The sequence below is a fragment of the Streptomyces sp. NPDC002787 genome (genome assembly GCF_053592095.1).
This window is the reverse complement of sequence record NZ_JBSFVC010000012.1, coordinates 167383-278321: the sequence shown is the minus strand read 5'-3', so window position 1 is coordinate 278321 and position 110939 is coordinate 167383. Positions and strand designations below refer to the sequence as shown.

The following is a 110939-nucleotide window of genomic DNA, read 5'->3' as shown; positions in this document are numbered from 1 at the left end:
GGTACTGCAGGGGGGACCCTGTGGGAGAGTAGGACACCGCCGAACAATTATTGAGAAAACCCCTGCCGGGAAACCGGCGGGGGTTTTCTGCGTTTCCGGATCGTTTTTCAGGACGGCTCGACCAGTTTCGTGTCGTACGCCAGGATCACCGCCTGGATGCGGTCCCGTGAGCCCGTCTTCGCGAGAACACGGCCCACGTGGGTCTTCACCGTCGATTCCGCGAGGTGGAGGCGAGTGGCTATCTCGCTGTTCGTCCAGCCTTTGCCGATGACCATGAGGATTTCCCGTTCGCGGTCCGTGAGCGATGCCAGACGTGGGTCCGGGAGGGCGGGTTCGGTGGGCTCTCCGGGTTTCGGCAGGTGGTGGGCGTAGGTGTCCAGGAGGCGTCGGGTGAGACTGGGGGCCACGACCGCGTCTCCGGAGGCTACGGCTCGTATGCCGGAGAGGAGTTCCTCGGGGAGGGCGTCCTTGACCAGGAAGCCCGAGGCGCCGACGCGGAGGCCGGCGTAGGCGTACTCGTCGAGGTCGAACGTGGTGAGGATGAGGACGCGGGTGCGGTCGCCCGCGGAGACGATACGGCGGGTCGCCTCAATGCCGTCGAGGCCGGGCATGCGGACGTCCATCAGGACCACGTCGGGGTGGAGCTCGGCCGTCATACGGACCGCCTCGCTGCCGCCGGGTGCCTCGCCCAGGACCGTCAGGTCGTCCTGGCTCTCCAGGAGCATGCGGAAGCCGAGGCGCTGGAGGGGCTGGTCGTCGGCGATGAGGACGGTGGTCACTGCGGGGTTTCCTCCGGGAGGTGAAGGTGTACTCGCCAGCCGCGTCGCGGGTGGGGAAGAGGGCCGGCCTCAAGTGTGCCGCCGTACAGGGCCGTTCGTTCGCGCATGCCGGGGAGGCCGCGGCCGCTGTTCGTTGGGGAGGCCGGGGCGGGGGTGCTGTCGCTGGTGTCGGTGATCGTGCAGGAGACCGCGCCGGAGTCCTCGTAGGAGATGAGGACGTGCGACGTGGCGCCTGGGCCGGCGTGTTTGAGGGTGTTGGTGAGGGCTTCCTGGATGACGCGGTAGACGGTGAGCTGGCGGCCGGGGGGAAGGACGGGGCTGCCATGGATGGTGGTGTCGACGGGGAGGCCCGCGGCGCGTACGCCGGTGATGAGCCGGTCGAGGTCGGTGAGGGTGGGCTGAGGGGTGAGGTCGGCCGGTGGGGTGGGTGCCGTCGGGTCGACGGGGTCGTCGCGGAGGACGTCCAGGAGGCGGCGTAGTTCGGAGAGGGCCTGGCGGCTGGTGGTGGCTATGGCGGTGAGGGCCTCGGTGGCGCGGTCGGGGTTCTTCGGTGCCGCGTAGCGGCCGCCGTCGGCCAGGCCGGTGATGACGGAGAGGTTGTGGCCGATGATGTCGTGCATCTCGCGGGCTATGCGCGCGCGTTCGGCGGCGGCGGCGAGGCGGAGCTGCTGGTCGCGTTCGACTTCGAGCTGGTGGGCGCGTTCGACCAGGGAGGCCAGGTACTCCTTGCGGGTGCGGACGGCGATGCCGGCGACCGCGGCGAGGGCGAGGGCCGTCGCCGCCGGGACGATGTTCTGGTCGAGGCCCTGTTCGGCGGGGTGACGGAGGCCGCCGAGCACGAAGGGGAGCAGCGTCAGGGCGTATGACCAGAGCAGGGTGCGGTGGCGGGTGCGCAGGGCTACGTGGAAGAGGGCGAGCAGGCAGAGCTGCCCGGTTTGGAGGAAGGCGCCTGTCCAGGTGTTGACGAGGGAGAACGGGAGCATCGTCAGGAGCGCTGCGAAGGGGTGGGTGCGGCGCTGGAGGAGGGGGAGGGTGATGCCCAGGGAGAGGGAGGCGATCAGCCAGCCGGGGAGTGTGGGGTTCTCGGCGACGTTCCGCCAGCCGCCGCTCGTGTAGTCGATGAGGGCGGCCGTCACGAAGAAGCCGGTGACGAGGAGGTCCCAGAGGCGAGGGCGGCGGCGGTCCAGGTCGCGCGCTCGGTGGGTGATGTGCTGGAAGTGGCGGGTGAGGGGCTGGGGGCCGGTTGGCTGCCAGTCGTGCTGGGTGCCGTCGCTTGTCACGGAGGCATCCTCGTACGTGGACGGGGGCGGGGTGTCCGACCGGGGCCGGAAATCGGATGAAGGTGTAGTACCCCGGTACTACGGTGGCCGGCATGGAGCTGCCAGCGAATGTCTCGAACCCCGCCGTCCCTGAGAAGTATCGGATCCGGTCCGTCCGTGCCGAGGAGTGGCGGGAGGCACGGGAGTTGAGGCTGGCCGCGCTGCGGGATCCGGTGGCGCATCTCGCGTTCCTCGAGACGTACGAGGCTGCCGTGGCGCGGTCGGACGCGTACTGGAGGGAGCGGACGGAGGGGGCCGCGGAGGGGGTTCTGGACCGGCGGCAGTTCGTCGCGGAGAGCGGGGCCGAGGGGTGGGTCGGGACGGTGACCGTGCTCGTGGAGGAGGCCGGGGTGCGGGACTTCTTCGGGGCGGTCGTCGAGCGGCGGCAGGCGCATCTGGTGGGAGTGTTCCTGCGCGACGGGCATCGGGGGAAGGGCGTGGGCGAGGCGCTGTTCGCGGCCGCGTTGGAGTGGGCTCGGGAGGTCGGGGTCGAGCGGGTGCGGCTGTTCGTGAACGAGGGGAACGGGAGGGCCGCGGCCTTCTACCGGCGGGTCGGCTTCGTGGGCAGCGGGGTCGTGGTCGAGGGCGCTGAGGGGCGGGAGTTGGAGTACGTGCTGGCATCGGCGTAGGCGTGGTGGCCGGGTGGGCCGGTGTTAGCGTTCGGCGGCATGGACGACAGTGTGTATGTGGGCAACGCGGGCAAGGACGCGGCGCTGGACCGTGGCTGGCTGCTCGGGCACTTCAAGCCGGACGGCGATCCTCGCCACAGCGACGAGGTGGAGATCAAGTGGGGCGTCCATCCGCGCGGTGACACGCGGGCGCAGTGGGTGCGGGGTGAGGAGCGTACGGCTCTGCAGGTGCTCATCAGCGGGCGCTTCCGTGTCGACTTTCCCGGCCGCAGTGTCGTGCTGGAACGGCAGGGTGACTACGTCGTCTGGGGGCGCGGCGTGGACCACTCCTGGGTCGCGGAGGAGGAGTCGGTGGTGCTGACCGTGCGGTGGCCGTCCGTTGCCGGGTACGCGGTGCCCCAGGGGGGCAGTGCCGGTGAGGGTGGCGGTCCCTGATCCGTGAGGGTGGACGGGCGTTAGGGCAGCGGGAGTTCGTGGTTCGGCCAGCGGGATCTGGCCTGTTCGCGGGAGCGGAGCAGGGCCAGGGTGGGGAGGCCGCGGTCGGGGCCGTCGGCGAGGAGCCCGGGGAGTTGGGGGAGCGGGGCCACGGCTGCCACGTCGTCCAGGACCAGGGTGAGTGGTGGGTCGAGGCGGCCGGAGGATGACCGTTCGGCCATGCGCCGGCCGCGCTCGACCACGCTTGAGGCGAGGGCCGTCAGAAGGGGCATGGCGGAGGGGTTCGCCTTGGGGTCCTCGATGGGGTCGCCGACCACATAGAGCGTTCCCCCCTCGTGCACGAAGGAATCCAGGGCCAGGGAGTCCGCCCTGTTCGGGGTGCAGGCTTCCCGGACGTTGACCGTGGACAGGGCGGACAGGGCGCGGGCCGTCAACTGCTGGGCGATGTCCCGGCGTTCGGGGTGCGAGGTGAGGGCCGACTCCAGTTCGCCCGCCGCGCCGGGGGCCGCCTTCGGGTGGGTACGGAGGATGCGTACCGCTTCCTGGACGTTGCCGCCCTGGGCCCAGCGGTGCAGATGGCGGATGGTGCGGGTGTCCAGGGCGGCAGCGTGGAGGTAGCTGCGCAGGAGGGTTTCCGCCGTGTCCGCCATGGCCTGGTCGATTTTGGCGGTGGGGCGGATGGGGGCGAGGAGTGCGGTCGCCCTGGCCAGCGCCGTCGGCTTGTCCTCGCAGCCGGCGAGGGGGGACCAGTGCAGGCGGGCCGGGGTGTCGCAGCGGTGCGCGGGGTCGTAGAGGAGGACCGGGCCCAGTTTCGCGCGGGCGTCCTTCGTGTCGGACCAGAGGGTGGGGTCGGAGGTGACCACCAGGGCGGGGCCTTCGGCGTCCCGGACGGCCTGGGTGGCGACGGGGCGGCGGGATTCGGCGGGGCCGAGGACGACGGTTTCCGTACCGGTCGTGGTGGTCCAGGCGGTGGTGGGGTGTGCGCCGGGCGGGGTCGCGAGCTCCGCGCCGCTCTTGGCCGCCGTGGTGAGCGGCGGGGAGACGGCGCCGTGGCGTGGCTCGGGGACCGGTGTGGAGGGCGCCGAGGCCGTGGCGGGGAAGCCGGCGGGCGGAGCGAGGCCGCCGGACGTCGAGGTGGTGGCCGTATGGCTTCCGTCGGCCGGTGGGGCAGGAGTGGTCGCGGGCCCTCCGGTGGTGCCGGCCGTCGGAGCCGCGGGGTGGACGTGGCCTTCGGTGTGCGGCTGGGCCGGGGCGGTCGGCGCCGTGGGAGCGCCGGTGGCCGGGCCCTCGTTGTGGGCGTGTCCCCCGGTGTAGCCCCCGGTGTAACCCCCGGCGTACGGAGTGGTGGGGCCGGGGTGCTCGGTCGGTGGCCCTGTCGCGGCGCTGTTCTGCCCCTGGGCCCGTGCCGCCTTCTCCCTCGCTCGTACGGCTCTCCAGCGGGCCAGCGTGCCCATGACGAAGACGGTGAGGACCAGGAGGACCATGAGCTGGCCGATGAGGAGGCCCCAGAAGAGGCCGTAACCGGAGAGCTGGCCGGCGGGGGTGTCCGGCCAGGCGGCGGGGAGGTCCTGGGGGTCGGAGATCAGGCCGCGTACGGCCAGGGGGGTGCGGGTGAAGGTGACGCCGTCGGGCCAGGCGCCGTGGGCGAAGAGGCCGGCCAGGCCGGTGGCCGACCAGACCAGCAGGGTCAGGCCCACCAGGAAGCCGAGGAGGGCGATCAGCAGCCCGTCGGGGATGCCGCCTCCGCCCCGCTCGGGGCGCCGGTCGTCCGGTCTCATCGCACGCCGCCGTTCACGCCGTATCCTCTGCCGCCGTTCACGCCGTTCCCTCGCCCTGCCCCTGCTCGTTCGTTCCGGCTCGTCCCTGGTCCCGGGTCCCGCTCAGGCCACCGTGGACTCGGAGGAGCCGTATCCGTCGACGTCGCTCAGTTGCTGTTCGACGAACGCGGCCGCCCTTTCCTCCGCCTCCAGTTCGGCGGCGCGCATGGCGTCGTCCTCGTCCAGCAGGTGGTCGGTGGACGATTCGGTCATCGCGCGGTCGGTGAAGACCAGGGGGCGTTCGGTCTCGGTGATCAGGTGTTTGACCACCTGGACGTTGCCGTTGACGTCCCAGACGGCGATACCGGGGGTGAGCGTGGGGATGATCTCCACCGCCCAGCGGGGGAGGCCGAGGACGCGGCCGGTCGCCCTCGCCTCGTCCGCCTTCTGGGCGTAGATCGTCCGTGTCGATGCCATCTTGAGGATCGCGGACGCCTCCTTCGCCGCCGCGCCGTCGACGACGTCGGACAGGTGGTGGACGACGGCGACGAAGGACAGACCGAGCCGTCGGCCGAACTTCAGCAGGCGCTGGAAGAGCTGGGCGACGAAGGGGCTGTTGATGATGTGCCAGGCCTCCTCGACCAGGAAGATGCGCTTCTTCCGGTCGGGGCGGATCCAGGTGTGCTCCAGCCACACGCCGACGATCGCCATGAGAATGGGCATGGCGATGGAGTTGCGGTCGATGTGGGACAGGTCGAAGACGATGAGGGGGGCGTCCAGGTCGATGCCGACCGTCGTCGGGCCGTCGAACATGCCCCTGAGGTCACCGTCGACCAGGCGGTCCAGGACCAGCGCCACGTCCAGGCCCCACGCCCGTACGTCGTCTATGGCGACGTTCATCGCCTCCGCCGACTCCGGCTCGGGATGGCGGAGTCGCTCGACGATGTCGGTGAGGACCGGCTGACGCTCGACGATCGTCTCGTTGACGTAGGCGTGGGCGACCTTGAGGGCGAAGCCGGAGCGTTCGTCCAGGCCGTGGCCCATCGCGACCTCGATGATCGTGCGGAGCAGCGCGAGCTGGCCCGTCGTGGTGATCGAGGGGTCGAGGGGGTTGAGGCGGATGCCCATGTCCAGGGCGGCCGTCGGGTCCAGGCGGATGGGGGTTATTCCCAGCTCCTCGGCGATGAGGTTCCATTCGCCGACGCCGTCCTCGCCCTGGGCGTCGAGGACGACGACCTGGCGGTCGCGGAAGCGCAACTGCCGCAGGACGTACGTCTTCTCCAGGGCCGACTTGCCGTTGCCGGACTCGCCGAGGACGAGCCAGTGCGGGGCGGGGAGCTGCTGGCCGTAGAGCTGGAAGGGGTCGTAGATGTAGCCCTTGCCGGAGTAGACCTCGCGGCCGATGATCACGCCCGAGTCGCCGAGGCCGGGGGCGGCGGTCGGGAGGTAGACCGCCTGGGCCTGGCCCGTGGAGGTGCGCACGGGGAGGCGGGTCGTCTCGACCTTGCCGAAGAGGAAGGACGTGAAGGCGTCCGTGAGGGCGGACATCGGGTCCCGCATCAGTGCTTCACCTCCAGGTGCGGTTGGATCGGGTGATCCCGCATCGCGGTGGCCCTACCTTCGGATTCCGGTGGCGAACGGGAGCGTGTTGACGAAGGCGCGGTGGTGCTCGCGGTCGCACCACTCCAGTTTCAGGTACGACTTGCCGGCCGATGCCCTTATCGTCCGCTTGTCGCGTGCCAGTGCCTCCGGGGAGCGGGAGGAGACGGTGATGTAGCCGACGAGGTTGACGCCGGCCGCGCCGCTGGCGAGGTCCTCGCCGCGCTGGTCGAGGCGGGAGTGGGAGGCCACGTCCCGGGGGTCGACGGTGCGGTTCATCTTGGCGGCGCGGGACGCCTCCGCCTCGTCGTTCGTCTTCTCGGTGAGCATGCGTTCGATGGCGACCTCGGTGGGTTCGAGGTCCATCGTGACGGCGACGGTGCGGATGACGTCCGGGGTGTGGACCAGGAGCGGGGCCAGGAAGTTGACGCCGACCGGGGTCATCGGCCACTCCTTCACCCAGGCCGTGGCGTGGCACCAGGGGGCGCGGGTGGAGGACTCGCGGGTCTTGGCCTGGAGGTAGTCCGGTTCCATCGCGTCCAGCTCGGCCGGCCAGGCGTTGCGCTTGGTCATGGCCTGGATGTGGTCGATGGGGTGGTCCGGGTCGTACATCGAGTGGATGAGGGAGGCGAGGCGGCCCTGGCCGAGCGGCTGCCGTACGCGGATGTCGGCCTCCTGGAGGCGCGAGCAGATGTCCGTCAGCTCGCGGGCCATGACGACGGCGAGGCCCGCGTCCTTGTCCATCTTGCGGCCCTGCGGGCGGGCCGCACGGGCCATGGCCTGCGCTTCGGCGGCCAGTTCGCGGTTGTAGTGCATACAGGCGACGAGGTACGCGCGGTGCTGCTCGCTGCTCGTGGAGACCATGGACTGCAGCTGGTCGTACGACTGCTGCAGCCAGCCCGGGGCGCGCTCGTCGCCGCGCTGGGCGACATCCTTGGCGTGGGCGTCCGGGTCGGCCGGGAGCGTGCGGGCGAGCATCTGCAGGCGGGTGACGAAGCCGTCGCCGTTGGCCACGTGCTTGAGGAGGGTGCCGAAGCGGTCGACGAGGGCTTCCTGGTCCTCGGAGTCGCGCAGGCCGACGCCCGGGCCCTCGATCTCGATGGCGGCGGTGACGGTACGGCGGTCGGCGTGCAGCAGGACGGCGATCTCGTCGGGGCCGAAGGGTGCGGCCAGCCAGGTGATGCGGCCGATGCCCGGCGGGGGTCCGACCTCGACCTCACGGCCGTCGAGGCGCGTGCCGGCCTCCATGGCGGCGGAACGGTACGCCGTGCCCTTGCGCAGGTTGCGCTTGTAACTGCGGTTGATCTCGAACCACTTGTAGAACGTCCGCCGCTTGTACGGCACGTACACCGCGGCCAGCGCCAGCAGCGGGAAGCCCGTCAGCAGGGCGATGCGCGGGACGAGCACCGGGACGAGGAGGCCGCACATCATGCCGAGGAACGCGCCCGCGATGATCAACGCGATCTCGCCGGACTCGCGGTTCCGGCCGATGATCGCGTTCGGCCGGGCGCGGCCGATCAGATATGTACGGCGGGGCGTGACCGGATGGGACAGGTGGGACTCGGTCGTCAACGCCCTTCACCTCCCGTGCGATTGCTGTTGCGGGTGTTACTGGCGTGGGGGGTGTTGGCCGGGCTCGTACGGGGCGGAGGTGCGGCGGAGGGGACAGTTCCGCCGCCTCCGTTCGGGGTGCGCGAGCTGTGGGCGGCCACGCCGCCGGATGCGGGGTTGGCCTGGCGGGGGGTGCTGCTTCCGCCGCCTCCGCCGCCGTTGTTGTCGGCCCTGCTGCTGTGGGTCTTGATGCCCTGGGCGACGAGGGTGGCGGGGGAACTGATCACGGCGGCGGCCTTGCCTTCGGCGCCGCGCATGATGCGGTTGTTGCGGGAGTTGGCGATCTCGTCGCCGAAGCCCGGGACGAAGCGGTAGATCATCGCCGAGGCGAAGATGGCGAGGAGGATGATGGCGAGGCCGGAGACGACGGCGGCGAGGGAGTCGGGGCCCTCCTCCGTGGTCAGGGCGCCGGCGAGGCCGAGCACGATGACGATGACGGGCTTGACCAGGATGATCGCGATCATGATGCCCGCCCAGCGGCGGACGTGGCCCCAGAGGTCCTTGTCGACGAGGCCGGCGTAGACGACGACGCCGAGGAGGGCGCCGACGTAGAGGAGGACGGCCCTCAGGTACAGCTCCAGGTAGAGCACTCCGGCGGCGACGATGGAGATCAGCGAGACCAGGATCAGCATGATCGGGCCGCCGCCGATGTCGTTGCCCTGCTTCAGGGCCTCGGAGAACGTGCCGAAGAAGGTGTCCGTCTGGTTGCCGGTCGTCTGGGCGATGATGTCGCTGACGCCGTCGGTGGCCGAGACGACGGTGTAGAGGATCAGCGGGGTGAAGGCTGACGCCACCACGGTGAGCCAGAGGAAGCCGACGGCCTCCGAGATCGCCGTCGTGAACGGCACGCCTCGTACTGCTCGCTTCGTCACCGCGAGCAGCCAGAGCACGAGGGTGAGGATCGCGGAGGCGCCGAACACCACGGCGTAGTGCTTCAGGAACGTCATGTTCGTGAAGTCGACGTTCGCGGTCTCGTTGACGGCCTTGGAGAGCTGGTCGACGGTCCAGGAGGCGGCGTCGGCGCAGCCTTGGGCCAGGGAGGAGAGGGGGTCGAGGGTGGTGGTGACGTCGTTGGGGAGGGTGCTGGTGTCGGGTTTTTCGTTGGCGCCGCGTTCGCAGTAGTCCTTGGCGGGGCCGACGATGAGGTCGCACCGGTCGTCGGAGGGCGAAGGCGAGGGCGACGGGGTGGGCGCCGCCGCTGCTTTGGTGGCCAGCAGAACGGCTGCGGTCTGTAGGGCGGTGAGGGCTGCGGCGACGTTGAGTACGCGGTGTGGCCTACCGGGCATAGGTGAACCCTCCGTACTCCTCGACGGCCTTGGAGATCTCGTCGGCCGTCGAGATCTTGTTGTCGCCGTTGACCGGCGCGGGGCCTTCCTTCTGCGCGAAGCTCTCGACCTTCCAGTCGCCGTCCTCCCAGCGGAGCTGGAGGGTCATGGTGAACCAGTCACTGGTGACCGGGCTGGTGGTGTCCTCTGCCGCCATGCCGAACACACCGGTGCACCACACTTCGACGGTGGCGGTGCTGTCGGAGTAACTCGTGGACTTGGTACCGACCGGCATCGTGCGGGAGACGTACGTGCTGCCGGTCGGTGCGTTGCCGTTCTCGTCCAGGCCGACGTTTGCCAGGAAGTCCTGGTCGTAGGCCTTGTTCATGCTGTCCTCCAGGTCCGCCGCCTTGTCGGCCACGAAGACCTGCTGGACGATTTCGCTCCGCCGGACCGGTTTGAGGATGTCGGCAGAGACCAGCACCACGGAGTAGTTGGCCGCCGCCGATTCGGCCCCCTGTTGGTCGTGCGCGAAGCCTGAGGGGATGCCGGCCGTCTTCGTTTCCACCGGCCGCTCCCCCGACGCCGCCGTAGGTGCCGTCTCCGCCTTGTCGCCGCTGGAGCCGCCGTCTCCGGCGGAATCGCCGCCTCCTCGGTTCGCGAAGGCGATCGCGGCGATGAGGAGGACGACCACGCCGACGACGGTGACGAGGCTTCTGGAGGAGGAGCGGGGGCGGCGGGGGGCGCCGCCGTAGGGGGAGGCGCCGCCTTCGGGGAGGCGGGTTCGGGTCTGGCCGGTGCCGGCGTAGCCCCCGTACGCTCCGTCGTCACCGGCGCGCGAGGACTCGCCGTACCCGTGCTCGTCGCCGAGACTCATGCCGCAGTCGCCCCTTCAACTTCGACGTCGTACCGAAAGGCGTAGCAGTACGACGGTAGCCGCGCTGGTTCCCGCGCGGGCGCGGTGTGGTGACTCGACATCAGGGAAACGCAACCTCAGCCGGTGGGCACGACGGACGGGTGGGGTGGAAGGGGAACCGGGCGAGGCCGGCGGCCCGGCCGGGGCGAGGGCCTGCCGCCGCGCTACACGGCCATGCCGTACACGATGGTGAAGAGCGTGCCCAGTGAGCCGATGATGAAGACGCCGGTGAGGCCGGCGATGATGAGGCCTTTGCCCTGTTCGGCGCTGAAGGTGTCGCGCAGGGCGGTCGCGCCGATGCGCTGTTTGGCCGCACCCCAGATCGCGATGCCGAGACAGAGGAGGATGGCGATCGCCATCACGACCTCGATCATCACGCGCGCCTCGTTGCCCAGGCTACCGAAAGGCCCCCAGTCCGGGGCGATTCCGCCGATGATGGTGGTGATGTCGCCCTTGTCGGCCGCAACGAACATGCAAGTCACCGCCCCTAGTGGGTAGTTCCGCTGGTTGTGCGGCGCGTGCGCCTCGGCGTTCGCTCCGCACCCTCCGCGCGGGTGCGCAGAGGTCGGGCCCATTCTCGCCGACAATGACGCTGTCGTATGTCGACTTGGCGTCATTGATTGGCGGGTTTCGTACGGATCCCTTGCCGCCGACCCGCTTGGGACCCTAACGGGGGACGCGGGACGGTGCATGAAGGGTCATATCGTCACTCTGTGTATCACGGAACGTTACACCGGGCAACGAGGGAGACCCGGAACCTGGGGTGTGGGTCCGTCGTTATTCCCCTCTTCACCGACATGTCCCGTGACACGTCCCGCTTCTGACGGGGTGTTCTTCGGGTTCGAGTGTGCCTGATGGGGACGTAAGGGTCGCGTGTGGGGGCCGGTTGCCCGGGTGGGGCGAGCTTTGGCCAGAAGTGCCTGGGATCGCGATCGCAATTTTGGTACAAATGATCGACTGGGTGTTCGTATGTGTCCATGCGTCAGGTGCGTGGGACGGGCGCCGAGTTGAGGAAACGAATCCGCGAGGGCGTCCACGGGGGTAGGCGTGAGCGAGGAGAGGCCCGTTGTCTCGGCCGAGATACCGGAGTTCACGGGGAATCTGGAGCAGCTGGAGACGGACGCCGGGGACATCGCGTTCGACGGGATGGCGGTGGGTGCCGCCGGTCTGCTGATCGACGCCAACTTCAACCTGCTGGAGCCCTTCTACAAGGCTCCCGAGGCCGACCAGCTCTTCGCGACGACCGCACCGGTCGCGGCGGCCGGCCACGACCTGCAGACCGAGTTGGGCACGGTCTCCAAGGCGCTGCTGGACTACGCGGCCGAGGTCCGGCCCCTGGTCGACAAGCTCAACTCCTTGCGTGAGGAGGCGGCGGCGTTCGAGCGGCGCGTCGCGGACGACGACGAGTGGGTCGCGGACGGCGACCTCATCGACGAGAACACGGCCCGCCGTAACGCGGTGAACGCCGCCTGGGCCGCCTTCCAGGCCGCCGAGCTGGCCTGCCACAACAAGATCGTGGCGCTGGTCGGTGGCGAGCCGCTCGTCGTCAACGACGGCTCGAACAAAGAGAACATGTACGGCTACCGCGCCGAGGACCTCAACGCCGCCGCCGGTCTGCCGTGGGGGGACGTCGTCGAGGAGGACAACCCCTGGTACTACTTCCACGAGCACGCCTGGGACTTCACCGTCGGGTTCTTCGTCGACGGCGTGTGGGGGACCGTCCGGGGGCTCGGCACGCTGGTGGGCGTCGACGGCTGGGACGCGGCCGGCCAGGCGTGGACGGGGCTGGGGAAGCTCCTGACGGGCATCGTGATCACGGCGACACCGCTCGGCGCCGCGTACTGGCTGACGCCGGCCGACAAGCTGCCCTCCTGGCTGCGTGACTCCCGGACGGCGGTGGTGGAGACCGGGAAGGCACTGATCGCCTACGACCAGTGGGGCAAGAACCCGTCGCGGGCGGCCGGGGCGGTGACCTTCAACGTCCTGACCACCGTGTTCACGGGTGGGGCGGGCGGGGCGGTGGCCGGCGCCGGCAAGGCGGGTGCCGTCGCGAAGGCGATCTCGTTCGCGGGCAGGGCGGGGCGGATCGTCGATCCGATGACGTACATCACGAAGGGCGTCGGCGCGACCGCCGTCAAGATCGGCGACGTCATGGCGAGTCTGCGGGGGATCACGAACGGTACGCATATCCGGCTGGGCGAGGGGACGTACCGGATCGCCGACGTCCCCAACATCGCGGACGAGCTTCCCGCCGGGCTCACCCCCGAGAACTCCGTCCGCTTCGAGACGCCCAAGGGCGAGGTCGTCTACCTCGACACCAAGACGTTGGTGGTGCACAACGCCGACGGCACGGTGCGGGAGTCCCTGGACGACATCAAGCACGAGAAGACGGCGGAGCAGCGGGCCGGCGAGGGCGTGGCTCGGCAGGAGGGGACGCCGGGGGCGCTGGGCGATCGCGAGCTGGTGGGGGCCGGGGCGCGGGTCGGGGATACCGCGGCGGTGGGCGGTCGCGGGGGCGACAGCCTGACCGGGAGCGGGGGACGTACGGGCGAGAACCTGCCGACGGGGCGGTCCGGCGGGGGCGGAGGGCTGGACGATCTCGGGCGTACCGGGGACGACGCGGGGCGGGCAGGCGACGACGCGAGCCGTATCGGTGACGAGGCCGTCGGGGCCGGGGACGCTGTGGACGGCGGCGCCAGGGCCGCCGACGAGGGGCAGCAGCCGCGCGAGCGTACCCCCGAAGAGGCCAAGAAGATCATCGACGAGCAGATCAGGAAGGCGAACGCTCCTGATCAGACCTGGTTCGAGAAGTTCTACCGCTCCGACGGTCACCGGAAGAGCATCAAGACGCTGGACGAGAACGGGGACGAGCTGCCGGTCCTGGCCAAGGATTCGGACGGCAGCTGGATCCCCAAGGATTCCCTGCCGTCCAAGCCGGGCGCGACGAGCAGGCTCGACCCCGGGACGTTCGACCGTAGGTCCGTCCGGCCGGACCAGGTCGGCCACCTCGACGACGCGGCCATGGACCGCAAGGTGTCCAACGACCTCACCCGTGCCGAGCGGGCGTACAGGGCTGATCCTTCTCCCGAGAATCTGGCGAAGCTCAACAGCGCGCAGGACGCGTTCGACACGCAGCTCCCGGGGCGGTCCAACAACAGCTCGATCGCCGAGGCCCTTGGTGAACAGGCGGCCATGCGGCATGTCATTCCGCAGCGGTTCCCGGACGCCCAGTGGATCGATCTGCCGAAGACGCCGAACGGTGCCAACATGTTCGATCAGCTCTATCGGCTCGATGACGGCACGCTCGTGATCGCGGAGGCGAAGGCGCCGCACGCGAAGCCGATATGGCGCAAGGGGGTGGGGCCGGGGCAGGACGGGTGGATGGTCCAGCAGGGGACGAGGCCATACATCCGCACGATCATCAACGAGATGCGGAGGAACCGGGGTCTCGTCGCGAAAGACAGCGCAGGCAACCCGGTGCTGGACAGCACGGGGAAGCCAGTGACGAACGAAGCCATCGCACTGCAGATACTCGATGCTCTGGAGAACGGCAAGCTGAAGTACGTCATGGTGAAGGCTGCGGAAAACCCTGGCACCTACGCTGGTGCGAAGCTGGAGCACTTCCAGATCGACTAAGAGGAGAGAGCCAGTGGTCACGCGCATTCCCCGCCATGGCTACCCGCCGAGCATCAATCCCGACACGGACATCGATACGGCAGCGGGAGTGGCGGCGCTTGCTGAGACCGTGGAGTGGATCCTGGAACGCATCGAGCGGTCGGAGCTCGCCCGGGGCGAGGCTCTGAGTACGGCGCTGACCCTGGCCGAGGCTCGCTGCGAGGTGGACCCGGATGCCGAGAACTTCGAAACCTGGGAGGCCTGGGTCACCGCCATGCAGATGGGCTCGGCGTGGTTCACGATGGCTACCGCGCCCGAGGGCGGCACGGTGACCTGCCGGATAAAGGAGAAGGAGCGGAACCTTCCGCCCACTGGGCCTCAGCCCCACGTGAACGCCAGCAGCTGGGTCACAGCCTTCTACCTCGCGCTGATCTGCCGTGAGAACGACCGGCTGAGTGAGCTGGCGCGGGTTCCGATCTCATTGCTGCGTGAGTCGGGGGCGACGTTCGACGAGTACGTCTACTCCTGGGTGGAGACCCTGCAGCGCTTCTGGCTCGGCCAGGACGGCGTGGGGGACCATCTGGTCGCCGCCGTCGACGGCACCGGTCCGGACTCGGCGCGGTGGGCGGACCAGGACTACATGTCCTCGATTCTGTCTCCGCCGATCATCCTCTTCTACCGCTACCTGCGTGAGGACCACGAGAAGTTCAACGAGGCGCTGGTCGACGCGCTCCGCTGGCACAAGGAGTACTGGACCGCGGACGACGACCGGGCCATCAACAGTGACGGCCTCGTCGCCTTCGGCCCGTTGGCGATCGCCTGCCTCGCTCACGACAAAGGCTTCCCCATCGAGGTCGAGTCGGAGTACCTGCCGAAGGCTCTGCTGACGTTCGCGTGGCGGGGTGAGATCGACACCTGAGCCGGTTGGCAGGGGCTGACGGCCACTTTCCCGTGACGTGACGTCCCGTCGGCCCCGCCCCCGTCGCTTCTCAGCCGCGCTTCTTCCGGTCGAAGAGAATCGTGGCGGCGGTGGGCAGCAGGCCGGCCCAGAAGATGATCTGGGGGACCGTCCGGTCCGACCAGGGGACCTGGGCGATCAGCAGGGCGCAGAACATCGCCCAGGTGGCCTGGGCCAGGACGATGCGGGGCCAGCGGCGGCGGTGGATCAGGGAGCGGAGGTTGATCCGGATCCCGGCCCGCAGGCGGCGGTAGCGCAGCAGGGCGCCCAGGGCCCAGATCACGGCCATGGGGACGAGGGTCCACAGGCGTTGGCCGAGGGACACCGGCAGCTCCCGCTGGGTCTCGCCCTCCACCGCGAAGAGGTCGAGCATGGTGCCGGCGAGGGCCAGGCAGAGCAGGGCGAGCCAGCGCACGCCGCGCAGGAGGCGGTAGGAGGCGTCGTCGAGCTTGTTGCGCAGCGACGCCGACTCCGGGGCGGCGCTCAGTGCGTCCGCGTACACGGTCGCCGCCTGCGTCGCCTTGACGCCCGGGGCGGTCGCCGCCTTCTCGGCCCGACGGGCCAGGGCGTACTGGTGCTGGGGATCGAGGCGGAGGATCGCCTCGTCCATCTGGTCCGCGACGGTCCTGTTGCCCGACAGGTAGGCGATCTTCCAGGCCACCTCGTGGGCGTAGACCTCTTCGGGGCCCAGGCGTAGCGCCGTCATGGCCAGTTCCTCGGCGGCCCGGCCTGCGGCGTCCACATCATGCGCGCGGAGCGTACCGCCCTTGGCCCGGCCCACGCGGAGTACTTCGCCGGTGAAGACGGTGTCGGCGAGCTTGGCGTAGCCGTACCAGTGGTGCGGGTCGAGGCGGACGACCTCGCGCAGCACCTCCTCCGCCTCCGACAGCCGTCCGCCCGCGGCCCACAGGGCGTGTGCGCGCATGATGAGCGCGCCCGTGTCCTCGGGGCCGAGGGCGAGCGCCCGCTCGGTCGCGTCGAACGCCCCCTCCACGTCCTTGGGCTCCACCAGATGGCACTGGGCGAGCTTGACCCAGGCGCGGATGTCCTCGGGGTCCTCGGCGAGCCGTCGTCGTACCAGGGCCTCGGCCTCGTCGCGCCGGTCGATGGCGAGGAGGGCGTTGGCCCGCTCCACGGCGGGGTGCAGGGTGGTCACAGCTTCCGCTTCTTCTTCAGGTAGGCGATCAGGTCGTCGTAGGTGCCGCCCTCGTTGGCGAACATCGCCACGTTCCGGGCCGAGGCGAACCAGGGGTCGGTGGAGGGCGCGATGTCCTTCGCCGCGGCGAGCAGGTCCTTCATGCCGATCAGCCGTACGGTGCCGGTGCGGGCCGAGTCGAGGAGCGCGCGCTCGGCCGCCGCTTCGCACAGGTGGGCGAGGTCGGCACCGGACAGGCCGTCGGTGGCCTTGGCCAGCTTGCCCAGGTCGACGTTGACGATGGGCCGGTCGCGGAGGTGGTAGCGGATGATCGCCTCGCGTGCCGGGGCGTCGGGCGGCAGCACCAGGAGGGTGCGGTCCAGGCGGCCGGGGCGGCGCAGGGCGATGTCCACGTCCCAGGGCACGTTGGTGGCGGCCAGCACGAACACGCCTTCGTTCGCTCCGGCGTCGATGCCGTCCAGCTCGGTGAGCAGCTGGTTGACGGTGTTGCGCATGCCGTTGTGGAGACTGCGGCTGCGCTTGGCGCCCAGGGCGTCCAGTTCGTCGAGGAAGACCACGCAGGGGGCCTGGCGGCGGGCGGTCTCGAAGACCTGGTGCATGTTGCGTTCGGAGTTCCCGATCCACATGTCGAGGACGTCGTTGACGGACACGGACAGGAAACTGGCGCCCAGTTCGCCCGCGACGGCCCGTGCGATGAACGTCTTGCCACAGCCGGGCGGGCCGTACAGCAGCAGACCGCCGCGCAGGCTCTTGCCGTACAGGCGACGCAGTTCGGGGTTGCGCAGGGGTGCGAGGAAGGCGGCCTCCAGCCGGTCCTTGACCTCCCGCATGCCCCCGACGTCGGCCAGCCGTACGGCTCCGGCCGCGTCGCCGTTCCTGTTCCCGTCTCCGGGCCGCTCCACGTCCCAGGCCGGCGCGTCACCCGGGTCGTCCCGGCCGTCAGCCGTGAGCGGTGCCTCCACGAATCTGGGCGGCACGACGTCCCCGACCTGCTCCTCGGCGGCCTGCCAGTCGAAACCGGTCCGCGGTTCCTCGGGTGCCTGGGCGGCGTCGGCATCCTGGCCGGAGGTCCGTGCCTCGGCCGCCGGTCCCGGATCGGCCGCAGCGGTGGGATGCCGTGTGACCCCCATGGCGCGAATCATGAGCTCCCGCGCCTGCGCGTCGCCGGGCGCGTGCTGCAGCGCGACGGCCACCTCGGCGACGGCCGGGTCGGGCCGGCCGGCCTCCAGGAGGAGTTCGGCCAGGTGCAGCCGCAGCGGTACGTCGGCCGGCGCCGCGTCAACCGCCCTGCGCAGGCTCCGTATCAGGGGTGAGTCGTCCGACATGGGCTACACCCTACGGATCTGCGTCACGGCGAGCGCGGGGGATGGCCCTGGACGTTGGGGCCCGGCGCGACCGGCTCGCGCCCTTCGGCCCGGACGGGCCCGTGCAGGATGTGCGCATGGCCGACGTCTACGAACTCCAACTCGCGCTCGGGCTCCCGGAGTCCCTTCCGCCCGCCGATTTCGCCCTGCTGCGTTGGCACTTGGGTCAGGTGAAGGGAGAGGAGCCGGGGCAGGGAGAGTATCCGCTGATGGCCGAGCGGGGGCCGGCCTGGCGCATCGGAGGTGTACTCGTCGGCGAGTTGGACCGGGACGAGCGGGGTTGGGCGCTGACGGTTCGGCAGGAGGTGCATCCGGACGATTTCTCCGCCCTGCGGTGGCTGGTGCGGTGGCTCGGCGAACGGACCAGCACCGTCGGTGTCATCGGTTACCTTCGCTTCTACGAGGCTCTGGTCCCCGATGTGCTCGTCGCACGGGACGCCACTGTGCGCCGAGTGACCCCGTGCGCCGAGCGGGAGCTTCCCGAGGACGAGGTGATCCCGCAGCCGTGGGGCGAGTAGCCCCATTGTTTCAGCAGTCGCTTATATAAGTACGTGGTGATAGGTTGGGTGCCATGCACGCGTTCGATGTGCTCGGGGATCCCGTGCGGCGGCGGATTCTCGAGTTGCTCGTCGACGGGGAGATGACCGCCGGGGAGGTCTCGGAGGTCATCCGGGGTGAGTTCGGGATATCGCAGCCGGGGGTCTCGCAGCATCTGAAGGTGCTGCGGGAGAACGGCTTCGCGACGGTACGGCCCGAGGGGGCCCGGCGGCTGTACGCGGTGAACTCGGAGCCGTTGCGGGACATCGACGCCTGGCTGGACCGCTTCCGCCGTTTCTGGGCCCCGCGCCTGGACGCCCTGGGTACGGAGTTGGCCCGGGGCAAGCGGGAGCGGAGGCTTCGCGAGGCCGGGGAGGAACGGCCTCGTGGGGCCGGGGACGAGCGGCAACCCTGACGACATCCGTGGTGACACCCCTAGCGACAGGAGCAGCACCGTGATCGACGTGGACCATCAGATCAATGCCGTACGGCGGCGGGTCGGGACCCGGGAGTTCAAGGCGGGGGAGGCGCGGGTGGTGACCGTGAGTCAGGCGTACGACTCCACGGTCGAGGACGTCTGGGACGCCTGTACGAACCCGGAGCGGATTCCGCGCTGGTTCCTGCCGGTCTCCGGGGAGCTTCGGCTCGGTGGGCGGTATCAGCTGGAGGGCAACGCCGGCGGGACGGTCGAGCGGTGTGATCCGCCCAAGGGCTTCACCGCGACCTGGGAGTACGGGGGCGAGGTGAGCTGGATCGAGGTGCGGATCACCGCCGAGGGCGAGGGGCGCACGCGGTTCGAGCTCGACCACATCGCGCATGTCGACGACGAACGATGGGCCGAGTTCGGGCCCGGCGCGGTCGGGATCGGGTGGGACTCGGGGCTCATCGGGCTCACCCTCCACCTCACCACCGGCGCCGCCGTCGATACCCAGGAGGGCATGGCCTGGATGGGGACGGCGGAGGGGAAGCGGTTCGTGACGCTCAGCGGGGAAGCGTGGTACGAGGCCGCCGTCGCGGACGGGGACGAGCCGGGGGCCGCGCGGGCGGCCGCCGATCGGACGATCGCGGCGTACACCGGGGCGGAAACCGGGGCCGACGCGGCGGCGGAACCGGGAACCGAAAAGGGTGAGTGAGCAGGACGCCGCCGCGCTGGCTTTCCTGGCGGGGATACGTGTCGGTGACGTCTGCGGCGGGGTCGTCGCGGAGGTGACGCGCTCGCGCGGGGCGACGGTGGTGCTGGACGGGTTTCCCGCACGTCCGCTGGGGGCGATCACGTCGTTGGACATGCCGTGGGGGCGCCGGGCGGCCGAGGCCGTGGAGGCCGGGCGGCGGGTCACCGCCGAGGTGACGGCCGTCGAGCCGCACGAGGGGCGGGTCTGCCTGTCACTGGCCGCCACCGAGCAACCGGAACTCTGGGCGTTCCTGAAGGGGCTCCGGCTCGGTGAGGTGCTTTCGGGGACGGTCGCGTCGATCGAGAGCTTCGGGGTGTTCGTGGCGCTGGACGACGGGCCGGGGCATCCGGTCTTTCCGGGCGTCGGGTTCATCACCGTTCCCGAGCTGTCCTGGCGGCACATCGAGGCGGTCTCGGACGTCGTGCGCGTCGGGCAGCGGGTCGCCTGCGAGTTCCTGCAGTTCGACACGTGGAACGGGGAGGCCCGGCTGTCGTTGCGGGCGATGGAGCCGGACCCCTTTCAGGAGTTCGCCGACCGGGTCGACGTGGGGCTGCGTCTGCGCGGGCGGGTCACGAAGGTGATTCCCTTCGGGGTCTTCGTCGAAGTGGCCGACGGGATCGAGGGGCTCGTCCACCTGAGCGAGCTCACGGCCGAGCCCGTGGAGACGCCGGACGGGGTCGTCCGAGTGGGGGAGGAGATCACGGTCGTGGTGACCGAGGTCGACCGGGTGCGGCGGAGGCTGGCACTGTCCCGCGTACGGGCCTTGCGTGCGCCCTAGGTGTTCTGTCCACGGAGGTTGGTGACCACCTCCGCCTTCTGGAGCACCGCCCTCGGCCACACGCCCCGCCCCGGCCGCGGTGGAGCGCCTGTTGGGGACAGGGGCCCCGGGTGGAATGGGAGTATCCCGAGGGCGCGGCTTCGTCGTCCCTGCGGGCCCGGAACACCGCCGGGCACCACCCGTCCGGGACGGTTCCCTAGGCCTCCGGCTGCCTCGCCGTGGGCTCGAAGTCCTCCACGTCCTCCACGAAGTGGTCGAACTCCCCGGCCTGTACGCCCAGTACGAAGGCGTCCCACTTCCGGCGGTTCGTCGTCACGACGTTGTCCGGGGCGCTTGTCTCGCGGATGTAGACGGGGGCCTCGGGGTCGTCCTCGCCGTCGCCCGCTCCGAAGGCGAGTTCGATCCAGGGGCCGGGGCCCGTCGCGTCCTCCGGGGCGGCTCGGATCCAGTCGAGGTCCGGGGGGATGTCGGACACGGGGTGCCTCCTCCTCTGGTTCTGTCTGATGCCGAGCGGTCGGGCGGTCCGTGTCGAGGTCGGGACCGGCGCCTCGCGCGTCCTCGGCCACCGTAATCCCCAGGGGGGTTGACCGTGGGGGTGTCGGTGATCATTCCTATGGGAGAGGGGCGGCTCTACACTTGCCGTCGGCGGACTGGCGTGCGGTGAGGGGCGGTTGACGGTGCGTAAGGCGTGGATCGTGGTGATCGCTGCCGGCAGCGCCGGGCTCGCCTTTGTGATGGTGCTGGTCGTGGGCGTGTACCTGGTCGCCGGGAATCTCGCGGGCGGGATCGGCGGGAAGTCGGTCGGGCTGGCCAAGGGAGCCGTACCCGCCGCTTATCAGGCGCTCGTGCAGAAATGGGGCAATCTCTGCGACGCCATCAACCCGGCGTTGCTGGCCGCGCAGCTGTATCAGGAGAGCGGGTTCAATCCGAAGGCGCAGAGCCATGCCGCCGCGCAGGGGATAGCGCAATTCATTCCGGGGACGTGGGCCACGCACGGGCTCGACGGGGACGGCGACGGCGACCGTGACGTCTGGGACCCGAATGACGCGATTCCATCGGCCGCCTCGTACGACTGCTCGCTCGCGAAGTACGTGAAGGACGTACCCGGCGATCCGACGGCGAACATGCTCGCTTCCTACAACGCGGGGGCGTACGCCGTCATCAAGTACGGCGGTGTCCCGCCGTACAAGGAGACCCAGAACTATGTGAAGACGATCAAGACGCTGTCGGAGAGTTTCGCCGCGCCGACGGCCCGGGTCGATCCGAGCGAGCAGGCCGCCGGGGCCATCGCGTACGCGCAGAAGAAGCTCGGGACGCTGTATCTGTGGGGCGGTACCGGTACCGCTGAGCAGGGCGGACGCTTCGACTGCTCAGGGCTGACGCAGGCGGCGTACGAGAGCGTGGGGATCACGTTGCCGCGTGTCGCGAACGATCAGTACAACGCCGGGCCGCACCCCTCGCGGGACGAGCTGCTGCCGGGGGACCTGGTGTTCTTCTCCGACGACCTCACCAACTCCCGCGCCATACGGCACGTCGGGATTTATGTGGGAGGCGGATACATGATCGACGCTCCGCGCACGGGTGCCGTCATCCGTTTCGACCCGATTGACACCCCCGACTACTTCGGGGCGACCCGGGTCACCGAAGATGGCGCGAAAGCGTTGCCCACGACCGTCTGAGGGCTCGCTAATTCTCCGTGAACCCCTGCCCTGAGCTGCGGAGATGTGTCTCTCTTCGATAACGTCTGGGTGATCATTCAGTGGAGGGTGGAACGCATTGAAGAAGAGTGTGCGTTCCTATTTGACGTAGCGCGTTGACGCTTACGCGGAAGCACTACGTACACCACGGGGGTGGCAGAGCGCGGCGCACGTACGGGTGCGGTCGCGGGAACGATGACGAAAGGGCCGCAGCACGATGGCTGGACTCGCCGCGCATGCCGCAATCGCCGCTGAATCCGGATCCAACCCCGACGTCGAGCTGCTCTACGACATCAATGGTCTGGCCAAGGACGCGCCGTCCTGGCTCGACCGGGTGATGGAGTTCGTCGGTGAGTACGGGCTGCTCTTCGTGATGGTGCTGCTGATCCTGTGGTGCTGGCTGGGGGTGCGCAAGCGGGGCGGGGAGGATGCCGCGTCGTCCGTGGCCGCGCTGGTGTGGGCGCCGTTGGCCGCCGGGATCGCGGTGCTGATCAATGTGCCGATACGTGGGTTCGTCGAGCGGCCCCGGCCCTTTCTCGATCATGAGGGGCTGGAGGTGCTGGTCTCCGGCAAGACCGACTACTCGTTCGTGAGTGACCACGCGACTCTGATCATGGCGATGGGGGTCGGGCTGTTCGTCGCCAGTCGGAAGTTCGGGGTGGTGGGGCTGGTCGTCGCGCTGCTCGGGGGGTTCATCCGGGTGTACATGGGCGTGCACTACCCGACGGATGTGATCGGTGGGTTCGCGTTGGGGACCGCTGTGGCGTTGCTGCTGTCGCCGCTGGCGATGGCTCTGCTCACGCCGCTGATGAAGGCGGTTGAGCGGTCGCCTCGGGTGGGGTGGGTTGTGCGGGCTCGGGGGCGGGATGGGGGGCGTGCGGTGATTCCGGGGGCGCGGGTCGAGTCGGCGTCCGCGGAGGAGCGGGATCTGGCGGCCTGAGGGTTCGCCCGGGGAGTTCGCCCCCGCCGCCCCTACCCGTCCCGTCCTCCAGGGGCTGTGCCCCTTCGACCCCCTTGGGCGCCTAGTAGCACGGGGGGTTCGGTTGTTCGGCGGGTGCGGGTTCGTGGGGGTTGTTCGCGCAGTTCCCCGCGCCCCTGAAGGGGCCTGCGGCCCTCTTCAGAGAGCCCGCTACAGCTTCAGCCACCGCCTACAGCGCCTGTGGGAACGTGAAGAACCTCTTCGGGTCGTACTTCTTCTTCAGGGTCGTCAGGCGTGGGGCCGCGTCGCCGTAGTACGCCTTCTTCCAGTTGGTGAGGGTGGGGTCGGCGTAGTTCTGGTAGGCGGCGCCTGAGGCGTGGCGGGTCATGGACTTGTGGGCCGTGTTCAGCCAGGACTGGGCCGCCGTGCCGGAGGTGCCGGACTTCCAGGAGGCCAGGTACTGGGCGAGCATGCGGGAGCGGCGGTGGACGAAGGCCGTCGCGGTGGGGGAGACGCGGTTCACCCGGCCGCCCAGGGCCGTGAGCTGGATGGAGCCGGCTCCGCCCTTGACGCCCGTGATCTGGGTCAGCAGGGTCTGGATGCCCGCCGAGGAGATCGACCGGTCGAAGAAGTCCGAGCGCGCGGCGTACGTCTCGCGGCCCAGCGCGCCCTCCGGGGAGCGCCCCGGGGTCGAGCCGGGCAGGTGGCACTTGGCGTCGGTCGAGAAGGAGGAGCAGCCGGCGTAGCCCTCCATGGCGTCCACGTACAAGCGGCGCTTGAGGGAGACGCTGCGGGCCGGGGTGCCGACGCGGTCGGCCAGGCGGTCGAGGGCGTTCTCGAGGTCGCCGTACGTGCCGAGGGAGAAGGCGGCGACGGAGACGGAGGGGGTGCCTCCGTTCTGTATGTGGCAGGACGACCAGATCTCGTCGGGCTGGTTCGGGCCCCACTCCTGCCAGGCCTTCAGTACGGCGGCGGCCCTGGACCACGGCCAGGTGAGGTACGCGGTGACGCCCGGGGCGGCCGGGTGGGTCGCGAAGCGGAGTTCGGTGACCACGCCGAAGTTGCCGTTGCCGGCGCCTCGTAGGGCCCAGAAAAGGTCCTTGTTGGTGGTGGCGTTCGCGATCAGCTGTTTGCCGTCCGCCGTGATCAGGGTGGCCTGGGTGAGACTGTCGCAGGTCAGGCCGTAGGCGCGGGACGTGACGCCGTGGCCGCCGCCCAGGGTCAGGCCGGAGACGCCCACGGTCGGGCAGGAGCCGGCGGGGATGGTCACGCCCTTCGCGGCCAGGGACCGGTAGACGTCGATGAGCTTCGCGCCGGCGCCGATCACCGCCTCGCCGCCGGAGGCTCGGACCTTGTTCAGCTTCGAGACGTCGATGACGAGGCGGCCGTTGCCGGAGGACCAGCCCGCGTAGGAGTGGCCGCCGTTGCGGATCGAGACCTTGATGTCGTGGGCCCTGGCATAGGCGAGCGTCGTGCGGATGTCGTCGGGGTGGGCCACGTAGGCGACCGCGGTGGGCTTGAGGGTGTCGAAGCGGGTGTTGTAGAGCCGGCGGGCCGTGGACCAGGCCTTGTCGCCGGGCCGGATGAGGGGTCCGTCGAGGTCTCGGGCGAGGGCGGACCAGTTGCCGGCGGTGGCTTTGGAGGCGCCACCGGCACCGGCACCGCCACCGCCACCGGCACCGCCACCGCCACCGCCACCCGTGCCCGTACCGGTCGCCGTGGTGCGGAGGGAGGTGTCGGTGGCGCTGGTGGGATCGGGGCCGGTGCCCTTGCAGGCGGTGGCCGTCAGGGTGGCCAGGGCGGCCGCGCCGCCGCCGATGAAGGTACGCCGTTCCATAGGTGCCTCCTGGGGGCGCGGCTACTGGGGTCGTGGAACGAGACGGGGCTGGGGAGGGGCGGGTTCCGTTTGGGCGCGCTTTTCGGGGGTGGCCGCCCCCAGGTCCTCGGTGGGGTGGAAGCGGGCGGATGTGCCGGTGCGTGCGGCTTGTTGCGGCTTGCCGCGCGGTTCCCCGCGCCCCCCTTTCGGGGGTTGAGCAGGGGATCGACGCTCTGTGTAGCCGAATGGATGCTTAGAGTTACGCGGTCGTTCGTCGTCGAGGCCGAGGAGGGGGCGTCGGGATGCACACGTGTCCTCCCCGTAAGCGTTCCGTTACCTCACCGCACTTTCGGCAGGGGTTCACCCGCCGTTCACTTCCGTCCATCGGCGGCTTCACCTGATCTGCCTAATTTCGGCCTTACCCGGTGCGGGGTGCGGACCGAAATGCGGCCATGCAGCCCGTGACGACAGCAGTCTGAGGGACCGAAGGCATCAGCGGAACGGGTCCCGAGGCTGATACGACGACTTCGCACGCCGCCATGTGGACGGCGGCTCCTGGAAGGAACTCCCGAAAGTGAAGCTTCAGCGCAAGAACCGGCTGCGCGCCCTTTCTCTCGGTGCTGTCGCCGTCACCGGCGCCCTGACCCTCACGGCGTGCGGGTCCGACGACACCACTGGCGGCACGGGTGGCTCGGGCGACAGCACGGCGTCCGCCAGCAAGATCGACTGCGGCGACGCCAAGGGCCAGCTGCTGGCCGACGGCTCCTCCGCGCAGAAGAACGCGATCGACGCCTGGGTGAAGCAGTACTCGGCCGCCTGCAAGGACGTCGTGATCAACTACAAGGGCAGCGGTTCGGGCGCCGGTATCACCGCGTTCACCCAGGGCCAGGTCGCCTTCGCGGGCTCCGACTCGGCGCTGAAGCCCGAAGAGGTCACAGCCTCCAAGGAGGTCTGCTCCGGCGGTCAGGGCATCGACCTGCCGATGGTCGGCGGTCCGATCGCCGTCGGTTACAACGTCCCGGGTGTCGACAACCTGATCCTGGACGCCAAGACCCTCGCCCTGATCTTCGACAGCAAGATCACCAACTGGAACGACAAGGCCATCGCGGCGCTCAACCCCGACGCCCAGCTGCCCGACCTCAAGATCCAGGCCTTCCACCGCTCGGACGAGTCCGGCACCACGGACAACTTCACCAAGTACCTGATCGCCGCGGCCGGCGACAACTGGAAGTACGAGGGCGGCAAGGCCTGGCAGGCCGAGGGCGGCCAGTCCGCGCAGGGCTCCTCCGGTGTCGCCCAGGGCGTGAAGGAGACCAAGGGCGCGATCTCCTACATGGAGCTCTCCTACGCCAAGGACGGCATCAGCACGGTCGACATCAAGACCGGTGCCGCCGAGCCGGTCGAGGCGACCGTCGACAACGCCACCAAGGCCATCGCCGAGGCCCAGGTCGTGGGCACCGGCAAGGACCTCGCGCTGAAGCTCAACTACGAGCCCACCGCCGAGGGCGCCTACCCGATCACCCTCGTCACCTACGAGATCGTCTGTGACAAGGGCAACAAGGCGGAGACCCTCCCCGCCACCAAGTCCTTCCTCACCTACATCGCGTCCGAGGACGGCCAGGCGCTGCTCTCCGAGGCCGGCTACGCGCCGATGCCCGAGGAGATCATCACCAAGGTCCGTACGACCATCTCGGAACTGAGCTGACCTGAGTGCGGTCCGGTCCCCACCGGGACCGGGCCGCACCGTCCGGTGCACCGCCGCCAGGAGCCTCCCCCCACCGGGTGCGGCTCCGCCCCGAGCCGACGCCCGCACGACGACGGCTCCGCAGACCGGAGAACCTGATGGATATATCCACGACAAAAGACACGCCCGCTCCCCCCACCCCACAGCCTTCCGACGCCGAGCAGAAGCGCGTCGCCCGCGCGGCCACCCGCCCCGGCGACCGGATCTTCCTCGGCCTTTCGCGCGGGTCCGGCATCTTCCTGCTCGCGCTCATGGCGGCCATCGCCGTCTTCCTGAGCTACCGGGCCGTGCTCGCGATCAGCAAGGACGAGGGCAACTTCTTCACCACCTTCGAGTGGAACCCCACCGGGAACCCGCCGGTCTTCGGCATCGCGGTCCTGGCCTTCGGCACCATCGTCTCGTCGATCATCGCGATGGCCATCGCGGTCCCGGTCGCGGTCGGTATCGCCCTCTTCATCACGCACTACGCCCCGCGCAGGCTGGGCGGCCCCATCGCGTACGTGATCGACCTGCTCGCCGCCGTGCCGTCCATCGTGTACGGCCTCTGGGGCGCCCTGGTCCTCGTACCGCAGCTCGACGGCCTCTACGGCTGGCTGAACGACTACCTCGGCTGGACCGGCATCCTCTCGTGGGAGGGCGGCGCCCCCCGCTCGATGCTCACCGTCGGCATCCTGCTCGCGATCATGATCCTGCCGATCATCACCAACGTGAGCCGCGAGGTCTTCCGGCAGGTCCCGCAGATGCACGAGGAGGCCGCCCTGGCCCTCGGCGCCACCCGCTGGGAAGTCATCCGCATGGCCGTCCTGCCCTTCGGGCGCTCCGGTGTCATCTCCGCCTCGATGCTCGGCCTCGGCCGCGCGCTCGGCGAGACGATGGCCGTGGCGATGGTCCTGTCCTCCAGCTTCGAGATCAACCTCAGCCTGCTCGACCCGGGCGGCGGTACCTTCGCCCAGAACATCGCCAGCAAGTTCAGTGAGGCGACCGTGATGGGCCAGGACGCCCTCATCGCCTCCGGTCTGGTCCTGTTCGTCATCACCCTGCTGGTCAATGGCGCGGCCCGGATGATCATCGCCCGCCGCAAGGAGTTCTCGGGGGCCAACGGATGAGCAACGCAACTCTCTCCCCGAAGGGCCCGAGCACGCTGCGCGCCGCGTCCCTGCCCAAGTGGTTCGCCTGGGCGGTCGCCGCCGGCTCCGTCGCCCTCGGCCTCGGCATCAGCGCCGCGGCCGGCCTCGAGAGCTCCATCCAGTGGGCCCTGATCGCCGGAGTCCTCTTCGTCCTCGGCTCGTACGCCATCGCCGCGCGCGTCGAGGGCAAGCGGCAGGCCAGGGACCGGGTCGCCACCAGCCTCGTCTGGGTCGCGTTCCTGCTCGCCGTGATCCCGCTGGCCTCCCTCGTCTACGAGACCGTCAAGCGCGGTGTGAAGGTCCTCGACGGCTACTTCCTCAGCCACTCGATGGGCGTGGTCTCCACCTCCGAGCCCGGCGGCGGCATCTACCACGCCATCCTCGGCACCCTGGAGCAGGTCGGCCTCGCCGCCCTGATCTCCGTGCCGATCGGTGTGCTGACCGCGATCTACCTGGTCGAGTACGGCCGCGGCAAGCTCGCCAAGGCCGTCACCTTCTTCGTCGACGTCATGACGGGCATCCCGTCGATCGTCGCGGGTCTGTTCATCCTCAGTACCTGGATCCTGATCCTGAAGATGGGCCCCTCCGGCTTCGCCGGCGCGATGGCGCTGACCATCCTGATGCTGCCGGTCGTCGTCCGCTCCACCGAGGAGATGCTCAAGCTCGTCCCGAACGAGCTGCGCGAGGCCTCGCTGGCCCTCGGCGTGCCGAAGTGGCGCACCATCCTCAAGGTGGTGCTGCCGACCGCGATCGGTGGTATCACGACAGGTGTGATGCTCGCTGTCGCCCGTATCGCCGGTGAGACCGCTCCCGTCCTGCTGCTGGTGTGGGGTTCGAACTTCATCAACGCGAACCCCTTCTCGGACCCGCAGGCCTCGCTGCCGATGTACATCTATCTGCAGTTCCAGCAGAGCGGCGGCTCCGGTGCGGCGTACGACCGTGCCTGGGCGGCGTCACTGACGCTGATCGCCTTCATCATGATCCTGAACCTGGCGGCCCGCGGCATCGCCCGCTGGAAGGCGCCGAAGTCCGGTCGCTGACGCGGCCATAACAGCGACCAGATCCCCCGAATTCCCCGCGAATTCCTCGCGAAAGAAGCAGTGATTTCCATGGCCAAGCGAATCGACGTCAGCGGCCTCAACGCCTATTACGGCTCCTTCCGGGCCATCGAGGACATCTCGATGACCGTCGAGCCCCGGACCGTGACGGCCTTCATCGGCCCCTCCGGCTGCGGCAAGTCCACGTTCCTGCGCACCCTGAACCGGATGCACGAGGTGACGCCGGGCGGCCGGGTCGAGGGCAAGGTCATGCTCGACGACGAGGACCTGTACGGCACCGGGGTCGACCCGGTGTCGGTGCGGCGTGAGGTCGGCATGGTCTTCCAGCGCCCGAACCCGTTCCCCACGATGTCGATCTACGACAACGTGGCGGCCGGCCTGAAGCTGGTCGGCACCAAGAAGAAGTCCGAGCTGGACGACATCGTCGAGAAGTCCCTCAAGGGCGCGAACCTCTGGAACGAGGTCAAGGACCGCCTCAGCAAGCCCGGTTCCGGCCTCTCCGGCGGTCAGCAGCAGCGTCTGTGCATCGCCCGCGCCATCGCGGTCGAGCCGAAGGTGCTGCTGATGGACGAGCCGTGCTCCGCGCTCGACCCGATCTCGACGCTCGCCATCGAGGACCTCATCGGTGAGCTGAAGGAGCGCTTCACGATCGTCATCGTGACGCACAACATGCAGCAGGCGGCGCGTGTCTCCGACCGTACGGCGTTCTTCAACCTCGCCGCCGTCGGGCAGCCCGGCAAGCTCATCGAGATAGACGACACGGAGCGGATCTTCTCCAACCCGTCCGTCCAGGCCACGGAGGACTACATCTCCGGCCGCTTCGGCTAGGCCGACCTCCCGAAACCCCTCGCGGTGCTGCATGGCGGTGCCGCCGCGAGGTAGATAAAGGGCCCGCCCCCGGCTCCCGGGGGCGGGCCCGTCGCCGTTCGGCGCACGTGACCCGGGGGCCCGCGCCGCGTTGTGCCCGGCATGGTGCGTGTGGTCGTGGTCGGGTCCGGGTTCGGCGGGAGCGTGGCGGCGCTCCGGCTGGCGGAGAAGGGCTACCGGGTGACCGTCGTCGAGGCGGGCAAGCGGTACGCCGAGGAGGACTTCGCCGCCTCGCCGTGGGACCTGCGGCGCATGCTGTGGGCGCCGCGGCTCGGGATGTACGGCATCGTGCGCTGTCATCCCCGGCGGCATGTGCTGACGCTGGCGGGAGCCGGTGTCGGCGGCGGCTCCCTGGCCTACGGCAACGTCCACCACCGGCCCGACGACTCGGTGTTCGCCGCCGAGGGCTGGGACCCGGCGGTCGACTGGGCCCGTGAACTCGCCCCCTTCTACGACACCGCCGCACGCATGCTGGGCACCGCCCATGTCCCGCTGCCGGACCGGCCGCACGCGGGGGAGACCGTACTGCGGCGGGTGGCGCGGGACCTCGGGGCGGGCGACACCTTCCGCACGACCCGGGTCGGCGTGCACTTCGGGGAGCCCGGCGCACGCGTCCCCGACCCCTACTTCGGCGGACTGGGCCCGGACCGCGCCGGCTGTACGGGCTGCGCGCGCTGTGTCCTCGGCTGCCGGGTGGGCGCCAAGAACACCCTCACCACCAACTACCTCCACCTCGCCGAGCGGCTCGGCGTCGAGATCCGCCCGCTGACCACGGTCACCGATCTCCGCTCGCTGCCGGGCGACCGCTGGGAGGTGCACACCGTACGGTCCGGGCCGGTGCCGTACCGGGAGCGCGCGGTGCTGACCGCCGACCGGGTCGTCCTGGCCGCCGGTGCCTGGGGCACCGTCCGGCTGCTGCACCGCTGCCGGGCCGGCGGAAGCCTGCCGTATCTGTCCCCGGCGCTCGGCAGCCGTACCTGCACCAACCGCGAGGTCATCCTCGCCGCGTCCGCCCCCGGCTTCGACGTAGGCCCGGGCGTCTCGGTCGGCGCCGAACTGCGGCCCGACGACACGACCCTCGTCCAGCTCTGCCGGGTCGGACCCGGTGCGGATCCCATGGCGGCGATGCTCCTGCCGCTGCCCCGGCACCGCGCGGAGGACGACGACCGGCCCGGGAAGCCGGCCAAGGCGCTGGTGCGGCAGGGGGACGGGGCGGTGTCGGCGGGGCGGTTCGGGCGGCGGACCGCGCTCATGGTCGCCATGGAGCGGCGCGAGTCGACGCTGGTCAGCCGGTACCGGTGGGGCCGGATGAGCTTCACCCGGGGCACCGGCGCGGCCGAGCCGGTGCGGCTGCCCGTCGCCGAGGAGGTGGCCCGGCGGTACGCCGAGCGGATCGGCGGGGCGGCGTACGGCTGGTGGCTGAACCGGCTGCTGGGGGTGCCCTTCACCGCGCACCTCATGGGCGGCTGCCCCCTGGGCACCGACGAACGGGCCTCGGTCGCCGGCCCTGACCACCGCGTCCACGGCTACCCCACGCTGTACGTCGCCGACGCCTCGGTGATTCCGGCCAACCTGGGCCTGAACCCGTCGCTGACCATCACCGCGCTCGCCGAACGGGCCTTCGCCCACTGGCCCGAAACGTGAGGGAGGCCATGCGCGACCATGAGCCCCGGCCGATCCACCCGCTCGTCGTCCGTGCGGGCCGTACCCGGCTGTTCCTGCGGCTGGCCCCTCGTCTGCTGCCCGCGTGCGACCGGGCGGTGCACCGGCTCACCGGCGGCCGGTGGCTGCCCAGTCGGCTGTTCCTGCCGACCGTGCTGCTCACCACCACCGGGCACCGCAGCGGCTGCCCGCGCACCACACCGCTGTGCGCCTACCGGTACGGCAACGGCGACTGGCTGGTCGTCGCCTCCAACTTCGGGCGGCCCGAGCACCCGGCCTGGAGCACCAACCTGCTGCACCGGCCGGACGCCGTGGTGACCTGGCGGGGGCACCGGCAGGCGGTCACCGCCCGGCTGCTGTCCGCCGCCGACGCCGCTGCGGAACGGCAGCGGATCCTCACCGTCCTGCCGGTGTACGACGACTACGCGGCCCGCGCCGGGCGGCCGTCGCGCGTCTTCCGGCTGCACCCGGCCGCCCGCGCCGACACGCCCCCGGCAGGCGCGTGACCTGCGCGGGGTCCGCTCGTTGGCGGGGCGGAAGCCCGCCGAGGGAGGGCAGCCGCCGAGGAGGGGAAGCACGTGGAGCGGACGGTGAGTCTGCGGGCCAGCGGTGTCCACAAGGCGTACGGACGGGCCAAGGTGCTGCGCGGCGCCTCGCTGGAGGTGCCGACCGGGTCCGTGGTCGGGGTCGTGGGGGAGAACGGCACCGGGAAGACCACGCTGTTACGGGTCCTGGTCGGCGAGCTGACGGCCGACGCGGGGACCGTGGAGCGGGCCGGGCCGCTCGGGTACTGCCCGCAGCACGCGGTGGTCAACGACCAGCTCACCGTCGACCAGCATCTGCGGTTCTTCCAGATCGCCTACCGCCTCGACGACCTGCGGACGGCCCACCGGCTGCTGGAGGTCCTCTCCTTCGAGCGGTGCCGGGAGCAGCGCGTGGGCACGCTGAGCGGCGGCACCAAACAGAAGCTCAACCTCACCCTGGCCCTCATGCACGACCCGCCGATCCTGGTCCTCGACGAGCCCTACCAGGGCTTCGACTGGGAGACGTACCAGCGGTTCTGGCAGCTCACGGCGGAGCTGCGGGCGGCCGGCCGGTCCGTCCTCGTTGTCTCGCACATCGCCCACGACCGGGACCGCTTCGACACGATCGGCCACCTCGTCGAGGGCGTGGTCCGGCAGTCGGCCGGCGGGGGGACGGCGGCGTGAGGCGGTGCTGGGAGACGTTCCGTACGGCGCTGTGGTTCGAGCTCGTCGGGCATGCCCGCAACCGGCTGGCGATCATCCTGGCGGTGGGGTTCCTGCCGTTCCAGAACCGGATGTTCCACGCCGTCGCCCACCCCGGGGAGATCGGGTTCCGGCTCAACTCGCTGTCCCGTGAGGTGAGGGTCACCGCCGACCATGTGAACCAGCTCTCGGGCGCCCTGCACGCCGTCACCATGATCGTCGGGCTCACCCTGTTCATGGCGTCGTTCAAGACCGGCGCGTTCGACCGGCGCCTGGTGCTGGCCGGCTTCCCGCGCACCTCCCTCATCGTGGCCCGGGTCGTCGGCCTGTGCATCGTGTCCGGTCTGCTCGCGCTGTACGCGGCGCTCGTGCAGTGGCTGGCCTGGCCGGTCGAGCGGTTCTGGGGCGTGGCGGTGGCGATGTTCACCGCAGGGCTCGTCTACGGCGGGCTCGGCATCCTCCTGGGCGCGCTGGTCCGCAACGAGTTGGAGGGCATGTTCACCGTCGTCATGGCCAGCCTCGTCGACATGGGGCTGCAGAACCCGATCACCAACCCGGTCGCCGACCAGCCCGGCCTGTGGGCCCTGCCCACCTACGGCCCGGTCCAGGTCGCCACCGCGACCGGCTTCACCGCCGACCTCCCCCTCACCCATCTGCTGCTCGGCCTCGCCTGGTGCGTCACCGCCTCGACGGCCGGCCTGCTGGCCTTCGCGGCCCGCACCTGGTCGTACGCCCCGTCCGGTACGCGCACCGGAGGGGCGCCCCGGCTGGGGACGACGGGTCACGCCGAGGCGTCGGCCGACACGTCCCGGCTGCCGGACTGACCGTCGTCAGGCCCGTGCCGGGGGCGGCCCGCCCTCGGGGCGAGTGAGGGGGTGGGCCGAGGGCGCCGGTGGCTACAGGAACGCCAGGTTCACGATCCAGAAGCTCGTCGCGGCGACGAGGGCCGCGGCCGGCATCGTGATGAACCAGCCGAGGACGATGTTCTTGGCCACGCCCCAGCGGACGGCGTTGACGCGCTTGGTCGCGCCGACGCCCATGATCGCCGAGGTGATGATGTGGGTCGTGGAGATGGGGGCCTTGAAGATGAAGGCCGTGATGAACATGATCGACGCGCCGGTCGTCTCGGCGGCGAAACCCTGCGGCGGATCGAGCTCGATGATCTTCCGGCCCAGGGTGCGCATGATGCGCCAGCCGCCCGCGTACGTACCGAGGGACAGCATCACCGCGCAGACGATCTTCACCCAGATCGGAATCGGGTCGCCGTAGTCCTCGACGTCCGCGATGACCAGGGCCATCACCACGATGCCCATCGTCTTCTGGGCGTCCTGGAGACCGTGGCCGAGGGCCATGCCCGCCGCCGACACCGTCTGCGCTATACGGAAACCGCGCTTGGCCTTGTGCGGGTTGGCTCGGCGGAAGATCCACATGATCCCGGCCATCACCAGATAGCCGACGACCAGGCCGACCAGCGGTGACACGAACATCGGGATGACGATCTTCTCCAGCACACCGGACCAGTAGACCGTCGTACCGCCCGCGAGCGCCGCGCCCACCATGCCGCCGAACAGCGCGTGGGAGGAGGACGAGGGGAGACCGAAGTACCAGGTGACCAGGTTCCAGGTGATCGCGCCGACCAGGGCCGCGAAGAGGATGCCCATCCCCTTGGAGCCCTCGGGCGTGGAGATCAGGCCCTCGCTGACCGTCTTGGCGACGCCGCTGCCGAGGAAGGCGCCGACAAGGTTCATGACAGCGGCCATGGCGAGGGCGGCGCGTGGCGTCAGGGCGCGCGTCGAGACCGACGTCGCGATCGCGTTCGCCGAGTCGTGGAAGCCGTTGGTGTACGTGAAGAAGAGCGCGACCCCGATGGTCACGACCAGAGCGAAGGTGTCCATGAAGAGTTCAGGACTCCTTGACGGCGATGGTCTCCACCGTGTTCGCCACGTGCTCGAAGGCGTCCGCCGCCTCCTCCAGCACATCCACGATCTGCTTGAGCTTGAGGACCTCTATGGCGTCGTACTTGCCGTTGAAGAGGTGGGCCAGGAGCTTGCGGTGGATCTGGTCCGCCTGGTTCTCCAGTCGGTTGACCTCGATCCAGTACTCGGTGAGGTTGTCCATCGTGCGGAGGTTGGGCATCGCCTCGGCGGTCAGCTCGGCGGCGCGTGCCAGCACCTCGATCTGCTGCTCGACGCCCTTGGGCAGTTCCTCCACGTTGTAGAGGACGACCAGGTCGACGGCCTCCTCCATGAAGTCCATGATGTCGTCGAGGGAGGACGCGAGGTTGTAGATGTCCTCGCGGTCGAAGGGCGTGATGAACGAGGAGTTCAGCTGGTGGAAGATCGCGTGTGTGGCGTCGTCACCGGCGTGTTCAGCGGCCCGCATACGCTCTGCGATCTCGGCCCGGCCGGCGGTGTCCGCCCCGAGCAGTTCCATGAGGAGTTTCGAGCCCGTGACGATGTTGTCCGCGGATGCGGCGAACATGTCATAGAAGCTCGTCTCCCTGGGGGTCAGACGGAAGCGCACGTGGGGTCCTCGGTATGCATTGGTTTCGGTCAGGCTGATGCTAGGCGCATCATCCGGCCACGGCTAATGGGCCGTCCCCCAGTGTCGCCCATCGGGCAGTTTTACCGGCAGGGGGGCCGCCCGCAGGGCGTATACCCGCCAGAGTCCGTTACGATATACCCGGTAGGGGTATATGTCTGGAGGCTGCGATGACGACCACAGGGGCCGGCGCTGAAACGCCCTCCGCCGTAGACGGCGTGGAGCCGGCAGTCGTGACCGACCACGACCGTGGAATCCACGGGTACCACAAGCAGAAGGACGAACACCTGAAGCGCCTGCGGCGCATCGAGGGTCAGATCCGTGGGCTACAGCGGATGGTCGACGAGGACGTCTACTGCATCGACATACTCACCCAGGTCTCCGCCTCCACCAAGGCCCTGCAGTCCTTCGCGCTGCAGCTCCTGGAGGAACATCTGCGGCACTGCGTCGCCGACGCGGCCCTCAAGGGCGGCGCCGAGATCGACGCGAAGGTGGAGGAGGCCACGAAGGCGATCGGCCGGCTGCTGCGGACCTGAGGGTGCGGGGGCTTGGAGGGCCGTACTGCCGGGGGTCGTTTTTCGGCCACCGGACGTTCCACCGGTACGGCCGCCGAGTACGGCTCCCGGCGCGGTCGCCCGCTGCCGACGCGCTCGCCCCCTACCGGGGCGTTCCGCCCTCGTCGTGGGCGCGTTCTTCCCAGACGCGCAGGACCTCGTCGATGCGGTCGCGGCTGAGACGGTCGCCGTCGGTGGTGGAGGCCGCGATGATGAGGTCGCCGCAGAGCTCGATCTCGGCGAGGGCCACGTGGTCCTGAACCGCCGTACCGCCTGCCGGAGCCACGCGCATCACCTCGTCTCTGCCGTCACCGACTCCTAGGGTAGGCAGCGGCCCACAGCCGGCGCATGGCACCAACGGACCATTTCCGGCCCCGTCCTCCGCCCTCCTCCTCGGGTCCTCGGGGTTACTCCTCCGCGATCTTCCCGGCGTAGATGTCCTCCGGCCTCGGCAGCCGTACGGAGACGGGGACGCCGAAGTCGTACAGCAGGGTCGTCGAGGCGACGGCGACCGTGCCCTGTTGTGCGCCGTTGACGAAGCTGAAGCGGTGGCGGACCTTGCGGATGCGGCCCTCGTCGTCGAGGTAGGCGTCGAAGGGGACCCGGGCCGTGGCGAAGCCCTTGGCGGCGGCGCGCAGCGGGGCCCGGTTGCCCTCGGAGGCCGCGCGGGAGGCCGTGGTCAGGTCGGCGGTGCCGCGGAAGTGCCGGACCCGGGTGCCGTCGACCTCCGCCTCCCCGACGTACGTCGCCGTACGGGTCCCGCGCAGGACCTCGGCGGCGGCGAAGGGGTCGGTGGCGCCGCCGGTGACCAGATTGCCGTCGGAGAGGGTGCCGGTGTCGACGCGGACCCACTTGTCGGCGGGGACGCCCGCGCCGCGGTTCTTCATGAACAGGGCGCCGGGGGCGAGGAGTTCGGTGATCGGGCGGTGCTCCTCGGTGCCGACGGGGTCGTGCGGCAGCAGCACCTTCAGCCTGCCGAGCTGTCTGCCGTAGTCGTAGACGCCCTCGCCGTGGATGGTGACGCGGGTGCCGCCGGTGGCCATCTCCATCTCCGTGCGGGCCTTGGAGCTGCCCGCGCGGACGAGGGCGGGAGCGGCGCGGTGCAGGAGGTCGACCGGGTCGGAGGGGAGGGCGCCGCCGTCGGTGTCGGGGACCGCGCAGCCGGTGACACCGGCCGCGCCGACGATGAGTCCCGCCGCGACGAGCACCGCGCCCGTCCTGCTGTGCCGCCGCGTCACCATCGCCTGCCAACCCCCTGGCCGGGTCCGTACCGGTTCGTCCTGCTGGTTCGGATAACGACGGGTGGGGAGGGTTGTCACGCCAAGGGGCTTCTCACCTTGGGGGAAGCGGCCGAGGCGGAGGCGATCATGGTTGCGGTGCTTGCCCTGGGTAACGTTGTGGGTGTGGCGCACCAGGACGAGCCGGTTCCCCCGCAGCAGCACCGTACGACCACCGTCGAGCAGGGGCGGTTCTGCGTGGCGAGATGCAGTTGTGGGTGGCGTGGGCCGGCCAGACGGGCGCGGAGTCTGGCCCGGACGGACGCGGAGGGGCACGCGGCGGGCGGGGCGTGACGGTCCGGGAGAGCGGGCCGCGCGCGGGTCATGAACGCGGCTCGCGCGTGCGCCTCACGCGTGACGGCTCGCGCGTGCGCCTCACGCGTGACGGAGGGTCGCCAGGAACTCGTCGATCAGCTCACGGTCGTGGGGCTGGGTGAGGCGGTCGCGGGCGGCGGCCGGGTCCAGCCAGCTGACCCGGTCGACCTCGTGGTTGGCCGTGAACCGACCGTCCGTCGCCTCGGCCGCCCAGTAACTCACCTGTTTGGCACGGCCGTTGACGAAGTAGTGGGTCATGGACAGCCGAGGGCCGGGCGCACAGCGGTAGCCGGTCTCCTCCTCGACCTCGCGCAACGCGCCGGCGAGGGGTTCCTCGCCGCGCTTCAGCTTCCCCTTGGGGTGGGACCAGTCGTCGTACTTCGGCCGGTGGACCAGGCAGAACTCCAGGCCACCGCCCTCGGGGGAACGGCGCCACAGGACGCAGCCCGCCGCGTGGACGACGGTGTCGGTGCTCCCGGTCAAGACGTACTCACCGTCTCCTTCTGCCAGGACTGCTGGAACGCGAAGCGGGATGCCTCCACTTCGTGGCGCTGGTCGGCGTGGAGGACGCCGAGGGCGTAGGCCGTCGCCGGGGCGATACGGGGGGTGCGGGCGGCGGCGGCCGCCGCGGAGGCCGCCTCGGAGGCGTCGCGGTGGCGGTTGAGGGCCTCGCCGGCCGCGAGCAGGCGTACGTCGACGGGGACGGCCTCGGGGTGGAGGACCTCCAGGGCGTAGCGGTGGAGGCGGAGCAGGAGGCGGACCTGGTGCCAGGAGGCGTCCTGGGGGTGGGGGGCGGTCTCGGGGGAGAGGCCGTGGATGAGGGCCTCGGCGTTGTAGGGGTGGCCGGCGGTGTGGAGCGGGAGGCCGGTGATCGCGTCGCAGAGGCGGTCGTGGGCGGCGGCGGCCAGGGGGCGCAGGTCCGTGGTGGGGGCGGTGGGGGTGAGGGGGACCTCGCTGGCCAGGACGGCGACGCTGTCCGCGACCGCGTGGAAGCGGGACGAGCCGAGGGCCTGGAGGGCCGCGGAGTGGGCTCGGGTGCGGGCGAGGGTGAGTTGGCGGTCCAGGAGGGCGCCGGCCTTGGCGGCGCCCACGGTGAGGTTGCCGCGCTCGGGGGCCGGCTGGGAGCGCGGGGCGGCGGTGGCCGGTGCCTCCCCCGCTCTCGGCTTCACGCGAGCGGGGGGACCTCCATCGCCCACCCGTGCCGCCCCGGCGGCCCGACTGCCCGCAGCCACACCTGCCTGGGCAGGGAACCCGGTGGCCCCCGACAGGCGGTTCAGGGCCGTCACCAGGCGGTCCAGGCGGGCCGCGTACGCGTGCTCGCGGCCCAACGTGCCGGAGAGCCAGGCCAGTTCGGGGCGGAGGGACTCCGACCAGTCGGCGTCCAGGAGCGGCCGGAAGGTGTGCAGGGTGCCGCTGATGCGGCGGGCCGAGCGGCGCAGGGCGAGGGCCGCCTCGGTGGACTCCTCGGCTCCGGACGCCGCGCCCCCACCGGTTTCGCGGTGGGTGCGCAGCGCGCGGAGGAACTCCGTGGCCTGGGCCCGCAGATAGCCGGCGAGGGCATCGGCGGGTACGGCCGTGGGGTTCGTGGGGTCAAGGTGTCGCTGTGCCACGCCGGCGCCTCCGGGCGTCAATGAGCATCTCCTGGACGTTGCGCAGGGGCTGGCCGTCCGCGTCGTACGAGTGCCGGGTCCACTCGCCGTCGGGGCCGAGGTGCCAGGAGGAGGTCGTGTCGGACATACCGGTCTCCAGGAGGCGGTTGAGCGCCGCCCGGTGGGCCGGGTCGGTGACCCGTACCAGGGCCTCGATCCGGCGGTCGAGGTTGCGGTGCATCATGTCGGCGCTGCCGAACCAGACCTCGGGCTCGCCGCCGTTGCCGAAGCCGAAGACGCGGGAGTGCTCCAGGAAGCGGCCGAGGACGGAACGGACCCGGATGTTGTCCGAGAGGCCGGGGACGCCGGGTCGTACCGCGCAGATGCCGCGTACCCAGATGTCGACCGGCACCCCGGCCTGCGAGGCCCGGTAGCAGGCGTCGATCAGGGCCTCGTCCACCATCGAGTTGACCTTGATGCGGACGTACGCGGGACGTCCGGCACGGTGGTGCTGGACCTCCTTGTTGATCCGGGCGATCAGGCCGTCGCGCAGGGACTTCGGGGCGACGAGCAGGCGGCGGTAGGTCTCGCGGCGGGAGTAGCCGGAGAGCCGGTTGAACAGGTCGGAGAGGTCCGCGCCGACCTGCGGGTCCGCCGTCAGCAGGCCCAGGTCCTCGTAGAGACGGGCCGTCTTCGGGTGGTAGTTGCCCGTGCCCACGTGGCTGTAGCGGCGGAGGGTGTCGCCCTCCTGGCGGACCACCAGGGAGAGCTTGCAGTGGGTCTTCAGGCCGACCAGGCCGTAGACGACGTGGCAGCCCGCCTCCTCCAGCTTGCGGGCCCACTTGATGTTGGCCTGCTCGTCGAAGCGGGCCTTGATCTCGACCAGCACGAGGACCTGCTTGCCGGACTCGGCGGCGTCGATCAGCGCGTCGACGATCGGGGAGTCGCCCGAGGTCCGGTACAGGGTCTGCTTGATGGCGAGGACGTCCGGGTCGCCGGCCGCCTGCTCCAGGAACGCCTGCACGGAGGTGGAGAAGGAGTCGTACGGGTGGTGCAGCAGGACGTCGCGCTCGCGCAGGGCGGCGAAGACGTCGGGCGGCGAGGACGACTCGACCTCCGCCAGGTCGCGGTGGGTGCCCGCGATGAACTTCGGGTACTTCAGCTCGGGCCGGTCCAGGGCGCCGATGCCGAAGAGACCGGTGAGGTCCAGGGGACCCGGCAGCGGGTACACCTCGGCCTCGGAGATCTTCAGCTCCCGTACCAGCAGGTCCAGGACGTACCGGTCGATGGACTCCTCGACCTCCAGGCGCACCGGCGGCCCGAAGCGGCGCCGCATGAGCTCCTTCTCCAGGGCCTGGAGCAGGTTCTCGGCGTCGTCCTCCTCGACCTCCAGGTCCTCGTTGCGGGTGAGGCGGAAGGCGTGGTGCTCCAGGACCTCCATGCCCGGGAACAGCTCCTCCAGGTGCGCCGCTATGACGTCCTCGATCGGCACGTACCGGTTGGGTGAGGCCTCCAGGAAGCGGGAGAGGAGCGGCGGGACCTTGACGCGGGCGAAGTGGCGGTGGCCGGAGACCGGGTTGCGCACGACGACCGCGAGGTTGAGGGAGAGCCCCGAGATGTACGGGAAGGGGTGGGCCGGGTCGACGGCCAGCGGCGTGAGGACCGGGAAGATCTGGTGCCGGAAGAGCGTGAAGAGGCGGGCCTGCTCCTTCTCCGTCAGCTCGCTCCAGCGGACCACGTGGATGCCCTCTTCGGCCAGCGCGGGGGCGATGTCCTCGTGGAAGTTGGCGGCGTGCCGGGCCATCAGCTCGCGGGAGCGGGCCCAGATCATCTCCAGCACCTCGCGGGGCTGGAGCCCGGAGGCGGACTTCGTGGCGACGCCGGTGGCGATACGGCGCTTCAGACCGGCCACCCGGACCATGAAGAACTCGTCCAGGTTGCTGGCGAAGATCGCCAGGAACTTGGCCCGTTCGAGCAGGGGCGTGTTCGGGTCCTCGGCGAGCTCCAGGACGCGCTCGTTGAACGCGAGCCAGCTGCGCTCCCGGTCCAGGAAACGGCCCTGCGGCAGTTGCTCGCCGTCGTACGGGGCCTCCTCGTAGGCGTCGAGGTCGGCGTCCATGTCGGGTTCGAGATCGGAGACGACCGCCGACACGGTGTGCGGGCGGTGGGCGGCTATGGAGCCGACGGACGGCTGCGCGTGCTGGACCTGGGCTGCCTGGGTGTTGGACTGGCTCATGGCACCATTCTTCCGCGCCGCGAGCATCACAGGCGCGTCGGACAGGGCCGGGGGGAGCGCGGGGACGTGCGAGGAGGCGTTCGCGGCGTCGTTGTGGGCGATGTCCGCGTCGATGCGCGCGACGACGTCCGCGGTCAGGTCGGGGGTGACGACCGCGGTCTCCTGGAGGTCGCTCCCCGCACCCTTCCCGTTGCTTGGGCCGTTGCGTGGGGGAGGCGAGGGCTCGGGCACGACGGGGTTCATTGCGGAAGCGTCGCAAGGTCGTCTGAATCACCGGTTACAAAGACCTTACGTGCGGGATAGCGCAGGGAGGACCGCCGGTTCCGCGACGGCATGCGCGAGGCCCCGGCGCACACCGTTCTCTCCCCGTACGCCCTTGGCACGCCCCTCCCCCCGTGGGAAGGGCGTGCCGGTCTAGGGGGTGGCCGTCAGTGGGTTGGTGTGGGGCGGCCGTCAGTGGGTGTGTGGCGGCGCAGCAGCCAGAAGGCCGCGACGGTGGCGAGGACGGTGACGGCGAGGACGACGCCGGTGGCCATGAGGTGCAGGGGCCAGAAGTGGGAGGGCGGGTGCACCTCGGCGTACAGGCCGGTGAACTCGTGTGTGGCCATGCACGCGCGGACGGCGTCCGTGCTCTCGCCGACGAAGCAGCTCAGGTCTGCGACCCGGGAGCCCGACTCGGTGATCGCACCGAGGTCGAGCTGATCGGTGTTGTTCGGCACCGTGCTCGCGGCGGTGTCCGTGAGCGTGGTGGCCGGCCACAGCTTGTCGGTGTGCCGGTCGAGGTACACGTGGAACCAGCCAATGAAGCCGAGGGCCACGGCGAGCGCCGGCAGCGCACGCTTCAGGGCGAGGCCCGCCAAGGCGCCGACGGCCAGCGCGCACAGCGCGTACGCCACGAGCAGCGGGCCCCGGTTCACCATCGGGTCGGGGTTGAACCACTCCTCGCCCACCATGCCCCGGTCCGCCGCCCAGGCCCAGCGGTAGAGCAGGACCAGCACGGTGGTGCCGAGGACCAGCGCGACGGCGGGAACGGCCAGCTTGGCGGCCAGCCACCTCGTGGGGGTGACCGACTGGGTCCAGGCCAGCTGTGCCGTGCCCCGCTCCAGCTCACGGCCGGTCAGGGAGGCACCGGCCCAGGCGGCCACGCCGTAGCAGAGGTAGGAGACGAGCGTGCCGATCATGCTCATGCCCGAGCTGTACGTCATCGCCGCCGTGACGTCGATGCACGGGTCGCTGTCGCCGCACGAGGCCACCTCCCGGTCGATCTCGGACAGAGTGACGATCCTCAGCCAGAGCAGCCACCCGGAGACGGCCAGGACGTACGCGCTCCACACCAGCAACGCCGGGCGGTGCACCCGCAGCACGGTCCAGCGGAGGCCAGGACGGGTGTCGTGACCCGATTGAGCGGTCGTGGCGGTCATCCGGTCCCTCCCGCACGGCGGCGGAGCACGCGGAAGACGGCCAGGACGAGCAGGGCGGTGGCGGCGAGGACGATGCCGGTCTCGACGAGCTGGAGGGGCCAGAAGTGGGAGGAGGGGTGGAAGTCGGCGTAGAAGGTGACGGCGTCGGTCCGGCCGCAGCTGTCGTCCGTGCACGCCACGTCCGAGACGCGCTCGCCCGTGCTGGTGATGAAGCCGCGGTCGACCAGCTCGCCGGTCCAGTCCCGGTCCGCGGTCTTGGAGACGAGGGTCTCGGTGGGCCACAGCCGGTGACGGTTCGACTGGAGTGTCACCGCGAGGGCGGCCGTGCCTAGCAGACCGGCGGCGAGCGCGGGCAGGGAGCGGCGCAGCAGCAGGCCGGCGACGGCGCCGAAGGCCAGACCGAACAGGGCGTAGGCCGTGGCGACGGTGCCGTTGGCCGCGAAGGTCTCGGACTGGAACCAGTCGCGGTTGCCGAGCGCGTGCCGCAGTTCCTCGTCCGACCACCACAGCAGGCGGTGCAGCAGGGTCAGCAGGACGGTGCCCGAGGCGATCAGGGCGGCCGGCACGGCGAGCTTGGCGGCGAGCCAGCGGGTCGGGGTGACGGACTGGGTCCAGGCCAGTCGGGCGGTGCCGCTCTCCAGCTCGCGGGCGATCAGAGCGCCACCGGCCCAGGCGCCGATCAGGACCGGGGCGACGGCGAGGACGACGGTGCCGAAGGTGACGGCCAGGTCGTACAGGTTGTAGGCGGGGCCGACCTCGCAGTAGTCGGCCTGGGCGCAGTCGCCGGCCCGGTACTCGGCCCAGGCCGCGCCCACGCCCGGTCCGGCGGCCCACAGGAGCCCACCGGCGGCCAGCCCCACGAACAGCCCCCAGAACCACAGGGCCGACTGGTGCAGGCGGAGCACGGCCCGGATCAGCCCCCGGGCCGGGGTCAGGGCCGGGGCCGGGTTCCCGGAGCGGGTGGTCCCGACGGTCTCCGTCGTCATGGTGCTCATACGGCTGCCCCCCGCGCCTCGGCCCCGTTGGTGTCGTCGGCGTCGTCGCCGTGGTCCGTGTCGTGCCCGCCCTCGTCGTCGATGGTGAGAGCCGGGGCCTCGGGCGCCCTCAGATGGGCGAGGACCAGCTCCTCCAGGGTCGGCTCGGCGGTCTGCCAGGCGGGCCCGACCGGGCCCTGCGGGCGGATCAGCGCGGTGAGTTGACGCCCTTTCGTCCGGGACTCGACCACGGTGTGCGGGGCGAGGTCGGCGACCGGGCCGGTGACCAGGGTGTGGGCGGCGAGGATGTCTTCCAGCGGACCCGCGAGGCGCACGCGCCCGGCGCCCAGCAGGAACAGGTGGTCGCAGGAACCCTCGAGTTCGGCCACCACGTGCGAGGACATGACAACCGTGGTGCCGCGCTCGGCGGAGTCCGCGAGCAGGGCGCCCATCAGCTGGTGGCGGGCGAGCGGGTCGAGGTCGGCCATCGGCTCGTCCAGGAGCAGCAGTTCGGGCCGCTTGCCGAGGGCCAGGGCGAGCGCGACCCGGGTGCGCTGGCCGCCGGAGAGGGAGCGGATCTTGGCGCCCCGGTCGAGACCTCCCTCGTCCACGACCCGCTCGGCGGCGGCCGTGTCCCACCGCCGGGGGTTGAGCTCGCGGCCCAGCCGCAGGGTCTCCGCGACGGTCAGCTGCGGATAGAGGGGCTTGTCCTGGGCGACGTACGCGATGCGCTCGCGGGCCGCCGCCGGTGTCGTCCCCAGCACGCTGATGCCGCCCTCGGTGGGGCCGAGCAGGCCGGCCGCGTGGGCCAGCAGTGTCGACTTGCCGGCGCCGTTCGGTCCGACGACCGCGCACACCCGCCCCACCGGAAGCCGCAGCGTGCAGTCACGCAGCGCCCAGCCCCCTCGCCGCCACCCGAACCTCTTGCCGAGCGCGGCCGCCTCCATCGCGGTCCTCGTCATGCCTCGTCCCCCTGATCCTTCTTGAAGTGTTCTTCCAGTACGGAGGTGAACAGCGCCTCCACGTCGTCCCGTTCGAGCCCGGTGTCCCGGGCCTTCACGGTCCACGCGTCCAGTTCGGCCCGCAGCGGCGAGTCGACCGGTGTGGTGCCCAGTGACTTCCGTACGAACGTGCCGAGGCCGCGGCGGGCCTCGACCAGGCCTTCGCGCTCCAGCTCGCGGTAGGCCTTCAGCACCGTGTTCGGGTTGATCGCGGTGGCTTCCACGACCTCTCGGGCCGTGGGGAGCTTGTCGCCGGGTTCCAACAGGCCCAGCCGCAGGGCCTGTTTGGTCTGCTGGACGATCTGCACATAGGTGGCGACACCGCTGCGCCGGTCGATGCGGTACTCGACCACTCGAACAACCACCCTTTCACTAATTGAGTAGTGAAAGGGTGGTGCAAGAGAGGGGACGGTGTCAACGCCACCGTCCCCTGCCTGTGGAAAACTTCCGGATCGGGCCGTTATGTCTCCGAGCGGTACATCAGGTCCGTCTCGTACGTCACGAAACCCAGCCGCTCGTACACCGTCACCGCCGCCTTGTTGTCCGCGTCGACGTAGAGCATCGCGGTCGGCAGGCCCTGCGCGGCCAGATGGCGCAGGCCGATCGTGGTGAGCGCCTTGCCGAGGCCGCCGCCCTGGGCGCCGGGGCGGACTCCGACGACGTAGACCTCGCCGAGCTGTTCGGCGGCGTGCACCTTCGTCCAGTGGAAGCCGATCAGTTCGCCGTCGCGGAACGCCAGGAAGAAGCCCGCCGGGTCGAACCAGGGTTCGGCCTTGCGGTCGTCGAGGTCGCGCTGGGTGAGGGAGCCCTGTTCGGGGTGGTGGGCGAAGGCCTCCGCGTTCGCGGCGAGCCAGGCCGCGTCGTCCTCGCCGGGGGTGAAGGCGCGGACGGTGACGCTGTCGGGGAGCGCCGGCTCGGGTGGGTCGAAATCGGCCAGGGAGCGGCGCATCTGGCGCAGTTCGCGGAAGAGGGTGAGGCCGAGGACCTGGGCGAGGTGGCGGGCGGCGGAGTGGCCGCCGTGCGCCCAGACGCGCAGGCGCTTGCCGGACTCGGCGAGCAGGGCGGAGCCGAGGGCGCGGCCGTGGCCGTGGCCCCGGTGGGAGGGGTGGACGACCAGCTCGGCGGCGGGGGCCTCCACCGGGTCGGTGTCCTCCAGTTGGGCGTAGCCGACGAGCTGGGTGCCGACGGTGAGGAGGAGATGCCGTACGCCGTCGCGAGCCGCTCCGCGGAGGTGGAGCCGGCCCTGCTCGGACACCGCCTGCTGGCCGTCGACCTGGGCGGACTCTTCGAGGAGGCTGAGGACGGCCGCCTTCTGGTCGGGGGTGAGTTCCAGGCGGGTTTCGATACTGCGTGCGGCTGCGCTGGCCGCTGCGCTCGGCCGGCCGGTGTCGTCGCTGGTCATGGGTTCGAGGTTAACCGGGCTGCTCCGCAGAGAGCGCGGAAGAGCTCGGCCGGTTCTGTGGTCTTGCGGCTGCCGGTGGTCTGTGGTTGATCGCGCCCCGCGGCGGAGCCGCTGATGTCACTGCCCCGCGCCCCTGAGGTTGTCCCCCTTTGTCATCAGTTCTCCCCGACGGCAATCAGGTCGTAACCATGAACCCTCTCCCGCGCTACGCGCGTTGACCCTAGGCTTCGGGCCGACGGGGCCTGTCTCACGTTTTTCTTACTTCCATACGAACCAGGGGGGCACATGTCAGCCACACCCCAAGCGCAGCGCCGCAGAAGCCGCCGTAACCGGATCCTCGCCGTGGCGGCCGGACTGGCGACCGTAGGGGCGCTGGCCGCCGCGATCCCGGCGAGCGCCGGTGAGGCGAAGCCGTCCAAGCCCGGCAAGGAGAAGCCGGGCCGGTACCAGGACGTGCAGCTGCTGTCGTTCAACGACCTGCACGGCAACCTGGAGCCGCCGGCCGGTTCCTCGGGCCGGGTCACGCACGTCCACGAGGACGGTCACACCGAGACGATCAACGCCGGTGGCGTCGAGTACCTCGCCACGCATCTGCGCGACGCCCGCCGGGCCGACGACTACTCGATCACGGCCGCCGCCGGTGACATGGTCGGCGCCTCCCCGCTGATCTCGGGTCTTTTCCACGACGAGCCCACCATCGAGGCGCTGAACGGCCTCGACCTGGACGTCACGAGCGTCGGCAACCACGAGTTCGACGAGGGTGCCAAGGAACTGGCCCGGCTGCAGAAGGGCGGCTGCCACCCGACCGACGGCTGCTACGTCAAGGGCAAGAAGTTCAAGGGCGCCGACTTCCCGTACCTCGCGGCGAACGTCATCGAGGAGAAGACCAAGAAGCCGCTCCTGAAGCCCTACTGGGTGTGGAAGAAGAACGGCGTCAAGATCGGCTTCATCGGTGTGACCCTGGAGGACACCCCGGGCGTCGTCTCCGCCGAGGGCGTCAAGGGCCTCAAGTTCAAGGACGAGGTCCAGACGATCAACAAGTACGCCAAGGAGCTGGAGCGCCAGGGCGTCAGGTCGGTCGTGGCGCTGATCCACGAGGGCGGTGCCCCCGCCTCCACGTCGTACAACTACGACTGCGACTCGCCCGGCGCCGGTGACGGCATCTCCGGTCCGATCGTCGACATCGCCAAGAACATCACGCCGAAGGTCGACGCCCTCGTCACCGGCCACACGCACGCCGCGTACGCCTGCACCATCAACGACCCGGCGGGCAAGCCGCGCACGGTCACCTCGGCCGCGTCCTTCGGCCGCCTCTACACCGACACGACGCTGACGTACGACCGCCGGACCGGCGACATCGCCCGTACGGCCGTGACGTCCGCGAACCACGTGGTCACCCGTGACGTGGAGAAGGCCGCCGACATGACGGCCCTCATCAGCAGGTGGAACACCCTCGCCGCGCCCATCGGCAACCGCGCCATCGGCCACATATCCGCCGATGTGCCGAACGCCGGCACCGAGTCCCCGATGGGTGACCTGATCGCCGACGCGCAGTACTGGTACGGCAAGGCGCTGGACCCCGAGGTCGACCTCGCGCTGATGAACCCCGGTGGTGTGCGCGCGCCGCTCACCTACGCGGCCAAGGGCACCGAGGGCGACGGCGTGGTGACCTACGCCGAGGGCTTCACCGTCCAGCCGTTCTCCAACACGGTCAATCTGCAGGACTTCACGGGCGCCCAGCTCATCTCGGTCCTCAAGGAGCAGGTGAGCGGGACGAACGCCGCCGCGCCGAAGGTGCTGCTGCCGTCGTCCGGTCTGACGTACACGCTCGACCTGACGAAGACCGGCGCGGACCGGATCGTCGTCGACAGCGTCAAGCTCAACGGTGCCGCGATCGACCCGGCCGCCACGTACCGCGTCGCGACCAACAGCTTCCTCGCGGGCGGCGGCGACGGCTTCCCGACGCTGGGCCAGGGCACGAACGACCTGGTCGGCGGCGATGACCTCGCCGCGCTCGAGCAGTACCTGCTGGCCAACTCCTCGGCCGCGAACCCGATCGCCCCGCCGGCCGCCAACCGGATCACGATCATCAGCTAGCGCCCGCTGCGCCGCTTCCTCCGCACCGCGGCGCGTCCATGGCTGAACGAGCGGTTCCCCGTGCCCCTGTGAGGGGCGCGGGGAACCGCTTTTTCACCACCTCAGCGGGCGCAGGTCTCCGGGTCCAGCTTCTCCTCCCACTTGTCCTCACGGCCGTCGGGCTGGCCGTTGGGGAGGAGCTTGTCGGAGACGCCGTCGATGTAGTAGCCGTACGAGTAGATCGTGCGGTAGGAGCGGTCGCGCCAGGTGTGGACGGTCTTCTCGCCGTTGCCCTTGTTCCAGGAGTAGTCCTCGACGTAGAAGACCGGGTTGACGCGGACCACGCGCTGGTACGGCGTCCACGTCACGGCGACCTGGGTGCATGGCGGGATCGTCTTCTCGCTGCGGCGCTCGAAGCTCGACGTCTTCTCCCAGCCCCACTCGTAGCTGAAGCTGCCGCCCGCACTGCCCGAGAAGATGCTCTTGGCGACGGAGAGGCTGAGGGTGGCGCCGACGCTCTTCTTGGCGAACGTCTTCGTGCTGTAGCTGCTGACGAAGGTCTCCTTGTCGTCCTTCGACCCCCGGTTGCCGATCCACGGCGAGGTACGGACCGGCGCGCCCTTGGTGGACCAGGTCGACGCCTGCGCGTAGCCACACCAGCCACGGAAGAGCTCCCAGTCACCGGCCGGCGTCCACAGCCCGAAGACGTCCCGGTGGTACTCGTCCTTGGTCTTGAACTCGCCCGTCCGGACGTTGAGGGCGCCATACACGCCCGTCAGACTCGTCTCCTGGGCGCAGAGCCGCTCGATCATCGAGTCGGTGTCGCCGGGGTCGACGCCGCGGATGTTCGTCGCGCCGCCCGGGCCGGTGGCGGCCTGGGCGGAACCGGTGCCGGCAAGGACACCGGACACGGCCAGCGCGGTGGAGACCGCGACGAGTGCGCTCTTCTTCAGGGCTGCCTTGAGTGCGGTTCGCATGGTTGTGCGCTCCTACTGCTGTACGCCGGCGTCGGCCACCACCGGTTCTGTCGTCTGGGGGAACGGAGAACTCGAAGAACTCACCAGCAGCGAACACGACCGACATCACATGGGCGTCAGAGATCTCTCAGACCCTTCTCAGAAACTTGTCACGAACCTGTCACGCAAGATCCACAAGGCTTGCGCTCCCGCGCGCGAGGACATCAAGGCCATCTGGGTATCCGGCACGGCCGAAGTTGAGTACGAGCACTCAGGGCCGGTCGCGGTGGGCCGCCGACGATGAAGGCCATCACCGTCGAGACCGGGAGACCCACATGCTCAGCCGCCTCGCCGACGTCCTGGTACCCGCCGTAGGACGTCTGACCATGACCGCCGAGGCGGGCCCCGTCCTGATGCCGGGCAGCATCATCGCCGCGAACCACACCTCGCTCGCCGACCCCGTCGTCGTACTCGCCGCGCTGCATCGCCTCGGCGTCCAGCCGGTCGTCATGGCCGCCGCCGACCTGTGGCGCGCCCCGCTGCTCGGCCGTGCGCTCGCCCGCGAGGGACACATACCCGTCCACCGCCGGGACCCGCGCGCCGCCCGCGCGCTCGACCTCGCCGCGGCCGCGCTGGACGAGGGCCGACTTGTCCTCATCTACGCCGAGGGCGGGATCCCGCTTCGCAGGGACGCCGCCGAGGCCGCACCCGAACCGTTCCGCAGCGGGCTGTCCCGGCTCGCCGCACGCACCGGAGCGCCCGTCGTCCCGGTCGGCCAGGCCGGGGCGCGCCGGGTCACCTCGGGAAACACGGCCAAGCAGCTCGCGGGCCTGCTCACCGCACCGGTGCGACGCCCCCACCTCCACGTCCACGTGGGGACACCACTCACCCTCACCGGCGCCCACCCCGCCGACACGGGGCGAGCGCACCGCGCGGTGACGGCGGCCTGGCGGACGGCGGCCGCCCAGCTGGGGGAGCCGGCGGCGTTCGCGGCGTAGCACGGGGTGCCGGCGGGCCGGTCACCTACGGCTGGGCCCGGGCATCCGCACCACCGTCCTCGCCGCCTTCGTCGTCCACGCCGATCCGCCGCCGCCGACTGAGCGCGATCCGCAGCACGTCCTCCAACGACTCCACGGCCCGCGTGAGCGCGAACCGCACCGCCCGCTCCCCTGCCGCCGCGTCCCCGAGTACGGCCCTGCCGCCCGCCACCACCTCCTCCGCCGACCCGAGTTGCATGACCTCCACGCTGTCGGCGAGCTGGGAGAGGGCTCCCGGGTGCGCGGTGTCCGGGTCCAGGTAACAGGGCTTCCCGTCGGGCGTCGTCCAGGGCAACAGCCGCAGACCGCTCATCATGCGGGCACTCCCATCCCGTGGACGTACAGCTCTTCCGCAGTGAGCACGTAGGGCCGTACGAAGGCGTCGTACGGCTCGAAGAGCCAGATGTCGTCGACGGGCGGACGGGGGCGCGGCGGGGCGGGGTCCAACGTCCTTTCCTCGCAGAGGGGTCGGCCTGTCGCCGCCGCCCGACGCCGGGCGTGTCCGGGCAACAGGACCGCGCAGAGTCTCGCGACGAATCCGAGCATGACGATGCCTCCTGATCGTGGGCAGGGGAGGGTTTGACGAGCGGTGATTACCGTTCGTGCCCTGATCGTCACAGCTGCCACGTATGCTGCGGAAGAGGTCTGGTGTTGTCTGGAGCGCCAGACCACGGTGGGGGGTGACGTGGGCGAACGGTTGACGCGGAAGCCGAGTCGGGGCGTTCTGTGCTCGGTCGGACACTGCGGTTCCTGCGGGAGAAGGCAGGTAAGACGCTGGGGCAGATGGCCGACGAGACGGGCTACGACAAGAGCTATCTGAGCCGCTTGGAGTCGGGTGGGCGCCTGTCCAAGATGACGGTCATGGAGGACCTGGACGCCTACTATGGCTCTGGTGACCTGCTGGTTTGTCTCTGGAAGGTGGCTCGGATCGATGCCTTCAAGGACAAGTACAAGGAGTACATGCGGTTGGAGGACGCGGCACGGATGGTGCGCGTGTTCACGCCGAACGTGCCTGGGCTGTTGCAGACCGAAGAATTCGCTCGTGAGGTGTTGTCTGGCCCCGGGCAACACGAGAGCTTGACGCCGACGCGATCGAGGAGCAGGTCGCCGCCCGTCTCGGGCGACAGCTGCTGCTGCGCAGGGATCCCGCGCCGAGTGTCCGGTTCGTCATCGACGAGAACGCGCTGCGCCGCCCTTCGGCCAGCGCGGAGACATGGGAGGGCCAGCTGCTACACATCGAGGCCGTGGCCCAGTGGCACAACGTCGTCGTTCAGGTGCTGCCGTTCTCTGCCGGTGTTCACCACCTCATGGGGAAGGGATCACTGACCCTGCTTTGGCAGAAGGACGGAAGTGCCGTCGCCTACACGGAAGCTGACAGCTTCGGGATGCTGATGGACGATCCGGAAGACGTCCTGCACCACCACTTGTCCTACGACCGGTTGCGGGATATGGCACTCTCCCCGTCGGAGTCGCTGACCTTCATCAGGGACGTACTGGAGGAGCACAGGTCATGAACCACACCTTCGACCTCACCACCGCCGTCTGGCGCAAGTCGTCCTACAGCGACGGCGGAGCCAACAACTGCCTCGAAGTCGCCGACGGCTACATAGACACCGTCCCCGTCCGGGACAGTAAGGTCCCGGACGGCCACCTCCTGCTCCTCTCGCCCGCGTCCTGGTCGGCGTTCGTGGAGGGGGTCAAGGGCATCGAGTGAAGTGGGCCCGAAACCGGGACGGGAAGCCGACCGATGAGGAACTCGGTCCCGTCGTCCCGGACGTCCCGCCACAACGGCCACCTCGACGTCGTGTGCGAGCTCGTCGACGGGAGGACCGGCGCCTAAGACCTGTCGTGCGGGTTGCGAGCGGAGCCACAGTCGGATGGCTGCGGAGCCGTCGCCGCCCCCGGCAGCCGTACCGTCGCCAGCGTGCCGCCGCCGTCCGCGCGGGACAGCGACACCTCGCCGCCCGCCTGCTGGACCGTGCGGGCCACGATCGACAGGCCCAGGCCCGAGCCGGGCAGCGCTCGTGCCGAAGGGGAGCGCCAGAAGCGGTCGAAGACGTGGGGGAGTTCGTCCTCGGGGATGCCGGGGCCGTGGTCGCGGACCGTGAGGACACCCGCGTCCAGGGCCACCTCGATCGTGCCGCCCTCGGGGCTGAACTTCACCGCGTTGTCGAGGATGTTGACGATGGCCCGCTCCAGGGCGGAGGGCTCGGAGCGGACGTACCAGGGCTGGAGGTCCGCCGTGATCGTCAGCTCGGGGCCGCGCAGCCGGGCCCGGCGCAGGGCCGCCTCGACCGTCTCCTGGAAGTCCACCACCTGGAGGTGGCGGCCCCCCTGCTGACCCGAGTCCGAGCGCGACAGCTCCTGCAAGTCTCCTATCAGCGAGGCCAGTTCGGTCATCTGGGCCTTCACCGAGGCCAGCAGCGCCTTGCGGTCCTCCGCCGGGATCGGGCGGCCCGTCTCCTCGCTGCGGGTGAGGAGTTCGATGTTGGTGCGCAGGGAGGTGAGGGGCGTACGGAGTTCGTGGCCCGCGTCCGCGATCAGTTGCTGTTGCAGGTCCCGGGAGCTCGCCAGCGCGCTCGTCATCGAGTTGAAGGAGCGCGACAGGCGGGCCACCTCGTCCTCGCTCTCGTCCTCCACCGGGATACGGATGCTCAGGTCCTCCGTCCGCGCCACGTGTTCGACCGCCTCCGTGAGTTTGTCGACCGGGCGCAGGCCGGCCCGGGCGACGGCGAGCCCGGCCGCTCCGGCGCCGACGACTCCGATGCCGGAGACGAGGAGGAGGATCAGGGCGAGGTCGTTGAGGGTGGATTGGGTGCCGTGCAGGGGGACGGCGACGAGGAGGGCCGCATTGGAGACCTCTCCCGTGTCCTGGTTGACGAAGCTCACGGGCACGACCATGGCCCGTACGTCGTTGCCGTCCGCGTCGGTCCCGTTGCGGAACACACCCTGCGGACCGTCCGTTTCCTTGGCGATCTCCTTGTCGGTCTCGGTGACCTTGACCGTACCGGCCGAGAAGTTCAGGACGCAGGCCGTCCCGTCCTCCAACACCGCCTGGAAGTAGGTGTTCCGGGGGCCGAAACGTGAGTTGTCCTCCTGGGGGGTCTGCGTGCAGTCGCTGACCGCGACCCAGGCCTGGTCACGAGCCATGCGCATCGACTTCTGCAGTTCGTCCTGCAGCTCCTCGTACAGCTTCCCCTGCACGATGAACCAGCAGGTCACCGACACCGCCGCGACCGCGAACGCCACCGCCGCCGCCACCAGCAGCGACAGCCGGCTCCGGATCGGCAGGGAACGGTACCGGCGTACCACCTTCCTCACTCCGCGCCGCCTTGTCGCAGGACGTACCCGACGCCGCGCACGGTGTGGACGAGGCGCGGCTCGCCGCCCGCCTCGGTCTTGCGGCGCAGATACATGACGTACACGTCCAGGGAGTTGGAGGACGGCTCGAAGTCGAAGCCCCAGACCGCCTTCAGGATCTGCTCACGCGTGAGGACCTGGCGCGGGTGCGCCATGAACATCTCCAGGAGCGTGAACTCCGTGCGGGTCAGCTCCACCGGCCGCCCGCCCCGCGTGACCTCCCGCGTCGCCAGGTCCATCCGCAGGTCCGCGAAGGTCAGCGCCTCGTCCACCTCGGCCGCCTCGGCCACGGCGGCCGCGTACGAGCTGCGGCGCAGCAGCGCGCGGACGCGGGCGAAGAGTTCGTCCAGCTCGAAGGGCTTGACCAGGTAGTCGTCCGCGCCGGCGTCGAGGCCGGTGACGCGGTCCCCGACCGTGTCGCGGGCGGTGAGCATCAGGATGGGGGTCGTGTCGCCCGCGCCACGGATCCGGCGGGCGGCGGTCAGCCCGTCCATGCGGGGCATCTGGATGTCGAGGATCACCAGGTCCGGCCTGTACGCGGTCGCCTTCTCCAGCGCGTCCGCGCCGTCGACGGCGACCTCGGTGCCGTAGCCCTCGAAGGCGAGGCTGCGCTTGAGTGCGTCGCGCACCGCCGGCTCGTCGTCGACGATGAGGATGCGCTGGGGCTCGGGGGCGCCTTCGGCGGGGCTCATGGTGGTGTTCGTTCCTCGGGTGGGGTGGTTGACAAGGCCGGGGCGCCGTGGGGGTTTGTGCGGTGCCTGGTTCGGGGGCGTCGTGGCTGGTCGCGCGGTTCCCCGCGCCCCTGGAGGGGCGCGCGCGGTACGGGCCCTAGCCTCGCACGTCCCCCGGCCGCGCAGTAGCCCGTGCGGATCAGCCGCGCACCGTACGGCGGTGCGGGCGCGCCCCCGTGGTGCGGCGGGCCGTGCCTCGGGTGGCGGACGCCACCTCGGGGGCCCTCGTCACCGCCGGGTGCAGTTCGGCCGCCACTGCGAGGGCGAGGCCCAGCCCGGCCGGGTCACCGGCGGTCGCGACGGTGTGGGAAATCTGTGCGATCTGCCTGTTCATGGCGAACTCCTGGGACTCAGCGGGACCGGAAGGGACCGGGCGGGACCGGAAGGGACTGGCTGGACTGGAAGGGACTGGCTGGACTGGAAGGGATCTGCCTGGTCGGAGGGGTGACCGGACCTCAGTCCGAGCCACCCGCCCGCAGCGTGCTCAGGTCGGACTTGACGGTGTTGATCGGGATCGCGAAGCCGAGGCCGACGCTGCCCGCGCTGGCGGACGTGGCGTCCGCGGCCGAGTACATCGCCGAGTTGATGCCGATGATGTTGCCGTTCATGTCGATGAGCGCGCCGCCGGAGTTGCCGGGGTTGAGCGAGGCGTCGGTCTGGAGCGCCTTGTACGTGGTCGTGGAGGAGCCGGTGTCGCCGTTGAACTCCTGGCCGCCGAACTCGAACGGCCACTGGCCGCCGCCCTGCTGTTGCTGCTGCCCCTGGCTCTCGTCCGTCGAGACCGTCACGTCCCGGTCGAGCGCGGAGACGATGCCGCTGGTGACGGTGCCGGTCAGGCCCTCGGGGGAGCCGATCGCCACGACCTGGTCGCCGACCTTGACGCCGTCGGAGTTGCCGAGGGTGGCGGCCTTCAGCCCGGAGGCGTCCCGCAGCTTGATGAGGGCGAGGTCCTTCTTGCTGTCGGTGCCGACGACCTCGGCGGTGTAGGACTTGCCGTCGTGCGTCGTCACCTTGATCTGGGAGGCGCCGGAGATCACGTGGTTGTTGGTGATGATCTCGCCGTCGCTGGTGATGATCACACCGGAACCGGTCGACTCACCCGCGTTCGAGCTGGCGCTGATCTCCACGATGCTGGGGGAGACCGCCGTGGCGACCCCGGCGACCGTGCCCTTCTGGCTGGTCGGCACCACGCTCGTGCTGGCGGAGCTGGAGGCCACGGTGTCCGTGCCGGTCAGCTCCTGGATGCCGTACGCCGTACCGCCGCCTATCGCCGCCGCGACGAACGCCACGGCCGCCAGGAGGGCGATCGGACCGCGGGCGCGCTTCCTCGGAGCGGAGGCGGGCGGGGAGGAGACCGGCTCGGTGAGGAGCGCGGTGGGAGCGGTGTGTGCCGAGGCCGCGGCAGGGTCGTACGCCGGCGGGGGCGGCCACTCCGGGTTCACCGGGGCGGAGGCCTGCTGCTGGACGTACGCGTGCTGCTGCTGGGTCTCGCCCTCGGCGTACCCGGAGTGCTGCTGCTGTTCCCCCTCGTAGGGGTTCTCGTACTCGCCGCTGCGGCGGAAGCTCTCGGTCATGACTCAGAGCTTGGCGCCCGACCATGAGACGTTCCTGAGTGCTCCCTGAGAACCCCACCAGAACCTCGTTCGCCCCGTATAAGGACGCCGGAGCTCAGCGGCCTGAAGACGCCGGAACCCAGCGGCCTGAAGACACCGGAGCCCAGCGGCCGAGGGAAACGGAAGGTTGCCGCGCGGTGATCTCACGGAACGCGGTGTCCGAATACTTGTCTGGCTCCTGTGATGTCCGTGTACGGCGTGACATACGAGGCCTACGATCACCCAGCCGGAGGGGGCTCCGCGATACGACCCGTGGCCGGGAGACCGGGAACGGGGGCGGTCGGCGTCGTACGCCCTGCTCGGGTTGCCACGACACCCACCACACCCATCCACGCATCCCAGGAGCCCTGAGTGATACGTGCCTTCAAGGCACTGCCCGCCGCAGCCCTCGCGCTCGCGCTGAGCGGCGCCGGTGTCCTCGCGGCGCAGCCCGCGACGGCGGCCGACGAGCCGTCCCAGCCCAGCGTCACCCTCGACCAGCCCGCCGCGCCCAAGGCCTCCGCCAAGGAACTCCGCCAACGCGTGATCAAGGCGGCGGAGGACCAGGCGAGACCGGCGGGCGACGACTCCACCGAGGGCGCCGACGAGTCGGACGCCTCGAACCAGTCCCCGTTCATCATCGGCGGCAGCGAGACCACGATCTCCTCCGCGCCCTGGATGGTCCAGCTCGCCTACTACGACGCGGCGACCGACGAGGGCTACTTCTGCGGCGGCACCCTGGTCGCCCCCAACAAGGTCCTCACGGCCGCCCACTGCGTCTCGGGTCTCGACTGGGAGGCGAACGGCGCGGTCCTGGCCGGGGCGACCGACCTGTACGACGACACCACGGGCACGGTCGCGGGCATCCTGCGCGACTGGCAGCACCCGAAGTACGACGAGAACACCATCAAGAACGACGTCGCCGTCCTCACCCTGGACCGCCCGCTGGAGCAGAAGACGCTGCGCCTGGCCGCGTCCAGCGACAGCGCGCTCTACACCGCCGGCACCAGCGCCACGGTGTACGGCTGGGGCCTGACCTCCGGCGGTGAGGACGCCCAGCTGTCCGCGAAGCTCAAGAAGGCGACGCTGCCGCTGGTCAAGGACACGACCTGCGACAGCGCGATGAAGTCGGTCCTCGGCACGGACTACTTCGCCGAGGGCTCCATGGTCTGCGCGGGCACCCCGGCCTCCGGCGGCGACGAGGGCACCACCAGCACCTGCAACGGCGACTCCGGCGGCCCTCTCGTGGTCGGCGGCAAGGTCGTCGGCATCGTGTCGTGGGGCGTCTCCGGCTGCACCGCCAAGGGCGCCTACCCGGTCTTCACCAAGGTCTCCTCGTACACCTGGGCCGCCCAGCCCCGGATCGACGACACGGACCTGACGTACGACGGCCGCGCCGACCTGCTCGCCCGCACGCCCTCCGGGAACCTCTTCCAGCAGGACAGCAAGGGCACCTCGCTCACCACGCGCGCCTACCAGGGCAACGGCTGGCAGAACGCGAGCTGGGGCATGCAGGCCGACCTGGACCGGGACTTCTACCAGGACCTGATCATCCGGGACAAGAACGACGGCAAGCTGTACCGCAGCTACATGAACCACTCCACCTGGGAGTGGACCTGGATGCAGATCAGCTCGGTCTGGGGCGGCTACAAGTCGTACGCGATCCCCGGAGACCTCTCCGGCGACGCGCTCCCCGACCTGCTCGCCCTCGACGCCGACGGCTCGGTCTACCTGTACCCCGGCAAGGGCAACGGCCAGTTCAACAGCAAGATCCGTGTCGTGAACAAGGCATGGAAGGGCGCCAAGCTCCTCGGCCGGGGCGACCTCTCCGGTGACGGCAAGGCCGACCTCCTGGTCCGCGCCTCCAACGGCACGCTCTACCTGTACCGCGGCACCGGCAAGGCGACGGCCCCCTGGTCCGCCCGCATCCAGGCCCGCACCGGCTGGACGTTCACGGCCTACGTGACCAACGGCGACGTCACCGGCGACGCCATCGCCGACGTCATCGCCCGCGACTCCGGCGGCACCCTCTGGCTCTACCCGGGCACGAACAAGGCCTCCACGTCCCTGTTCGCCGCCCGCATCAAGCTCGGCACGGGCTACAACCAGTACAACGCCCTGTTCTGACAGCACTCACGGCAGCAGAACCCCGCGCCCGCATACCCAAGGGGCGCGGGGAACTGCGCGATCAGCCACGACGGACCCGCGGTCGGCAACGGTGACAAGCCCCTCCGGCGCTACACCGGCACGGCGCTATCCGCACCCACAGGACCGCCGCACGACCAGCTTCGAGGGAAACAGCTTCACCCGCTCGCGCCGAGACCCGGCGACCCGCAGCCCGTCGTCGAGGACCAGATCGACCGCGGCCCGAGCCATCCCCGTACGGTCCGTCGCGACCGTCGTCATCGGCGGATCCGTGAGCGCCGCCTCCTTGACGTCGTCGAACCCGGCGACAGCCAGCTCACTCGGCACCTCGATCCGCAACTCCCGCGCGGCCCGCAGCACACCGATGGCCTGGTCGTCCGTGGAACAGAAGATCGCCGGCGGCCGGTCCGGCCCCGACAACAGCTCCAGCGCCACCTGGTACGCGTCGTACCGGTTGTACAGCGCCTGGAAGAGCCGCCCCTCCGTCGAGATCCCGGCCTCGTCCATCGCGCGCCGCCAGCCCTCGACGTGGTCGGAGACGGGGTCACCGACCAACGGGGTCTCCGCGATACCGCCCAGACAGGCGACGTACGCGTAGCCGTGCGAGAGCAGATGTTCCACGGCGAGCTTCGCGCCGCCGATGTCGTCGGTCACCACGGCCACGTCGTCGATCGCCTCGGGCCGCTCGTGCAGCAGCACGACCCGCGCGTCCCACGCCTCTATCTCGGCGGCGGCGTTGTCGTTGAGGGCGTGGCTGACGAGGATCAGCCCGGAGACGCGCATCCCGAGGAACGCCCGCAGATAGTGGACCTCGCGCTCGGCGACGTAGTCGGTGTTGCCGACGAGCACCATCTTTCCGCGCTCGGCGGCGGCCTGCTCGACCGCGTGGGTCATCTCCCCGAAGAAGGGCTGGCGCGCGTCCGGCACGATCATGCCTATGAGATCGGTGCGCCGCGAGGCCATCGCCTGGGCGACGCGATCGGGCCGGTACCCCAGTTCCTTGATGGCGGCGAGGACACGCTCGCGCGTGGCCGGGGCGACCGGCCGGGGTCCGTTGTTGATGACGTAGCTGACGACGGCGGTCGACGTACCCGCCAGTCTTGCCACGTCATCCCGAGTCACCTTGGCCACGCGCGGAGTCTACGCGGATGGAACGCCCCTGGGCAGGGCGTACGGAGGCTCGTCTGTGCGAGAGCTGTGCGTACGCCATGCGGGGGTGGCCCGAGGGGACGGCGCACTACGCCTCGGCCGTGACCTCGGCGGCCTCCAGAGGCGCCGTCTCGTCCGTATCCGCCGCCTTTGACGCCGTGGCCTTGCCCTTCGCGTCGTCGCCCGCGCGCTCCGCCTTCTCCGGCGTAACGAATCGATAACCGACGTTCCGGACGGTTCCGATCAGCGACTCGTGCTCGGGGCCGAGCTTGGCGCGCAGGCGTCGTACGTGGACGTCGACCGTCCGCGTACCGCCGAAGTAGTCGTAGCCCCAGACCTCCTGCAGCAGCTGGGCGCGGGTGAAGACGCGGCCCGGGTGCTGGGCGAGGTACTTGAGGAGCTCGAACTCCTTGAAGGTGAGGTCGAGGACGCGGCCCTTGAGCTTGGCGGAGTACGTCGCCTCGTCCACCGACAGGTCGCCGTTGCGGATCTCCATCGGGGAGTCGTCGTTGACGATCTGCTGCCTGCCCATGGCCAGCCGCAGCCGCGCCTCGACCTCGGCGGGGCCGGCGGTGTCGAGGAGGACGTCGTCGATGCCCCAGTCCGCGGTGACGGCGGCGAGACCGCCCTCGGTCACGACGAGGATGAGGGGGCAGCCGGGCCCGGTGGAGCGGAGCAGCTGACACAGGCTGCGGACCTGCGGGAGGTCACGGCGTCCGTCGATCAGGATGACGTCCGCGCCGGGGGTGTCGACGAGAGCGGGGCCTTCCGCCGGTGCCACGCGCACGTTGTGCAGCAGCAGCCCGAGGGCCGGCAGCACCTCCGTGGAAGGCTGGAGGGCGTTGGTCAGGAGCAGCAGAGAACTCATACGTCTGGTTCCTCCTCGGTCCCTGCGAGGACAAGTGCGGCACTGCGGCACTGCAATGGCGACTGCGGGGCTTCACAGCGTTCTGCTCTGCGATCCCGGGGCCCGTACACCTGCGGTCACCTGGCGTTTCCCGCTCGTATACAACGCTTCCGAAAGCACAAAAGGACCCGGGGGCGACATTGCCCGAGTCCTCTGTCCAGCAGAATAGCCCACATGAGTGCTGGTCCGGCAGGCCATGTGACGCGATCTTTCGACATTCCGAACTCTGAGACGGCCGATCGAACGACTTCGCCGCCTCCGCGAACCGCTTTGCGCAGGTTTCTGCGTACTGACGACGGGGTGAACATCGAGGCCGTATACGACCCGGGACCCGTCGTATACAACGCCTCCCGCGACACCTCCGGCGACACCGGGACTCCATCCGGAGGCCACCTCGCCGTCGTCGTCGCCCACGGCTTCACGGGTGACGCCAACCGCCCACATGTTCGAAGGGTGGCGGAGACCTTCGCCCGGTACGGGGCCGTCGTCACCTTCTCGTTCCGGGGCCACGGCAGATCCGGCGGCCACTCCACGGTCGGCGACCGCGAGGTGCTCGACCTCGCGGCGGCGGTCCGCTGGGCCCGCGAACTCGGCCACGCACACGTCGCCACGGTCGGCTTCTCGATGGGCGGCTCGGTCGTCCTGCGCCACGCGGCGCTCCCCGACGGCCCCGACGCGGTCGTCTCCGTCAGCGCCCCCGCCCGCTGGTACTACCGGGGCACGCCTCCCATGCGCCGGGTCCACTGGCTCATCACCCGCCCCACCGGCCGTCTGATCGGCCGCTACGGCTTCCGCACCCGCATCCACCACCGCGACTGGGACCCCGTCCCGCTCTCCCCGGTGGAGTCCGTCCCCCTGATCGCCCCGACCCCGCTGCTGATCGTCCACGGCGACAGAGACGGCTATTTCCCGGTCGACCACCCCGAAATGCTGGCCGCGGCGGCGGGCGACCACGGCGAACTGTGGCTGGAGAGGGGAATGGGCCACGCGGAGAACGCGGCGGCGGAGGAACTGCTGGAGCGGATCGGGAAGTGGGTGACGAGGAACGTGCGTTTCCCCACGAGCCCGCCCGCCCCGTAGCCTGACCCCGTCACGACGAATCAAGAGGAACGCAGATGCCAAAGGGCACCGTCCGCTACTGGGCCGCGGCCAAGGCCGCGGCCGGCGTCGCCGAGGAGCCCTACGACGCGGCCACCCTCGCGGACGCCTTGACCGCGGCCCGCGAGCGACACCCCGGCGAACTCGACCGCGTACTGCGGCGGTGCTCGTTCCTCGTCGACGGGAACCCCGTGGGCACCCGTGAACATGAGACGGTACGTCTGGCCGAGGGCGGCACGGTCGAGGTGCTCCCGCCGTTCGCAGGAGGGTGACCCCCACATCATGAGCAACCAGCCGTACGGGTACGAGGGGCACCAGGACCACCAGGGTCACCAGGGCCACCAGGGCCACCAGGGCTACGACGCGTACCAGCAGCCGCAGTGGCAGGGCTACGACGAGAGCCAGCAGTACACCCAGCAGTGGCAGGGCCAGACCTGGGAGACCCAGATCCAGCCCCAGACGTCGGCCGCGGCCAACCTGACGGAGACCGCGTACCTGCCCGCGCAGACGGACGGCCAGGACGCGCAGTACGGCGTGCCGTACGGCCAGAACGCGGCGTACGGCATGCACGCGTCCCAGGCCCAGCCGCAGCAGCCCCAGCAGCCGCGACCCCAGGCCGGCCAGGCTCAGCCCCCGGCCGGCCCCGCCGCGCCGTCGGCCGAGCCCGGCTACGGTCCGCCCACCCTCACCGGCAACACCCGGGTCACCGATGCCCAGCGGGCGCGGGCCGAGGGCCGGTCGCCGATCATCGAGCCCGGGATGCAGCCGGCGCTGATCACGGCCGTGCTGGGCCTGTTGCTGGCCGGCGCCGCGGCGGTCGGGGAGTACGCCCTCGCCGTACCCCTGGTGATCCTGCAGGCCGTGACGGCGGCGGGCTGGTTCCGGCTGAACGGCATGTGGCCGGCCCGGCAGGGCATCGTGCTGGCCTTCGCGGGCGCCCTCGCGGCGGACGTGGCCCTCTTCGCGGCCGGCCGGGAGAACGCGCCCGCCGCGATCCTCGGGACGCTCGGCGTGTGGGTGCTGCTCGGGATCGTGCTGGGGCTGCGCAGCCACGCGGACCCGGACGAGCGGATGTACGGCCTGATGGCGACGGTCGCCTCGGCGGCGCTGTCGATCATCGCGACCGGGTACCTGGCGGCCGTGGCGGACGCGGTGACGGTGGGCGGGATCGCGGTGGCGGTGGCCGTCCTGGCGCGTGCCCTGCCCCTGCCCACCCCGGCCTCGGTGATCGTGTCCCTGCTGGCGGCCACGGGTGCGGGCATCGCCGTCGGCGGTGCCACCGGCCTCGGCACCTCCGGCGCCCTCCTCGGCGCCGGCGCCGCCCTCTGCGCCCTCATCGGCCACCGGGTCGCCAGCTACGACTACCCCTCGCGCTTCGTCCACTTCACCGCGGGTGTGGCCCTCCCGCTGACGGCGGCGGCCCCGGCCGTGTATCTGCTGGGCCGCGCGCTGGGATGACGGGTGCGGGCGGGAGACAAAAGCACGGGACGTAGCCCCGGCCTTCAGGGGCGCGGGGAACTGCGTGACAAACCCCCACTAAACCCCCACCAAACCCCGCACCTGAAAACCCGTCTGTCACGAATCCCCACCTGTCACAGATGATCAACAAGCCACGGGGAACCCACCCCACCCTTACGCGGACCGGATTACTCTCGCGTAGGACCGACCGCCGAGTGGACAACGTGGGGAACACCGAGACATGCGCGCACTGCGAATACTCGTCATCGTCGCCGTGATCCTGGGCGGCCTCTTCGTCGTCGCGGACCGCGTGGCCGTCGGCTTCGCCGAGGACGAGGCGGCCCAGCAGCTGAAGACCAGCGAGGGCCTGGCCGCCACCCCCGACGTGTCCATCAAGGGCTTCCCCTTCCTCACCCAGGTCGCGGGCGGCGAACTGGACGACGTCGAGGTCGGCATCGAGAACTACGAGGCGAGCACGGGCAAGTCCGGCGAGAGCATCCGGATCGCCGACCTGAAGGCGAACATGCGCGGCGTCTCCTTCTCCAGCGACTTCAGCTCCGCCACGGCCGCCAGCGCCACCGGCACCGCGACCATCTCGTACACCGAACTCCTCAAGGCCGCCAAGTCGGAGCCGAACGACATCGGCCTCGGCTTCACCGCCCGCGTCGTCGGCCTCTCCGACGGCGGCAAGGGCAAGATCAAGGTCGACGTCGAGATCGACCCGCCGGCCCTCGAGCCGCAGACCGTCTCCGTCCTCAGTACCGTCAGCGTCAAGGGCGACACGGTCGAGGTGCACGCCGACTCCCTGCCCTCCGCCGGGGGCTTCGACCTCGCCGAGGACGCCGTCCGTTCGATCACCGACTTCCAGCAGGCCATCGACGACCTGCCCGGCGGCATCAAGCTCGACAAGGTCGAGGCGGCCCCGAGCGGTGTGGAGATCACGGTCAAGGGTTCGAACATCAAGCTGGCCGGGTAGGACGAGGGCGGGAACCGGCGCGCATCCCGGCTGATCCGCCGGACCCGCGGTGTCCGACTGGCGAGACGCTCATGTCCGTACGGCAGATGTGACGATCGATACAGCCCACGGGAATCGGCGCGGTCGCCGTCCTTACCCCCTCTGGTCCCACATTGCGGACGATCGTGTCTCAATATCCGACACGCCGGTGACACGCCCGCCTGTCCGTCCCTACGATCGACAACCATGAAGCGACAGGCGGATCTCACGAAGCGGCGGGCAGTAGACCTGTGCCGCGTCGCCGCCATGCTCTGTCGCCCCTTCTGAGCGACGGTTTCTGCTGTCGCGTTCCCCGATGCCTGCCCTGTTCAGCCAGGGCCCACCCCTGCGCGCCCCCGGCCCAACCGCCGGAGGCAACCCGCCGCAACTGCCCCGGAGGAGAAAGAGCATGAGCCGCAGCGACGTCCTCGTCGACGCCGACTGGGTCGAGGCCAACCTCGACGACCCGAACATCGCCATCGTCGAGGTCGACGAGGACACGACCGCGTACGAGAAGAACCACATCAAGAACGCGATCCGGATCGACTGGACGAAGGACCTCCAGGACCCGGTACGCCGTGACTTCGTCGACCAGGCCGGCTTCGAGAAGCTCCTGTCGGAGAAGGGCATCGGCAACGACACCCTCGTCGTCCTCTACGGCGGCAACAACAACTGGTTCGCGTCCTACGCCTACTGGTACTTCAAGCTGTACGGCCACGAGAACGTCAAGCTTCTCGACGGCGGCCGCAAGAAGTGGGAGCTGGACGCCCGCGAGCTGGTCGACGAGGTGCCGGTGCGCCCCACGACCGAGTACAAGGCCAAGCCGCAGAACACCGCGATCCGCGCCTTCCGTGACGACGTCGTCGCCGCGATCGGCACGCAGAACCTGGTCGACGTGCGCTCGCCCGACGAGTTCTCCGGCAAGCTGCTCGCCCCGGCCCACCTGCCCCAGGAGCAGTCGCAGCGTCCGGGCCACGTCCCGTCCGCGCGCAACATCCCGTGGTCGAAGAACGCCAACGACGACGGCACCTTCAAGTCGGACGACGAGCTCAAGGAGCTCTACGCCGAGGAGCAGGTCGACCTGGCGAAGGACACCATCGCCTACTGCCGTATCGGTGAGCGCTCCGCGCTGACCTGGTTCGTCCTGCACGAGCTGCTGGGCGTGGAGAACGTCAAGAACTACGACGGCTCCTGGACCGAGTACGGCTCCCTGGTCGGCGTCCCGATCGAGCTCGGCGCCAACAAGTAGGACGAGCAGTAGACGAGTCACAGACGAGCAGTAAGCGAACACCCGTTCATCCCGACCGGCCTTCCTTCCGGTCAGACCCCTCTTGGAGAAAGACATGTGTGGAGCGAAGGCCGGCGGCCCGGACGCCTCGACGATCAAGCCCGGTGAGACCACGATCCAGGGTCAGGTGACCCGCGACGGCGAGCCGGTGACGGGCTACGTCCGTCTGCTGGACTCGACCGGCGAGTTCACGGCGGAGGTCCCGACCTCCGCGACGGGCCAGTTCCGCTTCTACGCGGCCGAGGGCACCTGGACCGTCCGCGCGCTCGTCCCCGGCGGCACCGCCGACCGTACGGTCGTCGTCGCCGAGAAGGGCGCGCTCGCGGAGGTCGCGATCGCCGTCTGAGGCAGACCGCGAACGGCTGAAGGGCCGCACCCCTGGCATGGGACGCCTGGGGTGCGGCCCTTCGGCGTGCGCGGCCTACGCTGGAGACATGTACGCACGGCGGCGCCACACGTACTTCGCCATGATGGGCACCTGCATCGGGCTCTTCGTCCTGGCCTGGGGCGTCGTACGCCTCTGGTCGGTACCGGTCGCGGTCGGCATGTGCCTGGTCGCCATGGTCATCCCGCCGCTCGCCGCCGTCCTCGCCAACCGGCGCGGCCCGGACGACCGCTGGTGGGACGACCCCTCCGGCGACCCGAAGTCCGACGAGTGGTGGGACGAACTGGACGGCAAGAAGCGCCGTCAGTAGACCAGCGTCGTCAGTAGACCAGCGCCTGGGTGTCGTCGGCGAGTGACTCCTGTACGAACACCTGCGCGCCCGCGATCCGTACGCCCTTGATGACGTCCTGCTCGGTGATGTCGCGGCGGGCGGCGCACTGCGTGCACAGGGTGAGCCGGCCGCCGGCCAGGATCGAGTCGATCAGGTCGGGGAGCGGGGCGGCGTGCGGAAGTTCGAACTCGGCGGCGCGGCCCGGGAGGGCAAACCAGGCGGACTCGCCGGTCAGCCAGAGGGACACCTCCACCCCGCTGGCCACGGCCACGGCGGCCACCGTGAAGGCCTGGGAGCAGCGTTCGGGGGCGTCGGCCCCGGCCGTCACCTTGATCACGAGCTTCTTCGCCATGGCCGAATGGTAGTCCGAATCGTAATCAACTCCGGCGCAACCCGGTGCGCCGACCGTGGGTCTCCTGTGCGCGGATACGGAATCCGCGCTTCATGTCTTGTGGGGGATCGCCTTGGAAGTCGCGGAAGTACCTGAAGTGCCGGACGTACCTGAAGCGCCTGAAGTGTCGGTGGGCGTGGCCGGGGTGGCCGGCACCTCTGTGTCCGCCGACCGGCCGCGGCGGCGGCGTGGGCGTACGGCGGCGCTGATCGCCGGGGCGGCGGCCCTCGGGCTCGTGGCCGGGACCTGTGCCGGCTTCCTCGTGCAGGCCGACCGGGAGCCCACCGCGCTGCCCCCGCTGTCGCAGCCGACGCTCGCGCGGGCGAAGGGGAAGGGGCCCGAGCCGCTCTCGGCCGAGCAGGACCGGAAGGTGCGCACCGACGGGGACCTGCGGAAACTGCTGCTGAAGAAGCCGAAGAACGCGACCGAGTTCGGGACCCTGCGGGGTGACGACGGCTGGCTGGACCTGGCTGGTTACGCGAGCTTCTACGAGGAGCCGGACGGCGCGTTCACCTCGCTGGTGGAGGAGGAGTTCCGGCGGACGGCCGTCACCGGCTGGCGGGTCGGCAGCACGTTCCAGGTGGAGATCCGTCTCGTCCAGTTCCACCAGGAGGACTTCCTGGGCGCCTCGGACAACGCCGACGACGCCTACTACTGGGCCCTCGAAGAGGACGACACCGACAGCTGGCGCATCCCCGGTACCGGTGACGGCAGGGCCTTCGTCCACAATCAGCCCGAGACCGAGCCCGGTTATCTGCCGTACTACACCGCTCGGGCCCACGCCTGGCGTGGCGACATCTTCCTCGAAGTCTGGCTCAACGACACCAAGCCCATCCCCAAGTCCAAGATCCTCGACGTGGCCGAGCGCCAGATGGAGCGGCTGTGAGCGAGAGTGCAGGGATCACCGGGTCGACCGAGCCGCAGCCCTCTGGGGCAACACCCGCGCCCGAGAAGAAGAAGCCCCGCCGTCGTGGCCGTATCGCCGCGGTCGCCGCCTGCGTGCTGCTGCTCGCCGCCACCCTCGGCACCGTCGGCTACACCGTACGCACCGTGGACGCCGCCGACCGCGACCCCGGCGCACCCGGCTGGAAGTTCCCCAAGACCACGGCCGAGAACAAGAAGGCCCCCGAGCTGACCGGCCTGGCCGCCACGCTCGTCCCCTACGACGACACCTGGACGCGGGGCCCGGACATCGGCGAGTTCGGCTCCGACGCCGCGCTCAGCGGTGCCCAGGCCACCGACCTGCGCAAGGAGTCCCTGCGCGACCTCCCCCGCTCCCAGCGCCGCCAGCTGGAACGGCAGCTCGAACGCCAGGACATCCAGGGCCTGGCCATGCGCAGTTACCTGGGCCAGGCCGAGTCGCTCTCCTCGGAGGACACGTTCACCGCGAGCGTCGAACTCGTGCGGATGGACAAGGGCGCGGTCAAGGACGTCGCGACGTTCCAGAAGGACTTCCTGGAGATCCTCGACGTCTTCCGCAAGGGCCCGAAGGTCGAGGGTCACAAGAACGCGAGCTGTTTCCTGCCGCCGAAGGACGCCGACGTCAAGCTCGACGCGGTGTTCTGCTTCGCCGCCCAGGGCGACGTCCTGGTCACCGTCGACGCGTACGGCGTCAAGCCGATGGACACCAAGGCGGTCGCCCGGCTCGTCCGCGAGCAACTCGACCGCATCGCCGAACCGGGGGAGGCGGTATGACCGACCAGCAGACGACGACGGACCGGGACGAGCCCACCACGGGCCGGGCGGAGACCCCGGCCGGCGAGCGGCCTGAGCCGACGCTCACCATCGAGCAGACGACGACGGCCCCGCTCTCGACCACGGCCGCCGACGCCGCGGCGCCCGTACCGGACCAGCCCGCCGCAGAGGCCGAGCGGAGTGCCGCCGACGCGCAGCCCGCCGCCGAGGCCGAAGGGCCCACCCCTGACGCCGAGCAGCCCGCTCCCGGTGCGGACAAGGCCGCCGTCCCCGGACCGGCGGAGCCCGCTGCCTCTGTGCGGGCACCCGCCCTCACCCAGGAGCCGCCGCCACCTCCCCAGTCCTCGGCCCTCGTACCGCCCTCCCCCACACCCCCTGTCTTCGAGGCCCCGCCCCTCCCCGCCGCACCCCCGGTCAAGAAGGACCGTCGTGTCCTGCGGGCCGTTCTGCGGTGGAGCGCCGCCGTCGTCGTGTTCGCGGCGGTCGGGATGGCGGCCCTCACCGGGGTCCTCGGGATGGAGCGGACGGACGTGCCGGGGCTGGCGACGGAGTCGGACGGGCGGTGGGAGTACCCGGTGCTGACGAAGCCGGCGCTGCCGGCGGGCAGCCCGGGCCCGTTCGCGGAGACGAACGAGGCGGGGGCCCACCACGCCGACCTGCGGGACCTCGTCCTGCCCGCGCCGAAGGGTGCCGAGGTGGACGCGGCGCTGCGCGGCGAGGACGGCTGGCTGCCCACGAAGGACTTCCTCAAGGAGTTCTCGGCGGAGGACGACGCCGCCGACGAACTCGGCCAGGTCCTCACCGACTACGGCGTACGGCACATCGCCGCACGCGGCTGGACCATGCCGGACGGCACCCGCACCCGGATCTACCTGCTGCAGTTCAACACGGCCGCCCTCGCGGACGAGGTCTTCTCGCTCGAACTGACCGGCTACAACAGCCCGCGCTACGAGCTGCGCGGTACCGACGGGACCATCCTCCGGGACGAGGAGTTCCCCGCCCGTTCGGAGCTGGTGGACATCGAGCGCGCCCCGTACGTCGAGAGCAAGCCGTACGGCGAGGAGCAGGTCCGCCAGGCGTACCTCTCCGCCGCGGACACCCTCGCCGTGGTCATCCAGTCCGGGAAGGGCGCCACCGAGGCGATCCCGTTCCAGCAGACGGTCGTCCTGCAGAGCCAGCTGCTGGACTGAGGAACGCGGAACCTGCCGAACCGCCCCGGGCCCCAGCCGCGTAAGCTGGGGCCCGGCCTTGTGTAGTACCGAACCTCCGCTCATCCGAGGAGCACCCCGTGGAGATCTTCTTCGAAGCACTGCTGGTCCTGGTCTGTGTCGGCGTTCTCGCCTTCACCGGTCTGGCCGTGAAGAAGCTGTACCAGGGCCAGCGCTGACCCGCGTCCGACCGACGCCCAGGACCTCCAGGACATCCAGGAACCGCCACTCATGATCGAGATCCCGTCCGACCTGCACAAGGACCTCGTCCCCCTCGCCTTCCTGCTCGGCGACTGGGCCGGCGCGGGCGTCCATGACTTCCCCGGCGCCGAGAAGTGCAACTTCGGCCAGGAGGTCACCTTCACCCACGACGGCCGGGACTTCCTGGAGTACCGCTCCCACACCTGGGTGCTGGACAAGGACGGCAACAAGGTCCGCCCCCTCGAGACCGAGTCCGGCTTCTGGCGCGTGGACGCCGACCGCAAGGTCGAGATCGTCATGACCCGCGACGACGGTGTCGTCGAGGTCTGGTACGGCGAGCTGGCCAAGCAGAAGCCGCAGATCGACCTGGTCACGGACGCGGTCGCGCGTACGGCGGCCTCGGGCCCCTACAGCGGCGGCAAGCGGCTGTACGGCTATGTGAACAGCGATCTGATGTGGGTCGGCGAGAAGTCGACGCCCGACGTCGAGCTGCGCCCCTACATGTCCGCGCACCTGAAGAAGGTCGTCACCCCCGAGGACGTCGAGCGCTGGGCCAAGGCCCTCCCGGACGACATGCCGGACGACGGCATCGCCTTCTTCAAGTAGTTCTAGACTCGTGGTGTGGTGAGCACCGACTGGAAGAGCGACCTCAGGCAGCGCGGCTACCGGCTGACGCCGCAGCGGCAACTCGTGCTCGAAGCCGTGGACACCCTGGAGCACGCGACCCCCGACGACATCCTCGTGGAAGTGAGGAAGACGGCGTCGGGGGTCAACATTTCCACGGTCTACCGGACCCTGGAGCTCCTGGAGGAGCTCGGGCTGGTCAGCCACGCCCATCTGGGGCACGGGGCGCCGACGTACCATCTGGCCGACCGGCACCACCACATCCACCTCGTCTGTCGTGACTGCACGAACGTGATCGAGGCGGATGTGTCGGTCGCGGCGGAGTTCACGGCCAAGCTGCGCGAGACGTTCGGCTTCGACACGGACATGAAGCACTTCGCGATCTTCGGCCGCTGCGAAGACTGCTCCCTCAAGAGCTCCGCGCCCCAGACTTCAGCGCCCCAGACTTCAGCGTCCAAGACTTCAACTACCGAGTCGTAGGCTTAGCGTATGAAGAGCCCTCTGCTGTCCCTGCCCGGTGCCGTCCCCGCCGAGGGCGTGGACGAAGGCGTGGCCGCCCATTACGGCGACCTCTTCCGCGAACAGCGCGCCCTCGCCGACGGCACCGGATTCGTCGACCTCTCCCACCGGGGTGTCGTCGCCGTCACCGGCGAGGACCGGCTCAGCTGGCTGCACCTGCTGCTCACCCAGCACGTCAGCGAACTCCCCACCGGCGAGGCCACCGAGGCGCTGATCCTCTCCGCCAACGGCCACATCGAGCACGCGCTGTACCTCGTCGACGACGGCACGACGGTCTGGGCCCATGTCGAGCCCGGCACCCAGGACGCGCTGCTCGCCTACCTGGAGTCGATGAAGTTCTTCTACCGGGTCGAAGTGGCCGACCGTACGGGTGACTTCGCGGTCGTCCACCTCCCGGCCGGTTCGATCGCCGAGGTCCCGGAGGGCGTGGTCGTCCGCGAGACGCCGTACGGCCGGGATCTGTTCCTCCCGCGCGCGGACCTGGAGTCGTACGCCGAGAAGGCGGGCCCCGCGGCGGGGCTCCTGGCGTACGAGGCGCTGCGCGTCGAGCACCACCGCCCGCGCCTCGGCTTCGAGACCGACCACCGCACCATCCCGCACGAGCTGGGCTGGATCGGCACGGCGGTGCACCTCCAGAAGGGCTGCTACCGGGGGCAGGAGACCGTCGCCCGGGTGCAGAACCTCGGCAAGCCGCCCCGCCGCCTCGTCTTCCTCCACCTCGACGGCAGCGAGGTCCACCTCCCGCCGCGCGGCGCGGACATCCGGGTGGCGGAGGACGGTCCGGAGGGCCGCAAGATCGGCTTCATCACGACCTCGGTACGCCACCACGAACTGGGCCCGGTCGCCCTGGCCCTGGTCAAGCGCAACATCCCGGTGGACGCGAGGCTCCTGGCCGACACGACGGCGGCGGCCCAGGAGACCGTGGTCGAGCCGTAGAACCGTGCCCGGCGCCGCTCGTACGGCGACGGCCGGGCGCCGTCACATCTCCAGCAGCACCGTGAACGGGCCGTCGTTCGTCAGCGACACCCGCATCTTCGCGCCGAACCGCCCCGTCGCCACCGTCGCCCCCAACGCCCGCAGCTGCGCGACGACCTCCTCCACCAGCGGCTCGGCGACGTCCCCGGGGGCCGCCGCGTTCCAGGTCGGCCGCCGTCCCTTCCGCGCGTCCCCGTACAGCGTGAACTGGCTGATCACCAGCAACGGCGCATCCACGTCACCGCACGACTTCTCGTCGTGCAGCATCCGCACGGACCACAGCTTGCGCGCCAGCTGCGCCGCCTTCTCCTTGGTGTCGTCGTGCGTCACCCCGACGAGGACGCACAGTCCCTCGCCCTCGATCGCCCCGACCGTCTCACCGTCCACGACGACGCTCGCGCCGTCGACCCTCTGCACCACCGCACGCATGCCGACCATCATGCCGCCGACGTCCATCGGCCGTACGCGAGGGGGTCCTCCTTACGGGGGGTTTGTGATCACCGGGGTTTGAGGAGTGCTTTGCCCGGTCTTTCTCATTGATCCATTAGCGACCATCTGGGGTGGATCGCGGGGACTCGGTCACATAGCGGCCACGGGGAGTGGCACCATGCTCACACACACCGGTCGAGGGGACGGTTGAGGCGCATGAGCACATCGAGTACCGGGCAGCCCCCGGGCACTGCCACGTTTACCCGTACGAGCCCGGGGCCCGGCCCCGGCGTCCGTCGGCCACCGGTCCAGCGCACGGACAGCGAGCCACTGCCGCCGCCGGGCCCGGCCGAGCGAGACCTGTCCCTGCTGCGGCTGCCCGAACTGCGCACCCTGCGCCGGGAAGCCCAGCGGGACGAGGCCGACCTCAGCTATCTGAGGCGGCTGCTGCAGGGCCGTATCGACATCCTGCGGGCCGAGCTGGCCCGTAGAGGCGGCGCGGCGGACCCCGCGGCCCCGCAGGAGCCCTCGGCGCTCGTCGACCGGCTCTCGGCGATCCTCACGGACGCCCCGGCCCGGCACCGTTCGTCGGCCCGCCATGTCACGGTGGGCACGCCGTACGGGGAGGAGTACCGCCGGCTCGCCGCCGAGCTGCTGGACGAGGTCGCACTCTCCGACCTCCAGGCCCGCACCGACGACGAACTCACCGCCGGCCTCGCCCGCCTCGTCCACCACGAGCGTCAGATCTCCGGCCGCCGCCAGCACCTCCAGCGCACGGCCGACGACTGCAGCGCCGAGATCGCCCGCCGCTACCGGGAGGGCGAGGCCCAGGTGGACGACCTGCTGACGTAGAGGGTGCGTGGTCGTCTGCGGGCCCGGTGGGGGCTGGTCGCGCAGTTCCCCGCGCCCTTGGAAAAGGCCGGGGCTGCGCCCCTGCCTTTTCGACCCGAAAGGGGCGCAGGCAGGCCCTCAAGGGGCGCGGGGAACTGCGCGAGAAGCCCCACCGGGCCCGCAGACGAAATCCGACCCGGGGGCGAAGGGGCGCAGCCCCTGGGTGGGGGAGGGCGGGTAGGGGCGGCGGGGGCGAAAAAACCCGGAGACACACCGCGAGACGCCCCCTAGCGTGGCCTCATGAGCTCCTCCCACGACATAGCCGTACGCCCCGTCACCGAGGACGAGACCCACGCCTGGCTCCGCGCCCTGGACACCGGCTTCCTCCGCGCCCCGGCCCAGCTCTCCGACCAGGAGCTCAAGGACCGTACCTCCCACATAGACCCGTCCCGCACCCTCGCCGCCTTCGACGCGTCCCGCCCCCACACCGCACTCCACCCGGACGACACCACCCCCGTCGTGGGGACCTTCCGTTCCTTCCCTCAGGAGCTGACGACCGTGGGCGGCCGAACCGTCCCCGCCGACGCCATCTCGAACGTCACGGTCAGCCCCACCCACCGCCGCCGAGGCATCCTCACGCGGATGATGGCCCACGACCTCGCCGCCGCGAAGGAACGCGGCGACGTCGTCGCCACCCTGATCGCCGCCGAGTACCCGATCTACGGCCGCTACGGCTTCGGCCCCGCCACCTGGACCACCGAGTGGACCATTGACGTTCCCCGCACCGGCCTGGACCCCCGCTGGTCCGGCCCCGGCGACGGCGGCCGTATCGACCTCGTCGACGGCGCGGCCGTACGCGCCCTCGGCCCCGCCCTCCACGACCGCCTGCGCCCCGCCCAGCCCGGCGCGGTGAGCCGCGACGAGCGCTGGTGGCGGATCAACACCGGTGACCTGCGGGTCCACTCCTCCTGGACCGAGCCGTTCTACGCGGTGTACCGCTCGGCGGCCGGCGAGGTCGAGGGCATCGTCTCGTACGAGGCGGATGACGACTGGGGGATGAAGCAGCCGCAGAACACGGCCGAGGTCAACTGGCTGATCGCGACGACCCCGGCCGCCGAACGCGCCCTGTGGCACTACCTCTGCTCGATCGACTGGATCACCAAGGTCAAGTCGGGCTGGCGGGCCCCCGACGACCTCCTGCCGCACTTCCTCCCCGACCCGCGCGCCGCGCGCCTCACCACCCAGGCGGACTGGCTGTGGGTACGGATCCTGGACGTCGTACGGGCGCTGGAGGCCCGTACGTACGCGGGGACCGGGACGCTGGTGCTGGAGGTCGTCGACGGGGACGGGTACGCCGACGGACGCTACCGGCTGGACGCGGGCCCGGACGGGGCGAGTTGTGTGCCGACGAGCGAGGACGGGGACCTCGTCCTGGAGGCCTCGGACCTGGCGACGCTGTGGCTGGGCGACGAGTCGGCCGTACGGCTCGCCGCGCTCGGGCGGGTGCGGGAACAGCGGAAGGGCGCCGCCTCCGTGGCCGACGCCCTGCTGCGGACGTCCAGGCGCCCATGGTGCCCGGACATCTTCTGAGACCTGCTCCGAGGTCTCGCTGGGATCTCTTGTGGACCTTTCCCTGTGGTGTGCTGCTGTCCGTAGCTATGCGGTTGTGGTTGTGGCTGCGCATTCAGTTGTGGCTGAACCATTCAGTTGTGGCTGTGCGGACCGGTCGAACTCCCGGCTCCCCTCCGGAAGGGAGGTCGATCGGTCGGTCTGTGTGGCAGTTGCCAGAGTCACCAACCATCTGAAAGTTTGACCATGTTGGGAAAGTTGGTGACCAACTCCATCTTACTTATCTCCGCTTGGAGTCGTCTCATAACCACCTTCCCCTGAACTGCCCAAAGATGGCGCGAAGTTGTAGGGTTTGTTCGTGGAGCGGGAACGCACGGCCGTCGATGGACGGAAGTCGTCACAGCGGCCCCAGAGGTCACATCGCGAGGTGGCCGACGTGTTGCGCGGCCGGATCAGGTCCGGCGAGCTGCGACCGGGACAGCGCATGCCCACGCAGGCGAAGCTGGCCGACGAGTTCGGCGTGGAGCGGGGGGCCGTACGGCAGGCCTTGCGCATCCTGCAGTCGGAGCGCCTGCTCACCAACGTTTCCAAGGGCAGCCCGGCGACCGTCGCCCCACGCCTGGAAGCGGCCGAGCTCGGCGGCCCGGGAGCGGCGCCGCGGTCCACGATGGTGGAGCTCGCCTCCCGTGTGTCCGCCGCCTTCGCGGCCCCGCACGTGGAGATCGACGCCCTCTGTCTGACCTCCGTGTCCCTCACGCTCGCCATGGGTGAGCCGTTGCGCGAGATTCACGCGGGGCGCATAAAACCGGCCAAGGTCGATGTCCGGGTGATGCTGCCCAGCCGTGACATTGCGCTCGCCTTCCCGGCCCCGGTCGACGCCTCGGTCGACGGCCGGCTGCAGCGCCGCTGGCTCGCCCAGCGCAACGCCCAGGGCCAGGTCCTGAAGCACAACCTGCTGGCCCTGCGGTCCACGCACGGCGTGGACGTCCGTGTCTCCTTCCGCGCGCTGCCCTTCACCCCGCCCGTGAAGCTGTACCTCCTCAACGGGCAGGAGGCGCTGTTCGCGTACTACACGGTCCAGCGGAAGGAGGCGGAAGTGGACAGCGAGCACCTGGAGATGTACGACGCCGAGGGCACCCAGTCCATGCTGTTCGCCTTCGAACAGGGCGCGGCCGCCGCCCCGCGGGACACGACCTTCGTCGAACAGTCCCACCTGTGGTTCAACGCGCTGTGGGAGACGATCAGTTCGGATCTGCTGCTCACGAGCTGACGGCGGGCCCGGCGAAGATCAGTGTGAGGATGACCGCGCCGATCGAGCTGCACGTGTGGTTCCTCGCCTTCAGCCCGATCGTGAGGAACAGCAGACCGACGATTCCCATGGTGCCGAAGCGCCACTCGACGAAGCGCTGGAAGGCGACGACGGCGATGGCGGAGATGAGGGCGATGGCGGGCATGGTGGTACCTCCTCCGAGGGGTTGTGAGCGGATGAGCTACTTGCTGGTTGCCGCTACTTGCCATCCATCCGCGAGAGGAGGCAAAACCTCCGCCAACTCAACCAAGTTGGCAACCAACTTCGTTTAAATGGTTCCCACTTGGTCAAGGTTCATAACCACCTTGCAGTGAACTCCACAAAGATGGATGAGAGTTGTAGCGTTTGGTCGTGACCCAGGAGAACGTTGCAGTGAACGGCAGCAGAAAGATCTCGTCCAGGGAGATCGCCGACACCCTGCGGGACCGCATCCACAGCGGAGAGCTCGGGCGCGGCGAACGCCTGCCCACCCAGGCCGAACTCGCGGAGGAGTTCGGCGTCGAGCGCGGCGCGGTCCGTCAGGCCCTGCGCCTCCTGCAGGAGGCCGGGCTGCTGACCAACGTGAGCAAGGGGAGCCCGCCCAGGGTCGCCGAGGCCACCCCCCACGCCCCGCGTGACGACGAGCCGCAGCCGACGATGGTGGGCCTCGCCCCCCGTCTGACCGAGGCGTTCTCCACGCCGCACGTCCGCATCGACGCGGCCTGTCTCACCGCCGAGACCCTGATGCTGGCCCTCGGCGAACCGGTCCGCCTCATCCATGAGGGAACGATCCGCCCCGAGTCCATCGACGTACGCATCCTCCTCCCCTCCCGGAAGATCAACCTGGCGTTCCCGGTCCCGGTGGAGGCGCGGGGCGAGGCCGACGAGGAAGACCCCGTCCACAAGCGCTGGCTCGACCAGCGCAACGCCCAGATCCGCGTCCTGCGCCACAACCTCCAGGCCCTGCGCACCTCCCACAAGCTCGACGTCCGCGTGACCTTCCGCGCCCTCCCCTTCACCCCGCCCGTCAAGCTCTACCTCCTCAACGGCGAGGAAGCCCTCATCGCCTACTACATGCTCATGAAGCGCGAGGAGCAGATGGACGACGGCCCGCTGGAGATGTACGACGCCTTCGGCACCCAGTCCCTCCTCTTCTCCTTCGAGAAGGGGAGCGGTGCGCGCGACGCCGCATTCGTGGAGCAGTCCCAGCAGTGGTTCGACGCCCTCTGGGAAACAATCACCACTGACCTCACACTCGCCTAGTGACTTCTTCGGCGCAGACTGAACCGGTGACGGTAGAGACAGAGATCCTGCGGGAACTGATCGCCCCTGTCCGCTTCGTGCTCTGGGACCTGGACGGGCCCATCTGCCGGCTGTTCGCGGGGCATCCGGCGCATCAGGTGGCGGTGAATCTGGTGGAACAGATCGAGAGACGCGGGCTGGGCGGGCTGCTCACCGAGCGGGAGCGCCGCGAACGGGATCCGCTCGCCGTGCTGCGCGGCCTCGGCGACCGGCACCCCAGCAGCGACCTGATAGCCGACCTCGAGGAATGGCTCACCCAGCAGGAACTCGTCGCCGTTCCGAAGGCGTTCCCCACCGAGTACGCCGACCCGCTCATCAGAACCTGGTCGCAAAGGGCCCGCTTCGCCGTCACGACCAACAACTCGGCGCGCGCCGCAGCGCGTTACATCGGCATCCGGGGCCTCACCGACTGCTTCCCCTTCGTCTACGGCCGCACGCGGAACCTCGACCTGATGAAGCCCCACCCCCACATCCTGCGCCAGGCCCTGAGCGCGATGGGCGCCGACCCGGCGTTCACCCTGATGATCGGTGACGCTCCGACGGACTTCGAGGCGGCCGAGGGGGCGGGAGTCCGGTTCCTGGGCTACGCGCGTCGCGAGGACAAACTCGACGAACTGAAGACGGCGGGCGTCGCACCTCACCACATTGTGAGTTCTTTGAAACCTGTTCGGGAATTGGTGAAGGGCCTGCGTTGATGGTCCACTTCGCCACATGTGACGCTCGGCTTGCCAGATGAATATGCCAGTGACTTCAGAGGAGTAAAACTCGGGTAGCATGCGCGAACCGCTTAGGGGAGCCACCGCTTCCGGTGCCGCGAGTGACGGCCAACCCGCCGTGATCCCGGGCAGCCCAGGACGGCAGAAAGAGTGGCAAACCACTCCGAATGGCCTGTGAATTTCGGTCTCTGCCCTCCAGAGCGCGCCCCATGGATTTACCTTTGCCTCACTTTTCCCAGCCCTCGCGCAAGCCCCAGGAGCGACCAGTGGGCGCATCTCCTGTTCCCCGTCCTCCGGGCGACGTTCTCCACCGCTTCGTCAGCAGCGCCCGTGAACACGGCCAGGCGAACTGCGGCCACCACAACCAGAACTACGTCCACCCGCTGACCCGGGACATGGCCCGCTTCATCGGCCGCGAGACCGGCACCCTTCTGGAGCCCAACACCTCGGTGATCGTGCGGATCCGGCGCGCCGACGCGCTGCCGGTCACCATCCGGACCTGGGAGAACGAGGCCGAGCTGCTGAGAGCCCTGCGCGGCACCCTGCCCCATGCCCCCGAATGCCTCGTCTCCCGCCCGGGTTTCGCCATCCACAGCTATGTGGAAGGGGTCACGCTCTCCAGCATCTGCGGGAACGGCAAGCCCGTGGACAGCCTGGTCGTCACGGGCCTGGCGGGCCTGCTGGCCCGGATGACGCACGTACGCAGGGAAGCACTGCCCCCGCTGCCCGCGCACTGGCCGCGCGACGACAAGGACAGCCGCGGTTTTCTGCGCACCCTCGTCCATCTGGCGGACCGCCGGATCCGGCGGCGCAACTGGGACGTGTTCGGCGGGCTGTTCGCCGCCCTGGGCGTCCCCGAGGACGCGCTGACCCGGCTGGCCGAACGCGTACCGGCCATGGCCCGGCGCCCGTACAGCCTGCTCCACACGGACCTGCACCGGGACAACGTGATCGTCAGCTATCTCGGCGACCCGCCCCTGATGTGTGTCGACTGGGAACTCGCGACCTACGGCGACCCCCTGCACGACCTGGCCACGCACCTGGTCCGGATGGAGTATCCCGAGCACCAGTGGGACGAGGTGATCGACGCCTGGGCGCGGGCCATGCGGACGGCCCGGCCGGCGGCGCTCAACGGCCTGGACAGGGACCTGCGGCACTACGTCGACTTCGAGCGGGCCCAGTCGGTCTTCCCGGACGTCATGCGCGCCGCACGGACCCTGGAGACCTCGCGGGACCAGCAGAGCCTGGACGAGGCGACGTCCGAGGTGCACCGCGCGCTGGAGGCGGCGGCGGAACCGCTCGGCCTGACGGACGTCCCCGACATGGCCGAGGTCGAACGCGTCCTCTACCGCTGGCAGGCCTCATGGCGTGGACGGCACGACGGTGAGGGCCCCGGCATGAGCTGGCGGCCGGACAAACGATTCGACGAACGCCCCGAGTTCCCGCACACGGCCGTGCTGGCGGCGCTGGCCGCGGAGGGCACGGCACCCGCGGGCCGGGTCTTCAAGGGCACGGCCCACCTCAACACCGTCGTGCGGGTGCCCGACGTCGACCACCTCGTGGTGGTACGCCGCAGGGCGCGTTCCTTCTGCCGCCGCGAGCCCAGCTTCCTCAACGAGCACGCGGTGCTCGGCGCCATAGAGCGGTCCGGGGTGGAGGTGGCGGCCCCGAGAGTCCTGGCGCTCGGCGAGAGCTACCTCGACGACCCCTTCACCATCCACACCTACGTCGGCCCGCCCGACGGCGACCGGCCCCCCAGCCACCCGGTCAACGGTCTGCGGCCGCACGAGGCGGACGGGCTGGTGGACCAGCTGTGCGCCCTGACGCAGGTCGACCACGAGGCGCTGGGCCAGCCGCCCGAGCCGGACTTCTACGGCTGGCTGTGCCGGCAACTGGTCCATCTCGTCGCGGAGTTGCCCAAGGAGCCCCGGGAACTGGCGCGCGTGCTGGGCCTGCCCGACGCCGACCGGCTGCGCCAGATCCTCGGCAGGCACCGGCTGACCGACCGGCGGCTGTCCCTGCTGCACGGAGACCTGAACCCCTGGAACCTCGTACGCCGTGACGACCGCTTGGCCCTCACCATCATCGACTGGGAGATGGCGATGGTCGGCGATCCGCTGTACGACCTGGTCAGGCACATGCACCTCACCCCGACCCGGCCGGAGATCCGCGACCGTATGTTCCGCCGCTGGGTGAGCGGCCTCTCCGCCGCCCACACCAAGGACTGGGAGCGGGACTGGCTCGTCTACCGGCGCATCGAGATCGTCCGTTCCGCCTACGTCGACCTCGACCGCCTGGTCACCGGAGCGAGCCTCGACGCCCCCAACGTACGCCGGGCCGTGGACTCGTACGCCATGACCCTCGCCGCCGCCCTGGCCGCGCTGGGCCTGCCCGCCCGCTCCACGGAGAACCCCTACCTGGCCCGCGCCCTGCCCCGGGGCGAACGCGGCGGCCCCAAGGAGGCCGGGGTCCCGGTGGGCGTGTGACGCGCACCGCCGCCGCGTACGGGCCTGCGTAGGCTCGACCGCATGAGTGAGACCGGCCTGCGGGAGCGCAAGAAGCGGCGGATGTACGAGACGGTGTCGGAGGTCGCGATCCGGCTCTTCCTGGAGAAGGGCTTCGACGCCGTGTCCGTGGCCGAGGTGGCCGCGGCGGCCGAGATCTCCAAGCCGACCCTCTTCCGCTACTTTCCGGCGAAGGAGGACCTCGTGCTGTACCGGATCGCCGATCACGAGGACGAGACGGCGCGGGTGGTCGCGGGGCGGGCCGAGGGGGAGTCGGTGGTGGGGGCGGTGCGGGCGCACTTCCTGGACGGGCTGGCCCGGCGGGACCCGGTGACCGGGCTGAACGACCATCCGCAGGTGCTCGCCTTCCACCGACTGCTGTACGGGACGCCGTCGCTGGTCGCCCGGCTGTACGGCCATCTGGAGCGGGCCGAGTCCGCGCTCGCCGAGGCGCTCGGGGGAGGGCTCGACGCGCGGGTCGCCGCCGCGCAGATCGTGGCCGTACGGCGGGTGCTGGCCGAGGAGAACTGGCGGCGGGTGGAGCGGGGGGAGCCGGTGGAGGAGATCCAGGGGGACGCCGTCGCCGCCGCCGAGCGGGTGTTCGGGCGGCTGGAGGAGACCTGTATGAGATTCGGTTAGGAATTTAACTCGGTAACGTTATTCGGTAGGGTCAGTGGAATGACGCCTCCCGAACCCGTCGCCGACCCTGCCCTCCGGCACGCTCTGGCCCACGAGCGCGCGTACCACGACACCTGCCGCGGCGCCCTGGCCGCCATGGTCGAGGGGGCGGGGGAGCAGGTCGTCGTCGGCGAGGACGTCTCCGCGTCGGGCGCCGACGCGGAGGTGCTCGGGTATCGGCTCCGCAGCCGCGCGAAGGAGATGCGTGAGCTGCCGGAGGGGCCGCTGTTCTTCGGGCGGCTCGATTTCGCCGATCGCATGGAGGCCGAGCACACCGACGCCGATCGCGGGGACGCCGGTGACGCCGACCCCGATCGCATGGACGCCGGTGACGCCGACCCCGATCACGCCGGGCAGAGCTATCACATCGGGCGGTTGCGGATCAGCGAGGACCCGGCCGTGCCGCCCCTCGTCGTGGACTGGCGGGCGCCGGTGTCGCGGGCCTTCTACCAGGCCAGTTCCCGTGACCCCCGGGGCGTCGCCGTCCGCCGCCGCTTCGGGTGGGCGCCGGGCAGCCGCGGTGACTCCGCCGACCTGACGGGGCTGGAGGACGAGTACCTGCACCCGGATCGCCGGAGGGCCTCGGACGGCCAGGGCTCCGTCTCCCCAGCCCCCGTCTCCCCAGCCCCCGTCTCGCCGGCCCCTGTCTCCCCAGCCCCTGTCTCCCCGGGCAGCCTCCTCGCCGCCGAGATCGAGCGGCCCCGCCTCGGCCCCATGCGGGACATCGCCGCCACCATCCAGCCGGAGCAGGACGACCTGGTCCGCGCGGATCTCACCGTTTCCGTCTGCGTGCAGGGCGCCCCCGGCACCGGCAAGACAGCGGTCGGCCTGCACCGCGCCGCGTACCTCCTCTACACCCACCCCCAGCGCATCCGCCGCGGCGGACTGCTGATCCTCGGCCCGAACCGCACCTTCCTCTCGTACATCGCGGAGGTCCTGCCGACCCTGGGCGAGACGGGTGTGCGGCAGTCGACGGTCACGGACGAGATCGCTCGGCACCCGGTCGCGGCGGAGGACGACGAGCGCGCCGCGATCGTGAAGCACGACGCCCGGATGGCGGAGGTGCTCCGCCGGGCCCTGTACGCCGGTGTCGCGGGCGGCGATTCCGCCGCGTACCGCGACTCCCTCGTCGTCGCGGACGGTTCGTACCGCTGGCGGGTCTCCGGTGACGAGCTCCGGCGCATCGTGGCGGACGTACGGGCGGAGGAGCCGGAACCGCCGTACGACATCGGGCGGGAGCGGGTCCGGGCGCGCGTCGTACGGCTGCTGCGGGAGCAGGCGGAGCGGCGGGCCGGCCCACGCCCGGGCGCGTGGCTGTACCGGCTCTCGCGGTCGCGGCCGGTCGCCGCGTACGTCGACGCCGTATGGCCGAAGGTCCGGCCGGAGGAGGTGGTGGCGCGGCTGCTCGGCGACCCCGACGCGCTCGCCGCCGCGGCGGACGGACTGCTCGACGCGGACGAGCGGAAGGCCCTGACCTGGGCGAAGCCCCCTCGGACGTGGCGGTCGGCCCGTTGGTCGGCCGCCGACCTCGTCCTCCTCGACGAGGTCGCGGGACTCCTCGAACACCCCGCCGGCTACGGCCATGTCGTCGTCGACGAGGCCCAGGACCTCTCCCCGATGCAGTGCCGCGCGATCGCCCGCCGGGCGGCCTACGGTTCCGTGACCGTCCTCGGCGACCTGGCCCAGGGGACGACCCCGTGGGCCGCCCACGACTGGCCTCGACTCCTCGCCCACCTGGGCAAGCCGGACGCCGTCGTCGTACCTCTGACCACCGGTTTCCGGGTGCCACAGGCCATCGTCGGGCTGGCCAACGGGTTGCTGGGGCGGCTGGGGGTGGATGTGCCCGCCGGTCGATCCCTGCGGCGGGACGGGGAGTTGCGGATCAGGAGGGTGGAGGGGGAGGAGGCTGACGGCGAGGGCGTCGTCGCCGAGACCGTCATCGCCGAGGTCGTCGCCGCTGTGCGCGACGCGCTCGCCCGGGAGGGGTCCATCGGGGTCATCACGGCCGACGGTCCGGATGTCGTACGGCTGCGGAAGGCGCTCGCCGAGGCCGGCGTCGCGACGGGCGGCCCGGACGAACTCGGGGCGCGTATCGCGGTGTTGGGGGCCGGAGCGGCCAAGGGGCTCGAGTACGACCATGTCGTGGTCGTCGAGCCGGCCGCGATCGTGGCGGCGGAGGGGCGAGGGCTGCACCGCCTGTACGTCGTGCTCACGCGGGCGGTGTCGCGCCTGGACGTGGTGCATGCGCGGGCGTTGCCGTGGTGACGGGAGCGGTGGCGAGGGAGGTCGTGTTACCGGAAGGCGGCGGAGTCATGACCGTACCGGCACCTTGGTGATCGGGTCCGTGGCTACGGTGATCGGTGCCGGTGAGCGGCGGAGCACGCGAGCCCGATCTCCCTCCCCCAGGGGGCTCGCGCGCCGCTCACCGGTTGATCACGCGGCTGTGCGCGGCGCGTTCTCCCGCGCCCCGCGCCCCGCGCCCCGCGCCCCGCCGCCCGCCGCTCAGGCCTACGTCGCCACGGCGTCCAGCACCGGGATCAACTGTTCCTCCTCGTAGGTGAGGTGAGCCTCCAGCTCGGCGATGAGGCGCTCCATCTCGGGGAGTACGGCGCCGGGGTCCGCGTTCTCGGCCGTCACGACCCGGCGCAGTTCCTCGGCGAGGGCGGCGATCCGCTCGTGCTCCTCGTGGAGACGGGTGAAGGTCGGGGCCAGCTCGGGGTGGCGGTCGGCGAGGAAGGGGAACAGACCGATGTCCTCGCCGGTGTGGTGGTTGTGCAGGCCCTGGCAGAACGTGAGGCAGTTGACGCGGAGCTGTGCGCCGAGGCCCGGCTTTCCGCCGCTGTCGGTCAACTCCTTTTTGATCAGGGCGAGTTCGCGCCGGAAGGCGTCATGGACGACCTTGATGGCCTCGCCCATGGACCCGGCGTTGATGTTCGGCGGTCCGGCCACGGGGACCTCGCGCAGGGCGACGACCGGGATCGTACGGTCCGTCTTCGCCTGGTACTCGGCCCACCCCGGATCGGACTCCACCGCCCGCGCGAACGCCCGGTCCCGCTCCTCGCCGTCCAGTACGGCGGCCTCGGCCTCGTACGTGAACGCCCCGCTCTCCACGGTGACCCGGGGGTCGGCCGTGATGTTCCGGAACCAGTCGGGGTGCTTGGGCGAGCCGCCGGCCGACGCGATCACCAGGATCGTGCCGTCGCCGTCGGGGAGGTAGCCGAGGGGAGTGGTGTGCCGGTTGCCGGTACGGGCGCCGGTGGTGGTCAGGAGGATCAGGCGGGCGCCCTCGAAGAAGCCGCCGACCTCGCCGTGACGGGCGCGGAACTCATCGATGACTTGCTGGTTGAAAGGGTTGGGCATTCTCTGCTTTCCATGGATCGCGGAATTCGGGCAGGGGTGATTGCCGCAGCGCGTTGCGGTGCATTGCCGTTGCGGTGGGGTGCATTGCGGTGCATTGCGGTGCGATGGGGTGGGTTCGACGCGCGCGAAAGGAACACCTGGAACACGGAAAGAAGGGAACGGTGTTCGGCGCGTGGAACTTCAGCAGGCGGGCCCCTGGCCCGCCCCGACCTCACTCGGAGGCCGGGCAACCAATCCGCTCACGGCTCAAGGCCGACCCGGCAGTCATGGGATCAACGGTATAAGGGAGGAGTGGAACTGGGCAATGCGTATTCGGCCTCTCGATGGCCGGCGTCACGCCTTTCGGTCGGCCTCCTCGGCCGCGCGTTCCAGTCGGCCGCGATAGTCCTCCCACCACGCCGGGTCGCTCGACGGCAGGCTCGTGTTGCCCTCGTTCATTCCGGCCGCGCCGTCGATGAGTTCCCGGAGGATGTCGGCGTGCCCGGCGTGCCGCTGGGTGTCGGCGATCACGCGGACGACGGCGTGGTGCAGCGTCACCTCGTCCTTGCCGTCGGGCCACCACGGCACCCTGCCGACGGTGTCGAGGGCCAGCGCCTCGATCGTCGCGTCCGCGTGCGCCCATGCCCGGCGGTAGAGGCCCACGATGTCGTCGCGGGACTCGTCGGGGGTGGCCCACATGTCCGCGTTGGGCTCGGCGTCACTGTCGAGCCAGGGCAGTGGAATGCCCGACGGCCGTCCGAAGGTGTCGCCGAGATAGCCCAGTTCGACACCGGCCGCGTGCTTCACCAGCCCCAGGAGGTTGGTGCCGGTCGGCGTCAGCGGGCGGCGGGCGTCGTACTCCGACAGCCCTTCGAGCTTCCACAGCAGGGCGTCGCGGGCGGACCGCAGATAGAAGCGGAGGTCGGCCTTGGCGTCCGACGTGGCGGGAGTCATGGGCTCAGTCTGCCGCGCACGTGATCTCTGTCCACCGGGTTTCCGCCGCACCGCCCGCCCCTCGATGACGCGTGCCGGTCAGTAGGCTCATGGCCATGGATGCGTTCTTACCGTTCCTGATCTCGATGGGCGGGCTCGCCGCTGTCCTGGGCCTCTTCGTGTGGCTGGCGGCGCGCATTCGCCGTCGGGGCCTCGCCGGCGGGGCGATGAGCGCGGCCCTGGCCTCGTACGAAGAGGCGTTCCGCACCACCGCTCACGCGTCTCACGTCGAGATCCGGGCCCAGGCCGACCGCAGGGCACCGCTGCTGTCCCCCGACGATCACTGGGGCCGACACCGTGCGGCGGCCGGCCGGGTTGACGTGAGGAACCCTCCGCCTCCTCGGTCACGTCCTCGCGGCTCACGCCGAGGGCTTCGCCGCTGGGCAGACCGCCTGAAGGCCGGGCGCTGATCCATGGACACCGTGCTGCTGATCGCCGGAGGCGTCGTAGCGGTCGGCGTCTTCGTCCTTCTCGCGGATCGGGTTCTGCTGGCGATGGAGGCCAGGGGCTGGATCTACTGGCGCAAAACCAAGACCCTGTCCTCCCTCGGCGCCGAACTGGTCCAGGAGGCCGACCCCGGGGCCCAGGCCGTCAAACGCGGGATGGAACAGGAACGTGTACGGAAGAACGTCAGGCCGGCGGAGGACCCGCCCTTCCAAGTGGACCTCGACAGGGGCAGGGTCCGCATCCGCCGCCCGGCCGCTCCCGGGACACAGGAACCGCCCCCTCCGTAGCCCCGTGGCCTGATGCCGGTCTAGTTACGCATGAGGTCGGCCTGCTGTGCGGTGACGAAGACGTCGGACCCGTCGTCCATGCCGTTCGCGATGAGGTGGGCGATGGGGCGGAACCGGGAGGCCTCGGTGATGGCGATGATGTAGCGCAGCATGCCGCGCGCCTGGGCGGTGCGGTCGGTGCCGCGGATGCCGAGGTCCCTGAGGCTGTTCTCCAGGCTGGACTCGCTCAGGTTGACGGTGGTCAGCGACTGGTTCGCGACGCGGGCGAGGGCGTCGTGGCCCTTCTTGCCGATGAACCAGTTGTCGTCGGTGGCGTCCGCCTTGTGAGGGACGTCGGAGGCGAGGTTCAGGACGAAGTTGTGCGGGGTGTCCCTGGAGAAGAACCGCACCACGGAGAAGTCGCTGAGCCGTACGATCGCATGCACCGTGGGGGTGTGGTCGCCGCTGCTGATCACAAGGTCGGCGAAACGTCTGACGTGGCCGTCGGCCGCGGTCTCGGCGAGGTTCCGCAGCTGGTCGAGCATGGTCAGATAGGCGCCCGAGCCGCGGTTGATGTTCCAGCGGACCTGCGGGAAGTCGACGTCTTTCTCGCTGGCGACGGTCTCGGTGTCGACCGTCATAGGGTCCGCCGCCGTCGAGGCGGATGTGTCGGTGTCCCCGGACCCCAGCATGATCACCAGTACTCCGAGAAGGACGGACAAGGCGACCGCGATGAGGACGCTGGTGGGCATGGTGTGCTCCGGTCGTTCGACGTGTAGCGATGTCACGACCGACGCTCACAGCCGGGAGGTTGTTTGGCAGGCCCCTTTCGCCGCCGCATACAAACCCGGAGAAGTGAGTTCCCTACGGACCGGGACCGGTGACCGGCACCTCGGGAGCCGTCGGCGCCGCAGTGGACCTCGGGGGCCGCATCGCCCTACCAGCCCCGAGGCGCACGGCCGGCCGTCATGGACGCACGACGACGGTCCATCCGGGGTCGTAGGTGTCCGGCACCGGAGAACGTTGCCAGTCGCGCGCCCCCTCGGCCGGGGCAGCGGCCCGCCCGGTCAACGGGTCGGGAAATCCGACGGGAGAGCTGTCCATGAAGATCCGGAAGACCGGCCGCCGCCGAACGGCCGTGCTGGAGACGGTCAGGGGCAGACCCGCCTGTACGGCCGGTCCGGAACGTAGGTGCGCCACTGCGCCCGTGTCAGCTCCGTGTTCCCGGCACGGGCGCAGACGAGGGATACCGCTCGGTCTGGATCAACGACGTACCGCTGCAGCGGGACGTGCACGCCGCCCGCGTACAGCATGGTGCTGTCCGGGCTGAAGGCGAGCGTGTCGACGCTTCCACCGGGGGTGGGCAGCGAAGGACCGAGAGGTTGCTGGGTCGCGATGTCCCAGAGTTGGACGGTGCCCGAGTCGCCGCCGACGGCGAGCGTGCTTCCGTCCGGACTGAACGCGAGAGCCGTGATCGCCTCGGCTGGGTCGGAGGACGGATCGACGGGCACCGGAAAGACGTTCCTCAGGATGCCCGCTCGGTGCCGGAGGTCGCCGTCCCAGACGGCCACCCGCCCTGTCCAGTCGCCCGCCGCGAGGCCGGAGCCGTCGGGAGCGAAGGCGATGGCACCTATGCCGTCGTGCAGGACGAGGTCATGAGTGTGGGACCGGCCCGCTCGGACGACGCGGTTGTCGGTCACGAGGAGCCCGCCGTCCGGGCTGACGGCCAGATTACGGCCGCCCGGGCCGGGGAGGAGCGCCGTCCTCCGCTGCCGCGTGGTGTCCCATGTCTCGTTGACGTAGCCGTCCTCGGTCAGACGTGCGGTGAGGAGCGTACGACCGCCCGGTCCCAGGGCGATCGCGTCCGTGGATGCCGCGGACGCCGGCGCCAGGTCCACCGTGGTCTTCGCGTGTCCGGCGGCCACGTCCCACACCGTCACGCGCTGGGATGCCGTGTCCCAGGGGGCGGAGACTCCGTACGCGAACATGCCTCCGTCGGGGCTGAAGGACAGCAAAGGCTCGGTGATGTCCGCGGGGACCGTCGGTATGCCGGTACCGCCGACGGGAAGGGACGGGGCCGGCAGAGTTCGCAGCAGACGGCCGTCGCGCGTGTTCCGCAGCTGGACGACGTAGCGTTCACCGATACGTTCGGCGGTGGCGAGCGTCCTGCCGTCAGGGCTGAGCCGGAGCCCGGCGAGCGGACTCTTGCGCCAGGCGCGGGTGAGCGTCGTGGTGAGGTCGAGGGTGTGGACCGTGCCCCCTTCGAGGTACCGCAGCAGGGGCCGCGAGGAGTCCCAGGCGAGACCGGAGAGCGACGCGTTGTCCAAGGAGTGCCGGAAAACGGGGGCGTCGCCGTTGGCCAGACGCCACACTCTGATCTCCTGGCCGCCGCCGGTCGCCAGGAACGAGCCGTCCGCGCTCACGACGGCGGCATCGGCACCCGGGTGGGCGACGTCGGCGAGCTCTCGTCCCGACGTGGTGTCCCATACCCGCACCCGGTCCCCGGTGAGAGTGAGGAGCCTGCTGCCGGTGAGGCCGAGGAGGGTGCGGTCATCGTCACAGACGCCGCGAGCCCTGGTCCAGGCGCCGGACCGGACGCTGCGCGCGGAGGTGTCCCAGACCTGCGGGGCCCGGCCACGCGGGCAGACGGCCAGCAGCCGGTCGTCGGCCGCCGCGGCGGCGTGCTCCCCGCTGCCGGCCGACGGGGTCCGGAAGACCAGATGGCCGTCGGTGGCGGAGTAGAGCCCAGCCCAGTCGTCGAACATGTTCGTCACCAGGTAATTGCGGCCACTCGCCCCGAAGCTCACGAGGTACCCGTTCGGCAGGGGGCCCCCGATCCAGCGCCTCCTTCGGGTGTCCCACAGCCGCTGGGTCTCGTCAGTGGTCTGGATGACGAGCAGCCGGCCGCCCGGACCCGCGGCGAGTAGCGACCCGTGAGGGTACTGCCCCGAGGCGATACGGCGGTGGGTGTCCACATCCCACGTCCGCCAGGTGTTGTCGCCGGCGCTGAGCAGAGTGCGCCCGGAGGCGTCGAGGAACCGCGCCGGTCCGTCTCCGGGCGCCGGGTCGGTGAAGGTGTCCAGTTCGGGCTGGGCCAGCCCGCCCAGCAGGGCTCGGCGGGACTCCGGCAGCTCAGAGATGCGCCATGCGGCGACGCCGAGCAGCATCGCGGTGCGCGGGTCGGTGGTGCGCAGCGCGTCGGCGACCGCGGCCACCCGGCGGGCCGCCGTGTCGGTGGTCTTCTTCTCGCTCTCCTGGTGCAGTCGCAGGGCGGTCAGGCCGACGAGCAGGGCCACCGCCAGCACGGCGCAGAGCAAGGCCGTGAGCGTGCGGCTCCGCCGCCGGGCCCGGGTGGCGGCCCGCTCCTCCGTCGCCCGCTGCTCCGCCGCGGCGACCAGGAAGGCCGTCTCCTCGGACGTCAGACCGTCGTAGCCGCCGTCGTCGCCCGCGAACAGCTCCTCGGCCCGCGCCAGGCGGGTGCCCCGGTAGAGCGTGCCCGGGTCGCGGTCGTGCTCCAGCCAGGTGCGGGCGGCGTCGGTCAGCTGCCGGTGGTGGCGCAGCCGCTCCCGGTCCGCGTCGATCCACTCGCGCAGCCGCGGCCAGCAGGTGATGAGCGCCTCGTGGGCGAGGTGCACTCCGTCGTCGTCGGTGGTCAGCAGCCGGGCCCGGGTCAGCCGCCCGGCGACCGCTCGCACGTCGGGGTCCTCCCACCGGGCCATTTCCTCACAGCTGAGCGGGCGGCGCGTGTCGGCGTTGCCCTGGCCGGGCTCGACCATCCGCAGGAGCAGGTGCCGGGCGGCGTGTGCCTGCGCCGGTGAGAGCTCCCCGTACGCCTCCTCGGCGCTGGCCGCGATCGCGCCGCGCACCCCGCCGGCCGCTTCGTACGCGGCCAGGGTCAGCATCCGTCCCTTGCGCCGCCGCCAGGTCTCCAGCAGGGCGTGGGACAGCATCGGCAGTCCGCCGGGCTCGTCGAGCACGTCCTCGACGATCCGTGCGGTCAGTGCCCGCTCCACGATGAGCCCGGCCGCCTGCGCGGGACCGATCACCGCCTCGCGCAGCTCGTCGGCGGTCATGGACCTGACCAGGAGCCCGCTCCCGTGCAGCGCCTCCGCCAGCCGCGGGTGCTCGGCACACCGTGCGTAGAAGTCGGACCGTACGGCGATGAGCACGCGCAGCCGGCTTCCCGGGTCGCGCGCGGCGAGCAGAAGGTCGAGGAAGCGGTCCCGCTCGGCGCGCTCACGGCAGAGGGTGAAGATTTCCTCGAACTGATCCACCACCACCCAGCTCTCCGGATCGTCGGCCTCCGGCGCCAGCAGATGTCCGTAGGTGGTGGCGGGCCGGGCCCCCGGTGTGAGGATCCGAAGCACCGCCGTACGCCTCTGCCGCGCGGCCCTCTCCCGCAGCAGGGGAATCAGACCGGCCCGCAGCAGCGAGGACTTGCCGCTGCCGGACGCCCCGAACACCACGGCGAACGGGGACCCGCACGTCAGCTCGCTCAGCTCGTCGATCAGTCGGTCCCGGCCGAAGAACAGCTCACGGTCGTCCGGCTCGAAGCGCGCGAGGCCACGGTAGGGCGGCGTGGCGTCGGCATCCTCCTGCCTCTCCTCCCCGGCCAGCGCCTCGGCCTCCGCCCACCGCGCCTCCCACGGAACGGGGTCGGCGCCGCATGCCCGGACGTACGCCTGCAGCACGGCCAACGACGGAAGCCGCTCGCCGCTCGCGGCTTTCGCCAGGGTCGTCACCGAGAAGCCGGCCTGCTTCGCCATGGTCCGGTACGACACGCCACCCGCCGAACGGCGCAGCTCCCGAAGATCATGGGCGAGTCGCTGCACGGGACCGGCCGCCGCGTCGACCGGCCGTTCGGGACGCCCCATCGCAAGCCTCTTTCACCTACAGGAAGAAAAGCTGATCGGCAGCACAAGGTACTTTTCGTCCCCGTCGGGTGAGAACACTGGGTTGACCGAGACGCAAGCCCAGATGGCCCAGACGGACCGAGACTGGCCCATCTTCAGCGAGACGGGTCACCAGGCGAGCGGCGTGCGCATCGCGTTGGCTTCAAGCAGGCGTCCCAGCCTGCGGTGCGGGCAAGGTCAGCACCGCGCGCTCAGAAACGCGAGATACCGGCTGAAGGCTTCGTGGCTGTCGGGGGTGAAGCGCCACTCCAGCAGGGCCGACCGCAGCTCCGGCTCGGTCGGCCAGCCATGCCAGGCGACCTCATCTGGATCGGCGGCCACGGCGTCCGGCATCACGGCTTCGTGCACGCCGAGCCAGTGAGGGCTCAAACCGCTGCGGTTGATGAACGTGAACAGCAGGCGTGGCAGCACACGGACGCCCAGCTCTTCGGCCAGCTCCCGCCCGGCGGCCTGTTCATAGGATTCGCAGAAATCCACGGCGCCACCGACCACGACCTCGTAGAGCCCTGGGAAGCGCGACAGCTGCTCCGACCGCCGGTGAACGAGGATCCGGCCACGCTCATCACGACACACCGTCACGGCGACCCGGTGCAGCCAACCTGACCTGTCTCGATGGATCTGAGACATCGTGGCTTTCTGACCGGCGGTGGTTCAGATTGAGTGAGACACGGATCCCGAGGTCGTCTCGCTCAACCTGAGCCAGCGGGTTTGGAGTCGTAGACCGGCCTCAACTCATGATGTGCTGGGGGACGGCCAGGTCCGGGTGGGCGAACAGACGGGTCAAGGTCCGCGGTTCGTCCTTGGAACAGGCATCGGCGACCACGTCGATCAGCTGGTCGTAATCGGGTCCGGTCTTGCCCTCGTAGGCCGCGGTCATGCGACCCCACTCGTCCCAGTTCAAAGTCTCCTGCTTGCAGAGCGCGGCGAGGTCGCGGACGACGTTGCCGCTGATCTCATGCGGTCCCCAGGCATGATCGGTGCCAGCAGTGCCGAACATGTGCGGATCGATCATGTCGCCTCGGTATTGAGCCCATGCCTCGCTGCCGGTGAGGAACTCGCCGGGAGCGAGATCGTCTGGTCGGGCGACGAAGTCCTTGCCGAGATGTTCGGTATCGACGCGCACCCATCGGCGCTGGTCATCATCCCAGTACTCGGTGATCCAGTGGTCGAAGCCGCGTCCTTCCTGGAAGTAGGTGCCGAAACCGCACCGAGCGCGGGAGGCGACACCTTTCGTCCGCAAGATCGCGCAGGCGATCGTGGCGAAGTGACGACAGGTGCCGATCACCCGCGTTTCGGGCGTTCGAGGCTGGTGTAGTGGAGCCGGATCCAGGGCAGTCAGTGCGGCAATCAGTTGGTTGACTGGCCGGATGTTCTTCTCAGCGATCCGGTCCTCAGGAATCCCTGACGCCGCGGCGTCAGTGGGCTGGATGACCAGGGCCTGCACTGCGGCGCAGATGCCGACGGGATCGTCTGGTAGTCCCTTGATGAGCGGGAGCTGACTCGCGTCCAGAGTTGTGAAGGGCCCGGGCAGCGAGTAGTTGAGCACGTCATCGGTCATGACCGAGCATGGTAAGGGCTTGCTGCGGCATTCGGGTCTGCTCAGTCCGCCCCGGCGCTGTGGTCAACTTCGACGCTCGGGGTGGCCAGTTGAGAGGTCTCAGTCACACTTGGGCTGTCTCCGACAGGGTGTTGCGCAGCGTCCTGGATGGTGTGCGCGATCATGCGGAGTCGGTGGATGAACCACGGCTTGGCGGTGGTGCGGAGGGAGCTTTCGTTGGGGAGTCGCCGGATGAATTCGGCGTGGAAGGCCCGGAAGTCCTCTTCAGCGCCGGAGAGTGCCAGGCTGCGCCAGTGCGGAGCTGCGTAGAACACCATGGCTTTGACGATCTCGGGATAGATCGCCGCGTAGCGCTTGGGGTCCCAGGGTCGGACGGTGCGGGCAGGGCGGGGCTGGAGCCGGGCGAGCCGCTGTGTGAGGTCGCTGATCCGGTAGCCGTGCTGGAGGAGGGTGGTCCAGAAGCGGGAGGTCTGTTCGTAGCAGACGTTGATCACGTCGGGGCCGTAGCGGCGAAGGAGCCGGTAGTGACGTTTCTGGGCGGCGACGATCTCCGGTAGGCCGGTGAGGTCGAGCTGGTTGGCGGGGGCTTCGACGGCCCGGCCGATCCAGAGGCGATGGGGGATGCAGACCTGGTCGTGGTGTTTCGACAGCCAGACCATGACGCCTTGGCCGGGGGTGCCGGTCCTGCGGGCGACACAGCGTCGGCACGCCCATCGGGGAGTTGCTGCGAAGGGACCTTGCGGAATGTTCCACGCCTGTCGCTCCCAGCGGGGGATCGCGTACCGGATCGAGGTCTGAGGCTGTCCGCTGAGGACACTGAGCCGGCCGACCGGATCCAGACGGGATTCCAGCCAGTGGGAGGGCCGCTGAAGGCGTTGGACGGGCATCGCGTTGGCCGTGGCGAGGCGGTCCAGGAACGAGGCTTCGGTCTCCTGCGGGAAGGGCTTGAGCGGACGCGGCAGCGGACGGAAGACGACGGCCTTGAACGGCCTGTTCACCCTGCTTCCCTGCCTGAGTCAGGCGGGGAGTCCGACTCGCTGTTGTGGTCGATCCGGATGTGTCGCAGGGAGGCTTTGGTGATGCGCTCGCTGCCGTCGAGGATGGCGGAGATCGCCGCGGCGCGGATCAGGTGGGAGAGGCTCCCGATCATGCCGCCGGTTCGCTGGTGCAGGTATTTCGAGAGACCGGCCAGGGTGTCGGGCTGGTGACGGTGCAGGCGAAGCGTGCTCTCCAGCGAGGCGATCAGGGCCTGCCACTCGGTGTTGCGGGGGAAGGCACCGGTGCGGACCAGGATGCAGCGGCCCCCGAGCTGCTTGCCGCGGATCCCGGTGAACAGCCCGGACTTCTCAACGTTGATGCCCGCATAGACGAAGGTCGCCGGCAGGTGCTCGGTGAAGTACTTCAGGTGATCGGAGAGGTCCTCGCCTGCGGTGGTCGCGTGGTTGAGCAGGTGGATCTCGTCGACCAGGACCAGCTCGGTGCGGGCCTCGATCATCACCTGGCAGACGGCGCTGGTGACATCGATGGTGTTGTGCCGCGGGTTGATCACGGGCAGGCTTAGGAACCGGGCGAACTCCAGGGCGAGTTTGCGAGGGGAGCCCTTGGGCGGGGCGGTGATGTAGACAACGGGAATGCGGTCGCTGCCCGGATACCGCTGCTGGACACGCAGTTCGTGGGTGCGGCCGAGCTGTTTCAGCGCCGTGGTCTTCCCGGTCGTCCACTGGCCGGAGACGATCATCCCGCGACGGGCGCCGTGTTCCCGCTGGTTGAGCAGGGTCAGCAGCCGTCCCTGATGCGCGATCTCCTTGACCGTGGGCGTGCGCACGACCTGCAGCTCGGAGTGGTAGGCGATCCGGGCCTCGTCGTAAGGGCCCGGGAGGCCGGAGAGAGTGCCTGCCACTGCTGATCGGGCAGCAGCTCGAAGGCAGCCGGGTCGGTCTCGACGAAGCGCCGCCAGCCCTCCAGCCGTGTGGAGGGATCGGTCCAGTCGTCCGGCAGTCCGTCGCTCTCTCCCGCCGGACCTGCGGGGGTCACCACCATTTCTCGGCCTCCTTGCGCGCGTCGAAAATCTCCAGCGGGACGACGTCGGCAAGCTCGGCGCCGTCCTCCTCATCAACGGACACGCTCTCCGGCTCCGGCTCCGGCTCCGGTTCGGGTGCCGGCCGGGGCCAGGCGGGCTCGCTGGTGGCCCGTGTGCGCGCGGCGACCTTGCGGTCGCGCCGCCGTGCCGGCCGGCCCTTCCCCGCCGGCCTGCGGCCAGAACCGAGGTCGGGCCCGTCACCGGCCCGATCCAGCAGAGCCTCCGCGACTTCGGCGACGGCTTCCTCGTCCGGCTTGTGCTGTCCTCGTTCTCGCAGGATCTGGTGGGCCCGGTCGAAGACCAGCTCGCCCATCGGGACGGGAGTGGTGCGCAGGTGGCGCCAGGTCGCGGTGATCCAGCCCGTGTCGTGGTGGTTGCGAATCCAGACGCAGGAGATGTCGTAGGGGTCGTAGTGGACTGCCCAGCGTTTGCCGTCCGGGCCCGCGCCCGAGGACTGCCGGCGGAACGGGGTGAGCGCCGGTGCGTCGTAGGTGCGGTTGTTGATCCGCACTCCGCTGCGGCCGATGACCCGCCATTCACGGGGCATGAGCTGGATGTACTCCTCCGGGCTGAGCGAGACCGGGACGTATCCGGCCGCCGACACCAGCGCGGAGTACTTCTCGTTCGGGCTTAGCGGCCGGTCCGGCATCAAGGGGTCGCGCAGCCCGTCGTGTGGCCTGGACTGCCAGATGACGATCCACTCCTGAAGGAGTTCCTGGAGTTCGTGGATGGACCAGACGGCCTGAGCGGCCGGGGCCTTGCCCCGCGTCTCGACGTTGCGTCCCGTGTAGCCGGCCACGTACTGGGCGAACATCGTCGACACCGAACCCAGAGTCCGCTCGATGTGCGGCCTGTCGGTCGGTGTGTCCGGGTGCGCGGGCTGGAACGAGATCCCCAAGTGGCGGCAGGCGTTGCGGAAGTTGTCCGAGATGAACGCCTTACCGTGGTCGCAGACCACCGTCTCCGGAACGATCACCGGGACCGCGGCGGCCTTGTCCAGCCGCTCGTCCAGCGGCAGCAAGGAGGCGTAGGGCAGTACCGATCGCGACATGCGCAGAGCGTCGGACCAGCCCGGACGTACCGGCTCCGGGGTCATGGCGCGGGCCAGCAGCAGCGCGGCATCCACCGCCTTCGTCGACGGCCGCAGCACCATTGCGGACAGCGTCCTGGTCGCCAGGTCCACCAGTCCGGTCACCTCGCAGCGGTCCACCGTCCCGTCGTCGTGGATGACCATGACGTCCAGCGGCGAGGAATCGATCTCCATCACCTCGCCCGGCCTGGCCGCCGTCAGCTGTCCGAACATCCGCTTAGGCTGCTTGCCCAGCGAGCGACGGGTGCGGGCCGACCCGAACAGGTGCTGCCCGGCGGTGACCGCCTCCAGCAGACGGTAGAACGCCGCTCTGGACGGCATCCGGACGGTTCCGGCTCCGTGCTCGGCGACCAGGAGCCGTTCGACCTGGCGCCGCAACACCTGCGCGGAGACGGTCGGCTCGTCGGTCCGACTGCCCGCGACCCTCGCGATCGCGCCGACCACCCGGGGATCGGCCCGGCCCGTGCCCGTGGCCGGCCTGCGCATCCTGCCGTCCACCAAGCCCGCCACCCCCTCGCGCTCGAAACGCGACCGCATCCGGCGCAGCGTGCTCAGCCCCACCTCCTCACCAGCGGCCCGCAGCTCGGCCACCTTGGCCAGCTCCCGCTGCCGCAGCGAGTGCACCACCGGGTCGTACTCGGCCCGCCTCGTGGCGGCAGCATCGCCGTCCGGGTGGCCGGTGAGCAGCTCGGTCAGGTGCCTGCGCCACCATTCGGCCCGCACCACCGCCTCCTCCGGCAGGCCCTCCAGCACCCCGGCCTCCGACAACGGCGGGCGGCTCAACGCGGTGCCGAGCACGGCGAACCCCTCGGACGCCAGGAGATGCCCCAGCAGCACGACACTGGCGGCCTGGGCATCATCAACCAGCCGCACCGAAGTGCCGTGCAGGGCGGCAACCGTGTGCTCCCGCCCGTCATAGCGAACCCGGTCACCCAGCGACAGCAGCTTCGGACGCGCCGGCATCTCCACTCGCCTCCCCCGCGACTACGGAGGCCGGGCGAACCGTCGTCGCCGCCGACAACAGGCCCGCCTCCAAATCCACCGCCAGCTCCCGACACCACAGCAGGTGGAAGAGCACCGGCAGCACGGCAATCGGATCGCCCACCGCACGAGCACCGGCCAGCAGCCCCCGGGGACGGGTGAACACCGCCCGCAACCTCGCCGCCACCGGCTCGCGCCGTACCCGCGGATGCCGGTAGCCCGACAACCAGCGCAGATTCGCCGCCAACACCGGATCGAGCACACCAACCCGCTCGAAATCCCAGCCCAACACGGCGCAAGCCGCCGCCGTGGCCGCGAACTTCACGGCATCCTCGGGCTCGATCCGGTCATCGGGACGCACATCCAGCACCACGGCGGTGCCGTCCCGACGGCGCACGAAGTAGTCCGGCGTATGACTGATCCGCCGGGCCTGGTCATCCGGTCGCCATGAGAGCCGGAACGGCTGTGACGCGACGGCCACCACGTCCGGCTCGGAGTCCAGCCGCATCAGATGGCCGAGCTCCACCCACGACTCGAAGCCCACCAACTCGCCGCTGGTGGCGGCCCAGTACCAGCCGGGAAAGTTGCGCTGCCCCCGGTACGACGGGAACGTCCGCACCTGCCCGGCAGCCTCGAAACGCGTCGACCACATCACCCCAAGCGGCCCCTCGTGAAGCTCACCGCGAGCGTCGACGTACTCCAGCGAGTAGTCCTCAGGCTCCACCAGCCACCCCCGCCCGGCGCTGACCACGTACAACGACCATAGGGAGCCGGGTACCGCCGTGGCTCAGAAAGAGCGAGACGGATCGGTAGATGGCCCAGGTCGACCGGGACGCAAGACCAGATGACTCAGATAGACCGGGACTGGCTCACTTTCAGCGAGACGGGTCACCGAGAGCCGCTGTATGGAGTGGCGTGGCGCACTTTTGCAAGCAGGTGCTTGCAAAAGTTAGCGCGGGTCGTGCATGGTGGAGGCATGGCATCGCTCAACGTCGGCAATCTCGGTGAGTACCTGCGTGAACAGCGGCGAAACGCGCAGCTGTCGCTCAGGCAGCTCGCCGATGCCGCCGGGGTGTCCAATCCGTATCTGAGTCAGATCGAGCGCGGGCTGCGCAAGCCGAGCGCGGAGGTGCTGCAGCAGGTCGCCAAGGCGCTGCGGATCTCCGCCGAGACGCTGTACGTGCGGGCCGGCATCCTCGACGCCGAGCGGGACCGGGACGAGGTCGAGACGCGCGCCGTCATACTCGCCGATCCCACGCTGAGTGAGCGGCAGAAGCAGGTGCTGCTCCAGATCTACGAGTCCTTCCGCAAGGAGAACGGGTTCGAGATCGACCTCGGTGCCGGCGTGGTGACGGACGCCGAGGAACCCTCGGCCCCCGGTTCTCGTACGGACGACGACGGCGATGCCGGTCCGCGTCAGACCGCTGGTTGACGCTGATCGACGGTGACTTGATGACTGAGACGACCTCGACAATCTCGATGACTTCGATGACTTCGATGACTTCGACGGCGTCGGCGACTTCGGCGGTTTCGACCGTGCGGTCGGCTCGGCGAACGGCGGAGCCCGTCGGACGTGGACCGGAATGACACAAGACACGCGGACCGGAACGACCCCAAACCCTCAGCTGAAAGCAAAACGGAGGACCAACACCATGGCCATCACCGACGACATCCGCAAGGCCGTCACCGACCCGACGCCGTTCTACTTCGCCGCCGGCACCGCCGACCTCGCCCTCCAGCAGGCGAAGAAGGTCCCCGGCATCGTCGAGCAGCTGCGCGCCGAGGCCCCGGCCCGGATCGACGCCGTACGCCAGACCGACCCCAAGGCCGTCCAGGAGAAGGCGACCGCCCGGGTCAAGGAGACCCAGGAGAACCTCCAGACCAAGGTCACGGAGCTCATCGGCACCCTCGACACCGACCTGAAGAAGCTCGGTGAGACCGCCCAGGACCTCGCGCTGCGCAGCGTCGGCGTCGCCGCCGAGTACGCCGTGAAGGCCCGGGAGACGTACGAGAAGGTCGCCGAGCACGGTGAGCAGGCCGTGAAGACCTGGCGTGGCGAGGCCGCGGAGGAGATCGAGGAGCTCGCGATCGCCGTCGAGCCGAACTCCCAGCCGGTCGAGGTCAAGCCCGAGCCGGCGGCCGCCAAGCCGGCCGAGGCCCAGGCCACGCCCGCCTCCGTCGCCAAGAAGGCCCCGGCGAAGAAGGCTCCGGCCCGGAAGACGACGACCGCGAAGAAGACCACCCCGCCCGCCAAGTAAGCGGCAGGCGGACTGCCGGGTGGGCGACATAGCCGATGACGGAGTCGGCGACAGACAGAGCGGTACGAGAGGTGCGAGCGGTACGAGAGATGGGCGTGTAGTACCTCTGGTAACTCACGGTACGGAGACGGGCCGGGCACCTTTGGGGTGACCGGCCCGTTCTACGGGTACGGTGGCCGCGTAGGAGAAACGGTCGGCCTTCGGAAGAGCGAACGGAACGGGTGGTGTGGGCGGCATGCTGATGACGGGCTTCGCGGGGTTCCTGGGACTTCTGAAGATCGTCCTGATGGCTCTCGCCGCGTTCGGGCTCTTCGACGCCGCGTTCCGGCGTGAGGACGCGTTCCGTGCGGCGGACAAGCAGACCAAGGTGTTCTGGCTGATCATCCTCGGGATCGCCCTCGTCGTGAGCTATCTGTTCTCGATCCTGTCGTTCCTGCCGATCATCGGCGTCATCGCGAGCATCGTGTACATCGTGGATGTGCGGCCCGCGGTCAAGCAGGTCTCCGGAGGCGGGGGCGGCGGTCGCCGCGGCTCCAGTAGCGACGGTCCGTACGGGCCGTACAACGGCGGTCGTTGACCCCGAGTGAGCCGGGCAAGTGCGACAGCGGAGCCGGGGCAGGGCGGGGCAGGGGTCGCCGGGGGCTGTTGACCTCCGGTCAGCCCTCGCGGTCCAGCAGGAGGACCGCCACGTCGTCGGTCAGTTCGCCGCCGTTGAGGTCGCGGACCTCGTTCACCGCGGCGCGCAGGAGTTCCTCGCCGCGTAGGCCCTCGGCGAGCTGGCGGCGGACCATCTCCACCATGCCGTCCTGGCCCAGCCGCTCCTTGCCGTCGCCGATCCGGCCCTCTATCAGGCCGTCGGTGTAGAGCATCAGGCTCCAGGCGGCGCCCAGCTCGATCTGGGTGCGGGGCCAGCGGGCGTTCGGGAGCAGCCCGAGGGCAGGGCCGCCGTTGTCGTACGGCAGCAGCTCGGCCGGCGGGGTGGGCCGGATGCCCTGGCCGTGGCGGACTATCAGCGGGGCCGGGTGGCCGGCGAGGCAGAGGCCCGCGCGGCGGCCGTCGGGGGCGATGTCGACCGTGCAGAGCGTCGCGAAGATCTCGTCGCTCTCGCGTTCGTGCTCCAGGACGCGCTGCAGCGTGGAGAGCAACTCGTCGCCGCACAGGCCCGCGAACGTCAGTGCCCGCCAGGCGATGCGCAGCTCCACGCCGAGCGCCGCCTCGTCGGGGCCGTGCCCGCAGACGTCGCCGATCATGACGTGGACGGTGCCGTCGGGGGTGCGGACCGTGTCGTAGAAGTCGCCGCCGAGCAGGGCGCGGGAACGGCCCGGGCGGTAGCGGGCCGCGAACTGCAGGGACGAGCCCTCCAGGAGTGGCGTCGGGAGCAGGCCGCGTTCCAGGCGGGCGTTCTCCTGGGCGCGCAGCTTGGACTCGGTGAGGCGGCGCTCGGCGGTGTCCGAGCGCTTCCGCTCCACGGCATAGCGGATCGCGCGGCTCAGGAGGCGGCCGTCCAGTTCGTCCCGGAAGAGGTAGTCCTGGGCGCCGACTCGTACCGCCTCCGCGCCGCGTTCGGCGTCGCCGGAGTCGGTGAGGGCGAGTACGGCGTGGCGGGGGGCCAGTTCCAGGACGTGTTTGAGGACGGCGAGTTCGTCGTCGGTGCGGTCGGCCGCCTCGGTGTCCGCGTCGGTGGGGCGGGCCGGGGCCGGGAGGGCCAGGTCCAGGAGGATGCAGTTGACGTCGTCGGTCAGCAGCCGCTGGGCCTCGGTGAGGTTGCGGGCGGTGCGGACGCGGATCGGTTTGCCCGCGGAGTCGAGGAGCCCGGGCACGTTGAGGGAACCCGCCGGGTCGTCCTGGATGAGGAGGACCGTGAGATTGGTGGGGCTGCCGGGCTGTGCGGTCGGGCCGGCGGGGCCGGTCGGGCCGTGGGGGCCGGGCGGGTTTGTGGAGTTGTCTGCAGGGGCCAAGGCCGGGGCGTTCAGGGCTGCCCCCTCTCCGGATGGGCCGCTGGGTGCGGACACGGCGTGCGCCTGACCACTCTCCACGGCCGGGATGGCTCTCTGCCGCGGTACGGGTACGGGCATCGTCTTGGGTTCCTTCCCTCCCCCCGAGGGCACGGTGGGGCGAGAAACCTCGACCCACCGACGGGGACCTTAGCGTCAGGCGCCGCCGCAGCGGAATGGTTGGCGGGGCGTCGGGTGGCAATCAGCCAGCGTCATATGCCGCATCCTGTACCGCAGTTGGACATGGCGGGGCTTCTCCTGGGATGACGAATGTCACGCGGCTGAGGTTGTGTCCGGGGCGGAAGGTGGTGAGAGTCACGTGGGGCGGGTCACGGGGGGGGTGGGGGTGGGTTTGTGGCGGGTTGTGGCCCTTCGGTGGCCGTCCTGCCGGGGTTCGCCCCCGTCGCTTCTACCCGCCGTTCTCATCCCCAGGGGCTGCCGCCCCTTCGACCCCGCAGCAGGGCGGGCACCTCTCTGCCCGCCGAAGGGGGTGCTGCCTCTTCGGCCCCGCCGCGGGGGCGGGCACCTCTTTGCCCCACTGCGGGGGTGGCCGCCTCCTTGCCCCGCCACGAGCGCGGCCGCTCTTACGGCCCCGCCCGAACCGCGCCGTCACGGGGCTCCGCCCTGAACCCCGCCAGGGGCGCTGCGCCCCTGGACGAGATCTGGTGAGGCGCCTGCGGGTTCGCCGAGGCGCCCGCCGGTTCGCTGGAGCCCGCGGCTCGCCGAGGGCCCTGTGGCTTCGCTGAGGTCCCGCCGCTTTACTGCGCTGCCCGCTGCCCGCTGCCCGCTGCCCGCTGCCCGCTGCCCGCTGCCCGCTGCCCGCTGCCCGCTGCCCGCTGCCCGCTGCCCGCTGCCCGCAGCCCCGCTGAGAAGCCCCACAGCCCCGCAGCTCTGCCGAGAAGTTGCCCGCTGCCGAGAAGCCCGCACCTCTGCCGAGAAGCGCACCTCTGCTGAGCAACGGCCCGCTCCGCTGGAGTCAGCCTTCGGTCACGCGTCCGGGCGTACGACCCCGAGGATCTGCATCGTGCCCGCTCCGGCGATCGTGATCGTGCGGCCCGGGCGGGGAGCGTGGATGATGGAGCCGTCGCCTATGTACAGGGCTACGTGGCTGGCGTCGGAGTTGTAGATGACGAGGTCGCCGGGGCGCATGTCCTGGATGTCGATGTGCTGGAGCTGCTTCCACTGCTCCTGCGAGGTGCGGGGGATCGTCAGGCCGGCGGCGGCCCAGGCCTGGCTGGTGAGGCCGGAGCAGTCGTAGGTCTTGGGACCCTCGGCAGCCCACTCGTACGGCTTGCCTATCTGCTCCGTCGCGAACTTCACGGCCTTCTTGCCCTGCGCGGTCGCCTTGCCGTTGATCTCGTCGAGGATGCCCGAGTCCAGCCAGGCGGCCTGTGACTCCTGCGCGGCGTCCTCCTCCAACTGCGCCAGCCGCTCCCGCTCGTCGTCCTCCAGCTGCGCTTCGAGTTCCTCGGCCGCCGCGATCTGCTTCTTGATCTTCTTCTTGGCCTTCTCCTTGGCCTTGCGGTTGGCCTCCAGCTTCTCCCAGCGCGCGGAGGCGTCCTTGGAGTACTGCTGCAAGTCCTGCTGGGTCTGGTTCATGTCGGCGAGCAGCCCCTTGGTCGCGAGCTGGCCCTGCCGCAGGCGGTCCGCTCCCTCCAGGAAGTCCTGGGGGTTCTCGCTCAGCCACAGCCGCACCTCCGGCGGGAGGCCGGCGCCACGGTACTGGGCGCGGGCCGCGGCGCCGATGAGGTCCTGCAACTTGTCCAGCTTCGCCTGGCCCTCGACGATCTCGTGGGCCAGATCGACGATCTCGGCGGACTGCTTGTCGGCCTTCTCCTCAGCCGCGTTGTACGCGTCCGTGGCGACCGCCGCGTCGTGGTAGAGGCCCTCCAGCTTCAGGCGTACGCCCTCCAACTCCTCGTTCGTCACGGGAGTCGAGTCCGTGCCCGGAGTGCCTGGAGTACCCGGAGTGCCTGGAGTACCCGAAGGGGAGGGTGTCGGGCTCGGGGTCGGCTCGGTCGGTTTCGTCTGGCTTGCGTACGCGGTGACCGGCGCGCCCAGCACGGTCATCGCGCAGACCACGGCCACGGCCACCATGGTCAGATTCCGCTTGCCGGCTCCCATACCCCTTGCCCCCAACCCCAACAGAAACAGAACAGATCAGAACTGGTTAACCGTCAGTAACTTTCCAGCGCCCGGGTGATCGTGTCATGGCGTCGCGCGATACGACAGAGGTGGGCGAGAACTGACTTCTCCTCACTTCTCCTTGCTCCCCTCTGCTTCACCTGCATGACAGTGGCCCCGCCTGTGTGACGAACGGCCCAGGGCGATCGTTCCCGTGCGTGAGGGGAATGTCGCTCTGCGTTACGGAAGCGGCTTCCGGTAGCGGGGAGAGGGTCGGAGGGGAAGCCGGGATGGCGTGGGGCGGTCACCTTCGCGGCGCCAACGCCTCCCACGCCACGGTCACTTCACCCTGCCGCCACCGTGCGACCCCGTCCCGCACCGGCCAGTCCGTGCTCAGGCTGCGGACCGTGCGGATCCAGCGCTGGCGGGCCCCGTACGAGGCGTACGGGGCCGCGGCGGCCCAGGCGCGGTCGAAGTCGCGGAGGAAGGTGTGCACCGGTTCGCCGGGGACGTTGCGGTGGATGAGGACCTTCGGGAGGCGTTCGGCGAGGTCGGAGGGGCGGCCCAGGGAGCCGAGCCGGGCGGCGAAGGTGATCGTGCGGGGGCCCTCCGGGCCCAGGGTGACCCACACGTGCCGACGGCCGATCTCGTCGCAGGTGCCCTCGACCAGCAAACCGCCGGTGGAGTGGCCCCCGGTGAAGCGGGGGCGGGGGGAGTCCGTGCCGGCGGTGGGGCGGTGGCCGTCGGCGGAGGGCGGGGCGAGCCGGGAGGGCGGGGTGAGCGGGGTGCGTGGTGGGGGCGGCGTGCGCGGTGTGGGTGGTTCGAGGCGGGCGCACAGGCGTTCCCAGACGGCGGTGACCTCTTCCTCGTCGTACTGGCGCAGGACGTTCGCCGCCCGGATGAGGGTCGGGCGGCCCGGAACCGGCACCTCGAATCCGCCGTGCCGAAAGGTCAGGCCCTCGCACTCGTACGGTTTCGCCGCCGTGACCCTGGCCGGGTCGATCTCGATGCCGACGACCTGGGTGCGGGGCGCTGTCGCGCGGAGGCGGCGCAGCAGTTCGACGGCGGTCCAGGGGGCGGCGCCGTAGCCGAGGTCGACGGCTAGCGGGGTGGTGGCGCGGCGGAGTTCCGCGCCGTGGGTGGCGGCGATCCAGCGGTCCATGCGGCGGAGGCGGTTGGGGTTGGTGGTGCCGCGCGTCGCGGTGCCGATGGGGTGGGGGGTCATGGGGTCGAGGGTATGCGGGAGGGGGGGCACTGGGTGCCGCCAGTTTGTGTGGGCCTCGTCTCTGGGGCTCACCCTCCCCCCACTCCCCAAATGCTCGAACGGTTGATCGACCCTCGGTAATATTTCTGCAAAGAGGAAATGGAACTGGCTCCTCCGGCGTTCCCGCACACCAGAGGGCTCGGGACGCCCTCCGAACGGCATGCCCGGAGCGAGGAGGAACGCCAGTGAGCCACTACGTCAGCAGGCTCGGGCGACGCTCCCCGGCCGCCGCGGCGCGGCTGAGGCTGCACCGGAAGCCGCGTCGGGTCGCGATGCTGTCGGTGCACACGTCGCCGCTGCACCAGCCGGGAACCGGCGACGCGGGCGGCATGAACGTGTACATCGTGGAGCTGGCGCAGCGGCTGGCCGCGCAGGGCATCGAGGTGGAGATCTTCACCCGGGCCACGACCGGCGCCCTGCCCCCGGCGGTCGAGCTGGCCCCGGGTGTCCTGGTCCGGCACGTCGACGCGGGCCCGTACGAAGGGCTGGCCAAGGAGGATCTTCCGGCCCAGCTCTGCGCGTTCACCCACGGGGTGATGCAGGCGTGGGCGGGCCACCGCCCCGGCCACTACGACCTGGTCCACTCGCACTACTGGCTCTCCGGCCAGGTCGGCTGGCTCGCCGCCGAACGCTGGGGCGTCCCCCTCGTGCACGCCATGCACACCATGGCCAAGGTCAAGAACGCCGCGCTCGCCGCCGACGACACCCCCGAGCCCGCCGCCCGCGTCATCGGCGAGACCCAGATCGTCCGCGCCGCCGACCGCCTCATCGCCAACACGGCCGAGGAGGCCGGCGAACTCGTACGCCACTACGAGGCCGACCCCGCCAAGGTCGCCGTAGTCCACCCGGGCGTGAACCTCGACCGCTTCCGTCCGGCCGACGGCCGCGCGGCGGCCAGGGCCCGGCTCGGCCTGCCGCAGGACGCCCTGATCCCCCTCTTCGCCGGCCGTATCCAGCCGCTGAAGGCCCCCGACGTCCTCCTCCGCGCCGTCGCCGTCCTCCTCGACGAACGCCCCGAGCTGCGGTCGCGGATCGTTGTCCCGGTGGTGGGCGGGCCGAGCGGCAGCGGCCTCGCCAGGCCGGAAGGTCTGCAGAAGCTGGCCGCGCGGCTCGGGATCGCCGATGTCGTACGGTTCCGCCCGCCCGTCGGCCAGGAGCAGCTCGCGGACTGGTTCCGGGCCGCGTCCGTGCTGGTCATGCCGTCGTACAGCGAGTCCTTCGGGCTCGTCGCCATCGAGGCGCAGGCGGCCGGTACGCCGGTGCTGGCGGCCTCGGTCGGTGGTCTTCCGGTCGCCGTACGGGACGGGGAGACCGGTTTCCTGGTCCAGGGCCACGATCCCGTCGCGTACGCGCGCGTGCTGCGCGACTTCGCCGACACCCCCGAGCTCCCGGCCCGTATGGGCGCGGCCGCCGCCCGCCACGCCGAGTCCTTCGGCTGGGACATGTCCGCCGCCACCACCGCGGACGTGTACACGGCGGCCATGCACGACTACCGCCGCAACCGGGTGCGGGCCCATCACGGGTGAGCCGTCGCGCATCAGGACCCACCACGGGGAACCGTCGGCCCGCTCGTACCGGCGGGTACGCTCGCCCCATGGCTGACGCAGCGTCGATCATCGAGCAGGTCCTCAACGAGGCCGAACTGGAGTGGGAGAGCCCGGACCCCGGCACTTACGTCGTCAAACTCCCCGGCACCCGCAAACTCTCGACGACCGTCTCCCTCATCGTCGGCAAACACTCCCTCTCCCTCAACGCCTTCGTGATCCGCCACCCCGACGAGAACGAGGCGGGCGTCCACCGCTGGCTCCTGGAGCGCAACCTCAAGCTGTACGGCGTGAGTTACGCCGTCGACCGGCTCGGCGACGTCTACGTCACGGCCCGGCTGCCGCTGTCCGCCGTCACCCCCGAGGGGATCGACGGCCTCCTCGGCCAGGTCCTGGAGGCGGCCGACGGCGCCTTCAACACCCTCCTCGAACTTGGCTTCGCCTCCGCGATCCGCAAGGAGTACGCGTGGCGGGTGTCCCGGGGGGAGTCGACGCGGAACCTGGACGCGTTCAGTCACCTGACGCGCGAGGCGGCCGACCGGTCCGATAGCGGCCAGGGGTGACACCCACCCACCGCCTGAAGTGCCGCGTCAGATGCGCCTGGTCGTAGAACCCGGCCTCCGCCGCCGCCTCGCTCGGCCGCATCCCCTGCAACAGCAGTCGCCTGGCCCGCTCCACCCGCCGGGACATCAGATACTGGTGCGGCGCGATACCGAAGGCCGCCCCGAACGCCCGTACGAGATGCGCGGGATGGGCATGCACGGTCCCCGCGGCCTCCTCCAGCGTCACCCCGTCAGCGACCCGCTCGTCGAGCAGTTCCCGCAGCCGATGGGCGACCGTACGCGCAGGACCGTCCGGCCGGGGTTCCTGGGCGGTCCGTGGCCGTAGATGCCCCCGCAGCCGCTCCCCGACGAGCGCCAGCCGGCTCTCCGCCTCCAACTCGTCCCCCGGCCGCGCGAGCGCCGCGTGCAACTGCCCCACGCGCAGCCGCAGCAGCGGATCCCGCAGGTCGGGCTCGTCCACCGCCGCCCCGATGAGACTCTCGTCCAGCGCGTTCGCGTCCAGGTCCAGGTACAACACCCGTTTACGGAAGCCCGCTTCCGTGACCGGCGCCCCGTTGTGCGGCACGTACGGCGGCAACAGCGACACCGTGTCGTTCGGCGTCCCGTGCTCATGCCGGTCCAACTCGTACCGGACGGCCCCGTCGTCGACGATCAGCAACGTCCAGACGCCGTGTACATGCATCGGGTACGCGTACTCCGTGTAGTGCGCGTGGAAGACCTCGACGATGCCGGGCACACGCGGCCGCCAGGCGGATACCTCGCGCCGAGGGGACGTCGGCCTCAGGGGGCGCATGCAAAGAACGTACAAGACGGCGCCGTACGCCGGTCGGCAGTCTCACCCCATGAGCAGCGAGACCCCTGTGGACATGCCACCCATCCGGTTCGACACGAAGATCGCCGTCCTCCTCCGCGACGACCTGGAGACCTGGCAACGCCTCAACGTCACGTCCTTCCTGGTCAGCGGCCTCGGATCGACGGTCCCCGAGGTGATCGGCGACCCGTACGAGAACGCCGACGGCACGGCGTACCTCCCGATGTTCCGCCAGCCGGTCCTCGTCTTCGAGGGCACGAAGGAGGTACTTAAGGCGGCCCACGCCCGAGCCCTCTCCCGTGCCCTGCCCCGCGCCCTCTTCACCTCCGACCTCTTCGCCACCGGCAACGACCGCGACAACCGCGCGGCCGTCCGAGCCGTAGGGGCGGGGGAGTTGGACCTGGTGGGGCTGGCGGTCTACGGCCCGCGCAACGGCGTGGACAAGGTGGTGAAGGGGGCGCGGATGCATCCGTGAGGTGTGCGGATGCCTCCGTGAGGTGTATGGATGCTTCCGTGAGGTGTACGGATGCCTCCGTGGGGATGCTCAGGACGAGCCGGTACTGGCCTTGGCCTCGGCGGCCCCACCCAAGGCAGGCTCCCCGGCGGTGGACTCCTCCTCGGGCATCCGCCGCATCAGTGCCCAGTAGCCCACCCCCGTCACGGTCCCGATCACCGCGCACAACCCCCACAGCCACTCCGCGCCCCACCGGTCGATGACGACCCCGGACATGAGCGGAGCGACGAGCGCGGCGACGGACCACGACATCGTGTACATGCCCTGGTAGCGGCCGCGCCCCCGCGCGGGCGAGAGCCGTACGACGACGCCGGTCTGGGTGGGCGCGTTGACGATCTCGGCGAGGGTCCACACGCACACGGTGAGGGCGAAGACCCCGATGGACCCGGCGAAGGCGGTGAGGCCGAAGCCGTACCCGGCGAGCACGGACGAGATGACGAGGAGCCGTCCCGGGTCGCGATGCTCGATGAAACGGGTGACCGGGATCTGCAGGGCCACGATCAGTACCCCGTTGACGGCGATGGCGAGGCCGTAGTCCGCCGGTGTGAACCCCGCGTCGCCCATCGCGACCGGCAGTCCCACCGACCCCTGCTGAAAGATCAGCGCGACGAGGAACGACAGCCCCACGACACCCATGAACCGCCCGTCGCGGACCACGGTCCCCAGCCCGACCTCGTCCGTGCCGCCGCCGGCCTTCTCCGCCGCCGTACGCTCCGGCCGCGACTCCGGCAGCTTCAGGAACACGACGATCGCGCAGGCCAGCGTCATCCCTGCCTCGAGCAGGAAGCCGGCGAGATAGCTGACCTCGGCGATGAACCCGGCGGCCATGGAGGAGATCGCGAAGCCGAGGTTGATGGCCCAGTAGTTGAGGGAGAACGCGCGGACGCGGTCCTCGGGCCGGACGATGTCCGCCATCATCGCCTGCACGGCGGGGCGGGAGGCGTTGCTGGCGGCACCGACGAGGAAGGCGACGCCGGCGATCGCGACGGGATGCTCCACGAAGCCGAGGAGCGCGACCGACAGGGCCGTCGAGACCTGCGCGACGAGCAACGTGGGCCGCCGCCCGAGCCGGTCGGCCATGACCCCGCCGCCGAGCGACGAGACGACCCCGCCGAGGCCGTGCAGCGAGGCCACGAGCCCGGCGTACGAGGCGGAGTACCCACGGTCCAGCGTCAGATACAGCGCCATGAACGTGGCGACGAACGCCCCCAGCCGGTTGACGAGCGTGCTGGTCCACAGCCACCAGAACTCGCGGGGCAGCCCCGAGACGGACTCCCGGACGGCACGTCTGGCAGCGACGAGTGGCATGGAGCAGGTCCCCCCACGGACGTAAGCGGCTAAGGCGGCGGACACACCTTACGAACGTGCTGGGAGACCGGGCCACCCAATTAGCAACCCCAGTCAACTGTCGGCGGCACAGGGGCCGATGCGCGCGGCCGATGGCGCCTGGTGTGAGGGGATGTGTCCGCCTGTCGGCCAGGTGGGTGACGATTCCCGGCTGTCTATTACGCTCGGGGCCATGGCCGACGCACCGTACAAGCTGATCCTCCTCCGCCACGGCGAGAGCGAGTGGAACGAGAAGAACCTGTTCACCGGCTGGGTGGACGTCAATCTCACGCCGAAGGGAGAGAAGGAGGCGACGCGCGGCGGTGAGCTGCTGAAGGACGCCGGCCTGCTCCCGGACGTGCTCCACACCTCCCTCCAGAGGCGCGCCATCCGCACCGCGCAGCTGGCCCTCGAATCCGCCGACCGCCACTGGATCCCGGTCCACCGCAGCTGGCGCCTGAACGAGCGCCACTACGGCGCCCTCCAGGGCAAGGACAAGGCGCAGACCCTCGCGGAGTTCGGCGAGGAGCAGTTCATGCTGTGGCGCCGCTCGTACGACACCCCGCCGCCCCCGCTCGCGGACGACAACGAGTACTCCCAGGCGGCCGACCCCCGCTACGCGACGATCCCCCCGGAGCTCCGCCCCCGCACGGAGTGCCTGAAGGACGTCGTCACCCGCATGCTCCCCTACTGGTACGACGGCATCGTCCCCGACCTCCTGGCCGGCCGCACGGTCCTCGTCGCCGCCCACGGCAACAGCCTCCGAGCCCTCGTCAAGCACCTCGACAACATCTCGGACGCCGACATCGCGGGCCTGAACATCCCCACCGGCATCCCCCTCTCCTACGAGCTGGACGCCGACTTCAAGCCCCTGAACCCCGGCGGCACCTACCTCGACCCCGAGGCCGCAGCAGCGGCCATCGAGGCGGTCAAGAACCAGGGCAAGAAGAAGTAACCAGAGCCGAACAAGCCCCCTACCTGCGGGTTGTCCGCTGGTAGGGGGCTTCTTGGTGGGGCTGGGCCGTCTGTGGGCCGTCAGGTGCGACGGCGCAGGCGACGGACGCGGATGTCGAGGACGATCAGCACCGCCACGGGGACGGCGATCTCGGCCGGGGCGTCAGCCCAGAGAGCGAGCGCGCCGCCAGCCGCACCGATGAGCGCGATCGGCACGTCGCGAGGACAGATGTCGACGGTGACACCTGCGCGTGGGACCATGGGGCCTCCTTCTGTGGTCGGTTCCTTGCTAGGGCTTCCGAACGCGGAAACGGAAACGAATGCCGCCCCTGGCCGGGCGGCATTCGCATGTGGTGAGACTTTCGCACATGTCTGCTTCGCGATACAAACGTGCAGCTAGGAGAGGGCTGCTACTTCTACAGTGGAAAAGTAGAAGAGCGGGGGGTGGATCATAGAGGGCTATTCAGCGAGTTGAACGCCTTGTTCCATGCGTTGAACTGCGGGAACCTTGCTTGCGAGGGAGGATGGTTTCCTGCGGTGCTCGTTTCTTCTAGCTCTTTACCTGCGTGCTAGCTAGCTAGCTCATAAAGCGAGCATCGCGTGCTTAGAAACTAAGCTTGCGATGCTCGCTTTATGAGCTTCACGGGGTCTTTCGCTGCCCTAGAAGGTAAGCCCGAATGCTTCGTATGCTTGAGCGACCGCCTTTCGTGTGCGCTCCTGGCTGGAGGGCATCAAGTGCGCGTAGACCCGAAGCGTGAGACCTGGGTCCGAGTGACCCAGGTACTCAGCCAAGGCCTTGACGTTCTCTCCGGCATCTAGCAGCACTGACGCGTAGAAGTGCCGGAGCGCGTGCATACCGTTCTCTCGGGACTCGGCGTAAGGCTGGCCCCGTTCCGGAACCGGTATGACCCCGGCAGCGGCGAGCGCAGGCTTCCACGCCTCCTCATTGAGCGAGGTGCGCCAGACATGCCCGCCGCGCGGACCTGTGAAGATCAGCCGCTTGGTCACCGGAGGCCCGTCCGCCACCTTCCACGGCAAGGTGATCTCGACCGGCGGGAACCGTTTCATGTGTTTTCGCAGCGCATCAGCGACCGGCCCAGGAAGCGGTACGTCCCGCAGCTTGCCGCCCTTGGGCGGAGCGAACACGGCCTTGCTGCGGCTCAGCTTCAGTTGCTGGACCACGTGAAGCGTGTCCGACTCGAAGTCGATCGCGTCGACGGCGACGCCGAGGATCTCCCCCTGACGAAGCCCGCAGCCGCCACCCAGGTCGACCATGGCTTGGTACCGCTCGGGCATGGCGTCCTGGACAGCGAAGACCCGTTCCGGCGTCCAGGGAGCGATCCGCTTGACGTCCACCGTCGGTGGCCGGACCGAGCGAGCAGCGCACGGATTCCGGGGAAGGTGCCCGTCATCCACGGCTGCACTCAGCGCGGCACGCACGTTGGAGTAGATCGTCCGGGCGTACGAGCCCCGGACGCCGTTCTCTTGCAGCTTCCCCACCCAGTCACGGATGTGAGCAGGCTGGAAGGAACCGAGCGGACGCGAGCCCAGGTAGGGGAAGGCGTGCAGCCGAAGCTGTGACTCCATCGACGCCTGGGTGTTCGGGTCCGGTGCGTGAGTCACCCACTTCTCGGCGTACTGCTCGAAGGTGATTCGAGCCGCACGCGGGTCGATGTACTGCCCACGCGCCATGTCGGCCTCAGTGTGCGCCAGCCACTGATCAGCGAGCCGCTTCTGCCGGTCGGGGAAGCTCTTGGACTTCTCGGTACCATCCGGCCCGATGTACCGGGCCCGGTAACGGGACCCAGTGCCGTACCGCTCCGTCTTGACCTTGCGAGCCTTCCCGTCCGGCCCGGTCTCCGTTCTGTACCAGCGGTCTTGGACGTGCCCGGCCATCAGGCAGCAGCCCCTTCCATCAGGGACTCGACCCACGCCCGCACGTCCACAGGGTCGTAGCGCAGATGCCGGCCAACCCGGAAGCCACGCGGCCCAGTGCGCTTCCGCCGCCACTGGTAGACCGTCTCGACCGGCACGCCCAGAATCTCGGCAACGTCCAGAGGAGTCAGGAACCGCGAAGGCAGAGCGCGCGGTTCGGCAGCCGCTTCTACGACGGCGAGATGGCGCTTAGCCATGGGTCGGCTCTCCTTCTGTTCCGGGTGCGGGTTCG

At 70.3% G+C, this 110939-nt stretch carries 109 protein-coding genes and 1 pseudogene (1 of these 110 running past the window's edge); 55 read left to right on the top strand and 55 right to left on the bottom strand.

All coding sequences use genetic code 11. The features are described 5' to 3' along the window. Window positions 1–107: 107 nt before the first annotated feature. Window positions 108–779, bottom strand: a complete 672-nt coding sequence (locus ACWD26_RS19115) for a response regulator (protein WP_451271458.1) — start codon at window positions 777–779, stop codon at window positions 108–110. Beyond that, the gene (locus tag ACWD26_RS19110; RefSeq protein WP_451271456.1) at window positions 776–2059 is read right to left on the bottom strand and encodes a sensor histidine kinase; all 1284 of its coding nucleotides are present in this window, start codon (window positions 2057–2059) and stop codon (window positions 776–778) included. Before ACWD26_RS19110 ends, ACWD26_RS19115 begins: the two co-directional genes overlap by 4 nt. 92 nt (window positions 2060–2151) lie before the next feature. On the opposite strand from ACWD26_RS19110, the gene ACWD26_RS19105 reads away from it, so the two are divergent. Both ACWD26_RS19105 and ACWD26_RS19100 read left to right on the top strand, forming a co-directional pair. After that, window positions 2152–2727, top strand: a complete 576-nt coding sequence (locus ACWD26_RS19105) for a GNAT family N-acetyltransferase (RefSeq protein ID WP_451271454.1) — start codon at window positions 2152–2154, stop codon at window positions 2725–2727. Between the two features lie 39 nt (window positions 2728–2766). Continuing rightward, window positions 2767–3162: a signal peptidase I gene (locus ACWD26_RS19100; RefSeq protein WP_451271452.1), complete on the top strand. Its 396-nt coding sequence runs from the start codon at window positions 2767–2769 to the stop codon at window positions 3160–3162. A 20-nt stretch (window positions 3163–3182) separates the two neighbouring features. Here the strand turns inward: ACWD26_RS19100 and ACWD26_RS19095 are convergent, their stop codons facing one another. From ACWD26_RS19095 to ACWD26_RS19070, 6 genes are all read right to left on the bottom strand, one after another. Next, window positions 3183–4940: a type VI secretion protein gene (locus tag ACWD26_RS19095; RefSeq protein ID WP_451271450.1), complete on the bottom strand. Its 1758-nt coding sequence runs from the start codon at window positions 4938–4940 to the stop codon at window positions 3183–3185. A 102-nt stretch (window positions 4941–5042) separates the two neighbouring features. Beyond that, window positions 5043–6479 carry an ATP-binding protein gene (locus tag ACWD26_RS19090; protein ID WP_451271448.1) on the bottom strand — a complete coding sequence of 479 codons (1437 nt, stop codon included), beginning with the start codon at window positions 6477–6479 and terminating at the stop codon, window positions 5043–5045. A gap of 54 nt (window positions 6480–6533) precedes the next feature. Continuing rightward, window positions 6534–8090: an SCO6880 family protein gene (locus ACWD26_RS19085; protein WP_451271446.1), complete on the bottom strand. Its 1557-nt coding sequence runs from the start codon at window positions 8088–8090 to the stop codon at window positions 6534–6536. After that, on the bottom strand, window positions 8087–9415 hold the full coding sequence (locus ACWD26_RS19080; protein WP_451271444.1) for a hypothetical protein: 1329 nt from the start codon (window positions 9413–9415) through the stop codon (window positions 8087–8089). The genes ACWD26_RS19085 and ACWD26_RS19080 overlap by 4 nt, the downstream gene beginning before the upstream one ends. Further along, the gene (locus tag ACWD26_RS19075; protein WP_451271442.1) at window positions 9405–10271 is read right to left on the bottom strand and encodes a hypothetical protein; all 867 of its coding nucleotides are present in this window, start codon (window positions 10269–10271) and stop codon (window positions 9405–9407) included. Before ACWD26_RS19075 ends, ACWD26_RS19080 begins: the two co-directional genes overlap by 11 nt. A 203-nt stretch (window positions 10272–10474) precedes the next feature. Continuing rightward, complete coding sequence (locus ACWD26_RS19070; RefSeq protein WP_005476966.1) at window positions 10475–10783, bottom strand: hypothetical protein; 309 nt, start codon at window positions 10781–10783, stop codon at window positions 10475–10477. Between the two features lie 574 nt (window positions 10784–11357). Here ACWD26_RS19070 and ACWD26_RS19065 point away from each other — a divergent pair. After that, window positions 11358–13946: a hypothetical protein gene (locus ACWD26_RS19065; protein ID WP_451271440.1), complete on the top strand. Its 2589-nt coding sequence runs from the start codon at window positions 11358–11360 to the stop codon at window positions 13944–13946. 13 nt (window positions 13947–13959) lie between these two features. Continuing rightward, window positions 13960–14844 carry an immunity 49 family protein gene (locus ACWD26_RS19060; protein ID WP_451271438.1) on the top strand — a complete coding sequence of 295 codons (885 nt, stop codon included), beginning with the start codon at window positions 13960–13962 and terminating at the stop codon, window positions 14842–14844. 70 nt (window positions 14845–14914) lie between these two features. Here ACWD26_RS19060 and ACWD26_RS19055 read toward each other — a convergent pair whose 3' ends face one another. Both ACWD26_RS19055 and ACWD26_RS19050 read right to left on the bottom strand, forming a co-directional pair. After that, a complete protein-coding gene (locus ACWD26_RS19055) occupies window positions 14915–16039 on the bottom strand; it encodes a tetratricopeptide repeat protein (RefSeq protein WP_451271436.1) in 1125 nt (374 codons plus the stop codon). Further along, a complete protein-coding gene (locus ACWD26_RS19050) occupies window positions 16036–17364 on the bottom strand; it encodes an AAA family ATPase (RefSeq protein ID WP_451271434.1) in 1329 nt (442 codons plus the stop codon). The genes ACWD26_RS19055 and ACWD26_RS19050 overlap by 4 nt, the downstream gene beginning before the upstream one ends. Window positions 17365–17480: 116 nt before the next feature. Here ACWD26_RS19050 and ACWD26_RS19045 point away from each other — a divergent pair, with 116 nt between their 5' ends. From ACWD26_RS19045 to ACWD26_RS19030, 4 genes are read left to right on the top strand one after another with little or no spacing between them, the layout of a single operon-like run. Then, a complete protein-coding gene (locus tag ACWD26_RS19045; protein WP_451271433.1) occupies window positions 17481–17921 on the top strand; it encodes a hypothetical protein in 441 nt (146 codons plus the stop codon). A 53-nt stretch (window positions 17922–17974) separates the two neighbouring features. Next, complete coding sequence (locus tag ACWD26_RS19040; protein ID WP_451271431.1) at window positions 17975–18355, top strand: ArsR/SmtB family transcription factor; 381 nt, start codon at window positions 17975–17977, stop codon at window positions 18353–18355. A gap of 40 nt (window positions 18356–18395) precedes the next feature. Continuing rightward, window positions 18396–19073, top strand: coding sequence for an SRPBCC family protein (locus ACWD26_RS19035; protein ID WP_451271429.1), 678 nt, complete (start codon window positions 18396–18398; stop codon window positions 19071–19073). Beyond that, window positions 19066–19890 (top strand): S1 RNA-binding domain-containing protein, encoded by an 825-nt coding sequence (locus tag ACWD26_RS19030; RefSeq protein WP_451271427.1) that lies wholly within the window; start codon window positions 19066–19068, stop codon window positions 19888–19890. The genes ACWD26_RS19035 and ACWD26_RS19030 overlap by 8 nt, the downstream gene beginning before the upstream one ends. Before the next feature lie 196 nt (window positions 19891–20086). On the opposite strand, the gene ACWD26_RS19025 is transcribed toward ACWD26_RS19030, so the two are convergent. Continuing rightward, a complete protein-coding gene (locus tag ACWD26_RS19025; protein WP_451271425.1) occupies window positions 20087–20365 on the bottom strand; it encodes a DUF397 domain-containing protein in 279 nt (92 codons plus the stop codon). A gap of 196 nt (window positions 20366–20561) precedes the next feature. Here ACWD26_RS19025 and ACWD26_RS19020 point away from each other — a divergent pair, with 196 nt between their 5' ends. After that, entirely contained in the window at window positions 20562–21569 is a 1008-nt protein-coding gene (locus ACWD26_RS19020; RefSeq protein WP_451271423.1) for a C40 family peptidase, read from the top strand. A gap of 235 nt (window positions 21570–21804) precedes the next feature. Next, window positions 21805–22527 carry a phosphatase PAP2 family protein gene (locus ACWD26_RS19015; protein ID WP_451271421.1) on the top strand — a complete coding sequence of 241 codons (723 nt, stop codon included), beginning with the start codon at window positions 21805–21807 and terminating at the stop codon, window positions 22525–22527. A gap of 208 nt (window positions 22528–22735) precedes the next feature. Here the strand turns inward: ACWD26_RS19015 and ACWD26_RS19010 are convergent, their stop codons facing one another. After that, entirely contained in the window at window positions 22736–24343 is a 1608-nt protein-coding gene (locus tag ACWD26_RS19010) for an FAD-binding oxidoreductase (RefSeq protein WP_451271419.1), read from the bottom strand. Window positions 24344–24896: 553 nt separating this feature from the next. Here ACWD26_RS19010 and pstS point away from each other — a divergent pair. The 8 genes from pstS to ACWD26_RS18970 all read left to right on the top strand — a co-directional run bounded on the left by pstS (window position 24897) and on the right by ACWD26_RS18970 (window position 32830). After that, window positions 24897–26027 carry a phosphate ABC transporter substrate-binding protein PstS gene (gene pstS / locus ACWD26_RS19005; protein ID WP_451271417.1) on the top strand — a complete coding sequence of 377 codons (1131 nt, stop codon included), beginning with the start codon at window positions 24897–24899 and terminating at the stop codon, window positions 26025–26027. A gap of 137 nt (window positions 26028–26164) precedes the next feature. Continuing rightward, window positions 26165–27172 (top strand): phosphate ABC transporter permease subunit PstC, encoded by a 1008-nt coding sequence (pstC, locus tag ACWD26_RS19000; protein WP_451271415.1) that lies wholly within the window; start codon window positions 26165–26167, stop codon window positions 27170–27172. Then, window positions 27169–28233 (top strand): phosphate ABC transporter permease PstA, encoded by a 1065-nt coding sequence (gene pstA / locus ACWD26_RS18995; RefSeq protein ID WP_451271414.1) that lies wholly within the window; start codon window positions 27169–27171, stop codon window positions 28231–28233. Before pstC ends, pstA begins: the two co-directional genes overlap by 4 nt. 69 nt (window positions 28234–28302) lie before the next feature. After that, window positions 28303–29079, top strand: a complete 777-nt coding sequence (pstB, locus tag ACWD26_RS18990) for a phosphate ABC transporter ATP-binding protein PstB (protein ID WP_451271412.1) — start codon at window positions 28303–28305, stop codon at window positions 29077–29079. A gap of 141 nt (window positions 29080–29220) precedes the next feature. Continuing rightward, a complete protein-coding gene (locus ACWD26_RS18985; RefSeq protein ID WP_451271410.1) occupies window positions 29221–30762 on the top strand; it encodes an FAD-dependent oxidoreductase in 1542 nt (513 codons plus the stop codon). 8 nt (window positions 30763–30770) lie between these two features. Further along, entirely contained in the window at window positions 30771–31286 is a 516-nt protein-coding gene (locus tag ACWD26_RS18980) for a nitroreductase family deazaflavin-dependent oxidoreductase (protein ID WP_451271408.1), read from the top strand. Between the two features lie 72 nt (window positions 31287–31358). Then, on the top strand, window positions 31359–31988 hold the full coding sequence (locus ACWD26_RS18975; protein WP_451271406.1) for an ATP-binding cassette domain-containing protein: 630 nt from the start codon (window positions 31359–31361) through the stop codon (window positions 31986–31988). Further along, window positions 31985–32830 (top strand): ABC transporter permease, encoded by an 846-nt coding sequence (locus tag ACWD26_RS18970; protein WP_451271404.1) that lies wholly within the window; start codon window positions 31985–31987, stop codon window positions 32828–32830. The genes ACWD26_RS18975 and ACWD26_RS18970 overlap by 4 nt, the downstream gene beginning before the upstream one ends. A 72-nt stretch (window positions 32831–32902) precedes the next feature. Here ACWD26_RS18970 and ACWD26_RS18965 read toward each other — a convergent pair whose 3' ends face one another. Next, window positions 32903–33901, bottom strand: coding sequence for an anion permease (locus tag ACWD26_RS18965; protein ID WP_451271402.1), 999 nt, complete (start codon window positions 33899–33901; stop codon window positions 32903–32905). 7 nt (window positions 33902–33908) lie between these two features. Continuing rightward, entirely contained in the window at window positions 33909–34529 is a 621-nt protein-coding gene (locus ACWD26_RS18960; RefSeq protein WP_383844445.1) for a DUF47 domain-containing protein, read from the bottom strand. A 188-nt stretch (window positions 34530–34717) separates the two neighbouring features. Between ACWD26_RS18960 and ACWD26_RS18955 the strand changes: the two genes are divergently transcribed. After that, window positions 34718–35083 carry a metal-sensitive transcriptional regulator gene (locus ACWD26_RS18955; RefSeq protein WP_451271400.1) on the top strand — a complete coding sequence of 122 codons (366 nt, stop codon included), beginning with the start codon at window positions 34718–34720 and terminating at the stop codon, window positions 35081–35083. Window positions 35084–35204: 121 nt separating this feature from the next. Here ACWD26_RS18955 and ACWD26_RS18950 read toward each other — a convergent pair whose 3' ends face one another. Both ACWD26_RS18950 and ACWD26_RS18945 read right to left on the bottom strand, forming a co-directional pair. Beyond that, the gene (locus ACWD26_RS18950; protein WP_451271398.1) at window positions 35205–35393 is read right to left on the bottom strand and encodes a hypothetical protein; all 189 of its coding nucleotides are present in this window, start codon (window positions 35391–35393) and stop codon (window positions 35205–35207) included. Between the two features lie 115 nt (window positions 35394–35508). After that, on the bottom strand, window positions 35509–36342 hold the full coding sequence (locus ACWD26_RS18945) for a hypothetical protein (protein WP_451271486.1): 834 nt from the start codon (window positions 36340–36342) through the stop codon (window positions 35509–35511). A gap of 126 nt (window positions 36343–36468) precedes the next feature. Here ACWD26_RS18945 and ACWD26_RS18940 point away from each other — a divergent pair, with 126 nt between their 5' ends. Beyond that, window positions 36469–36672, top strand: a complete 204-nt coding sequence (locus tag ACWD26_RS18940; RefSeq protein WP_451271396.1) for a hypothetical protein — start codon at window positions 36469–36471, stop codon at window positions 36670–36672. 81 nt (window positions 36673–36753) lie between these two features. Here the strand turns inward: ACWD26_RS18940 and ACWD26_RS18935 are convergent, their stop codons facing one another. The 8 genes from ACWD26_RS18935 to mshD form a co-directional block, all read right to left on the bottom strand. Then, complete coding sequence (locus ACWD26_RS18935) at window positions 36754–37176, bottom strand: NUDIX hydrolase (protein ID WP_451271394.1); 423 nt, start codon at window positions 37174–37176, stop codon at window positions 36754–36756. Continuing rightward, window positions 37173–38303 carry a CHAD domain-containing protein gene (locus tag ACWD26_RS18930; protein ID WP_451271392.1) on the bottom strand — a complete coding sequence of 377 codons (1131 nt, stop codon included), beginning with the start codon at window positions 38301–38303 and terminating at the stop codon, window positions 37173–37175. The genes ACWD26_RS18935 and ACWD26_RS18930 overlap by 4 nt, the downstream gene beginning before the upstream one ends. After that, window positions 38284–40518, bottom strand: coding sequence for an RNA degradosome polyphosphate kinase (locus ACWD26_RS18925; RefSeq protein WP_451271484.1), 2235 nt, complete (start codon window positions 40516–40518; stop codon window positions 38284–38286). Before ACWD26_RS18925 ends, ACWD26_RS18930 begins: the two co-directional genes overlap by 20 nt. 428 nt (window positions 40519–40946) lie before the next feature. Continuing rightward, window positions 40947–41939 carry an ABC transporter permease gene (locus ACWD26_RS18920; protein WP_451271390.1) on the bottom strand — a complete coding sequence of 331 codons (993 nt, stop codon included), beginning with the start codon at window positions 41937–41939 and terminating at the stop codon, window positions 40947–40949. Next, window positions 41936–42934 carry an ABC transporter permease gene (locus ACWD26_RS18915; RefSeq protein WP_451271388.1) on the bottom strand — a complete coding sequence of 333 codons (999 nt, stop codon included), beginning with the start codon at window positions 42932–42934 and terminating at the stop codon, window positions 41936–41938. The genes ACWD26_RS18920 and ACWD26_RS18915 overlap by 4 nt, the downstream gene beginning before the upstream one ends. Continuing rightward, window positions 42931–43875, bottom strand: a complete 945-nt coding sequence (locus ACWD26_RS18910) for an ABC transporter ATP-binding protein (RefSeq protein WP_451271386.1) — start codon at window positions 43873–43875, stop codon at window positions 42931–42933. Before ACWD26_RS18910 ends, ACWD26_RS18915 begins: the two co-directional genes overlap by 4 nt. Next, on the bottom strand, window positions 43872–44267 hold the full coding sequence (locus ACWD26_RS18905; RefSeq protein WP_391011123.1) for a GntR family transcriptional regulator: 396 nt from the start codon (window positions 44265–44267) through the stop codon (window positions 43872–43874). Before ACWD26_RS18905 ends, ACWD26_RS18910 begins: the two co-directional genes overlap by 4 nt. A gap of 107 nt (window positions 44268–44374) precedes the next feature. Further along, on the bottom strand, window positions 44375–45316 hold the full coding sequence (mshD, locus tag ACWD26_RS18900) for a mycothiol synthase (RefSeq protein ID WP_451271384.1): 942 nt from the start codon (window positions 45314–45316) through the stop codon (window positions 44375–44377). 285 nt (window positions 45317–45601) lie between these two features. Here mshD and ACWD26_RS18895 point away from each other — a divergent pair, with 285 nt between their 5' ends. Continuing rightward, entirely contained in the window at window positions 45602–47413 is a 1812-nt protein-coding gene (locus tag ACWD26_RS18895; RefSeq protein ID WP_451271382.1) for a bifunctional metallophosphatase/5'-nucleotidase, read from the top strand. Between the two features lie 101 nt (window positions 47414–47514). On the opposite strand, the gene ACWD26_RS18890 is transcribed toward ACWD26_RS18895, so the two are convergent. After that, window positions 47515–48369, bottom strand: a complete 855-nt coding sequence (locus ACWD26_RS18890; RefSeq protein ID WP_451271380.1) for a hypothetical protein — start codon at window positions 48367–48369, stop codon at window positions 47515–47517. 314 nt (window positions 48370–48683) lie between these two features. On the opposite strand from ACWD26_RS18890, the gene ACWD26_RS18885 reads away from it, so the two are divergent. Continuing rightward, window positions 48684–49346 (top strand): lysophospholipid acyltransferase family protein, encoded by a 663-nt coding sequence (locus tag ACWD26_RS18885; RefSeq protein ID WP_451271378.1) that lies wholly within the window; start codon window positions 48684–48686, stop codon window positions 49344–49346. A gap of 25 nt (window positions 49347–49371) precedes the next feature. Here ACWD26_RS18885 and ACWD26_RS18880 read toward each other — a convergent pair whose 3' ends face one another. After that, the gene (locus ACWD26_RS18880; RefSeq protein WP_451271376.1) at window positions 49372–49701 is read right to left on the bottom strand and encodes a hypothetical protein; all 330 of its coding nucleotides are present in this window, start codon (window positions 49699–49701) and stop codon (window positions 49372–49374) included. Further along, window positions 49698–49832, bottom strand: coding sequence for a hypothetical protein (locus ACWD26_RS18875; protein ID WP_451271374.1), 135 nt, complete (start codon window positions 49830–49832; stop codon window positions 49698–49700). Before ACWD26_RS18875 ends, ACWD26_RS18880 begins: the two co-directional genes overlap by 4 nt. A gap of 336 nt (window positions 49833–50168) precedes the next feature. Here ACWD26_RS18875 and ACWD26_RS18870 point away from each other — a divergent pair. The 3 genes and pseudogenes from ACWD26_RS18870 to ACWD26_RS18860 form a co-directional block, all read left to right on the top strand. After that, window positions 50169–50405, top strand: a pseudogene (locus ACWD26_RS18870) (helix-turn-helix domain-containing protein); the annotation flags it as partial. A 71-nt stretch (window positions 50406–50476) separates the two neighbouring features. Then, on the top strand, window positions 50477–50899 hold the full coding sequence (locus ACWD26_RS18865) for a DUF5753 domain-containing protein (protein WP_451271482.1): 423 nt from the start codon (window positions 50477–50479) through the stop codon (window positions 50897–50899). Next, window positions 50896–51099, top strand: a complete 204-nt coding sequence (locus tag ACWD26_RS18860) for a DUF397 domain-containing protein (RefSeq protein WP_451271372.1) — start codon at window positions 50896–50898, stop codon at window positions 51097–51099. Before ACWD26_RS18865 ends, ACWD26_RS18860 begins: the two co-directional genes overlap by 4 nt. Window positions 51100–51221: 122 nt before the next feature. Here ACWD26_RS18860 and ACWD26_RS18855 read toward each other — a convergent pair whose 3' ends face one another. The 4 genes from ACWD26_RS18855 to ACWD26_RS18840 all read right to left on the bottom strand — a co-directional run bounded on the left by ACWD26_RS18855 (window position 51222) and on the right by ACWD26_RS18840 (window position 55050). Continuing rightward, window positions 51222–52706, bottom strand: a complete 1485-nt coding sequence (locus ACWD26_RS18855) for a HAMP domain-containing sensor histidine kinase (RefSeq protein ID WP_451271370.1) — start codon at window positions 52704–52706, stop codon at window positions 51222–51224. Further along, the gene (locus ACWD26_RS18850) at window positions 52703–53437 is read right to left on the bottom strand and encodes a response regulator transcription factor (RefSeq protein ID WP_451271368.1); all 735 of its coding nucleotides are present in this window, start codon (window positions 53435–53437) and stop codon (window positions 52703–52705) included. The genes ACWD26_RS18855 and ACWD26_RS18850 overlap by 4 nt, the downstream gene beginning before the upstream one ends. Window positions 53438–53615: 178 nt before the next feature. Continuing rightward, a complete protein-coding gene (locus ACWD26_RS18845) occupies window positions 53616–53810 on the bottom strand; it encodes a hypothetical protein (RefSeq protein ID WP_451271366.1) in 195 nt (64 codons plus the stop codon). Window positions 53811–53931: 121 nt separating this feature from the next. Further along, window positions 53932–55050 carry a S1C family serine protease gene (locus tag ACWD26_RS18840; protein WP_451271364.1) on the bottom strand — a complete coding sequence of 373 codons (1119 nt, stop codon included), beginning with the start codon at window positions 55048–55050 and terminating at the stop codon, window positions 53932–53934. A 390-nt stretch (window positions 55051–55440) separates the two neighbouring features. On the opposite strand from ACWD26_RS18840, the gene ACWD26_RS18835 reads away from it, so the two are divergent. Beyond that, window positions 55441–57195 (top strand): trypsin-like serine protease, encoded by a 1755-nt coding sequence (locus ACWD26_RS18835; protein WP_451271362.1) that lies wholly within the window; start codon window positions 55441–55443, stop codon window positions 57193–57195. Between the two features lie 126 nt (window positions 57196–57321). Here the strand turns inward: ACWD26_RS18835 and ACWD26_RS18830 are convergent, their stop codons facing one another. Both ACWD26_RS18830 and ACWD26_RS18825 read right to left on the bottom strand, forming a co-directional pair. Next, on the bottom strand, window positions 57322–58344 hold the full coding sequence (locus tag ACWD26_RS18830; RefSeq protein WP_451271360.1) for a LacI family DNA-binding transcriptional regulator: 1023 nt from the start codon (window positions 58342–58344) through the stop codon (window positions 57322–57324). Between the two features lie 106 nt (window positions 58345–58450). Beyond that, window positions 58451–59230, bottom strand: a complete 780-nt coding sequence (locus ACWD26_RS18825; protein ID WP_451271358.1) for a winged helix-turn-helix transcriptional regulator — start codon at window positions 59228–59230, stop codon at window positions 58451–58453. A 213-nt stretch (window positions 59231–59443) separates the two neighbouring features. Here ACWD26_RS18825 and ACWD26_RS18820 point away from each other — a divergent pair, with 213 nt between their 5' ends. From ACWD26_RS18820 to ACWD26_RS18790, 7 genes are all read left to right on the top strand, one after another. Continuing rightward, complete coding sequence (locus tag ACWD26_RS18820) at window positions 59444–60349, top strand: alpha/beta hydrolase (protein ID WP_451271356.1); 906 nt, start codon at window positions 59444–59446, stop codon at window positions 60347–60349. Between the two features lie 35 nt (window positions 60350–60384). Then, a complete protein-coding gene (locus ACWD26_RS18815) occupies window positions 60385–60639 on the top strand; it encodes a MoaD/ThiS family protein (RefSeq protein WP_451271354.1) in 255 nt (84 codons plus the stop codon). Window positions 60640–60649: 10 nt separating this feature from the next. Continuing rightward, window positions 60650–61825, top strand: coding sequence for a hypothetical protein (locus ACWD26_RS18810; RefSeq protein WP_451271352.1), 1176 nt, complete (start codon window positions 60650–60652; stop codon window positions 61823–61825). A 241-nt stretch (window positions 61826–62066) separates the two neighbouring features. Further along, complete coding sequence (locus tag ACWD26_RS18805) at window positions 62067–62801, top strand: LmeA family phospholipid-binding protein (RefSeq protein WP_451271350.1); 735 nt, start codon at window positions 62067–62069, stop codon at window positions 62799–62801. A 427-nt stretch (window positions 62802–63228) separates the two neighbouring features. After that, window positions 63229–64068 (top strand): sulfurtransferase, encoded by an 840-nt coding sequence (locus ACWD26_RS18800; RefSeq protein ID WP_451271348.1) that lies wholly within the window; start codon window positions 63229–63231, stop codon window positions 64066–64068. Between the two features lie 94 nt (window positions 64069–64162). Next, window positions 64163–64453: a DUF1416 domain-containing protein gene (locus ACWD26_RS18795; RefSeq protein ID WP_043502058.1), complete on the top strand. Its 291-nt coding sequence runs from the start codon at window positions 64163–64165 to the stop codon at window positions 64451–64453. 88 nt (window positions 64454–64541) lie between these two features. After that, window positions 64542–64802 carry a DUF3099 domain-containing protein gene (locus ACWD26_RS18790; protein ID WP_451271346.1) on the top strand — a complete coding sequence of 87 codons (261 nt, stop codon included), beginning with the start codon at window positions 64542–64544 and terminating at the stop codon, window positions 64800–64802. 10 nt (window positions 64803–64812) lie between these two features. On the opposite strand, the gene ACWD26_RS18785 is transcribed toward ACWD26_RS18790, so the two are convergent. Continuing rightward, window positions 64813–65175 carry a DsrE family protein gene (locus ACWD26_RS18785; RefSeq protein WP_159769465.1) on the bottom strand — a complete coding sequence of 121 codons (363 nt, stop codon included), beginning with the start codon at window positions 65173–65175 and terminating at the stop codon, window positions 64813–64815. 184 nt (window positions 65176–65359) lie between these two features. Between ACWD26_RS18785 and ACWD26_RS18780 the strand changes: the two genes are divergently transcribed. The 6 genes from ACWD26_RS18780 to ygfZ all read left to right on the top strand — a co-directional run bounded on the left by ACWD26_RS18780 (window position 65360) and on the right by ygfZ (window position 70397). After that, entirely contained in the window at window positions 65360–66100 is a 741-nt protein-coding gene (locus ACWD26_RS18780; RefSeq protein ID WP_451271344.1) for a hypothetical protein, read from the top strand. Next, window positions 66097–66909, top strand: a complete 813-nt coding sequence (locus tag ACWD26_RS18775; protein ID WP_451271342.1) for a hypothetical protein — start codon at window positions 66097–66099, stop codon at window positions 66907–66909. Before ACWD26_RS18780 ends, ACWD26_RS18775 begins: the two co-directional genes overlap by 4 nt. After that, a complete protein-coding gene (locus tag ACWD26_RS18770) occupies window positions 66906–68099 on the top strand; it encodes a hypothetical protein (protein ID WP_451271340.1) in 1194 nt (397 codons plus the stop codon). The genes ACWD26_RS18775 and ACWD26_RS18770 overlap by 4 nt, the downstream gene beginning before the upstream one ends. A gap of 249 nt (window positions 68100–68348) precedes the next feature. Further along, window positions 68349–68924: an FABP family protein gene (locus tag ACWD26_RS18765; RefSeq protein WP_451271338.1), complete on the top strand. Its 576-nt coding sequence runs from the start codon at window positions 68349–68351 to the stop codon at window positions 68922–68924. 15 nt (window positions 68925–68939) lie between these two features. Further along, the gene (locus tag ACWD26_RS18760; RefSeq protein ID WP_451271336.1) at window positions 68940–69422 is read left to right on the top strand and encodes a Fur family transcriptional regulator; all 483 of its coding nucleotides are present in this window, start codon (window positions 68940–68942) and stop codon (window positions 69420–69422) included. 9 nt (window positions 69423–69431) lie between these two features. Beyond that, window positions 69432–70397, top strand: a complete 966-nt coding sequence (gene ygfZ / locus ACWD26_RS18755) for a CAF17-like 4Fe-4S cluster assembly/insertion protein YgfZ (RefSeq protein WP_451271334.1) — start codon at window positions 69432–69434, stop codon at window positions 70395–70397. 42 nt (window positions 70398–70439) lie between these two features. Here the strand turns inward: ygfZ and dtd are convergent, their stop codons facing one another. Beyond that, on the bottom strand, window positions 70440–70865 hold the full coding sequence (gene dtd, locus ACWD26_RS18750; RefSeq protein WP_257569462.1) for a D-aminoacyl-tRNA deacylase: 426 nt from the start codon (window positions 70863–70865) through the stop codon (window positions 70440–70442). Window positions 70866–71081: 216 nt separating this feature from the next. Here dtd and ACWD26_RS18745 point away from each other — a divergent pair, with 216 nt between their 5' ends. The 3 genes from ACWD26_RS18745 (at window position 71082) to ACWD26_RS18735 (ending at window position 74535) form a co-directional block, all read left to right on the top strand. After that, a complete protein-coding gene (locus tag ACWD26_RS18745) occupies window positions 71082–71717 on the top strand; it encodes an RsiG family protein (protein WP_451271332.1) in 636 nt (211 codons plus the stop codon). 279 nt (window positions 71718–71996) lie between these two features. Beyond that, window positions 71997–73286, top strand: a complete 1290-nt coding sequence (locus tag ACWD26_RS18740) for a GNAT family N-acetyltransferase (protein WP_451271330.1) — start codon at window positions 71997–71999, stop codon at window positions 73284–73286. Window positions 73287–73617: 331 nt separating this feature from the next. After that, window positions 73618–74535, top strand: a complete 918-nt coding sequence (locus tag ACWD26_RS18735) for a winged helix-turn-helix domain-containing protein (RefSeq protein ID WP_451271328.1) — start codon at window positions 73618–73620, stop codon at window positions 74533–74535. Here ACWD26_RS18735 and ACWD26_RS18730 read toward each other — a convergent pair. Further along, a complete protein-coding gene (locus ACWD26_RS18730; protein WP_451271326.1) occupies window positions 74525–74719 on the bottom strand; it encodes a hypothetical protein in 195 nt (64 codons plus the stop codon). The genes ACWD26_RS18735 and ACWD26_RS18730 overlap by 11 nt on opposite strands. 227 nt (window positions 74720–74946) lie before the next feature. On the opposite strand from ACWD26_RS18730, the gene ACWD26_RS18725 reads away from it, so the two are divergent. From ACWD26_RS18725 to ACWD26_RS18705, 5 genes are all read left to right on the top strand, one after another. Then, window positions 74947–75816 carry a GntR family transcriptional regulator gene (locus ACWD26_RS18725; RefSeq protein WP_451271324.1) on the top strand — a complete coding sequence of 290 codons (870 nt, stop codon included), beginning with the start codon at window positions 74947–74949 and terminating at the stop codon, window positions 75814–75816. Between the two features lie 26 nt (window positions 75817–75842). Next, entirely contained in the window at window positions 75843–76550 is a 708-nt protein-coding gene (locus ACWD26_RS18720; RefSeq protein ID WP_451271322.1) for an HAD family hydrolase, read from the top strand. Between the two features lie 287 nt (window positions 76551–76837). Further along, a complete protein-coding gene (locus ACWD26_RS18715; protein ID WP_451271320.1) occupies window positions 76838–79057 on the top strand; it encodes an aminoglycoside phosphotransferase family protein in 2220 nt (739 codons plus the stop codon). 42 nt (window positions 79058–79099) lie between these two features. Then, a complete protein-coding gene (locus tag ACWD26_RS18710; protein WP_451271318.1) occupies window positions 79100–79714 on the top strand; it encodes a TetR/AcrR family transcriptional regulator in 615 nt (204 codons plus the stop codon). Between the two features lie 39 nt (window positions 79715–79753). Beyond that, window positions 79754–82018 carry a HelD family protein gene (locus ACWD26_RS18705; RefSeq protein ID WP_451271316.1) on the top strand — a complete coding sequence of 755 codons (2265 nt, stop codon included), beginning with the start codon at window positions 79754–79756 and terminating at the stop codon, window positions 82016–82018. A gap of 243 nt (window positions 82019–82261) precedes the next feature. On the opposite strand, the gene ACWD26_RS18700 is transcribed toward ACWD26_RS18705, so the two are convergent. After that, window positions 82262–83113 carry a nitroreductase/quinone reductase family protein gene (locus ACWD26_RS18700; RefSeq protein WP_451271314.1) on the bottom strand — a complete coding sequence of 284 codons (852 nt, stop codon included), beginning with the start codon at window positions 83111–83113 and terminating at the stop codon, window positions 82262–82264. Between the two features lie 333 nt (window positions 83114–83446). After that, window positions 83447–84046, bottom strand: a complete 600-nt coding sequence (locus tag ACWD26_RS18695) for a DinB family protein (RefSeq protein WP_451271312.1) — start codon at window positions 84044–84046, stop codon at window positions 83447–83449. Between the two features lie 452 nt (window positions 84047–84498). Here ACWD26_RS18695 and ACWD26_RS18690 point away from each other — a divergent pair, with 452 nt between their 5' ends. Beyond that, the gene (locus ACWD26_RS18690) at window positions 84499–84819 is read left to right on the top strand and encodes a hypothetical protein (protein WP_451271310.1); all 321 of its coding nucleotides are present in this window, start codon (window positions 84499–84501) and stop codon (window positions 84817–84819) included. Window positions 84820–84839: 20 nt separating this feature from the next. Here ACWD26_RS18690 and ACWD26_RS18685 read toward each other — a convergent pair whose 3' ends face one another. The 8 genes from ACWD26_RS18685 to ACWD26_RS18650 all read right to left on the bottom strand — a co-directional run bounded on the left by ACWD26_RS18685 (window position 84840) and on the right by ACWD26_RS18650 (window position 96171). Next, entirely contained in the window at window positions 84840–85550 is a 711-nt protein-coding gene (locus tag ACWD26_RS18685; protein ID WP_451271308.1) for a ribosome-inactivating family protein, read from the bottom strand. 399 nt (window positions 85551–85949) lie between these two features. Then, a complete protein-coding gene (locus ACWD26_RS18680) occupies window positions 85950–89672 on the bottom strand; it encodes an nSTAND1 domain-containing NTPase (protein ID WP_451271306.1) in 3723 nt (1240 codons plus the stop codon). A gap of 216 nt (window positions 89673–89888) precedes the next feature. Beyond that, the gene (locus ACWD26_RS18675; protein WP_451271304.1) at window positions 89889–90338 is read right to left on the bottom strand and encodes an NUDIX domain-containing protein; all 450 of its coding nucleotides are present in this window, start codon (window positions 90336–90338) and stop codon (window positions 89889–89891) included. A gap of 100 nt (window positions 90339–90438) precedes the next feature. Next, on the bottom strand, window positions 90439–91269 hold the full coding sequence (locus ACWD26_RS18670) for a transglutaminase-like domain-containing protein (RefSeq protein ID WP_451271302.1): 831 nt from the start codon (window positions 91267–91269) through the stop codon (window positions 90439–90441). Between the two features lie 41 nt (window positions 91270–91310). Next, window positions 91311–92267 carry a hypothetical protein gene (locus tag ACWD26_RS18665; RefSeq protein ID WP_451271300.1) on the bottom strand — a complete coding sequence of 319 codons (957 nt, stop codon included), beginning with the start codon at window positions 92265–92267 and terminating at the stop codon, window positions 91311–91313. Beyond that, window positions 92264–93169 (bottom strand): TniB family NTP-binding protein, encoded by a 906-nt coding sequence (locus tag ACWD26_RS18660; protein ID WP_451271298.1) that lies wholly within the window; start codon window positions 93167–93169, stop codon window positions 92264–92266. The genes ACWD26_RS18665 and ACWD26_RS18660 overlap by 4 nt, the downstream gene beginning before the upstream one ends. 130 nt (window positions 93170–93299) lie before the next feature. Then, entirely contained in the window at window positions 93300–95402 is a 2103-nt protein-coding gene (locus ACWD26_RS18655) for a Mu transposase C-terminal domain-containing protein (protein WP_451271296.1), read from the bottom strand. After that, window positions 95368–96171: a TnsA-like heteromeric transposase endonuclease subunit gene (locus ACWD26_RS18650; RefSeq protein ID WP_451271294.1), complete on the bottom strand. Its 804-nt coding sequence runs from the start codon at window positions 96169–96171 to the stop codon at window positions 95368–95370. The genes ACWD26_RS18655 and ACWD26_RS18650 overlap by 35 nt, the downstream gene beginning before the upstream one ends. Before the next feature lie 225 nt (window positions 96172–96396). On the opposite strand from ACWD26_RS18650, the gene ACWD26_RS18645 reads away from it, so the two are divergent. From ACWD26_RS18645 to ACWD26_RS18635, 3 genes are all read left to right on the top strand, one after another. Beyond that, window positions 96397–96852: a helix-turn-helix domain-containing protein gene (locus tag ACWD26_RS18645; protein WP_451271292.1), complete on the top strand. Its 456-nt coding sequence runs from the start codon at window positions 96397–96399 to the stop codon at window positions 96850–96852. 220 nt (window positions 96853–97072) lie between these two features. Continuing rightward, the gene (locus ACWD26_RS18640; RefSeq protein ID WP_451271290.1) at window positions 97073–97678 is read left to right on the top strand and encodes a hypothetical protein; all 606 of its coding nucleotides are present in this window, start codon (window positions 97073–97075) and stop codon (window positions 97676–97678) included. A gap of 235 nt (window positions 97679–97913) precedes the next feature. After that, window positions 97914–98255, top strand: a complete 342-nt coding sequence (locus tag ACWD26_RS18635; RefSeq protein ID WP_451271288.1) for a DUF2516 family protein — start codon at window positions 97914–97916, stop codon at window positions 98253–98255. A 79-nt stretch (window positions 98256–98334) separates the two neighbouring features. Here the strand turns inward: ACWD26_RS18635 and ACWD26_RS18630 are convergent, their stop codons facing one another. The 3 genes from ACWD26_RS18630 to ACWD26_RS18620 form a co-directional block, all read right to left on the bottom strand. Continuing rightward, the gene (locus ACWD26_RS18630; RefSeq protein WP_451271286.1) at window positions 98335–99753 is read right to left on the bottom strand and encodes a PP2C family protein-serine/threonine phosphatase; all 1419 of its coding nucleotides are present in this window, start codon (window positions 99751–99753) and stop codon (window positions 98335–98337) included. A gap of 906 nt (window positions 99754–100659) precedes the next feature. Beyond that, window positions 100660–101796, bottom strand: a complete 1137-nt coding sequence (locus ACWD26_RS18625; RefSeq protein ID WP_451271284.1) for an NlpC/P60 family protein — start codon at window positions 101794–101796, stop codon at window positions 100660–100662. Window positions 101797–102100: 304 nt separating this feature from the next. Next, window positions 102101–103021, bottom strand: a complete 921-nt coding sequence (locus ACWD26_RS18620) for a class I SAM-dependent methyltransferase (protein WP_451271282.1) — start codon at window positions 103019–103021, stop codon at window positions 102101–102103. A gap of 224 nt (window positions 103022–103245) precedes the next feature. On the opposite strand from ACWD26_RS18620, the gene mshA reads away from it, so the two are divergent. Then, window positions 103246–104586: a D-inositol-3-phosphate glycosyltransferase gene (mshA, locus tag ACWD26_RS18615; protein ID WP_451271280.1), complete on the top strand. Its 1341-nt coding sequence runs from the start codon at window positions 103246–103248 to the stop codon at window positions 104584–104586. Between the two features lie 68 nt (window positions 104587–104654). Next, entirely contained in the window at window positions 104655–105167 is a 513-nt protein-coding gene (locus tag ACWD26_RS18610) for a YbjN domain-containing protein (protein ID WP_451271278.1), read from the top strand. Here the strand turns inward: ACWD26_RS18610 and ACWD26_RS18605 are convergent. Then, window positions 105115–105960 (bottom strand): AraC family transcriptional regulator, encoded by an 846-nt coding sequence (locus tag ACWD26_RS18605; RefSeq protein WP_451271276.1) that lies wholly within the window; start codon window positions 105958–105960, stop codon window positions 105115–105117. The genes ACWD26_RS18610 and ACWD26_RS18605 overlap by 53 nt on opposite strands. Before the next feature lie 49 nt (window positions 105961–106009). On the opposite strand from ACWD26_RS18605, the gene ACWD26_RS18600 reads away from it, so the two are divergent. Beyond that, on the top strand, window positions 106010–106453 hold the full coding sequence (locus tag ACWD26_RS18600; protein WP_451271274.1) for a DUF2000 family protein: 444 nt from the start codon (window positions 106010–106012) through the stop codon (window positions 106451–106453). A gap of 69 nt (window positions 106454–106522) precedes the next feature. On the opposite strand, the gene ACWD26_RS18595 is transcribed toward ACWD26_RS18600, so the two are convergent. Then, window positions 106523–107800 carry an MDR family MFS transporter gene (locus ACWD26_RS18595; RefSeq protein WP_451271272.1) on the bottom strand — a complete coding sequence of 426 codons (1278 nt, stop codon included), beginning with the start codon at window positions 107798–107800 and terminating at the stop codon, window positions 106523–106525. A 211-nt stretch (window positions 107801–108011) separates the two neighbouring features. On the opposite strand from ACWD26_RS18595, the gene ACWD26_RS18590 reads away from it, so the two are divergent. Continuing rightward, window positions 108012–108773: a phosphoglyceromutase gene (locus ACWD26_RS18590; RefSeq protein ID WP_451271270.1), complete on the top strand. Its 762-nt coding sequence runs from the start codon at window positions 108012–108014 to the stop codon at window positions 108771–108773. Window positions 108774–108853: 80 nt separating this feature from the next. Here ACWD26_RS18590 and ACWD26_RS18585 read toward each other — a convergent pair whose 3' ends face one another. From ACWD26_RS18585 to ACWD26_RS18570, 4 genes are all read right to left on the bottom strand, one after another. Then, window positions 108854–109033 carry a hypothetical protein gene (locus tag ACWD26_RS18585; protein WP_451271268.1) on the bottom strand — a complete coding sequence of 60 codons (180 nt, stop codon included), beginning with the start codon at window positions 109031–109033 and terminating at the stop codon, window positions 108854–108856. A 399-nt stretch (window positions 109034–109432) separates the two neighbouring features. Next, window positions 109433–110668 carry a tyrosine-type recombinase/integrase gene (locus ACWD26_RS18580; protein WP_451271266.1) on the bottom strand — a complete coding sequence of 412 codons (1236 nt, stop codon included), beginning with the start codon at window positions 110666–110668 and terminating at the stop codon, window positions 109433–109435. Continuing rightward, window positions 110668–110904: a helix-turn-helix transcriptional regulator gene (locus tag ACWD26_RS18575; protein ID WP_220647968.1), complete on the bottom strand. Its 237-nt coding sequence runs from the start codon at window positions 110902–110904 to the stop codon at window positions 110668–110670. The genes ACWD26_RS18580 and ACWD26_RS18575 overlap by 1 nt, the downstream gene beginning before the upstream one ends. After that, a protein-coding gene (locus ACWD26_RS18570; protein ID WP_451271480.1) for a replication initiator crosses the window boundary here: on the bottom strand, window positions 110897–110939 show its final stretch. Its footprint extends 1244 nt past the window's final position; 43 of the gene's 1287 nt are visible here — the last part of the coding sequence; the start codon falls outside the window, past its right edge; its stop codon occupies window positions 110897–110899. The genes ACWD26_RS18575 and ACWD26_RS18570 overlap by 8 nt, the downstream gene beginning before the upstream one ends.

What these genes read in the sequence shown, in the direction of transcription:
- ACWD26_RS18895 (WP_451271382.1), top strand. Translation starts at nt 45,602, where the DNA reads ATGTCAGCCACACCCCAAGCGCAGCGCCGCAGAAGCCGCCGTAACCGG.
- ACWD26_RS18770 (WP_451271340.1), top strand. Translation starts at nt 66,906, where the DNA reads ATGACCGACCAGCAGACGACGACGGACCGGGACGAGCCCACCACGGGC.
- ACWD26_RS18680 (WP_451271306.1), bottom strand. Translation starts at nt 89,672, where the DNA reads ATGGGGCGTCCCGAACGGCCGGTCGACGCGGCGGCCGGTCCCGTGCAG.
- ACWD26_RS18985 (WP_451271410.1), top strand. Translation starts at nt 29,221, where the DNA reads ATGGTGCGTGTGGTCGTGGTCGGGTCCGGGTTCGGCGGGAGCGTGGCG.
- ACWD26_RS18810 (WP_451271352.1), top strand. Translation starts at nt 60,650, where the DNA reads ATGAGCAACCAGCCGTACGGGTACGAGGGGCACCAGGACCACCAGGGT.
- ACWD26_RS18795 (WP_043502058.1), top strand. Translation starts at nt 64,163, where the DNA reads ATGTGTGGAGCGAAGGCCGGCGGCCCGGACGCCTCGACGATCAAGCCC.
- ACWD26_RS18955 (WP_451271400.1), top strand. Translation starts at nt 34,718, where the DNA reads ATGACGACCACAGGGGCCGGCGCTGAAACGCCCTCCGCCGTAGACGGC.
- ACWD26_RS18575 (WP_220647968.1), bottom strand. Translation starts at nt 110,904, where the DNA reads ATGGCTAAGCGCCATCTCGCCGTCGTAGAAGCGGCTGCCGAACCGCGC.
- ACWD26_RS18605 (WP_451271276.1), bottom strand. Translation starts at nt 105,960, where the DNA reads ATGCGCCCCCTGAGGCCGACGTCCCCTCGGCGCGAGGTATCCGCCTGG.
- ACWD26_RS18805 (WP_451271350.1), top strand. Translation starts at nt 62,067, where the DNA reads ATGCGCGCACTGCGAATACTCGTCATCGTCGCCGTGATCCTGGGCGGC.
- ACWD26_RS18625 (WP_451271284.1), bottom strand. Translation starts at nt 101,796, where the DNA reads ATGGGAGCCGGCAAGCGGAATCTGACCATGGTGGCCGTGGCCGTGGTC.
- ACWD26_RS19010 (WP_451271419.1), bottom strand. Translation starts at nt 24,343, where the DNA reads ATGGAACGGCGTACCTTCATCGGCGGCGGCGCGGCCGCCCTGGCCACC.
- ACWD26_RS18705 (WP_451271316.1), top strand. Translation starts at nt 79,754, where the DNA reads ATGACGCCTCCCGAACCCGTCGCCGACCCTGCCCTCCGGCACGCTCTG.
- ACWD26_RS18655 (WP_451271296.1), bottom strand. Translation starts at nt 95,402, where the DNA reads ATGCCGGCGCGTCCGAAGCTGCTGTCGCTGGGTGACCGGGTTCGCTAT.
- ACWD26_RS19015 (WP_451271421.1), top strand. Translation starts at nt 21,805, where the DNA reads ATGGCTGGACTCGCCGCGCATGCCGCAATCGCCGCTGAATCCGGATCC.
- ACWD26_RS18880 (WP_451271376.1), bottom strand. Translation starts at nt 49,701, where the DNA reads ATGATGAGCGGTCTGCGGCTGTTGCCCTGGACGACGCCCGACGGGAAG.
- ACWD26_RS18815 (WP_451271354.1), top strand. Translation starts at nt 60,385, where the DNA reads ATGCCAAAGGGCACCGTCCGCTACTGGGCCGCGGCCAAGGCCGCGGCC.
- ACWD26_RS18950 (WP_451271398.1), bottom strand. Translation starts at nt 35,393, where the DNA reads ATGCGCGTGGCTCCGGCAGGCGGTACGGCGGTTCAGGACCACGTGGCC.
- ACWD26_RS18820 (WP_451271356.1), top strand. Translation starts at nt 59,444, where the DNA reads ATGAGTGCTGGTCCGGCAGGCCATGTGACGCGATCTTTCGACATTCCG.
- ACWD26_RS18845 (WP_451271366.1), bottom strand. Translation starts at nt 53,810, where the DNA reads ATGAACAGGCAGATCGCACAGATTTCCCACACCGTCGCGACCGCCGGT.
- ACWD26_RS18965 (WP_451271402.1), bottom strand. Translation starts at nt 33,901, where the DNA reads ATGGACACCTTCGCTCTGGTCGTGACCATCGGGGTCGCGCTCTTCTTC.
- ACWD26_RS19100 (WP_451271452.1), top strand. Translation starts at nt 2,767, where the DNA reads ATGGACGACAGTGTGTATGTGGGCAACGCGGGCAAGGACGCGGCGCTG.
- ACWD26_RS18925 (WP_451271484.1), bottom strand. Translation starts at nt 40,518, where the DNA reads ATGAGCCAGTCCAACACCCAGGCAGCCCAGGTCCAGCACGCGCAGCCG.
- ACWD26_RS18825 (WP_451271358.1), bottom strand. Translation starts at nt 59,230, where the DNA reads ATGAGTTCTCTGCTGCTCCTGACCAACGCCCTCCAGCCTTCCACGGAG.
- ACWD26_RS18800 (WP_451271348.1), top strand. Translation starts at nt 63,229, where the DNA reads ATGAGCCGCAGCGACGTCCTCGTCGACGCCGACTGGGTCGAGGCCAAC.
- dtd (WP_257569462.1), bottom strand. Translation starts at nt 70,865, where the DNA reads ATGCGTGCGGTGGTGCAGAGGGTCGACGGCGCGAGCGTCGTCGTGGAC.
- ACWD26_RS18600 (WP_451271274.1), top strand. Translation starts at nt 106,010, where the DNA reads ATGAGCAGCGAGACCCCTGTGGACATGCCACCCATCCGGTTCGACACG.
- ACWD26_RS18850 (WP_451271368.1), bottom strand. Translation starts at nt 53,437, where the DNA reads ATGAGCCCCGCCGAAGGCGCCCCCGAGCCCCAGCGCATCCTCATCGTC.
- ACWD26_RS19080 (WP_451271444.1), bottom strand. Translation starts at nt 9,415, where the DNA reads ATGCCCGGTAGGCCACACCGCGTACTCAACGTCGCCGCAGCCCTCACC.
- ACWD26_RS18785 (WP_159769465.1), bottom strand. Translation starts at nt 65,175, where the DNA reads ATGGCGAAGAAGCTCGTGATCAAGGTGACGGCCGGGGCCGACGCCCCC.
- ACWD26_RS19040 (WP_451271431.1), top strand. Translation starts at nt 17,975, where the DNA reads ATGCACGCGTTCGATGTGCTCGGGGATCCCGTGCGGCGGCGGATTCTC.
- pstC (WP_451271415.1), top strand. Translation starts at nt 26,165, where the DNA reads ATGGATATATCCACGACAAAAGACACGCCCGCTCCCCCCACCCCACAG.
- ACWD26_RS18590 (WP_451271270.1), top strand. Translation starts at nt 108,012, where the DNA reads ATGGCCGACGCACCGTACAAGCTGATCCTCCTCCGCCACGGCGAGAGC.
- ACWD26_RS19095 (WP_451271450.1), bottom strand. Translation starts at nt 4,940, where the DNA reads ATGAGACCGGACGACCGGCGCCCCGAGCGGGGCGGAGGCGGCATCCCC.
- ACWD26_RS18710 (WP_451271318.1), top strand. Translation starts at nt 79,100, where the DNA reads ATGAGTGAGACCGGCCTGCGGGAGCGCAAGAAGCGGCGGATGTACGAG.
- ACWD26_RS18700 (WP_451271314.1), bottom strand. Translation starts at nt 83,113, where the DNA reads ATGCCCAACCCTTTCAACCAGCAAGTCATCGATGAGTTCCGCGCCCGT.
- ACWD26_RS18610 (WP_451271278.1), top strand. Translation starts at nt 104,655, where the DNA reads ATGGCTGACGCAGCGTCGATCATCGAGCAGGTCCTCAACGAGGCCGAA.
- ACWD26_RS19075 (WP_451271442.1), bottom strand. Translation starts at nt 10,271, where the DNA reads ATGAGTCTCGGCGACGAGCACGGGTACGGCGAGTCCTCGCGCGCCGGT.
- ACWD26_RS18790 (WP_451271346.1), top strand. Translation starts at nt 64,542, where the DNA reads ATGTACGCACGGCGGCGCCACACGTACTTCGCCATGATGGGCACCTGC.
- ACWD26_RS18580 (WP_451271266.1), bottom strand. Translation starts at nt 110,668, where the DNA reads ATGGCCGGGCACGTCCAAGACCGCTGGTACAGAACGGAGACCGGGCCG.
- ACWD26_RS19070 (WP_005476966.1), bottom strand. Translation starts at nt 10,783, where the DNA reads ATGTTCGTTGCGGCCGACAAGGGCGACATCACCACCATCATCGGCGGA.
- ACWD26_RS18945 (WP_451271486.1), bottom strand. Translation starts at nt 36,342, where the DNA reads ATGGTGACGCGGCGGCACAGCAGGACGGGCGCGGTGCTCGTCGCGGCG.
- ACWD26_RS18620 (WP_451271282.1), bottom strand. Translation starts at nt 103,021, where the DNA reads ATGACCCCCCACCCCATCGGCACCGCGACGCGCGGCACCACCAACCCC.
- ACWD26_RS19050 (WP_451271434.1), bottom strand. Translation starts at nt 17,364, where the DNA reads ATGTCGGACGACTCACCCCTGATACGGAGCCTGCGCAGGGCGGTTGAC.
- ACWD26_RS18740 (WP_451271330.1), top strand. Translation starts at nt 71,997, where the DNA reads ATGAGCTCCTCCCACGACATAGCCGTACGCCCCGTCACCGAGGACGAG.
- ACWD26_RS18730 (WP_451271326.1), bottom strand. Translation starts at nt 74,719, where the DNA reads ATGCCCGCCATCGCCCTCATCTCCGCCATCGCCGTCGTCGCCTTCCAG.
- ACWD26_RS18630 (WP_451271286.1), bottom strand. Translation starts at nt 99,753, where the DNA reads ATGCCCGTACCCGTACCGCGGCAGAGAGCCATCCCGGCCGTGGAGAGT.
- ACWD26_RS18765 (WP_451271338.1), top strand. Translation starts at nt 68,349, where the DNA reads ATGATCGAGATCCCGTCCGACCTGCACAAGGACCTCGTCCCCCTCGCC.
- ACWD26_RS18915 (WP_451271388.1), bottom strand. Translation starts at nt 42,934, where the DNA reads ATGAGCACCATGACGACGGAGACCGTCGGGACCACCCGCTCCGGGAAC.
- ACWD26_RS18640 (WP_451271290.1), top strand. Translation starts at nt 97,073, where the DNA reads ATGGCCATCACCGACGACATCCGCAAGGCCGTCACCGACCCGACGCCG.
- ACWD26_RS18910 (WP_451271386.1), bottom strand. Translation starts at nt 43,875, where the DNA reads ATGACGAGGACCGCGATGGAGGCGGCCGCGCTCGGCAAGAGGTTCGGG.
- mshD (WP_451271384.1), bottom strand. Translation starts at nt 45,316, where the DNA reads ATGACCAGCGACGACACCGGCCGGCCGAGCGCAGCGGCCAGCGCAGCC.
- ACWD26_RS18695 (WP_451271312.1), bottom strand. Translation starts at nt 84,046, where the DNA reads ATGACTCCCGCCACGTCGGACGCCAAGGCCGACCTCCGCTTCTATCTG.
- ACWD26_RS18635 (WP_451271288.1), top strand. Translation starts at nt 97,914, where the DNA reads ATGCTGATGACGGGCTTCGCGGGGTTCCTGGGACTTCTGAAGATCGTC.
- ACWD26_RS18940 (WP_451271396.1), top strand. Translation starts at nt 36,469, where the DNA reads ATGGTTGCGGTGCTTGCCCTGGGTAACGTTGTGGGTGTGGCGCACCAG.
- ACWD26_RS19105 (WP_451271454.1), top strand. Translation starts at nt 2,152, where the DNA reads ATGGAGCTGCCAGCGAATGTCTCGAACCCCGCCGTCCCTGAGAAGTAT.
- ACWD26_RS18860 (WP_451271372.1), top strand. Translation starts at nt 50,896, where the DNA reads ATGAACCACACCTTCGACCTCACCACCGCCGTCTGGCGCAAGTCGTCC.
- ACWD26_RS18670 (WP_451271302.1), bottom strand. Translation starts at nt 91,269, where the DNA reads ATGACCGATGACGTGCTCAACTACTCGCTGCCCGGGCCCTTCACAACT.
- ACWD26_RS18685 (WP_451271308.1), bottom strand. Translation starts at nt 85,550, where the DNA reads ATGCCCACCAGCGTCCTCATCGCGGTCGCCTTGTCCGTCCTTCTCGGA.
- pstA (WP_451271414.1), top strand. Translation starts at nt 27,169, where the DNA reads ATGAGCAACGCAACTCTCTCCCCGAAGGGCCCGAGCACGCTGCGCGCC.
- ACWD26_RS18980 (WP_451271408.1), top strand. Translation starts at nt 30,771, where the DNA reads ATGCGCGACCATGAGCCCCGGCCGATCCACCCGCTCGTCGTCCGTGCG.
- ACWD26_RS18675 (WP_451271304.1), bottom strand. Translation starts at nt 90,338, where the DNA reads ATGTCTCAGATCCATCGAGACAGGTCAGGTTGGCTGCACCGGGTCGCC.
- pstB (WP_451271412.1), top strand. Translation starts at nt 28,303, where the DNA reads ATGGCCAAGCGAATCGACGTCAGCGGCCTCAACGCCTATTACGGCTCC.
- ACWD26_RS19090 (WP_451271448.1), bottom strand. Translation starts at nt 6,479, where the DNA reads ATGCGGGACCCGATGTCCGCCCTCACGGACGCCTTCACGTCCTTCCTC.
- ACWD26_RS18645 (WP_451271292.1), top strand. Translation starts at nt 96,397, where the DNA reads ATGGCATCGCTCAACGTCGGCAATCTCGGTGAGTACCTGCGTGAACAG.
- ACWD26_RS18745 (WP_451271332.1), top strand. Translation starts at nt 71,082, where the DNA reads ATGAGCACATCGAGTACCGGGCAGCCCCCGGGCACTGCCACGTTTACC.
- ACWD26_RS18690 (WP_451271310.1), top strand. Translation starts at nt 84,499, where the DNA reads ATGGACACCGTGCTGCTGATCGCCGGAGGCGTCGTAGCGGTCGGCGTC.
- ACWD26_RS18920 (WP_451271390.1), bottom strand. Translation starts at nt 41,939, where the DNA reads ATGACCGCCACGACCGCTCAATCGGGTCACGACACCCGTCCTGGCCTC.
- ACWD26_RS18585 (WP_451271268.1), bottom strand. Translation starts at nt 109,033, where the DNA reads ATGGTCCCACGCGCAGGTGTCACCGTCGACATCTGTCCTCGCGACGTG.
- ACWD26_RS18595 (WP_451271272.1), bottom strand. Translation starts at nt 107,800, where the DNA reads ATGCCACTCGTCGCTGCCAGACGTGCCGTCCGGGAGTCCGTCTCGGGG.
- ACWD26_RS18890 (WP_451271380.1), bottom strand. Translation starts at nt 48,369, where the DNA reads ATGCGAACCGCACTCAAGGCAGCCCTGAAGAAGAGCGCACTCGTCGCG.
- ACWD26_RS18885 (WP_451271378.1), top strand. Translation starts at nt 48,684, where the DNA reads ATGCTCAGCCGCCTCGCCGACGTCCTGGTACCCGCCGTAGGACGTCTG.
- ACWD26_RS18840 (WP_451271364.1), bottom strand. Translation starts at nt 55,050, where the DNA reads ATGACCGAGAGCTTCCGCCGCAGCGGCGAGTACGAGAACCCCTACGAG.
- ygfZ (WP_451271334.1), top strand. Translation starts at nt 69,432, where the DNA reads ATGAAGAGCCCTCTGCTGTCCCTGCCCGGTGCCGTCCCCGCCGAGGGC.
- ACWD26_RS19045 (WP_451271433.1), top strand. Translation starts at nt 17,481, where the DNA reads ATGGCCGACGTCTACGAACTCCAACTCGCGCTCGGGCTCCCGGAGTCC.